Origin of the sequence: Burkholderia sp. NFPP32 (genome assembly GCF_900119325.1) — a bacterium.
Classification (GTDB): domain Bacteria; phylum Pseudomonadota; class Gammaproteobacteria; order Burkholderiales; family Burkholderiaceae; genus Burkholderia; species Burkholderia pyrrocinia_C.
The window spans coordinates 1-111,489 of record NZ_FPJP01000020.1 but is presented as its reverse complement, the minus strand read 5'-3'; the positions used below and the strand labels follow the sequence as shown (position 1 = coordinate 111,489).

105 protein-coding genes, 1 tRNA gene, 1 pseudogene and 1 riboswitch are annotated in these 111,489 nt (G+C 66.9%); of the genes and pseudogenes, 59 read left to right on the top strand and 48 right to left on the bottom strand.

Going from position 1 to position 111,489, the window contains the following annotated elements; translation table 11 throughout:
- Together BT264_RS28940 and BT264_RS38615 are read right to left on the bottom strand one after the other, a co-directional pair.
- A pseudogene (locus BT264_RS28940) lies at positions 1 to 794 on the bottom strand (GGDEF domain-containing protein); the annotation flags it as partial.
- 1,383 nt (positions 795 to 2,177) lie between these two features.
- On the bottom strand, positions 2,178 to 2,600 hold the full coding sequence (locus BT264_RS38615; RefSeq protein ID WP_143155775.1) for a hypothetical protein: 423 nt from the start codon (positions 2,598 to 2,600) through the stop codon (positions 2,178 to 2,180).
- 102 nt (positions 2,601 to 2,702) lie between these two features.
- Here BT264_RS38615 and BT264_RS38610 point away from each other — a divergent pair, with 102 nt between their 5' ends.
- The 4 genes from BT264_RS38610 (at position 2,703) to BT264_RS28915 (ending at position 7,714) form a co-directional block, all read left to right on the top strand.
- Positions 2,703 to 2,915, top strand: coding sequence for a hypothetical protein (locus BT264_RS38610; protein WP_143155776.1), 213 nt, complete (start codon positions 2,703 to 2,705; stop codon positions 2,913 to 2,915).
- A 194-nt stretch (positions 2,916 to 3,109) separates the two neighbouring features.
- Positions 3,110 to 4,681 carry a TIGR04222 domain-containing membrane protein gene (locus BT264_RS28925; RefSeq protein WP_072443068.1) on the top strand — a complete coding sequence of 524 codons (1,572 nt, stop codon included), beginning with the start codon at positions 3,110 to 3,112 and terminating at the stop codon, positions 4,679 to 4,681.
- Between the two features lie 234 nt (positions 4,682 to 4,915).
- Positions 4,916 to 6,835 carry a tetratricopeptide repeat protein gene (locus BT264_RS28920; protein WP_072443069.1) on the top strand — a complete coding sequence of 640 codons (1,920 nt, stop codon included), beginning with the start codon at positions 4,916 to 4,918 and terminating at the stop codon, positions 6,833 to 6,835.
- A 33-nt stretch (positions 6,836 to 6,868) separates the two neighbouring features.
- Positions 6,869 to 7,714, top strand: coding sequence for a WbqC family protein (locus BT264_RS28915; RefSeq protein WP_256260726.1), 846 nt, complete (start codon positions 6,869 to 6,871; stop codon positions 7,712 to 7,714).
- A 43-nt stretch (positions 7,715 to 7,757) separates the two neighbouring features.
- Here BT264_RS28915 and BT264_RS28910 read toward each other — a convergent pair whose 3' ends face one another.
- The 8 genes from BT264_RS28910 to BT264_RS28875 form a co-directional block, all read right to left on the bottom strand.
- Positions 7,758 to 8,492: a class I SAM-dependent methyltransferase gene (locus BT264_RS28910; protein WP_072443222.1), complete on the bottom strand. Its 735-nt coding sequence runs from the start codon at positions 8,490 to 8,492 to the stop codon at positions 7,758 to 7,760.
- Positions 8,493 to 8,513: 21 nt separating this feature from the next.
- Positions 8,514 to 9,299 carry a phytanoyl-CoA dioxygenase family protein gene (locus BT264_RS28905; RefSeq protein ID WP_072443072.1) on the bottom strand — a complete coding sequence of 262 codons (786 nt, stop codon included), beginning with the start codon at positions 9,297 to 9,299 and terminating at the stop codon, positions 8,514 to 8,516.
- Positions 9,296 to 9,769 (bottom strand): GNAT family N-acetyltransferase, encoded by a 474-nt coding sequence (locus BT264_RS28900; protein ID WP_072443074.1) that lies wholly within the window; start codon positions 9,767 to 9,769, stop codon positions 9,296 to 9,298. The genes BT264_RS28905 and BT264_RS28900 overlap by 4 nt, the downstream gene beginning before the upstream one ends.
- The gene (locus BT264_RS28895; protein ID WP_072443076.1) at positions 9,766 to 10,914 is read right to left on the bottom strand and encodes a DegT/DnrJ/EryC1/StrS family aminotransferase; all 1,149 of its coding nucleotides are present in this window, start codon (positions 10,912 to 10,914) and stop codon (positions 9,766 to 9,768) included. Before BT264_RS28895 ends, BT264_RS28900 begins: the two co-directional genes overlap by 4 nt.
- 43 nt (positions 10,915 to 10,957) lie before the next feature.
- Positions 10,958 to 13,294, bottom strand: coding sequence for a tetratricopeptide repeat protein (locus BT264_RS28890; RefSeq protein ID WP_072443078.1), 2,337 nt, complete (start codon positions 13,292 to 13,294; stop codon positions 10,958 to 10,960).
- Between the two features lie 253 nt (positions 13,295 to 13,547).
- Complete coding sequence (locus tag BT264_RS28885; protein WP_072443080.1) at positions 13,548 to 13,847, bottom strand: flagellar protein FliT; 300 nt, start codon at positions 13,845 to 13,847, stop codon at positions 13,548 to 13,550.
- Positions 13,848 to 13,872: 25 nt separating this feature from the next.
- On the bottom strand, positions 13,873 to 15,369 hold the full coding sequence (fliD, locus tag BT264_RS28880) for a flagellar filament capping protein FliD (RefSeq protein ID WP_072443081.1): 1,497 nt from the start codon (positions 15,367 to 15,369) through the stop codon (positions 13,873 to 13,875).
- 132 nt (positions 15,370 to 15,501) lie between these two features.
- On the bottom strand, positions 15,502 to 16,656 hold the full coding sequence (locus tag BT264_RS28875; RefSeq protein ID WP_072443083.1) for a flagellin: 1,155 nt from the start codon (positions 16,654 to 16,656) through the stop codon (positions 15,502 to 15,504).
- A 518-nt stretch (positions 16,657 to 17,174) separates the two neighbouring features.
- Between BT264_RS28875 and rpsU the strand changes: the two genes are divergently transcribed.
- Positions 17,175 to 17,387, top strand: a complete 213-nt coding sequence (gene rpsU, locus BT264_RS28870; RefSeq protein WP_006401410.1) for a 30S ribosomal protein S21 — start codon at positions 17,175 to 17,177, stop codon at positions 17,385 to 17,387.
- A gap of 205 nt (positions 17,388 to 17,592) precedes the next feature.
- Here rpsU and BT264_RS28865 read toward each other — a convergent pair whose 3' ends face one another.
- The gene (locus BT264_RS28865; protein WP_072443085.1) at positions 17,593 to 18,195 is read right to left on the bottom strand and encodes a DNA-3-methyladenine glycosylase I; all 603 of its coding nucleotides are present in this window, start codon (positions 18,193 to 18,195) and stop codon (positions 17,593 to 17,595) included.
- 142 nt (positions 18,196 to 18,337) lie between these two features.
- On the opposite strand from BT264_RS28865, the gene BT264_RS28860 reads away from it, so the two are divergent.
- Both BT264_RS28860 and BT264_RS28855 read left to right on the top strand, forming a co-directional pair.
- The gene (locus tag BT264_RS28860) at positions 18,338 to 19,219 is read left to right on the top strand and encodes a glucosamine kinase nucleotide-binding domain-containing protein (protein WP_072443087.1); all 882 of its coding nucleotides are present in this window, start codon (positions 18,338 to 18,340) and stop codon (positions 19,217 to 19,219) included.
- A 126-nt stretch (positions 19,220 to 19,345) separates the two neighbouring features.
- Entirely contained in the window at positions 19,346 to 20,170 is an 825-nt protein-coding gene (locus BT264_RS28855; protein ID WP_072443089.1) for a Cof-type HAD-IIB family hydrolase, read from the top strand.
- Between the two features lie 131 nt (positions 20,171 to 20,301).
- On the opposite strand, the gene aqpZ is transcribed toward BT264_RS28855, so the two are convergent.
- Positions 20,302 to 21,045 carry an aquaporin Z gene (gene aqpZ / locus BT264_RS28850; protein ID WP_072443091.1) on the bottom strand — a complete coding sequence of 248 codons (744 nt, stop codon included), beginning with the start codon at positions 21,043 to 21,045 and terminating at the stop codon, positions 20,302 to 20,304.
- Between the two features lie 300 nt (positions 21,046 to 21,345).
- Between aqpZ and BT264_RS28845 the strand changes: the two genes are divergently transcribed.
- Positions 21,346 to 21,642, top strand: a complete 297-nt coding sequence (locus BT264_RS28845; protein WP_006489320.1) for an H-NS histone family protein — start codon at positions 21,346 to 21,348, stop codon at positions 21,640 to 21,642.
- Positions 21,643 to 21,753: 111 nt separating this feature from the next.
- Here BT264_RS28845 and BT264_RS28840 read toward each other — a convergent pair whose 3' ends face one another.
- Together BT264_RS28840 and BT264_RS40175 are read right to left on the bottom strand one after the other, a co-directional pair.
- On the bottom strand, positions 21,754 to 22,818 hold the full coding sequence (locus BT264_RS28840; protein ID WP_072443093.1) for a glycosyltransferase family 4 protein: 1,065 nt from the start codon (positions 22,816 to 22,818) through the stop codon (positions 21,754 to 21,756).
- A 303-nt stretch (positions 22,819 to 23,121) separates the two neighbouring features.
- Positions 23,122 to 23,487 (bottom strand): hypothetical protein, encoded by a 366-nt coding sequence (locus BT264_RS40175; protein WP_256260725.1) that lies wholly within the window; start codon positions 23,485 to 23,487, stop codon positions 23,122 to 23,124.
- Between BT264_RS40175 and flhD the strand changes: the two genes are divergently transcribed.
- The 25 genes from flhD (at position 23,486) to metF (ending at position 49,593) form a co-directional block, all read left to right on the top strand.
- Positions 23,486 to 23,806 carry a flagellar transcriptional regulator FlhD gene (gene flhD / locus BT264_RS28830; RefSeq protein ID WP_011350590.1) on the top strand — a complete coding sequence of 107 codons (321 nt, stop codon included), beginning with the start codon at positions 23,486 to 23,488 and terminating at the stop codon, positions 23,804 to 23,806. The genes BT264_RS40175 and flhD overlap by 2 nt on opposite strands.
- A 92-nt stretch (positions 23,807 to 23,898) precedes the next feature.
- Positions 23,899 to 24,453 (top strand): flagellar transcriptional regulator FlhC, encoded by a 555-nt coding sequence (gene flhC, locus BT264_RS28825; protein WP_011350591.1) that lies wholly within the window; start codon positions 23,899 to 23,901, stop codon positions 24,451 to 24,453.
- A gap of 168 nt (positions 24,454 to 24,621) precedes the next feature.
- Positions 24,622 to 25,482, top strand: coding sequence for a flagellar motor stator protein MotA (gene motA, locus BT264_RS28820; protein ID WP_072443097.1), 861 nt, complete (start codon positions 24,622 to 24,624; stop codon positions 25,480 to 25,482).
- A gap of 13 nt (positions 25,483 to 25,495) precedes the next feature.
- A complete protein-coding gene (gene motB / locus BT264_RS28815; protein WP_072443099.1) occupies positions 25,496 to 26,515 on the top strand; it encodes a flagellar motor protein MotB in 1,020 nt (339 codons plus the stop codon).
- 24 nt (positions 26,516 to 26,539) lie between these two features.
- Entirely contained in the window at positions 26,540 to 26,917 is a 378-nt protein-coding gene (locus tag BT264_RS28810) for a response regulator (protein WP_047899513.1), read from the top strand.
- 33 nt (positions 26,918 to 26,950) lie between these two features.
- The gene (gene cheA, locus BT264_RS28805; protein ID WP_072443101.1) at positions 26,951 to 29,206 is read left to right on the top strand and encodes a chemotaxis protein CheA; all 2,256 of its coding nucleotides are present in this window, start codon (positions 26,951 to 26,953) and stop codon (positions 29,204 to 29,206) included.
- 48 nt (positions 29,207 to 29,254) lie between these two features.
- Positions 29,255 to 29,770, top strand: coding sequence for a chemotaxis protein CheW (cheW, locus tag BT264_RS28800; RefSeq protein ID WP_072443103.1), 516 nt, complete (start codon positions 29,255 to 29,257; stop codon positions 29,768 to 29,770).
- A 37-nt stretch (positions 29,771 to 29,807) separates the two neighbouring features.
- Positions 29,808 to 31,781, top strand: coding sequence for a methyl-accepting chemotaxis protein (locus tag BT264_RS28795; RefSeq protein ID WP_072443105.1), 1,974 nt, complete (start codon positions 29,808 to 29,810; stop codon positions 31,779 to 31,781).
- 3 nt (positions 31,782 to 31,784) lie between these two features.
- Positions 31,785 to 32,777 (top strand): CheR family methyltransferase, encoded by a 993-nt coding sequence (locus tag BT264_RS28790; RefSeq protein ID WP_072443106.1) that lies wholly within the window; start codon positions 31,785 to 31,787, stop codon positions 32,775 to 32,777.
- On the top strand, positions 32,774 to 33,559 hold the full coding sequence (cheD, locus tag BT264_RS28785) for a chemoreceptor glutamine deamidase CheD (protein ID WP_072443108.1): 786 nt from the start codon (positions 32,774 to 32,776) through the stop codon (positions 33,557 to 33,559). The genes BT264_RS28790 and cheD overlap by 4 nt, the downstream gene beginning before the upstream one ends.
- Positions 33,556 to 34,647, top strand: a complete 1,092-nt coding sequence (locus BT264_RS28780) for a protein-glutamate methylesterase/protein-glutamine glutaminase (RefSeq protein WP_072443110.1) — start codon at positions 33,556 to 33,558, stop codon at positions 34,645 to 34,647. The genes cheD and BT264_RS28780 overlap by 4 nt, the downstream gene beginning before the upstream one ends.
- A gap of 67 nt (positions 34,648 to 34,714) precedes the next feature.
- A complete protein-coding gene (gene cheY, locus BT264_RS28775; RefSeq protein WP_034183905.1) occupies positions 34,715 to 35,110 on the top strand; it encodes a chemotaxis response regulator CheY in 396 nt (131 codons plus the stop codon).
- Position 35,111: 1 nt separating this feature from the next.
- Positions 35,112 to 35,843, top strand: a complete 732-nt coding sequence (gene cheZ, locus BT264_RS28770; protein WP_072443112.1) for a protein phosphatase CheZ — start codon at positions 35,112 to 35,114, stop codon at positions 35,841 to 35,843.
- Positions 35,844 to 36,103: 260 nt separating this feature from the next.
- Complete coding sequence (locus tag BT264_RS28765; RefSeq protein ID WP_072443114.1) at positions 36,104 to 36,607, top strand: DUF2844 domain-containing protein; 504 nt, start codon at positions 36,104 to 36,106, stop codon at positions 36,605 to 36,607.
- A gap of 16 nt (positions 36,608 to 36,623) precedes the next feature.
- Positions 36,624 to 37,880, top strand: a complete 1,257-nt coding sequence (locus BT264_RS28760) for a DUF3443 domain-containing protein (RefSeq protein WP_072443116.1) — start codon at positions 36,624 to 36,626, stop codon at positions 37,878 to 37,880.
- Positions 37,881 to 38,042: 162 nt separating this feature from the next.
- Complete coding sequence (locus BT264_RS28755; RefSeq protein WP_034183909.1) at positions 38,043 to 38,540, top strand: VOC family protein; 498 nt, start codon at positions 38,043 to 38,045, stop codon at positions 38,538 to 38,540.
- Positions 38,541 to 38,965: 425 nt separating this feature from the next.
- Positions 38,966 to 39,511: a DUF805 domain-containing protein gene (locus BT264_RS28745; protein WP_239483361.1), complete on the top strand. Its 546-nt coding sequence runs from the start codon at positions 38,966 to 38,968 to the stop codon at positions 39,509 to 39,511.
- A gap of 350 nt (positions 39,512 to 39,861) precedes the next feature.
- Entirely contained in the window at positions 39,862 to 41,058 is a 1,197-nt protein-coding gene (gene flhB / locus BT264_RS28740; protein ID WP_072443122.1) for a flagellar biosynthesis protein FlhB, read from the top strand.
- A gap of 82 nt (positions 41,059 to 41,140) precedes the next feature.
- Positions 41,141 to 43,240 carry a flagellar biosynthesis protein FlhA gene (flhA, locus tag BT264_RS28735; RefSeq protein ID WP_072443124.1) on the top strand — a complete coding sequence of 700 codons (2,100 nt, stop codon included), beginning with the start codon at positions 41,141 to 41,143 and terminating at the stop codon, positions 43,238 to 43,240.
- Entirely contained in the window at positions 43,237 to 45,018 is a 1,782-nt protein-coding gene (gene flhF / locus BT264_RS28730; protein ID WP_072443126.1) for a flagellar biosynthesis GTPase FlhF, read from the top strand. Before flhA ends, flhF begins: the two co-directional genes overlap by 4 nt.
- Positions 45,011 to 45,829, top strand: a complete 819-nt coding sequence (locus BT264_RS28725; protein ID WP_072443128.1) for a P-loop NTPase family protein — start codon at positions 45,011 to 45,013, stop codon at positions 45,827 to 45,829. The genes flhF and BT264_RS28725 overlap by 8 nt, the downstream gene beginning before the upstream one ends.
- Before the next feature lie 22 nt (positions 45,830 to 45,851).
- The gene (locus tag BT264_RS28720) at positions 45,852 to 46,586 is read left to right on the top strand and encodes an RNA polymerase sigma factor FliA (RefSeq protein WP_006484033.1); all 735 of its coding nucleotides are present in this window, start codon (positions 45,852 to 45,854) and stop codon (positions 46,584 to 46,586) included.
- Positions 46,587 to 46,662: 76 nt separating this feature from the next.
- Positions 46,663 to 46,790: riboswitch (S-adenosyl-L-homocysteine riboswitch) on the top strand.
- Positions 46,791 to 46,822: 32 nt separating this feature from the next.
- The gene (ahcY, locus tag BT264_RS28715; protein ID WP_034183916.1) at positions 46,823 to 48,241 is read left to right on the top strand and encodes an adenosylhomocysteinase; all 1,419 of its coding nucleotides are present in this window, start codon (positions 46,823 to 46,825) and stop codon (positions 48,239 to 48,241) included.
- 154 nt (positions 48,242 to 48,395) lie between these two features.
- Positions 48,396 to 48,749 carry a phage holin family protein gene (locus BT264_RS28710; RefSeq protein ID WP_011882923.1) on the top strand — a complete coding sequence of 118 codons (354 nt, stop codon included), beginning with the start codon at positions 48,396 to 48,398 and terminating at the stop codon, positions 48,747 to 48,749.
- Between the two features lie 13 nt (positions 48,750 to 48,762).
- Positions 48,763 to 49,593, top strand: a complete 831-nt coding sequence (metF, locus tag BT264_RS28705) for a methylenetetrahydrofolate reductase [NAD(P)H] (protein ID WP_072443130.1) — start codon at positions 48,763 to 48,765, stop codon at positions 49,591 to 49,593.
- Positions 49,594 to 49,665: 72 nt separating this feature from the next.
- Here metF and BT264_RS28700 read toward each other — a convergent pair whose 3' ends face one another.
- Positions 49,666 to 51,144, bottom strand: coding sequence for an amidase (locus tag BT264_RS28700; RefSeq protein ID WP_072443132.1), 1,479 nt, complete (start codon positions 51,142 to 51,144; stop codon positions 49,666 to 49,668).
- 81 nt (positions 51,145 to 51,225) lie between these two features.
- Positions 51,226 to 51,918: a dienelactone hydrolase family protein gene (locus BT264_RS28695; RefSeq protein ID WP_034183920.1), complete on the bottom strand. Its 693-nt coding sequence runs from the start codon at positions 51,916 to 51,918 to the stop codon at positions 51,226 to 51,228.
- 246 nt (positions 51,919 to 52,164) lie between these two features.
- On the opposite strand from BT264_RS28695, the gene BT264_RS28690 reads away from it, so the two are divergent.
- Positions 52,165 to 53,244, top strand: coding sequence for an NAD(P)H-dependent flavin oxidoreductase (locus BT264_RS28690; protein ID WP_072443134.1), 1,080 nt, complete (start codon positions 52,165 to 52,167; stop codon positions 53,242 to 53,244).
- A 443-nt stretch (positions 53,245 to 53,687) separates the two neighbouring features.
- A complete protein-coding gene (locus BT264_RS28685; RefSeq protein WP_034183922.1) occupies positions 53,688 to 54,830 on the top strand; it encodes a branched-chain amino acid ABC transporter substrate-binding protein in 1,143 nt (380 codons plus the stop codon).
- Between the two features lie 85 nt (positions 54,831 to 54,915).
- On the opposite strand, the gene BT264_RS28680 is transcribed toward BT264_RS28685, so the two are convergent.
- On the bottom strand, positions 54,916 to 56,133 hold the full coding sequence (locus BT264_RS28680; RefSeq protein ID WP_072443136.1) for an MFS transporter: 1,218 nt from the start codon (positions 56,131 to 56,133) through the stop codon (positions 54,916 to 54,918).
- A gap of 293 nt (positions 56,134 to 56,426) precedes the next feature.
- On the opposite strand from BT264_RS28680, the gene BT264_RS28675 reads away from it, so the two are divergent.
- From BT264_RS28675 to BT264_RS28665, 3 genes are all read left to right on the top strand, one after another.
- Positions 56,427 to 57,086 (top strand): HugZ family pyridoxamine 5'-phosphate oxidase, encoded by a 660-nt coding sequence (locus tag BT264_RS28675; RefSeq protein ID WP_072443223.1) that lies wholly within the window; start codon positions 56,427 to 56,429, stop codon positions 57,084 to 57,086.
- A 355-nt stretch (positions 57,087 to 57,441) separates the two neighbouring features.
- A complete protein-coding gene (locus BT264_RS28670) occupies positions 57,442 to 57,735 on the top strand; it encodes an H-NS histone family protein (RefSeq protein WP_034183924.1) in 294 nt (97 codons plus the stop codon).
- Between the two features lie 241 nt (positions 57,736 to 57,976).
- Positions 57,977 to 59,134 (top strand): cation diffusion facilitator family transporter, encoded by a 1,158-nt coding sequence (locus BT264_RS28665; RefSeq protein ID WP_072443138.1) that lies wholly within the window; start codon positions 57,977 to 57,979, stop codon positions 59,132 to 59,134.
- 42 nt (positions 59,135 to 59,176) lie between these two features.
- Here BT264_RS28665 and BT264_RS28660 read toward each other — a convergent pair whose 3' ends face one another.
- The 3 genes from BT264_RS28660 to BT264_RS28650 all read right to left on the bottom strand — a co-directional run bounded on the left by BT264_RS28660 (position 59,177) and on the right by BT264_RS28650 (position 61,027).
- Positions 59,177 to 59,647: an Lrp/AsnC family transcriptional regulator gene (locus tag BT264_RS28660; protein WP_006477376.1), complete on the bottom strand. Its 471-nt coding sequence runs from the start codon at positions 59,645 to 59,647 to the stop codon at positions 59,177 to 59,179.
- Between the two features lie 79 nt (positions 59,648 to 59,726).
- On the bottom strand, positions 59,727 to 60,386 hold the full coding sequence (locus BT264_RS28655) for a 3'-5' exonuclease family protein (RefSeq protein ID WP_034183926.1): 660 nt from the start codon (positions 60,384 to 60,386) through the stop codon (positions 59,727 to 59,729).
- The gene (locus BT264_RS28650) at positions 60,383 to 61,027 is read right to left on the bottom strand and encodes an MBL fold metallo-hydrolase (protein WP_072443140.1); all 645 of its coding nucleotides are present in this window, start codon (positions 61,025 to 61,027) and stop codon (positions 60,383 to 60,385) included. The genes BT264_RS28655 and BT264_RS28650 overlap by 4 nt, the downstream gene beginning before the upstream one ends.
- A gap of 655 nt (positions 61,028 to 61,682) precedes the next feature.
- Here BT264_RS28650 and BT264_RS28645 point away from each other — a divergent pair.
- The gene (locus tag BT264_RS28645) at positions 61,683 to 62,294 is read left to right on the top strand and encodes a septal ring lytic transglycosylase RlpA family protein (protein ID WP_072443142.1); all 612 of its coding nucleotides are present in this window, start codon (positions 61,683 to 61,685) and stop codon (positions 62,292 to 62,294) included.
- 78 nt (positions 62,295 to 62,372) lie between these two features.
- Here BT264_RS28645 and rsmI read toward each other — a convergent pair whose 3' ends face one another.
- Positions 62,373 to 63,251 carry a 16S rRNA (cytidine(1402)-2'-O)-methyltransferase gene (gene rsmI, locus BT264_RS28640; protein ID WP_072443144.1) on the bottom strand — a complete coding sequence of 293 codons (879 nt, stop codon included), beginning with the start codon at positions 63,249 to 63,251 and terminating at the stop codon, positions 62,373 to 62,375.
- A gap of 46 nt (positions 63,252 to 63,297) precedes the next feature.
- On the opposite strand from rsmI, the gene BT264_RS28635 reads away from it, so the two are divergent.
- From BT264_RS28635 to BT264_RS28595, 9 genes are all read left to right on the top strand, one after another.
- Positions 63,298 to 63,726 carry a YraN family protein gene (locus tag BT264_RS28635; RefSeq protein ID WP_177318417.1) on the top strand — a complete coding sequence of 143 codons (429 nt, stop codon included), beginning with the start codon at positions 63,298 to 63,300 and terminating at the stop codon, positions 63,724 to 63,726.
- Between the two features lie 126 nt (positions 63,727 to 63,852).
- Positions 63,853 to 64,434 (top strand): SIS domain-containing protein, encoded by a 582-nt coding sequence (locus BT264_RS28630; RefSeq protein WP_072443148.1) that lies wholly within the window; start codon positions 63,853 to 63,855, stop codon positions 64,432 to 64,434.
- 17 nt (positions 64,435 to 64,451) lie between these two features.
- On the top strand, positions 64,452 to 65,252 hold the full coding sequence (locus BT264_RS28625) for a BON domain-containing protein (protein ID WP_072443225.1): 801 nt from the start codon (positions 64,452 to 64,454) through the stop codon (positions 65,250 to 65,252).
- Positions 65,249 to 65,602 (top strand): c-type cytochrome, encoded by a 354-nt coding sequence (locus BT264_RS28620; RefSeq protein WP_072443150.1) that lies wholly within the window; start codon positions 65,249 to 65,251, stop codon positions 65,600 to 65,602. The genes BT264_RS28625 and BT264_RS28620 overlap by 4 nt, the downstream gene beginning before the upstream one ends.
- Positions 65,603 to 65,668: 66 nt before the next feature.
- Positions 65,669 to 65,744: transfer RNA gene (locus BT264_RS28615), tRNA-Ala, on the top strand.
- A gap of 147 nt (positions 65,745 to 65,891) precedes the next feature.
- Complete coding sequence (locus tag BT264_RS28610) at positions 65,892 to 66,386, top strand: hypothetical protein (protein ID WP_072443152.1); 495 nt, start codon at positions 65,892 to 65,894, stop codon at positions 66,384 to 66,386.
- Positions 66,387 to 66,497: 111 nt separating this feature from the next.
- Positions 66,498 to 67,148 carry a PspA/IM30 family protein gene (locus BT264_RS28605; protein ID WP_256260724.1) on the top strand — a complete coding sequence of 217 codons (651 nt, stop codon included), beginning with the start codon at positions 66,498 to 66,500 and terminating at the stop codon, positions 67,146 to 67,148.
- 33 nt (positions 67,149 to 67,181) lie between these two features.
- A complete protein-coding gene (locus tag BT264_RS28600) occupies positions 67,182 to 67,841 on the top strand; it encodes a YqiJ family protein (RefSeq protein WP_072443156.1) in 660 nt (219 codons plus the stop codon).
- Between the two features lie 90 nt (positions 67,842 to 67,931).
- A complete protein-coding gene (locus BT264_RS28595) occupies positions 67,932 to 69,689 on the top strand; it encodes a flotillin family protein (protein ID WP_110281406.1) in 1,758 nt (585 codons plus the stop codon).
- A gap of 66 nt (positions 69,690 to 69,755) precedes the next feature.
- Here the strand turns inward: BT264_RS28595 and BT264_RS28590 are convergent, their stop codons facing one another.
- The 3 genes from BT264_RS28590 to BT264_RS28580 all read right to left on the bottom strand — a co-directional run bounded on the left by BT264_RS28590 (position 69,756) and on the right by BT264_RS28580 (position 73,746).
- Positions 69,756 to 71,153, bottom strand: a complete 1,398-nt coding sequence (locus BT264_RS28590) for an enolase C-terminal domain-like protein (RefSeq protein ID WP_072443227.1) — start codon at positions 71,151 to 71,153, stop codon at positions 69,756 to 69,758.
- A 62-nt stretch (positions 71,154 to 71,215) separates the two neighbouring features.
- Positions 71,216 to 72,556 (bottom strand): MFS transporter, encoded by a 1,341-nt coding sequence (locus tag BT264_RS28585; protein WP_072443159.1) that lies wholly within the window; start codon positions 72,554 to 72,556, stop codon positions 71,216 to 71,218.
- Between the two features lie 203 nt (positions 72,557 to 72,759).
- Entirely contained in the window at positions 72,760 to 73,746 is a 987-nt protein-coding gene (locus BT264_RS28580) for a LysR family transcriptional regulator (RefSeq protein WP_072443161.1), read from the bottom strand.
- A gap of 40 nt (positions 73,747 to 73,786) precedes the next feature.
- Between BT264_RS28580 and BT264_RS28575 the strand changes: the two genes are divergently transcribed.
- The 3 genes from BT264_RS28575 to BT264_RS28565 all read left to right on the top strand — a co-directional run bounded on the left by BT264_RS28575 (position 73,787) and on the right by BT264_RS28565 (position 76,613).
- Entirely contained in the window at positions 73,787 to 74,518 is a 732-nt protein-coding gene (locus tag BT264_RS28575; RefSeq protein WP_072443163.1) for a glutathione S-transferase family protein, read from the top strand.
- Between the two features lie 123 nt (positions 74,519 to 74,641).
- Entirely contained in the window at positions 74,642 to 75,265 is a 624-nt protein-coding gene (locus BT264_RS28570; RefSeq protein WP_072443165.1) for a DUF2239 family protein, read from the top strand.
- Positions 75,266 to 75,281: 16 nt separating this feature from the next.
- Entirely contained in the window at positions 75,282 to 76,613 is a 1,332-nt protein-coding gene (locus BT264_RS28565; RefSeq protein ID WP_072443167.1) for a carotenoid oxygenase family protein, read from the top strand.
- Between the two features lie 13 nt (positions 76,614 to 76,626).
- On the opposite strand, the gene BT264_RS28560 is transcribed toward BT264_RS28565, so the two are convergent.
- From BT264_RS28560 to BT264_RS28545, 4 genes are read right to left on the bottom strand one after another with little or no spacing between them, the layout of a single operon-like run.
- Positions 76,627 to 77,793 (bottom strand): ABC transporter permease, encoded by a 1,167-nt coding sequence (locus tag BT264_RS28560; protein ID WP_072443169.1) that lies wholly within the window; start codon positions 77,791 to 77,793, stop codon positions 76,627 to 76,629.
- A 4-nt stretch (positions 77,794 to 77,797) separates the two neighbouring features.
- Positions 77,798 to 78,952, bottom strand: coding sequence for an ABC transporter permease (locus BT264_RS28555; protein WP_072443172.1), 1,155 nt, complete (start codon positions 78,950 to 78,952; stop codon positions 77,798 to 77,800).
- A gap of 21 nt (positions 78,953 to 78,973) precedes the next feature.
- Positions 78,974 to 79,672, bottom strand: coding sequence for an ABC transporter ATP-binding protein (locus BT264_RS28550; RefSeq protein WP_072443174.1), 699 nt, complete (start codon positions 79,670 to 79,672; stop codon positions 78,974 to 78,976).
- Between the two features lie 7 nt (positions 79,673 to 79,679).
- Positions 79,680 to 80,885, bottom strand: a complete 1,206-nt coding sequence (locus BT264_RS28545; RefSeq protein ID WP_072443176.1) for an efflux RND transporter periplasmic adaptor subunit — start codon at positions 80,883 to 80,885, stop codon at positions 79,680 to 79,682.
- Positions 80,886 to 81,287: 402 nt separating this feature from the next.
- On the opposite strand from BT264_RS28545, the gene BT264_RS28540 reads away from it, so the two are divergent.
- Entirely contained in the window at positions 81,288 to 81,521 is a 234-nt protein-coding gene (locus BT264_RS28540; protein WP_072443178.1) for a hypothetical protein, read from the top strand.
- A 76-nt stretch (positions 81,522 to 81,597) separates the two neighbouring features.
- On the opposite strand, the gene BT264_RS28535 is transcribed toward BT264_RS28540, so the two are convergent.
- Positions 81,598 to 82,356, bottom strand: a complete 759-nt coding sequence (locus BT264_RS28535) for a Mut7-C RNAse domain-containing protein (RefSeq protein ID WP_072443180.1) — start codon at positions 82,354 to 82,356, stop codon at positions 81,598 to 81,600.
- Between BT264_RS28535 and BT264_RS28530 the strand changes: the two genes are divergently transcribed.
- Together BT264_RS28530 and BT264_RS28525 are read left to right on the top strand one after the other, a co-directional pair.
- On the top strand, positions 82,246 to 83,322 hold the full coding sequence (locus BT264_RS28530) for an NAD(P)-dependent oxidoreductase (RefSeq protein ID WP_256260723.1): 1,077 nt from the start codon (positions 82,246 to 82,248) through the stop codon (positions 83,320 to 83,322). The genes BT264_RS28535 and BT264_RS28530 overlap by 111 nt on opposite strands.
- Before the next feature lie 83 nt (positions 83,323 to 83,405).
- Positions 83,406 to 84,047 carry a LysE family translocator gene (locus BT264_RS28525; RefSeq protein WP_072443182.1) on the top strand — a complete coding sequence of 214 codons (642 nt, stop codon included), beginning with the start codon at positions 83,406 to 83,408 and terminating at the stop codon, positions 84,045 to 84,047.
- An 85-nt stretch (positions 84,048 to 84,132) separates the two neighbouring features.
- Here the strand turns inward: BT264_RS28525 and BT264_RS28520 are convergent, their stop codons facing one another.
- Positions 84,133 to 85,416: an MFS transporter gene (locus tag BT264_RS28520; protein ID WP_072443184.1), complete on the bottom strand. Its 1,284-nt coding sequence runs from the start codon at positions 85,414 to 85,416 to the stop codon at positions 84,133 to 84,135.
- Positions 85,417 to 85,513: 97 nt separating this feature from the next.
- Here BT264_RS28520 and BT264_RS28515 point away from each other — a divergent pair, with 97 nt between their 5' ends.
- Positions 85,514 to 86,443, top strand: coding sequence for a LysR family transcriptional regulator (locus BT264_RS28515; RefSeq protein ID WP_072443186.1), 930 nt, complete (start codon positions 85,514 to 85,516; stop codon positions 86,441 to 86,443).
- Between the two features lie 184 nt (positions 86,444 to 86,627).
- On the opposite strand, the gene BT264_RS28510 is transcribed toward BT264_RS28515, so the two are convergent.
- From BT264_RS28510 to BT264_RS28480, 7 genes are all read right to left on the bottom strand, one after another.
- Positions 86,628 to 87,461 (bottom strand): OmpW/AlkL family protein, encoded by an 834-nt coding sequence (locus tag BT264_RS28510; RefSeq protein ID WP_072443188.1) that lies wholly within the window; start codon positions 87,459 to 87,461, stop codon positions 86,628 to 86,630.
- A gap of 18 nt (positions 87,462 to 87,479) precedes the next feature.
- Positions 87,480 to 88,721 (bottom strand): DUF2957 domain-containing protein, encoded by a 1,242-nt coding sequence (locus tag BT264_RS28505; RefSeq protein ID WP_072443190.1) that lies wholly within the window; start codon positions 88,719 to 88,721, stop codon positions 87,480 to 87,482.
- A gap of 140 nt (positions 88,722 to 88,861) precedes the next feature.
- Positions 88,862 to 90,283, bottom strand: a complete 1,422-nt coding sequence (locus BT264_RS28500) for a DUF2957 domain-containing protein (protein WP_072443192.1) — start codon at positions 90,281 to 90,283, stop codon at positions 88,862 to 88,864.
- A gap of 430 nt (positions 90,284 to 90,713) precedes the next feature.
- A complete protein-coding gene (gene argC / locus BT264_RS28495) occupies positions 90,714 to 91,664 on the bottom strand; it encodes an N-acetyl-gamma-glutamyl-phosphate reductase (RefSeq protein ID WP_072443194.1) in 951 nt (316 codons plus the stop codon).
- Positions 91,665 to 91,819: 155 nt separating this feature from the next.
- Positions 91,820 to 92,392: a flavodoxin family protein gene (locus BT264_RS28490; RefSeq protein ID WP_072443196.1), complete on the bottom strand. Its 573-nt coding sequence runs from the start codon at positions 92,390 to 92,392 to the stop codon at positions 91,820 to 91,822.
- A 200-nt stretch (positions 92,393 to 92,592) separates the two neighbouring features.
- Positions 92,593 to 93,186, bottom strand: coding sequence for a YbhB/YbcL family Raf kinase inhibitor-like protein (locus tag BT264_RS28485; protein ID WP_072443198.1), 594 nt, complete (start codon positions 93,184 to 93,186; stop codon positions 92,593 to 92,595).
- A 240-nt stretch (positions 93,187 to 93,426) separates the two neighbouring features.
- A complete protein-coding gene (locus BT264_RS28480) occupies positions 93,427 to 94,113 on the bottom strand; it encodes an orotate phosphoribosyltransferase (RefSeq protein ID WP_034183954.1) in 687 nt (228 codons plus the stop codon).
- 458 nt (positions 94,114 to 94,571) lie between these two features.
- Here BT264_RS28480 and BT264_RS28475 point away from each other — a divergent pair, with 458 nt between their 5' ends.
- Positions 94,572 to 96,842 carry an NADP-dependent malic enzyme gene (locus tag BT264_RS28475; protein ID WP_072443200.1) on the top strand — a complete coding sequence of 757 codons (2,271 nt, stop codon included), beginning with the start codon at positions 94,572 to 94,574 and terminating at the stop codon, positions 96,840 to 96,842.
- Between the two features lie 139 nt (positions 96,843 to 96,981).
- Here the strand turns inward: BT264_RS28475 and BT264_RS28470 are convergent, their stop codons facing one another.
- Positions 96,982 to 100,572 carry an indolepyruvate ferredoxin oxidoreductase family protein gene (locus tag BT264_RS28470; RefSeq protein WP_072443202.1) on the bottom strand — a complete coding sequence of 1,197 codons (3,591 nt, stop codon included), beginning with the start codon at positions 100,570 to 100,572 and terminating at the stop codon, positions 96,982 to 96,984.
- 317 nt (positions 100,573 to 100,889) lie between these two features.
- On the opposite strand from BT264_RS28470, the gene BT264_RS28465 reads away from it, so the two are divergent.
- Positions 100,890 to 101,084, top strand: coding sequence for a hypothetical protein (locus BT264_RS28465; protein ID WP_072443204.1), 195 nt, complete (start codon positions 100,890 to 100,892; stop codon positions 101,082 to 101,084).
- Positions 101,085 to 101,217: 133 nt separating this feature from the next.
- Here BT264_RS28465 and hppD read toward each other — a convergent pair whose 3' ends face one another.
- On the bottom strand, positions 101,218 to 102,315 hold the full coding sequence (hppD, locus tag BT264_RS28460) for a 4-hydroxyphenylpyruvate dioxygenase (protein ID WP_072443206.1): 1,098 nt from the start codon (positions 102,313 to 102,315) through the stop codon (positions 101,218 to 101,220).
- Between the two features lie 213 nt (positions 102,316 to 102,528).
- Here hppD and BT264_RS28455 point away from each other — a divergent pair, with 213 nt between their 5' ends.
- A complete protein-coding gene (locus tag BT264_RS28455) occupies positions 102,529 to 103,053 on the top strand; it encodes an Lrp/AsnC family transcriptional regulator (RefSeq protein ID WP_072443208.1) in 525 nt (174 codons plus the stop codon).
- A 73-nt stretch (positions 103,054 to 103,126) separates the two neighbouring features.
- On the opposite strand, the gene BT264_RS28450 is transcribed toward BT264_RS28455, so the two are convergent.
- The 8 genes from BT264_RS28450 to paaA all read right to left on the bottom strand — a co-directional run bounded on the left by BT264_RS28450 (position 103,127) and on the right by paaA (position 109,501).
- Positions 103,127 to 103,774 carry a GNAT family N-acetyltransferase gene (locus tag BT264_RS28450; protein WP_072443210.1) on the bottom strand — a complete coding sequence of 216 codons (648 nt, stop codon included), beginning with the start codon at positions 103,772 to 103,774 and terminating at the stop codon, positions 103,127 to 103,129.
- Positions 103,775 to 104,018: 244 nt separating this feature from the next.
- Positions 104,019 to 104,624, bottom strand: a complete 606-nt coding sequence (locus BT264_RS28445; protein WP_027783292.1) for a TetR/AcrR family transcriptional regulator — start codon at positions 104,622 to 104,624, stop codon at positions 104,019 to 104,021.
- 16 nt (positions 104,625 to 104,640) lie between these two features.
- Positions 104,641 to 105,465, bottom strand: a complete 825-nt coding sequence (locus BT264_RS28440) for a DUF1835 domain-containing protein (protein ID WP_072443212.1) — start codon at positions 105,463 to 105,465, stop codon at positions 104,641 to 104,643.
- Between the two features lie 128 nt (positions 105,466 to 105,593).
- On the bottom strand, positions 105,594 to 106,658 hold the full coding sequence (gene paaE / locus BT264_RS28435; RefSeq protein WP_072443229.1) for a 1,2-phenylacetyl-CoA epoxidase subunit PaaE: 1,065 nt from the start codon (positions 106,656 to 106,658) through the stop codon (positions 105,594 to 105,596).
- Positions 106,659 to 106,779: 121 nt separating this feature from the next.
- Positions 106,780 to 107,343: a 1,2-phenylacetyl-CoA epoxidase subunit PaaD gene (paaD, locus tag BT264_RS28430; RefSeq protein ID WP_072443214.1), complete on the bottom strand. Its 564-nt coding sequence runs from the start codon at positions 107,341 to 107,343 to the stop codon at positions 106,780 to 106,782.
- A 25-nt stretch (positions 107,344 to 107,368) separates the two neighbouring features.
- Positions 107,369 to 108,172, bottom strand: a complete 804-nt coding sequence (gene paaC / locus BT264_RS28425) for a 1,2-phenylacetyl-CoA epoxidase subunit PaaC (RefSeq protein ID WP_072443216.1) — start codon at positions 108,170 to 108,172, stop codon at positions 107,369 to 107,371.
- Between the two features lie 10 nt (positions 108,173 to 108,182).
- Complete coding sequence (paaB, locus tag BT264_RS28420) at positions 108,183 to 108,467, bottom strand: 1,2-phenylacetyl-CoA epoxidase subunit PaaB (RefSeq protein ID WP_010092957.1); 285 nt, start codon at positions 108,465 to 108,467, stop codon at positions 108,183 to 108,185.
- Between the two features lie 35 nt (positions 108,468 to 108,502).
- Positions 108,503 to 109,501 (bottom strand): 1,2-phenylacetyl-CoA epoxidase subunit PaaA, encoded by a 999-nt coding sequence (gene paaA, locus BT264_RS28415; protein ID WP_072443218.1) that lies wholly within the window; start codon positions 109,499 to 109,501, stop codon positions 108,503 to 108,505.
- Between the two features lie 199 nt (positions 109,502 to 109,700).
- Here paaA and BT264_RS28410 point away from each other — a divergent pair, with 199 nt between their 5' ends.
- The gene (locus BT264_RS28410; protein WP_072443220.1) at positions 109,701 to 110,966 is read left to right on the top strand and encodes an SGNH/GDSL hydrolase family protein; all 1,266 of its coding nucleotides are present in this window, start codon (positions 109,701 to 109,703) and stop codon (positions 110,964 to 110,966) included.
- Positions 110,967 to 111,280: 314 nt separating this feature from the next.
- On the opposite strand, the gene BT264_RS39650 is transcribed toward BT264_RS28410, so the two are convergent.
- A partial coding sequence (locus BT264_RS39650) for a hypothetical protein (RefSeq protein WP_218173358.1) occupies positions 111,281 to 111,489 on the bottom strand: 209 nt, incomplete at its 5' end.

The following is a 111,489-nucleotide window of genomic DNA, read 5'->3' as shown; positions in this document are numbered from 1 at the left end:
CGCGTCGTGTGAAAGGCCTGCACCACACCGAAACTGAGCAGGAAGAAGCCGGCAGCAAAAATCGCATGCGCGAGCCACCACATGTGATTCCACGGCCGCCCGAGGATGAAGGCGAGCGAGGCCAGTGCGAACGACGCCACCGAAATGCCGTAGATCGTCATCAGGGGCGAGCGGATGCGACGCACGACCAGGGCGACGACATTCGCGGTGGAGAACACCAGTGCCCCCCCCTCCAACGAAAGGCGCACCCACAGGTTGCCGGCCACCGGCGAATAGGCGAGCGCGGCGACCGCCACGTCGATCAGCCCGAACAGCGCGATCCACGTGATCCAGGTGCGGCGATCGACGCGGGTTGCGTCGCTGTCGGCCTTGCGGCTATAGGCGAGCTGCCCGACAAAGATCAGGATCGACATGGTCAGACGCGAGGCCGGCCCATACAGCAGGAACAGCCAGATATTGTGATGCGCCATGCCGGTGAAGGCGCCATGCAACGCGTAGACGAGGGAGAAGCCAAGAAAGCCTAGCGTAAGCCAACGCAGCAACGGCTCGCCGGACAGGCGATAGCAACGCCAGCAGACATAGGTGACGAACACGCCTTCGAGCGTGGCAGCTGCGATCGCCAGCTCGTGAAAAGCGTGATTCTCGAATTTCAGCGACGGATCCTGGAAGAAGTACAGGTAGGCAATCAGATACGCCGGCACCAACGCGAAGCCAGTCAGCAGGAGCTTGGCGTATATCCGGGTGACCAACTGGGCTGCGCCAGTCGGCTCTTTGGCGGCAACATTGGCGTGCATGTTCAGTCTTCGATTTCTTCGGACGAATTCAGTATAGGCACGGGAACGCATTCGGCGAGACCTTTATGCGTCCCGCTCCGGGAATCTGATTCCGCAGTGGATTTCCTGGCGCGCGGCTACTGCAGTGAAATTGCAGTGTGGATGAGCTTGGTATCCCCGATTGACCTTGATTAGCCATGGTTTTGCGGTTTGCGGGTCGTGCAAGGCATTGATACTTAAAGGTTTGTAGCGCGTCGGTAAAGCTGCCGAAGGCAGGGGCTGCTGTTTCGATCCCAGCCGGACGCGCCAGCCTATCAAGGGTTCCAGCGGATTCGCCGGTTTGTGGAGTTAATCAATTGATGTCGTTTACGACATGAATTGGTTGTTTTTCCGCTGATATTGGTCACGTAGCAGGACTACTACGGGAAATTCTGAGAAGCGCTAGGCCACCGCCAGCACGAATACGCCTGCCGCGGTCAGAAGCTCAACAGCCTTCTCGACCGGGATGCGCAGCCTCGTCGCGACGCTTCGAGCGTAGGTCGCCTCGTTTGACATCCTGAGCTTTGGATTTTGCGGGGCGCTCAGGAGCATCGTTGCGTCGCTGTGAGTCGACGGGACGGCAAAATATCGCATTGCTATTTCGCAAACTGAGCGCTGTCCGCGATAGAAGCGTTCATATGTTCAATGCGCCAATTACAGAGGAGGTCGCGGTCTATACCGTGCTCGCTGCCGAAGGGTTTTGCCAAATGTGGGACGAGCTTCCCGACGGCGCCCCCGAATGGATGGACAGGGGGCTAATAGGCGCCAAATTATGAAAACCGCCGGTCATTGAGCGCTGTGGCAAGAACTGCTGGGTGCATCGGCACTGGCAATGTCCGACGTTCCTGCGCCAGACCTTCGTGGAATGGGCCGCCCAGACGATCAACAAGTCATTCTGGGTGAGGCACCTATTATCGGCAGCACGAGCCAAGGGCGCTCCATATCAGGCTGCCGTCAGGGCGTTGGCATTCAAGTGGATACGGATCCTGTCCCGCTGCTGGCAGACACGGGCACTGTACGACGAAAGCGTCTATCTGAATGCATTGAGGAGGTGGAGCTCGCCCACCTTGGAAGCCTCGCGCTTCCCTCCTCGAAATACTTGACGGACTGACTTAGGGCGTGAGGCGTTCCGTCGAACCGCGGTCACCCATAGGAAGTTTTTGGAGGTACGACAGCCGTTCGTACCTTTGCATTGCATATAACTGTCCAAGCATTGCGTGCTAGTCCCGCAGCATCCAAGGGCGATTATCAGTTTTTGCGATCGTACCGCCAGCGCGGTTGGTGCGAAACCCCGTGTGAAGCCACGCTTGGTTGCTGCAGTTAGTCAGCCGTAAAAAGAAAGAGAAATCGGAAAAATAGGTTCTGTCAGGCGGGTGGAGGGCATGTCGCGCCTTGATATACCATGATGTAGGTGTAATGTCTGTCCCATGACAGCGGCGCGGCTCCTATAACACTCCATTCCGCGTAGTCCCCGGATACGGTAGTGGCGGTTGTCAATTGCCCGATTCCGACCGTCGCTAACTGCTGTGTTGCGCTCATCGCAACATTTCCATACCACTGCACCTGGGTTCCATTCTGGTGCCAGTCGCCATTCCATGCATGCTGCGTGGTTGAGTACCAAGTGTTATTCGGTTGGAGACAGACCCCCTGGGAGGCATAGGTCGCACCAGTAGTCTCTTGATAAAAGGTGGCTTGCCAGTAACCGGTTGTCACTGGGGCTGCATGAATAACTCCTGCAAAGCTAAAACCGAAGACTATGCTAGCGGCGAGTTTCGTGAGTTTTTTCATTTTGGGCGTTCGTAGTAAATTGATACGATTTGACAGCTGCACCGAGATAGTTGCATCTTTGTATCGCGTCAGTCTAGCCGCCTCACAAGGTAGCGCGAAGCAATGATCGACGATTCATTAAACTGGATAGAAAAAATCCATGTATTCGCGAAAACGGCATCGCAGCGTTTTTGCTACACGCATCAGGCGGCGCTGTTTATAGCTCAGGGCGCGCCAAAACATGCCTGTTCAGGGTCTCGGCGGTATCGCCGTACTATCGTTTCCCTTTCCGCAGTGAAATCGCAGCCAGTGGCGACCATCGACGCCTTACAGTGACGCGAGCTTCAATCGGCTGCGGCCGGCCTGCCAGGCGTGCATCTTCCGTCGCCTGTTGCGTCGCCCGGCGCCGGGCCGGCCCCGGCAGATCGGCGCGGCACCGTCGCACCGCTGCACCGTTATGCGAGAATCGCCCGCAACGACAACTCCAAGCGTCGATCGCGGCGGCCGTCCGCGCATCGCGCCGACTCCCGATGGCTGCCATTCCGTCTTCCTCGACCGCAGTCGATGCCCGCACGCTGACCGATGCGCAGCATGCCTTGCTCGCACGCCTGAACGCGTACTCCCCCGACGATCCGGACGCGCCGCTGCCGTACAGCCGGCGCCTCGCCGACGCCGAAGGCTGGTCGCACGCGCACGCGCTGGCCGTGATCGACGAATACAAGCGCTTCGCGTTTCTCGCGCAGGCGGCCGGGCACCCGGTCACGCCGTCGGTCGCGGTCGATGCCGCGTGGCATTTCCACCTGCAATACACGCTCGAATACTGGGACGTCTTCTGCGCCGGCGTGCTGCGCGCGCGGCTGCATCACATGCCCGGCACGGGCGTGCCGGACGAAGCCGCCGTGTACGCGCAGCGTTATCGCGACACGCTCGACAGCTATCGCCGGCTGTTCGGCTGCGAGCCGCCGGAATCGATCTGGCCACCTGCGTGCCTGCACGCCGCGCACGGATCGCCGCAGCCGGACCTGCCGGCCTCGGACGAGCCGGCCGAATCGGATTCGCCTGCCGCCCCGCCGGGCGGCAGGACCTGGCGCAACCGGCTGCCGAAGCTCGTGTGGCCGGCCGCCGCCGCGAGCGTCGCCGCGACCTGCGCATCGGCGCAGGACTTCAACGTGCTGAACTACGCGGGGCCGCAGTTTCTCGCGTTCTACGTGCCGGCTTGCATCGTCGCGTTGCTGTTGATCGTGGGCCTGCAACAGATCGAATATCGCTGCCGGCGCTGGGGCGCGCGCGCTCGCGAAGCGCCGCCGAACCTGACGGTCGAGGAAGTCGCGTATCTCGTCGGAGACGAATCGAGGGTCGTGCAAGTCGCGACGCTGTCGCTCATCCAGGCGGGCGCGATCGACCTGAGGATGGCGGGGCGACTGGGCGCGCGCGTGCAGAGCATCGACGTGAGGCGCGCCGGCGCATATGCGGACGAATGCTACTGGCTGGATGGGCAACCGGGCGGAGAGGCCAGCTTCGGCGCGTTCCGGCAGCTGCTGGCGCGTCGGTTCTCCGAATTCGCGGATTCGTTGCGCAACTGCGGCTGGTTTTGGGTGCCCGGCGAGATGCGGACGGCGCGCATGGCCGCGCGCACGATTGCGCTGCTGGTGCTCGGCACGGGCGCGGCGAAACTGGCGGTCGGGCTGAGTCGAGGGCGGCCGGTCCTGTTGCTCGTCATCTGCATGGCGGCGTTCGCGATCGCATACCACTTCGTCGCGCAGCGCCTGACCGGATTCGGGCGCGGCGGCCTGACGGTGGGTGGGCAGGCGTCGCTTGACGCGTACCGGAGCGCACGCCAGGGCGAGTCCGATTCGCCGAATGAGTCGCTCTGGGCTGCTGCGCTGTTTGGTGCGGGAGCGCTGGCCGGCACCGCGTGGGCCGCGCATTCGAGTGCTTTGATGGAGCCGCCGCCGTTGATGCGGGCCCCGATGGCGGCGCGCACGGGTGGTTCGGATTCGTCCGGCAGCAGCGGCTCGTCGTCGAACTGCGGTTCGTCGAGTTCATGCAGCTCCAGTTCATGCAGTTCGAGCAGTTGCGGCGGGTGTTCGTCGAGCAACTGAGTTCGTGGCTTGCACTGCGCATCGCGAGCCGCCACGGGCGGCGCGACCCATCGTCTGAACAGCCGCGCGGAATGGGCTCAGATCGCCGCATCGCCCGCGTGCACGCTTCGGTAAGCTGTCAATCGACGCTATCCGTGCCGAAACGGCCGTCCGGGCGCAGCGCGCCCCGCGCATGCCGGGCCGCAGCCGTGCCGGCCGGACGCGCCGAACGCCCGCCGCTTTGCCCAGCCTTCCATGACGACGCCTGCTTCCGACGTTCCCGCGCCCGTTCAACAAGCCGCGACCCTGTGCCAGACCGGACGGTTCGCCGACGCGCTGTCGCTCGTCGCGCCGCTGCTCGACGGGCCGGCGCCGGCCGTTGCGGCGCTGCACGTAGCGGCCGTCTGCGCGCTCGGCCTGAACCGGCTGGCCGACGCGGAAGCCTGGTGGCGGCGCGCGATCGACGCGATGCCGGGGTTCGATCCGCCATACGACGGCCTTGGCGCGCTGCTCGTGTCGCAGGGCCGCCTGCCTGAAGCGGAGGCGATCCTCCGCCGGCAGCTCGCTTCCGTCACGCCGTTGCGTGCATCTCACCATCACCGGCTCGGCAAGGTGCTTGAAGCGCTCGGCCGGCTCGACGAAGCCGAACAGGCGTTCGGGCAGGCGCTGCTGATCGAGCCGCAGTCCGCCGACGTGCTGACCGATCTCGGCAACGTGCTCCGCGTTCTCGGCCGGCCGGCCGAGGCGGAACTCGCCTATCGGCTCGCGATTGCCGTGCGCGCCGACCATGCGCTCGCACACGCGAATCTAGGCGCGATCCTCGTCGACATGCAGCGGCTGCCCGAAGCGGAAGCAGCCAGCCGGCAGACAATCGCGCTCTGCCCGGACCATCCGGAAGCGCATTACAACCTCGGCATCGCGCTGCAGAATCTCGATCGCCTGCCCGAAGCGGAAGCGGCGTATCGCGATGCGATCCGCTGCCGCCCCGGCCTGCCGCAGCCGCACAACAATCTCGGCTGCGTCCTGCGCGCGCAGGGCCGTCACGACGAAGCGACGGCCGCGTTCAGCGACGCGCTCGCGCTCGCGCCGCAGATGGCCGAAGCGCAATACAACCTGGGCACGACGTTCGCGCATGCCGGGCGCCACGACGATGCCGAACGCGCGTACCGCCGCGCGCTCGAGCTGCGTGCCGATTACGGCGATGCGCGTTTCGGGCTGGCGACGCTGCTGCTCGGCCTTGGCCGATTCGAGGAAGGCTGGGCCCGCTACGAATCTCGCTACGAGCAGTCGGCGTTCGTGTGTCGCCGGACGCGCGAGGTGCTGCGGTGCGCGCAGTGGCAAGGCGAGCCGCTTGCCGGCAAGACGCTGCTCGTCTGGCAGGAGGATGGCCTCGGCGACATGCTGCAGTTCAGCCGTTATTTCGCGGAATTTCAAGCGCGGCATGCGGTGCGCGTGGTCTTCGCGTGCCAGCCCGCGCTGCATCGGCTGATGGAGACGGTCGACGGCGTCGACGAAGTGCTCGATCACGATGCGGCCGCCGCGCGTGCGCCGGAATTCGACTACTGGACGAGCCTGCTGAGCGCGCCGCTGCACGTCGGCACGACGCTCGACACGATTCCGCCGCCGGTGCGGCTCGTACCCGATCCCACTCGCGTCGCGCGCTGGCGCGCGCGCCTCGATGCGCTGCCGGCCGGCCCGCGCGTCGGGCTCGTGTGGAAGGGCAACCCGAAGCATCACAACGATGCGCACCGCTCGCTGCCGTCGCTGGCTTTGCTGACGCCGCTGTGGAGCGTTTCAGGCGTGAATTTCGTGAGCCTGCAGAAGGGGCAGGGCGAGGACGAGGCGCGCGATCCGCCGGGCGGCCTGCCGTTGCTGCATCTGGGTTCGGAGATCGACGATTTCGCGGATACCGCTGCGATCGTCGCGCAGCTCGATCTCGTGGTGTGCGTCGATACGTCCACCGTGCATCTGGCCGCGTCGCTCGGCAAGCCTTGCTGGGTGCTGCTACCGAATCAGGACGTCGACTGGCGCTGGATGCACGACCGCGACGATTCGCCGTGGTATCCCGGCACGGTGCGGCTGTTCCGGCGTGGGCGCGACGAGAACTGGATTCAGGTGGCCGAGCGTGTGCGCGGGGCGTTTGCGGCGTATATCAGCGAATTCGCGGGCGTGTAGCGGCCCGGGTACGCGTCGCACCGCCGTCCGTTTTTGTGTCGAACAGAGGGCGATAAATCGCGTTGTTTCCGTCATGGAGTCCCGCCGCGATGCCATATTCTGGGTGTTCGCGAGGCGGTGCTCCCGAAGCCTGGCCCGGGGGGGCAGGCACCGAACGCTTCGCTTGCAGCCGAAGGAGAGGCGATGAAAGTCGCGATCATGCAACCGTATTTCCTGCCGTACGTCGGCTACTTCCAGCTGATCGACGCGGTTGACAGGTTCGTCGTCTACGACAACATCAAGTACACGAAGAAAGGGTGGTTCAACCGGAACCGCTTCCTGCTCAACGGCAGCGACGCGATGTTCAGTATTCCGTTGAAGCGGGATTCCGATTCGCTGGACGTACGTGAGCGAGAGGTGTCCCCTGACTACGATCCCGAGAAGCTTGCTGGCCAGTTGAAGGGTGCCTACGCGCGTGCACCGTACTTCGAGCACGGTTTCGAGTTGGTGCGCTCGGTGCTTCCGGCCGATGAGGCGAACCTGTTCCGGTTCATCAGGCGTTCGATCGATGCCGTGGTCGATCGACTCGGCATCGACACGCGTATCGTCGTATCTTCGTCGGTCGACGCCGATCACTCGCTGAAGGGGCAGGACCGCGTGCTTTCGATCTGCGAATCACTTGGCGCGACGACGTATGTGAATGCGATCGGCGGCGTCGGTCTGTACTCGCGTGACGACTTTGCCGAGCGCGGGATCGATCTGCGCTTTATCCGGTCGCGGCCGCTCGAATACCGACAATTCGGCGCGCCGTTCGTCCCGTGGCTGTCGATCGTGGATCTGCTGATGTTTAATTCCGCCGCCGATGTGAAGCGCATGCTGGCCGAATACGACTTGATCTAGGCGTCGCCCGCCAGCGTTGGGCTGGCGGACGCGGCAAACCGGGTCAGCCGGCGGTGCAGATCATATAGATGCTGGCCGTCATGGCGGGATAAATCATCCCGAGTTGATAGATGCCTTCGAGGTACTGCTCGTCGATGATGCCCGCGTCGAGGGCCTTGTCGAACTGGAAATTTGCCAGCGCTTTGAACATCAGGCCACCGCGCTGTTCGATCGAGAATCCCGCTTCGCGGAGATCTGCCTCCAGCGTGTCGAACGAGTAGGTCCTGCGATGTCCGTGTGTCCATTCGCCGGGTGTTACGGCATTGTTCGTGCGAATCAACCCCATTTGCACTGCAATTTGTCGCGACGGCGCGTCCGCATTCGGCACCAGCACGAAAAACTTGCCGCTGGGCCTGAGCCATTGCCGGATACGAGTCAGGATCGCGTTCGGCTCGTCGACATGTTCGAGCGTATTGATCAGGAAGATGGAATCGAAGCGTGCATCGAGTTCGGCGTTTTCGAACGTCGAGTTAATGAAGCGCACCGAAGGGCCGACGCTTTGCTGCGCGATGGCGATGGCTTCGGAAGACGCCTCGACGACGGTCAGGTCATTGAAGTGTTCTGCAAGCAACAGTGTCGACTGCCCTTCGTGGCAGCCGAGTTCCAACGCTGGACCGTTACCGAAGAACGGAGCGAAGCGGCGCATCATGTATCGTCGAACGATCTCGTCGAAGTTGTACGAGTATTTTTTTTCAGGGCGGGACAACGCTTCCGCGTTGTAGTCTCGAGAGGCGTACATGGTCATCGTTGGCGTAAGCGGTTAGCCCTGATCGGGCAGGTAAAGTCGTTCTGAACGCGGGCGATACCATTCGTCATGGCAAGTCGGCACGCGTGCGTTGTAACCCAGTACCTGCCGCGTGAGTGCCGACATTCGCGTGCCGCGTGCATCGCCCAGCAGGCGCGCATAGTCCATTTGCGGTTTGACGAATGCGGGGCCGAAACTGAGCGTGAGTGCAACGCGGTGACGCTGCGTCGTGTTCAGCGTGCCACGGTGCCACAGGTACGAATTGAACAGCAGGACCGATCCGGCCGGTCCCGTCACGTATTCACATGCGCGTTCGAATGCATCGTCGGCCGGACGCTCCGCGCAACGGTGCGAGCCGGTCATCACCTGTGTTGCACCGTTTTCGACGGTGAAGTCGTCCAGCATCACGAGCATGTTCATCCGGAAATTGAAATCCGGAATATACGTGCCGACATCGCGATGAATCCTATGAACGTAATTGACGATATTCGGTCCACCGCCGACAGGATTGCACGCGTGCAGAATGTACGGACGATCGGCGAAGTAATGTGACAGGTGCGGATGAAACAGATGCATGTCGACAAACGCATCGATACTGTCGTCGCGGCCGATCGAGTGATGTGCGGTACCGTCACCGGCCGAGTTGATGCCGTTCGCGACCTGATGCGCGGTACAGATATCGACCCAGGCGAGGCAATCGCGTCGCAACGACGCGACCATGTCGGCATCAATTGCACGTTCGACGAGAATCCAGCCGCGTTCGGCGATTTCGCGATCGAAGGTTGCGAGATCGGGTTTCATAACAGGCGTTCCAGCAGAATAGAGTCCGCCCGCGCATCGACCGGACCGAAGCCCAGCCGCGAGTAGAAGTTTCGTGCACCGCGATTGTCCGGATGCACTTCGAGGCGGCACCGAGTGAAGCCGCGTGCGCGGGCGCGCTCGAATGCAGCGTTAAGGAGGTGTTCACCCAGACCAGTGCGGCGATGCTCGGGCGATACCAGGATCAGCGTCACATAAAGCGTTAGAGTCGTCGGATCGTTGCAATAGAATGCAACAAAACCGCGGCAACCGTCGTGGCCGATGTCGGCGACGAATTCGGCGTGCGTGGCGAGCTTGTCCAGATAGGGAGACAACGCACTGCGGACGAAGCGGGCATCCCGTGCCTGTTCTTCTTCGATCAAGGCGCGTATGTTGCCGAACGTTGCAGTGTCGAACCCGCCATCAAACGCAAGGGACGACGCAAGCTCCCGATCGCTCGCGGCCGCAGTCATGTGTCCTCCGTCATGAGCTGAACGATCCGGTCGATATCTTCATCACGCAGCGCAGGGTAAATCGGCAGGCAAATTACGCGTTCGGAAGCGTTCGCCGCGACGGGTAGAAGTGACTTGTGTGCGGACGGCAGCCCGCGATACATCGGAAACTCGGAAATGAGCGGATAGAAGTAGCGGCGCGCGTACACGTCGTGCGCGCGCAGCTTGTGATAGAGCGCGTCGCGACCGGTCGGATGATTGTCATCGACCAGAACGGGAAAATACGAGTAGTTATGCCGCACTTCGCTACCGTGCGCGAGGCAATGAAGGCCCGGTACGGCACCAAGTCGTTCGCGATAGATGGCATCGATGCGTGCCCGGCGCGCGATCGCGTCATCGACGTGCTGCAGTTGCAACAAGCCGAATGCTGCGTTGATCTCGCTCATCTTGCCGTTGATGCCGGGCGCGACGACGGTGACCTCGTCGACGAAGCCGAAATTCTTCAGGTGATCGATGCGCTGTTTCGTTTTTGCGTCGGGACAGACGATCGCACCGCCCTCGAAGGTGTTGAACACCTTGGTGGCGTGAAAGCTAAGCACCGATAGATCTCCATGCCGCAGCAGGCTGCCAGCCGGCGTACGTACGCCGAACGCGTGAGCGGCATCGTAAATCACGCGCAGATTGTAGTTGTCCGCGATCTTCTGGATCGCGTCGACGTCGCACGGACGGCCATAGCAGTGCACTGGCATGATCGCGCTCGTCTGCGGCGTGATTGCCGCTTCGATCTTCGCCGGATCCAGATTCAGCGAATCGGGTTCGACGTCCACGAATACGGGCTTGATTCCATTCCATAGCAACGAATGCGCGGTCGCGACGAACGAGTAGGGTGTCGTGATGACTTCGCCGGTGATCCGCAGTGCCTGCAGGGCGGTGACGAGCGCGAGTGTACCGTTGGCGAACAGCGACAGGTGCGGCACGTCGAGGTAGTCACATATTGCGCGCTCGAACTGCTGATGAAACGGGCCGCCATTGGTAAGGACGCGGCTGTTCCAGATCTGCTGAAGATACGGCAGGAATTGCTCGAGCGGGGGCAGGTGCGGTTGCGTGACGTAAATGCGGTCCTGCCGCAGCGCGGCAACCGATTCGGGCGGAAGGCTGGCTGTCATGATGTCCGATTCACCTCGTGCGTGAACGTTTGACGCGAACCCGTCAGGCGGGATCGGTGACGACACCTGGCGTTGTCGCCGTGGCGTCGAAAGATACGGGTGGTTCGCCCGAACACCAGCGTGTCCACATCGTGCGCAACGCGGACGATAGGCCCGCCGCGACCGTTTGGGGCTGGAACGCGGCTGACGCGAGGCAGCGATTGCGCATCGACGTGCGCAATACGTTCAATTCGTCGAGACGCTTCGACAGCTCGAGTGTGCGTTCGACGAAGTCGTTGGCATCGTGCGCGATGAATTGCTCGAGCCCAAGGTGACTTAGCCAGCAAGCGCTACCCCGACTCGGAAGACTGCGGCCTGCAATCGTGACGGTCGGAACACCCATCCACAGTGCATTGAGCGTCGTAGTCGAGCCTGCGTATGGGAACGTGTCGAGGCAGATGTCGACCTGGTGATGCTGCTGCAGATAGACGGCGGTCTGCGCACGTGGGCGAAACGTGAGTCGCTCCGCGGGGATGCCCTCGGCGCCGAACCAGTCGACGAGCGTGTGTTGGTCGTGTTCCTGCCCAATTGCGCCGATCGTCATTCGCGCGTGCGGGTCGGCTCGCAGGATCTTTGCCCAAAGCGCGACGACGTCCGGGCGCAACTTGTTCAGGCGGTTAAAGCTGCCGTACGTGACATGCCCGGCATGCAGGGCGGGCAACGCATTGATCGGCGGACAATGCGGCGGCGGAGAGAACGGCGCGACTGCCGGCAAACGCGCGATCTTTTCGACGAATTGAGAATCGAGCAAGCCAGGCGGGGCGACGAAGCGATCCGTCAGGTAATAGTCGAGCGCAGTCAGGCCTGTCGTCCCGGCGTAGCCGATCCACGAAGCCTGAACGGGCGCCGGCTTGTGCGCGAACGCGGTCAGGCGGTTGCGGCCGGTATGGCCGGACAGGTCGATCAGGATATCGATTCGATCGCGCCGGATCGTGTCGACGAGCGCCGCATCGTCGAGTACCGTGACGTCGGTCCACGTCTCGGCCTTTTCGCGAAGCTTTTCTGTGATGTGATCCTCGAATAAATGATTCGAGTAAAAATGCAAGGAAAGTCCCGGATCGTCGCTCAGATGGTGCACGACGGGTGCAAGATACGATGCGACCGCGTGGTTCATCAGGTCGCCGGACACGAGGCCCACGCGCAGCTTGCGATGGGGCTCCCGAGGGTTGGCATGGCGCAAAGGCTTGACGCGCGCCTCATGCAGTTTCCCGAATGCGCGATGCTCGCGCAGCAACGTTTCCTCATCGACCGCATCGTCGTGAATCAGGCAGAACAGCAGGCTGCTGTGCGTGATGCTGTCCATCGGATTGATTTCGATGGCGCGCCGGAACCACGGGATCGCTTCGAGCGATGCGCCCTGGTCGAGCAGCAGGAAGCCGAGCGCGGAGTGCATTGAAGCGACCTGCGGCGCCAGTTCGACTGCGCGGCGGCATGCCGCGATCGCTTCGTCGTGGCGACGCAGGTTATGCAGGACGAGGCCGAGAATCCGGTGACCTTCGGCGTTGTCGGGCTGCATCGCGATGATGTGACGACATTGCGTTTCCGCCTCGGTCGCCCGGTCGGCCGTGCGCAGCGCCTCGGCCAGCAGCGTGCGCGTCATCAGGTCGTGAGGTTCGCGCTCGATCAGTTGATAGGCGGCGTCGATGGTTTCGCGATAGCGGCGATCGCGATACAGCGAGACGGTGAGCGCCCGCCAGCTCGCGGCGTCGGCCGGATACGCGGCAACCAGTTCCCGGGCGAGCGCGATCGCTTCGATATTGCGCCCCTTGTTGAACAGCGCCGTGTGCGCTTGCAGCTTGCGCGATGGTACCCGATGAAGGATCGGGCGATGGGCCGTCGGCGTCGCCTGCGTGGCGTCGTTGGCGGGCAGCGCCGCCAGCGATATGTCGAGCGTCGCCGGTGCGGGCGCGGCCGGTGCAGTCGGGAATACGGCCGTCGGCGCGGCCATCTGCGCAATCAAGCCATCGAGTGCGGGGCCGTGCACACCGCGTTGCTGCGCCATCTCGACTGCGATCCACGCGGCCGGAGTCTGGCCGCTGCGGTACAGCGCGTTGATGTAGCCGACCCAGTAGTTGCCGTTGTGCGGAACTGTTCCGAGCGCGATCTCGAAGTGCGGAACGGCCGAACCGGGATCGCCCGTATCGACTTTCAGAACTGCCAGGTTGTAATTCGCATCGCCATGCTCGGGCAGCGCGCCGAGTATCGCTTCATACAGCGCTTTTGCATCGTCGAGCGCGCCGGCGTGGTGGCGCTCGATGGCGCTTTGCAGGACGAGCGCAATATCGTGCTCGAATTGCTGATCGGATGTCGGCGCGGCGATGGACGAATCGGACGAAGGCATGGCGATGGTTACGGGGAATCGGTCGATACCATTATCTGCAGCGTCGCGGCGAGCCGATGCAGCGAGGTGACGCCAAAAGCCGCGTCAATTTGATTGATAGGCGCGTCCGCGGCATGGACCGCCGCGGGCCGGCGGGCCCCCAAAAAAAACGCCCGCACGAGGCGGGCGGAGGCGAACGAGCACGCCCTCACATCAGCGCGTAGTTCTTGTTGTCGGGTTGGCGAGCGCGGGTTGGCGCGGCGTTTGCGGTGCGTCAGCGGCTCGCGACGTTCTGGTACTGGCCGACGGCCTGCACGCGGCCCATCGCCGCCTGGTATTCGTCGGTCAGCTCCTGCTGCGCGCGTTGCGCGTCGGCGAAGATGCGCTCATTGCTGGCCTGCATGCGGCGGATCGCGGCGATGCCGGCCGGCGGCTGGTCGGCCGCGAGCAGCGCGACGAGCGGCTCGCGCGCGTCGACGAGGCGTGTCGCCTCGATCCAGTCGGCCATCGCGGCCGCATGTTCGATCGCATCGGTGAGCGCGTCGAGCTGCGCGATCAGTTCGGTCTGTTCCATCGTGGCTCTCCTGTCCGGCCGGCGGTCAGCCCTTGTTGTTCGACATCGCGCCGGCGCTGTTCGCGCCGCCGAACAGCTGCGTCAGGTACTGCGAGTTGCTGTTCATCGTCGACATCAGCTTGTTGAGCGCGGTGAACTGCGCCTGGTACTGGCTGGTCAGCTGTGCCGCGTAGTTCGACAGGTTCGTCTGCTGCGTCGTGACGCTCTTCAGGTCGTTGCTGAGCGCCGTCGTGCGCGCGGCGATCAGCCCGTTCGTCTTCGTGTAGTTCGTGATGTTCGTCGTCAACTGCTGGCCGATTCCGTTCGTCGAGTTGAACAGCGAAGCAACGCCCGACGGGTTGGTCTGCAGCGCGGTGTTGAGCGTATTGCTGTCGGTCTTCAGCGTGCCGTCAGCCTGCAGCGTGACGCCGATCGACGCGAGGTTGATCGTCGAGCCGTTGTTGTTCACGCCGCTCGCGACGATCGACGCGAGCGAGTTCTTGATCGTGTTCAGCGTCGAATCGCCGAGCAGCGGGCCTTGCGACGACGCGCCGGACGTGAAGCTCGACAGCGAGCCCATCGTCGTGACGAGCGTGTTGTAGAGCGTCACGAAGTTGTTGACCGCGGCGGCCTGGGTTTTCGTGTCGGTGGCGACCGTCAGCGTCTGGGTCTGGCTCGCGTTGACGGCGGCCGCGGTCAGGTTCAGCGTGACGCCGGTGATCGCGCTCGTCACGGTGTTGCTCGCGCTCGTGCCGGCGATGCCGTTGATCGTGAACGCGGCGTCCTGCGCGGCCGTGCTCTGCTTCCACGCGGCGCTGCCGTTCGCGGACGTGAACGTCGACTGGCCGCCCGTCGTACTGGCCGTCGACGTGACGCCGAGGCTGGACAGGCCGTTGTCGCCGGACACGTTGCTGAGCGCGACGCTGATCGTGTTCGCCGCGCCGGTCGGCGTCGAGCTGAGCACGAGGTGCGCGCCGTCGCTGCCGTTGACGACCGATGCGACGATGCCCGGGTTGCCGGTTGCAGTGTTGATCGCGGCGGCGATGCCGGACAGCGTGTTGTTCGTGCTGCTTACGTTGACCGTGAACGACTGGCTGCCGAGCGACAGCGTCATCGTGCCGGTGCCGAGCGCCGTCGACGAACCGAACGCGGCCGACGACAGCGACTGCGACGTCGCGATCTGCGTGACGCCGACCGAATAGCTGCCGGCGACGGAGCCGGCGCCGGCGGTCGCGGTGAGGCCAGTGCCGCTCGCGGTCGCGGTGAAGGTGTTCTGCAGCGAGCCGTTCGACAGCGTCGTGAGGCTGGTCTGCAGCGCGCTCAGCGCGGCCGAAAGGGCGCCGTACGCGGAGATCTGGGTGTTGTCGCTGGCCTGCTTCGCGGTGAGCGCGGCGCTTTGACCGGCGGTCTTCGCATTGACGAGTGCCGTCACGAGCGAGTTGACGTCCATCGACGAGTTGCCGGTCGAACCGCTGATAATCGATTGCGCGGCCTGCTGCAGCTGGCTGTTGGCCGAGTTGGTGGCGGAATTGATCGTCGACATCGTGTTGCTCCGTGCGGCGGATGATCCGTGAAATGCTGGGTGAAGACCTGGCCGCGGGGCGAAGCCCCGCGCGCCAAGCGTTTGCGGCCGGGCCGCGCGTTACGCGGGGCCCGGCCGTCGGTTGCTACGCGATTACTGCAGGAGCTTCAGGACCTGCTGCGGCAGCGAGTTCGCCTGTGCGAGCACCGAGATGCCTGCTTGCTGCAGCACCTGGTTCTTCGACATGTTCGCGGTTTCCTGCGCGAAGTTCGCGTCGGTGATCTGCGACTGTGCCGACGACAGGTCGGTCGACTCTGCCTGCTGCGCCGTTGCGATCGCCGTGAAACGGTTTTGTGCCGCGCCGAGTGCCGCCTGCACGTTGTTCACCGTCTGCAGCGCGTTGTCGATCGACACCATCGCGACGTTCGCACCGCTGACCGTGCTGATGTCGAGACCCGACACGGTCTTCGGCGTGTTGACGGCGTTGATTTGAGCGATCGAGTTGTTGATTGCCGTGAGCTGCGCGGCCGTCGTGCCTGCGCCGGTTGCGCCCGCTTGCAGCGACAGTGCGCCGACCTGCGTGCCCGTACCGGCCGTTGCGTTGGCGCCGAACACTGCCTGTGCGACCGTTGCCGTGATGCCTTGGCCGTTCTGGTCGGTGAACGAATAGCCGCCCTTGCCGTCGGAAATCACGTTGATCGCGGAGATCGTCGCGGAGGCCGACGTATACGCGCCGGCTGCGTCGAGGTTCAGGCCCGTCACCGTGCCGACCGTCTGGCCCTTCTGCACCAGGCCGCCGCCGATCTTCGCAGCCGACATGCTTTGGCTCAGGTCCAGCGAAATCGTCTGGCCGACGTTCGCGCCGACCTGGAACGACACGATGCCTGCCGAGCCGTCGAGAATGTTCGTGCCGTTGTACGTCGTTTGCGACGAGATACGGTTCACTTCCTGGATCTGCTGCGCAACTTCCTGTTGCAGTGCTGCCTGGTCGGTCGTGGACATCGTGCCCGTCGACGCCTGGACGGCCAGCTGGCGGATACGTTGCAGGCTGTTCGTCAGCGACGACAGTGCGCTCGATGCCGTTTGGATCATCGACACGCCGTCGTTCGCGTTCGACACGCCCTGGTTCAGGCCGTTGATCTGCGTTTGCATCCGCGTCGAAATCGCGAGGCCGGCTGCATCGTCGGCTGCGCTGTTGATGCGCTTGCCCGACGACAGACGCGTGATGGCTTGCGACAGTGCGCCTTGCGAGCCGTTGAGGTTCTGCTGAGCAACCAGCGAGTTGATGTTGCTATTGATTCCGAGCATGGAAAAATCTCCTGTTTAAGCCGAAAGCCCTGGAAAGCCGTTTTGGCGTCGGCGGAAGCACTCGTTCATTGCTGGCCGCCTCAGAGCAGGATTTCGGCGTACCAAAACAAAACTTGAGGGGTGTGTTGAGATTCGTCCCGATTTTTTATCGTTCTTTGTCATTTCGGACGGGGCGGGCCAGATGCCCGGTTAACGGGGGCAGAGGCCGGACTGTCGACGGAGTTGCAAGGCTGTGCGCACGAAATCGACAAAAGGATGGTTTTGTCTGTGATTCCCTGATATGATGGCGGGCTGAATTGAGATTTCTGTCACGCCTTTGCCGGTTTCGGCATGTCTGCTGGCAGTCAAACGCGGCGCTGCACGCGGTTGTGAAGCGTACTCGCGGTGCTTTCCGCCTCTCTTTTCCGGCCTCCGAGGCCGTATTTCCGCTCGTTTCGCCTGTTGTGGGGACGCTCGGATGGCCGGTGCGTGGCGCTTGGCCGCTACGTTTTTGACCGTTTAAGCAATTTAGGAACGACATGACGACGATTCTTCTGAAAGAAAACGAGCCGTTCGAAGTGGCGATTCGCCGCTTTCGTCGCGCTATCGAAAAAAATGGCCTGATCGCTGAACTGCGCGAACGCCAGTCTTACGAAAAGCCGACCGCAGTCCGCAAGCGCAAGAAGGCAGCAGCCGTCAAGCGCCTGCACAAGCGCCTGCGCAGCCAGATGCTGCCGAAGAAGCTCCACTAAGAGCGTCTTACGGTTCGCCGCGAAACGGCGGAGTGTGCCTCGAAAGAGGCCGCTCCGCCGTTTTGCTTTTGGAAGCCGGGAAAGTTCGTACCGTGGTGGCAGGGATGGCAGGGACGGCGGTCGGTCATGCCGGCGCGGTCACGCGTTGGCGGGGTGACTGGACGGGGTGGAGCCGATGCAGGCTCAGGTGGATGGTTGGCGCTGGTCAGCCCGCCTTGCGCCGGCGTGCCGGCTGCTTGCCGCCGAGCGCCGCGCATTGAGCGTGGCACGGGCAGCCGGCCTCGTGATCGTTGACCATGCCGGTCGCCTGCATCAACGCATAGCAGATCGTCGAGCCGACGAACTTGCAGCCGTATGCTTTCAGCGCCTTGCTGAGCGCGTCGGACTGTTCGGTCGACGCAGGCGCGTCGCGATACGACTCCCATGCGTTCTGGACCGGCGTGTCGCCGACGAACGACCACAGGAACGCGGCGAGCGACCCGTGCTCGTCACGGATGCGCTGCACGGCGCGCGCGTTGGTTACCGCCGATTCCACCTTCGCGCGGTTGCGCACGATGCCGGGGTTCTCCAGCAGTTTCTCGATGTGCTTCGGTGTGAAGCGCGCGACGGCGTCGACGTCGAAATCGGCGAACGCTTCGCGATAGCCCGCGCGCTTGTTCAGGATCGTCGACCACGACAGCCCGGCCTGCGCGCCTTCCAGGATCAGCATTTCGAACAGGTGGCGATCGTCGTGCGACGGCACGCCCCACTCGGTATCGTGATAGTGAGCATCCGCTTCCGTCTTCACCCAGTTGCACCGCTGCGACATCGTCTGCCTCGTTTTCAGTGTCGGTTCGATCGCGCCAGCATAGCGGAAGCCCTTTTCGCGGGATAGCCGGCCGAACGGCAGATGGGCGTGCGGCGCCGATCCGGTTAAGCTTGGCGCCTGTTCGAATCAGCGGGATGGAAGCATGGCGGCATTACTTTTTGCGATCGGCATCGACGGCGGCGGCACGGGCACGCGCGCGGTGCTGGCCGACCGGCACGGGCGCGAGCTCGCGCAGGGGCGCGGCGGCCCGTCGGGGCTCGGTCTCGGCATCGAGCGCGCGTGGGCGTCGATCGGCGCGGCCTGCGCGGATGCGTTCACGCGCGCCGGTTTCGCGTTCGAGTGGTCGCAGTGCGCGCTCGGCTGCGGGCTCGCGGGCGTCAACAATGCGGCGTGGCTCGCCGCGTTCCGCGCGCAGGCGCCGCTCGGCGCGCTCGCAATCGAGAGCGACGCGTATACGACCGTCGTCGGCGCGCACGGCGGCGCGCCGGGGCTCATCGTCGCGCTGGGCACCGGCAGTATCGCGGCGGCGCTCGATGCGGGCGGCGCGTGCCGGATCGCGGGCGGCTTCGGCTTTCCGTCCGGCGACGAGGCGAGCGGCGCGTGGCTCGGCGTGCGTGCGCTCGCATATGCGCAACAGGCGCTCGACGGCCGCGTGCCGCGCGACGCGTTCGCCGACGCGCTGCTCGCGGAAACGGGCGCGCAGGATCGCGACGCGCTCGTCCAGTGGTCGTGCGATGCGAACCAGACGATCTATGCGCGGCTCGCGCCGATCGTGTTCGCGCACCGCTCGCACCCGGTCGCGGGCGCGCTGATCGCGCAGGCCGGCGAAGAGATCGGCAAGATGATCGATGCGCTCGATCCGCAGCAGGCGCTGCCGGTCGCGCTGTGCGGCGGGCTCGCGGACGCGCTCGCGCCGGCCGTGCCGGCGCGCCACGCCGCGCGGCTGCGCGCGCCGCTCGACGATTCGGCGCATGGCGCGCTGCAGCTTGCGCTGCAGGCGCTGCGGGCTGCGGAAGGCGGTTGAAGGCGGGTTGACGGCGCGCCGCAGCGGCGCCGAAGGCGGCGCCTGACCTGGAACCGTCCGGCGTGCAGCCGGGCGCGACGTTAGAATGGCCGTTCCGCAGAGCCCTGAGCGCCATTCTTCCGTCCCATGTACAAAGTCATCGCCACCGATCTCGACGGTACCCTGCTGAACAGCGACCACCAGCTCGATCCGTACACGATCGATACCGTCCGCCGGCTCGAGCGCGACGGCCTGCAGTTCGTGATCGCCACGGGGCGCCATTACGCGGACGTCGCGGGCATTCGCGACGTGCTCGGCATCCGGCCGTACCTGATCACGTCGAACGGCGCGCGCGTGCATGCGCCGGACGACACGACGATCCACGCGCAGGACATCGATCCCGCGATCGTCCGCGGTCTCGTGCAGCCGGACGTCGTCGGCACGCACGGCCGCGTGATCGTCAACCTGTTCACCGACCAGGGCTGGCTGATCGACCGCGATGCGCCGCACCTGCTCGAATTCCACCAGGATTCGGGCTTCCGGTACGACGTGATCGACATGCCCGCGCACGACGGCACGGACATCGCGAAGGTGCTGTACATCGGCGAACCGGCCGATCTGGCGATCGTCGCCGAGCAGATGCGCGTACGGTTCGGCGATGCGCTGTACGTCACGTACTCGCTGCCCGACTGTCTGGAAGTGATGACGGCGAACGTGTCGAAGGGCCGCGCGCTGCGCACGGTGCTCGCGCGGCTCGGCGTCGATACCGGCCACTGCATCGCGTTCGGCGACAACATGAACGACATCGACCTGCTCGAAACCGCCGGTCACGCGTTCATGATGAACAATGCGAATCCCGACCTGGTCGCGCGGCTGCCGCACATCCCGCGAATCGGCAACAACTTCGATGCGGGCGTCGCCCGCCACCTGCGCACGCTGTTCTCGCTCGAGGACAACGTCGCCGCTTCCTGAGCGAACGCCCCGAGCGTGCTTCCCGAGCGGCAATGAAAAACGGGCGCCAAGGGCGCCCGTCGAAATTGCCTGCCTCGATGTTCTTCGACAGCGTGAGGCTCGCTGCTCTGCTCGCGTAACCCCGTAGTGTTTTATTCGCTTGTGCGAGCCGATGCCGGCAGCAGGTCGACGGCGTCGTCGCGCCCTGCGACCAGCGGGTAGATGATCCCTGCGAGTACCGCGCCGATCAGCGGCGCCACCCAGAACAGCCAGAGCTGGCCGATCGCGTCGCCGCCGACGAACAGCGCCGGGCCGGTCGAGCGCGCCGGGTTCACCGACGTGTTGGTGACCGGAATCGAGATCAGGTGAATCAGCGTCAGGCACAGGCCGATCGCGATCGGCGCGAAGCCGGCCGGCACGCCGCGCTTGTCGGTGGCGCCGAGGATCACGAACAGGAAGAAACCCGTCATCACGACTTCGCAGATGAACGATGCCGCCAGCGAGTAATGGCCGGGCGAGCGCTCGCCGAAGCCGTTCGTCGCAAAGCCGCTGCCGACGACGTCGAAGCCCGGCTTGCCGGTCGCGATCAGGTACAGCACGAACGCGCCGAGCGTTGCGCCGACAACCTGCGCGACGATGTACGGCGCGAGATCGCGTGCCGGGAAACGCCCGGCGACCGTCAGGCCGACGCTCACCGCCGGATTCAGGTGGCAACCCGAAATGTGGCCGATTGCGAATGCCATCGTCAGCACGGTCAGGCCAAAGGCAAGTGCGACACCGGCAAAGCCGATGCCGAGGCCCGGAAAGGCGGCGGCCAGCACGGCGCTTCCGCACCCGCCGAGCACCAGCCAGAACGTGCCGAATACCTCTGCAGCGAGACGCTGAGAAAGCTTCATGTAAGGACCTCGTTCAAGTGGGTTGAAAACAACCGGACGACACGACGGATTTATTCCGTCGCCCGGAATTGGTCTGGATTATAGGAAATGAATCGGGTCCGGGAGGGTCAACGATTGTTAAATTTGAATGGCTGACGAATGCCTTTTATTAGAATAAGCCCGCATTCTCGATATAGCCGAATTGGTTAAAGATGACAGTATTTATTTCGAAGGGCAGGGCGGCAGTGCGGATGGCGTAACGGATGTTTGTGTCCCGGTCGGATTCGCCGGGGCCGCATCATCGAAAAGGGAGTCGAAAAAATGTCTCAATACGCGAAACTCAAGGCGCAGATCGCCGATCTGCAGGCCCAGGCGGACGACGTACGCCGCCAGGAAGTGGCGGCGGTGATTGCCGACGTCCAGCGAATGATTGCCGAATACGGCCTGACGGCCCAGGACCTGGGCTTCGCGGAGCGGGCGCGGCGCGGCCGCCCGCCGAAGAAGGCGCCGCTGCCCCCGAAATACCGTGATCCGAAGTCGGGTGCGACCTGGAGCGGGCGCGGCAAGCCGCCGAATTGGATCGTCGGGAAAAACCGCGATCGATTCCTGATCGAATGACTGAGAGCCAAAAAGAAAGAGCCGCATCGTCGATGCGGCTCTTTTGCTTTGCGGTTTTGCGCGCCGATTTCGGCGCGGATTTTACGGAATATTTCGGCGCGGATTTCCGCGTCAGGCGCCTGCGACCCGGCGCAATGCCGGTTGCCTGGTAGCCGTGCAAAGCGATTCGTACGTCTCGACATAACGCTGCGCCATGGCCTTCGAGCTGAAACGTGTGTCGAAACGTTCGCGGATCGCGGTGCGCGACAGGCTGTCGATCCGGTGCAATGCGCCGGCCGCGCCCTGCACGTCCTCGACGATGAAGCCGGTCACGCCGTCCTCGATCACTTCCGGCACCGAGCCGCGATTGAATGCGACGACCGGCGTGCCGCACGCCATCGCCTCGATCATCACGAGGCCGAACGGTTCCGGCCAGTCGATCGGGAACAGCAGCGCCTTCGCGCCGGACAGGAACGCGGGCTTCTGCGCTTCGTTGATCTCGCCGATGAATTCGACGTGTGCCTGGCCGAGCAGCGGCTCGATCACTTCCTTGAAGTAGTCGGCGTCGGCCTTGTCGACCTTCGCGGCGATCTTCAGCGGCAGCCCGCTTTGCGCGGCGATCCGGATCGCCGTGTCGACACGCTTTTCGGGACAGATCCGGCCGAGGAACGCGAGATATTCGGGCTTCACGCCCGGCTGCGGCGTGAGCAGCGTGTCGGGCAGCCCGTGGTACACGGTGCCGGCCCACGCGGCCTGCGGCAGCGGCTTGCGCTGGTTGTTCGAGATCGACACGACCGGCGCGTCCGGGAACGAGTCGAACACGGGCTGCAGCTCCGGCAGGTCGAGGCGGCCGTGCAGCGTCGTCACGTACGGCGTGTCGAGGCGCGACATCAGCGGGAACGGCAGGTAGTCGAGGTGAAAGTGCAGCACGTCGAATTCATGTGCGACGCGGGCGACCTGCTCGAGGAGCCGCATGTGGGGCGCCATCGAATCGCGGATCGACGGGTCGAGCCGCAGTGCGCGCGGCCAGGCCGCCTCGAGGCGGGCCGACGTGACGGAGTCGCCGCTGGCGAACAGCGTTACGTCGTGCCCGAGTTCGACGAGCGCCTCGGTGAGGTAGGACACGACACGCTCGGTGCCGCCGTAGAGTTTCGGCGGGACGGCTTCGTAAAGGGGCGCGATCTGGGCAATTCGCATGGATGTTCTCCGATGTCGATCCGTGTGGGCGCTGCGGCGCCGATGCGGATCCCCTACAAGGTTGCGGAACTCGCCGACGCACGCTGTTGGCGGTACGTGGCCGGGCCCTGGGCGGGGTGCGCGGGGCGCCGGACGGCAAGCTGCGGGGCGGGCCGGCACGGCTCGCGCCGCCGCCCATTGGAGTCCATTATCGATATCGGCCTGAGGGGTTCGAGTGTTTTTTCAAACACTTAAGGCTTGTTACACGATGAAATACGCGAAAACCCCGAGAAAAAGGGCGGGAAAACAGAAATCGAGACAGAATCAACTATTGTTGCGCCATCGTGAAAAACCACTATAATTTTTACCGATCCGATTGTCGGCGGCCTTGCCGGCAAGCCTGCCGCCATTGCGCGGCGGCCATCGGACCCATCTCGGCCGAATTCGCGCCGTCACCCGCTTTCCCGATTGCCCCCTTTCAATTCGCCTTGTCGGAAAAATTCCTACACGGTTTACAGACAAATCCTGCGCGGCATACGCCACTTCGCTGATACCGACATAAATGCCGTTTGGCCAAAATTCGCCCTGTAAGAATATAAACGAGCCGACTGAGCGCCTGGTGCGCCCTGATCGAGCAAACGTTGTCATAACACGAATGGCCAAAGCAAAGCTTTTTAACGGGGGAATCATGAGCGCTACCAGCGAAATGCTCAGTGAGATCAAAGAGGTCAACCTGTCGTACCTCCTCCTCGCGCAACGCCTGTTGCGGGAAGACAAGGCGATGGGCATGTTCCGCATGGGAATTTCCCAGGAACTGGCCGACGTGCTCGCGAACCTCACGCTCGCACAGACCGTGAAGCTCGCCGCGTCGAACCAGATGCTGTGCCGCTTCCGCTTCGACGATCACGCGTTGCTGTCGTCGCTCGCCGACAAGGGCCGTAGCGATGTCGTCGCGCATGCCCACTCGGCCATCCTGATGGCCGGGCAGCAGGTCGAAGGCGTCCGCTGATCCATCCCGCCTTGCGTTTGTCCCGGCGTGCCGCGCCGGCCGGCAGCGTATTGGCCATCCATCCGAACCACGTCAAGCGGACGGTTATCACCATGGCAAGCAAAAGCGTCGTGATCGAGGTGAAGGAAATCACCCTCGCCATCGAACTGATCGAACTGGGCGCCAGGCTGCAGTTGCTGGAGGCGGAGACGAGCCTGTCGCGGGACCGTCTGATCAAGCTGTACAAGGAACTGAAGGGCGTGTCGCCGCCGAAGGGGATGCTGCCGTTCTCGACCGACTGGTTCATGACGTGGCAGCCGAACATCCACTCGTCGCTGTTCTACAACATCTACCGGTTCATGCAGGACCACGGCCGCTGCGAGCCGATCCAGTCGATCGTGAAAGCGTACCGGCTCTATCAGGAGCACGTGAACCTGTCCGGCGACGAGGCCGCGCTGAGCCTCACACGCGCGTGGACGCTCGTGCGCTTCTTCGATTCGGGGATGCTGCAGATGACCCCGTGCACGCGCTGCGGCGGCCACTTCGTCGCGCATGCGCATGATCCGCATCAAGGTTTCGTCTGCGGCCTGTGCCAGCCGCCGTCGCGCGCGGGCAAGACCCGCAAGGCCGCCGCCGCGCGCGCCGAACTGGCCGCCGCCGCGGCCTGAGCGCCGCCGGGCGGGGCGCGAGCGGCTGCCGCGGGCCGCGCGAACCGTCTGCCGACTGCTGGTAAACACCGTCGGGCCGCCGCCGGGCGGCCGCGAAAGTTTTCCTGCCGACTGCCGTAAACCTGTTTAACGGCGATCTTCCCGCCGGTCTTTCATGAGGGACAGGCAGTGCTGATTATCGTGGGAACACTCGTGACGCTGTTGTCGGTCTTCGGCGGTTATGCGCTGGCAGGCGGGCATCTGGGCGCCTTGATCCAGCCCATCGAGATCCTGATGATCGTGGGCGCCGGCGTCGGCGCATTCATCCTCGGCAACGGTGGCAAGACCATCAAGGCCACGCTGCGCGTGCTGCCGACGCTCTTCAAGGGCTCGAAATACACGAAGGACGTCTATATGGAGCTGATGGCGCTCCTGTACGTGCTGCTCGCGAAGGCGCGCAAGGAAGGCACGCTGACGCTCGAGGCCGACATCGACGATCCGGAAAAGAGCCCGATCTTCACGCAATACCCGAAGATCCTCGCCGATCACCACATCGTCGAATTCCTGACCGACTACCTGCGCCTGATGGTGGGCGGCAACATGAACGCGTTCGAGATCGAGAGCCTGATGGACGAGGAGATCGAGACGCATCACTCGGAAGGCGAAGGCCCCGCGCACGCGCTGATGCGCGTCGGCGACGCGATGCCGGCGTTCGGCATCGTCGCGGCCGTGATGGGCGTCGTGCACACGATGGCGTCCGCGGACAAGCCGCCCGCGGTGCTCGGCGCGATGATCGCGCAGGCGCTGGTCGGCACGTTCCTCGGGATCCTGCTGTCGTACGGGCTGATCGGGCCGCTCGCGAGCCTCGCGGAGCAGCGCGTCGCCGAGTCGACCAAGATGTTCCAGTGCATCAAGGTGACGATCCTCGCGACGCTGAACGGCTATGCGCCGGCGATCGCGGTCGAGTTCGGCCGCAAGGTGCTGTTCTCGACCGAGCGGCCGTCGTTTTCCGAGCTCGAAGAGCACGTGCGCCGCGTGAAGGCGAAGTGACGCGGAGCGACCAATGAGCAAGAGCAAGGATCGCGCGATCGTCGTCAAGCGGGTGGCCCCGGCGAAGAAGGGCCATCACGGCGGCGCATGGAAGCTTGCATACGCGGACTTCATGACCGCGATGATGGCGTTTTTCCTGCTGATGTGGCTGCTGAGCTCGGTCACGCCGGTGCAGCTGAAGGGGATCGCCGAATACTTCAACACGCCGCTGAAGGCCGCGCTGTTCGGCAGCGGCGACCGCAACTCGCAGGACTCCAGCATCATCAACGGCGGCGGCCGCGACCTGTCGAGCACCGACGCCGGCACGCTGCGCCGCACCGACGGCACGACGTCGCTCGCCGAGCGCGTCGCGAAGCCGGTCGACGAGCATGCGCAAGCGCAGGCGCAGGGCGCGATCGAGCGGCTCGAGCAGGCGCGCCTGCACGACCTGCAGATCAAGCTGATGGCCGCGATCGAGGCCAACCCGACGCTGCGCCAGTTCAAGCAGCAGATCCGCATCGATTCGACGCTGATGGGGCTGCGCATCGAGATCGTCGATACGCAGAAGCGGCCGATGTTCGCGATGTCGAGCGATCACGTCGAGCCGTACATGCGCGACATCCTGCGCGAAATCGGCAAGACGCTGAACGACGTGCCGAACCGGATCATCGTCCAGGGCCACACCGACGCCGTGCCGTACGCGGGCGGCGAGGGTGGCTACAGCAACTGGGAGCTGTCGGCCGACCGTGCGAACGCGTCGCGCCGCGAGTTGATTTCCGGCGGCATGGACGAGGCGAAAGTGCTGCGCGTGCTCGGCCTCGCGTCGACGCAGAACCTGAACAAGGCCGACCCGCTCGATCCGGAGAACCGCCGGATCAGCGTGATCGTGCTGAACCGCAAATCCGAAGAAGCGCTGATGCGCGACGACGCGACGACCACGACGCTGTCGGCCGACGCGGCGGGCTCGAAGCTGCTCGCGCAGCAGCTCGCCGGCCCGGCGCCGGCCGTGCGTCCGGCGGTCGCGAGTGCCGCCGCCGCGGCGCCGAAACCCTGACGTTCCCGAGATTCCGAGACAGACATGATCCGAACCATTCTCGCCATCGACGACTCCGCGACCATGCGTGCGCTGCTGCAGGCAACGCTTGCGCAGGCCGGCTACGACGTGACGGTGGCGCCGGACGGCGAAGCCGGCTTCGACATGGCCGCGACCGCGCCGTACGACCTGGTGCTGACCGACCAGAACATGCCGCGCAAGAGCGGGCTCGAGGTGATCGCCGCGCTGCGCAAGCTGACCGCGTATGCGGACACGCCGATCCTCGTGCTGACGACCGAAGGCAGCGATGCCTTCAAGGACGCCGCGCGCGACGCGGGCGCGACCGGCTGGATCGAGAAGCCGATCGATCCGGTCGTGCTGGTCGACCTGGTCGCGACGCTGTCCGAGCCGGCTGCCTCCTGAAATGAACGCGACGAATCCAACCGGTGACCGGGCATGACTCTCGATATCACGCAGTTCTACCAGACCTTTTTCGACGAAGCGGACGAGCTGCTCGCGCAGATGGAGCAGCTTCTGCTGAACCTCGACGTCGACTCGCCCGACCCCGAAGACCTGGCCGCGATCTTCCGCGCCGCGCATTCGATCAAGGGCGGCGCGGCGACGTTCGGCTTTTCCGCGCTGACCGATACGACGCACATCCTCGAATCGCTGCTCGACCGCGCGCGCAACCATGAGTTGACGCTGACCAAGGAGATGATCGACGCGTTCCTCGAGACCAAGGACGTGTTGTCCGACCAGCTCGTCGACTACCGCGCAAGCGCCGAACCGGACGCGGCAGCCGCCGCGACGATCTGCGCAAAGCTCGAACGGTTGAAGGCCGAGAGCGGCGCGGGTGCGCCGGCGGCCGCTGCGGCCGCGCCGGTCGCCGCCGCTGCCGAACCGGCCGCACCGGCCGCGGAGCCCGCCGCCGGTGGCGATCGCGCGCCCGATCATGTGGTCGAGCAGGCCGTCGCGGCCGCGCATCCGGCGGCCGACGCGGGCGAAGACGGCCCGCACCTGAAGATCACGCTGGCGGGCGTCGACGCGAAGGACCGGGAACTGCTCAGCGAAGAACTCGGCAACCTCGGCCGGATCGTCGGCCGCGAGGAAGCGGGCGACGACCTGACGCTGTGGCTCGAATCGGACGTGCCGTCCGACGACATCGTCGCCGTGTGCTGCTTCGTGATCGACGAAAGCCAGATCCGCATCGCGCACGGCACGGCGCCGGCCGCGCCGGCTGCCGCGCAGGACGCTGCGGCACCGGCCGCCGAACCGGCCGCCGCCGCGCAACCCGCCGCGCGGGTCGAGGTATTCGCGCCGCAGGCCGCCGCGCCGCAACCGGCCGCACCGGCACCGGCACCGGCTCCCGCAACCGTCGAGCCGGCCGCGGCCGCAGCAACGCAACCGCCGCAGCAACCCCAACGGCCGCAGGCCGAACACGCGGCGCAGGCCGCCGCGCATCACGACGACAAGCGCGCGCGCCCGGCCGCCGCGGCCGCATCGGGCGCCGAAGGCAGCTCGATCCGCGTCGGCGTCGAGAAGGTCGACCAGCTGATCAACCTGGTCGGCGAGCTCGTGATCACGCAGGCGATGCTCGCGGAGACCGCGAGCGCGTTCGATCCGGCGCTGCACGACCGCCTGTTCAACGGGATGGCGCAGCTCGAGCGCAACGCGCGCGACCTGCAGGAAGCCGTGATGTCGATCCGCATGATGCCGATGGACTACGTGTTCAGCCGCTTCCCGCGGCTCGTGCGCGACCTCGCCGGCAAGCTCGGCAAGCAGGTCGAGCTCGTCACGTTCGGCCAGGCGACCGAACTCGACAAGAGCCTGATCGAACGGATCATCGATCCGCTCACGCACCTCGTGCGCAACAGCCTCGACCACGGGATCGAGACGGTCGACAAGCGCGTCGCCGCCGGCAAGGACGCGGTCGGCCAGCTCGTGCTGTCGGCCGCGCATCACGGCGGCAACATCGTGATCGAGGTCAGCGACGACGGCGCGGGCCTGAACCGCGAGCGGATCCTCGCGAAGGCCGCGAAGCAGGGCATGCAGGTGTCCGACAACATCAGCGACGAAGAGGTGTGGAACCTGATCTTCGCGCCGGGCTTCTCGACCGCCGAGACGGTGACCGACGTGTCGGGCCGCGGCGTCGGGATGGACGTCGTGAAGCGCAACATCCAGTCGATGGGCGGCCACGTCGAGATCTCGTCGCAGGCCGGCCGCGGCACGACCACGCGGATCGTGCTGCCGCTGACGCTCGCGATCCTCGACGGGATGTCGGTGAAGGTCGGCAGCGAGATCTTCATCCTGCCGCTGAACTTCGTGATGGAGTCGCTGCAGCCGTCGATCGACGACATCTACACGGTCGGCAACGGCGAGCGCGTGGTGCGCGTGCGCGGCGAATACCTGCCGCTGGTCGCGCTGCACGAGGTGTTTTCGGTCGAGGACGCCCGCACCGACCCGACGCAGGGGATCGTCACGATCATGCAAACCGAGGGGCGCCGCTTCGCGATGCTGATCGACGAGCTGGTCGGCCAGCAGCAGGTGGTCGTGAAGAACCTTGAAACCAATTATCGCAAGGTGCACGGCATCTCGGCGGCGACCATCCTCGGCGACGGCAGCGTCGCGCTGATCGTCGACGTCGCGGCGCTGAACCGAGAAACCCGTGCGACGCACGGCGCCCGAGCCGGCGCCGAGCTCGCGATGTTCTGACTCTCGCCATTCAACCGATTGGGGGCAAACGTGTCTGCTGAAGTCCAAATGATCAATCCGGCCGCGGCGAACGCGGCGACGAGCCGCCGCGACGCGGCGCAAGGCGACGCGACGGGCCAGGAATTCCTCGTGTTCACGCTCGGCGACGAGGAATACGGGATCGACATCCTGAAGGTGCAGGAAATCCGAGGCTACGACAGCGTCACGCGCATCGCGAACGCGCCGGACTTCATCAAGGGCGTGATCAACCTGCGCGGGATCATCGTGCCGATCGTCGACATGCGGATCAAGTTCCATCTCGGCCGCGTCGAGTACGACCATCAGACCGTCGTGATCATCCTGAACGTCGCGCATCGCGTGGTCGGGATGGTGGTCGACGGCGTGTCGGACGTGCTGACGCTGCAGACCGACCAGATCATGCCGGCGCCGGAATTCGGCGCGACGCTGACGACCGAGTACCTGACGGGCCTCGGCACGGTCGACGGCCGGATGCTGATCCTGATGGATATCGAGAAGCTGATGTCGAGCCGTGAAATGGCGCTGATCGAGACACTCGGCGGGTAAGCGCGCCGCGCGCGCAGGAATTTCGGGAGAATCTGCAATGTTGCATAACTGGTCGATCCGCACGACGCTCACGGCGGTCGGACTCATCCTCGTGTGCCTGGCCGCCGCGGTCGGCGGGCTCGGCCTCTACGCGCTCGATCACGCGAGCCGCTCGCTCGACGAGATCGCGCACGTCGACCTGCCGGCGATCCACACGCTCGACGACACGGCCGCGCACCTGCTGCGTGCGCGTGTCGCGCTCGATCGTTTCCGTACGCTGACCGAAGCCGGCAATGCGGCCGACGCGACGAAGGTGCTCGACCGCGCGCAGGAGCTGTTTGCGAAGTCGAACCAGAACTGGCAGGCGTTCCAATCGTTGCCGAAGCTCGGCGTCGAGCAGACGCTCGTCGACGAGCTCACCGCACGCTACACGACGATCGTGAAGGAAGGCGTCGAGCCCGAATTTACCGCGGCGCGCGCGGGCGACATGGCGGCGTACCACGCGATTGCCGACACGAAGATCAGCCCGATGTTCGTCGCGTTCGACCAGACGGCGGCAGCCGTGATCGTATCGCTGCAGAAGCACGCGGAAGAGCGCCAGGCCACGACGCAGTCGCAGATCTCGCTGATGGTCGCGCTGATCGCGGCCGGCATCGCGGTCGCGTTCGTCGTCGTGATCGCGATCCGCTTCGCGATGCGCGGGCTGATCGTGAAGCCGCTCGAGGACGCGATCGCGCACTTCGAGCGGATCGCCGGCGGCGACCTCACGCAGCCGGTGAACGTGTCCAGCACGAACGAGATGGGCCGCCTGTTCGGCGGCATCAAGCGGATGCAGGACGCCGTCACGACGATGGTGCAGTCCGTGCATCGCGGCACCGAATCGATCGACGTCGGCGCGCGCGAGATCGCGACCGGCAACATCGACCTGTCGCAGCGCACCGAGGAGCAGGCCGCGTCGCTGCAGGAAACCGCGTCGAGCATGGAGCAGCTGACGGGCACCGTGCGGCAGAACGCGGAGAACGCGCGGCAGGCGAGCCAGCTCGCGGTGAACGCATCGGACATCGCGACGCAGGGCGGCGAGGTGGTCGGCCAGGTCGTATCGACGATGCAGGACATCGCGGCGAGCTCGGGCAAGGTCGTCGACATCATCGGCACGATCGAAGGCATCGCGTTCCAGACCAACATCCTCGCGCTGAACGCGGCGGTCGAAGCCGCGCGTGCGGGCGAGCAGGGCCGCGGCTTCGCGGTGGTCGCGGGCGAGGTGCGCTCGCTCGCGCAGCGCAGCGCGAGCGCCGCGAAGGAAATCAAGCAGCTGATCGGCGATTCGGCCGAGAAGGTCGACAGCGGGTCGGCGCTCGTCGCGCGCGCGGGCTCGACGATGGACGAGATCGTGCAGGCCGTGCGCCGCGTGACCGACATCATGGGCGAGATCAGCGCCGCGTCGGAAGAGCAGTCGACCGGCATCGAGCAGGTCAACCGTGCGGTCAGCCAGATGGATTCGGTCACGCAGCAGAACGCGGCGCTCGTCGAGCAGGCAGCGGCCGCTGCCGCGTCGCTCGAGGAGCAGACGCGCCAGATGAAGGCGATCGTGTCGGGCTGGCGCGTGACGGGCGGCATCGTGCTCGCGCCGGCGCGCGGCGTCGCGCGGCCGGTCGCGCATGGATCGGCGGCCGTGCCGGCACTGCCGTCGGAGCCGCGTCGCGACGCCGCGCCGGTCGCCGCGCTGCCGGCGCCGCAGGCTGCGGCACAACCGGCACGGCGCGCCGCGTCGGCGTCGCATGCGGCCACGTCGGCGGCGGCGGGCGCAAGCCAACCGAAGCGCGCGGCGGACCCCGATGCGCGTACGCAGAAGGAAGCACCTACGTCCCGCGGCGCCGCTGCAGGCGGCTACGGGCCGCGTCTCGCGAAGTCGGCCGCCGCCCCGGCGGACAAGCCGGCCGCGAAGCCCGCGCTCGTGCGCCCCGCGCTGAACGGCGAGAAGCCGGCGCTGGCCGCGGCCGGCACGTCCGACGACGACTGGGAGACCTTCTAAGCCATGCCGAACGCGCGCGCGCCGTTTCGACCCGATGCACCGGATGCCTCGCCTCGCGCGGGCGAGCCGGGGCGCGACTTCGCGTTCACCGGCGCGGATTTCGCCCGCATCCGCGCGCTGATCCACCAACGCGCGGGGATCTCGCTGTCCGAGCACAAGCGCGACATGGCGTACAGCCGTCTCGCGCGGCGGCTGCGCGCGCGCGGCCTCGACACGTTCCGCGACTACCTCGACCTGCTCGAGCAGGAAGACGATCCGCTCGAGTGGGAAGCGTTCACCAACGCGCTGACGACCAACCTGACCGCGTTCTTCCGCGAGTCGCATCACTTCCCGATCCTGTCGGCGTTCGTGAAGGGGCGGCCGGCGCCCGTGTCGGTATGGTGCTCGGCGGCGTCGACCGGCGAGGAGCCGTACTCGATCGCGATCACGCTGATCGAGGCGCTCGGCGAATCGGCGGCGCGCGGCGCGTCGATCCTCGCGACCGATCTCGACACGCAGGTGCTCGCGAAGGCGGAAGCCGGCATCTATACGTACGACCAGGTCAAGCACCTGTCGCCCGAGCGGCTGAAGCGCTTTTTCCTGAAGGGCACGGGCGCGCAGGCCGGCCGCGTGAAGGTGCGCCCCGAGCTGCGCGCGATGATCCGCTTCGAGCAGCTGAACCTGACCGATGCGGACTACGGGATCGCGAAGCCGTTCGACGCGATCTTCTGCCGCAACGTGATGATCTATTTCGACAAGCCGACGCAAGGGCAGGTGCTGTCGCGTTTCGAGCCGCTCGTGAAGCCGGGCGGGCTGCTGTTCGCCGGCCATTCGGAAAACTTCACGTACGTCACGCAGGCGTTCCGCCTGCGCGGGCAGACGGTGTACGAACTGACTCGCGACGCCGCGCAGGGTGCGCGGCCGCGTGGCGCGCAGGCGCCTGCGGCGCCCGCCATGCCGTCGCGCGTGCCCGCGCGGGCCGCGGACGCCGCGCCCGCCTATGGAGATCGCGGATGAGCGCGCTGCCGATCGCGACCAATCGCTATTTCGACAACCACTTCGGCCGTCCCGGCGTGAAGCTGTTGCCGAACGAGTTCTACACGACGTCCGAGGACATGGTGCTGATGACCGTGCTCGGCTCGTGCGTCGCCGCGTGCCTGCACGACCCGTACGCGGGCATCGGCGGGATGAACCACTTCATGTTGCCCGACGACGGCACCGATCCGGGCGCGGCCGCGTCGGAATCGATGCGCTACGGCGCGTACGCGATGGAAGTGCTGATCAACGAGCTGATCAAGGCCGGCGGGCGCCGCGAGCGCATCGAGGCGAAGGTATTCGGCGGCGCGGCCGTGCTGGCCGGGATGACGACCATCAACATCGGCGATCGCAACGCGGATTTCGTGCGCCGCTACCTCGCGCTCGAACGCATCCGCATCACGGCGGAAGACCTGCAGGGCGTGCACCCGCGCAAGGTCGCGTTCATGCCGCACACGGGGCGCGCGATGGTGAAGAAGCTGCGGCTGCAGGTGCCGGGCGTCACCGAGCGCGAAGCCGCGCTCGCGCGCGAGGCCGAGCGCGCCGCACGGTCGCGCGCGCACGTCGAGCTGTTCGCGGCGAAGCGGCCGGCCGCACCGCAGCCGGCGCGCCCGCGCATCGAGCTGTTCGGCGCGCGCGGCGCGAGCCCGGGCGGTACCGGCGCGGGCAGTGCCGCCGGCGTGCGGGCGGCGAACCCGTATGCCGGGAGCCCGGGCGCCGGAAGCGCGTACGCGGGGAACCTATCGAAAAAGCAGGAGGCATGACCGCAGTGCAGAAGATCAAAGTATTGTGCGTCGACGATTCGGCGCTGATCCGCAGCCTGATGACGGAGATCATCAACAGCCAGCCCGACATGGAGGTGTGCGCGACCGCGCCCGATCCGCTCGTCGCGCGCGATCTCATCAAGCAGCACAACCCCGACGTGCTCACGCTCGACGTCGAAATGCCGCGCATGGACGGGCTCGACTTCCTCGAGAAGCTGATGCGCCTGCGGCCGATGCCGGTCGTGATGGTGTCGTCGCTGACCGAGCGCGGCTCGGAGATCACGCTGCGCGCGCTCGAACTCGGCGCGGTGGATTTCGTCACGAAGCCGCGCGTCGGGATTCGCGACGGGATGCTCGACTACGCGGAAAAGCTCGCCGACAAGATCCGCGCGGCGTCGCGCGCACGCGTGCGCCAGGCGCCGCAGCCGCAGGCCGCCGCGCGCACGGCGGACAGCCAGCCGGCCGCGCCGATGATCAACAACCCGCTCGTCAGTACCGAGAAGCTGATCATCATCGGCGCGTCGACGGGCGGCACCGAGGCGATCCGCGAGGTGCTGACGCCGCTGCCGCCGGATGCGCCGGCCGTGCTGATCGCGCAGCACATGCCGCCCGGCTTCACGAAATCGTTCGCGCAGCGGCTGAACGGCCTGTGCCGGATCGCGGTGAAGGAAGCCGAGCACGGCGAGCGCGTGCTGCCGGGCCACGCGTACATCGCGCCGGGCCATGCGCACCTGCTGCTCGCGAGAAGCGGCGCGAACTACATCGCGCAACTGTCGGACGAGCCGCCGGTGAACCGTCACCGCCCGTCGGTCGACGTGCTGTTCCGCTCGGCGGCGACGCACGCGGGCAAGAACGCGATCGGCGTGATCCTCACCGGGATGGGCCGCGACGGCGCGGCCGGCCTGCTGGAAATGAAACGCGCGGGCGCTTACACGTTCGCGCAGGATGAAGCGAGTTGTATCGTGTTCGGGATGCCGCGCGAGGCGATCGCGCTCGGCGGTGCGGACGAGGTTGTGCCGCTCGCCGACATGAGCCGCCGCGTGATGGCGCGACTGGCGACGATGGGCGACCGCGTGCAGCGCGTGTGAATGGAATGTCACCGGGCGCGTGCCACGATACGCGTCCCGACGGAAACGAATCTGGAAAGGAACGACGATGGACAAGAGCATGAAAATCCTGGTGGTGGACGATTTCCCGACGATGCGCCGGATCGTCCGCAACCTGCTCAAGGAACTGGGCTACACGAACGTCGACGAAGCGGAGGACGGTGCGGCCGGTCTCGCGCGGCTGCGCGGCGGCGGCTTCGAATTCGTGATCTCGGACTGGAACATGCCGAACCTCGACGGCCTCGCGATGCTGAAGGAAATCCGCGCGGACGCGACGCTCACGCACCTGCCGGTGCTGATGGTCACGGCCGAGTCGAAGAAGGAGAACATCATCGCGGCCGCGCAGGCGGGCGCGAGCGGCTACGTCGTGAAACCGTTCACGGCCGCGACGCTCGACGAGAAGCTGAACAAGATCATCGACAAGATGGCGAAGACCGGGAGCTGACGTGAACGAGCCGATCCATGCGGCGCTCGCCGGCGCGGGGTTCAGCGCCGACAGCCACCCCGAAGGCGCCGATCTCGCGAGCGACCGGATCCTGGCGCGCATCGGCCAGGTCACGCGTGCGCTGCGCGATTCGATGCGCGAGCTCGGGCTCGACAAGCATGTCGAGCGCGCGGCGGAAGCCGTGCCCGATGCGCGCGACCGGCTGCGCTACGTCGCGACGATGACCGAGCAGGCCGCCGTGCGCGTGCTGAATGCGATCGAGATCGCGAAGCCCATGCAGGAGCGCATCCAGAACGAGGCCGAGGCGCTCGACATGCGCTGGGCGCAGTGGTATGCGGCGCCGATCGAGCACGCGGAAGTGCGCGAGCTGATGGACGACACGCGCACGTTCCTGCGCACGTTGCCCGAGTCGGCGTCGGCGACCAGCGCGCAGCTGCTCGAGATCATGCTCGCGCAGGATTTCCAGGATCTGACCGGGCAGGTGATCAAGAAGATCATGGACATGGTCTACCTGATCGAGCAGCAGCTCCTTACCGTGCTCGTCGAGAACATCGCGCCCGAGCGGCGCGAGCAGTTCGCGGCCACCGCGGCCGCGCTGGCGGCCGAGCAAATGAGCGCGACCGGCAGCCCGGAGTCGCTGCTGAACGGCCCGCAGATCGCGCCGGAAGGCAAATCCGACGTGGTCCAGGACCAGGGGCAGGTCGACGACCTGCTCGCGAGCCTGGGCTTCTGATCTTGCTGCAGTGCATCGGCGCGCCCCGTTTCGCGGGGCCGCCCGATGCGCGCGTCACGCCGTTCCCGCCACGTTTTCCCACGCTCGCCGCGCACGCGCGCGCTGTTCGGGCTGCGTCGAATTGACACTTAGACACACTCAGCAGGCATACTACGCGTCAGCAGTAATGGAGCGTCATTCGTACGAATTCATATGTTGACCGGTGGCGCGGGCACGATGGCCGCGCCGCCGGCAACGAAGCCAGTCCCTTGGGGGGGAACGTGAAGCTGAAACGCTTGGGCTGGGCCGTCGCACACGCGACGGCTGCAATGGGTGTGCTGTGGACCGTCCACGCACACGCGGAACTGGGCGGCGCGCCGATGTCGCCGCCGGCGGACGATCGGGCTGCAACCGTGCGCGCGATGCAGCGCGCGATGCGTTCGGCCGACGGCGTGCAGACGAGCACGGCCGCCTATACCGTCCGCGAGATCACGCTCGGATCGGGCACCGTCATCCACGAATACACGTCGGCCGCCGGCAGCGTGTTCGGCCTCGCATGGCGCGGGCCGACTATGCCGAATCTCGCGTCGCTGCTCGGCAGCTATTTCCCGCAGTACACCGCCGGCGTCCAGGCGGCGCATGCGGCGCGCGGCTGGCGCGCGCCCGTGTCCGTCGACACCAGCGGCCTCGTGATCCGGACGGGCGGCCACATGGGCGCCTTCTCGGGCCAGGCGTGGCTGCCGGCGGCACTGCCTGCCGGCCTCGCCGGCAACGACATCCAGTGACAGCGGGAGAGCGATCTTGAGAATTCCTCGTACATTCAAGCGCTGGCTCGGCGTGCTGGGCCTCGCGGCCGCGACGGCCGTGCTCGTGACGGCATGCGGCGGCGGCGATGACGGCGGCAGCTCCGGCAACAACGGCGGCAGTAACGGCAACGGCAGCGGTTCGAGCGTGTCGGACGGCAATACCGCGAACACGGCCGTCATCACCGTCGGCACCGGCGTCGCGAACGTGATCAACATCCCGACCGTCAACGTGAAGGTCTGCGCGCCGGGCACGTCGAACTGCCAGGTGGTCAGCAACGTGCTCGTCGATACCGCGTCCTACGGGCTGCGGCTCGTAGGCAGCGCGGTGTCGAACGTGCTCGGCAGCCTGCCGCAGGTGACGAGCGGCGGCGCGCCGGTCGCCGAGTGCGGCAAGTTCGTGTCGAGCTACACGTGGGGTTCGGTGCGCACGGTCGACCTGTCGATCGGCACCGAACAGGCGAACTCGCTGCCCGTGCAGATCATCGGCGACCTCGGCACGACGAGCGTGCCGAGCTCGTGCACGAACGGCGGCGCGTCGGCCAACTCGGCGAGCGCGCTCGGCGCGAACGGGATCCTCGGCATCGGGCCGGCGCCGGTCGACTGCGGTACGACCTGCGCGACGTCGACGTCGTCGAACAACAACTACTACGCGTGCCCGAACGGCAATGCGAGTTGCGCGGTCGCGCTCGTGCCGGTCGCGCAGCAGGTGGCCAACCCGGTTCATCATTTCGCGACCGACAACAACGGTGTGATCGTGCAGATGCCGACCATCTCGAGCAGCGGACAGGCCAGCGCGAAGGGCCTGCTGATCTTCGGGATCGGCACGCAGGGCAACAACGGGCTCGGTGCGTCGACCGTCATGACGTCGACCACGACAGGCGACGTCAGCGCGTCGTTCCTCGGCAGCACGGTGACGGCTTTCTTCGATACCGGTTCGAACGCGTATTTCTTCAACGATTCGTCGCAGACGGTCTGTTCGAGGAACACGCAGTTCTACTGCCCGTCCTCGACGACCACCTATACGGCGACGCTGACCGGCCAGAACAGCGCGAGCGGCACCGTGTCGATGCCCGTCGCGAACGCGGATACGCTGTTCTCGAACGCGTCGACGTTCGCGTTCAACGACATCGCGGGCCCGTTCGGTTCGCCCGGATGGCTCGACATCGGCATGCCGCATTTCTACGGCAAGACGATCTACTTCGGGATGGACAAGCGCTCGAGCGGCGGCGCTGCGCCTTTCGTCGCGTTCTGACGCGGTACGGCCGCAGGCAGCAAAGAGGGGGCGAGCGATCGCCCCCCTTTTTTTTGTCGCGAGGCCGCGCGAACTACGGATCGGATCGCCGCCGTGCGTGCGCGCAGCGCCTACGATGTAAAACCGGCACCGGTGCCGGCATGACATCGAGGAGACAGCGCCATGAGCCCGCGCATACAACGCATCACGCCGTTCCTGTGGTTCGACCGCGACGCCGAGGCGGCCGCCGGTTTCTACGTGTCGGTGTTCGACAACGCGCGCATCGTGCACGTCGCGCGCTACGGCAAGGCCGGCGCGCACGCGTCCGGACAGGCGGAGGGCACGGTGATGACGGTCGCGTTCGAGCTCGACGGGCAGGCGTTCGTCGCGCTGAACGGCGGCCCCGTGTTCCAGATCACGCCGGCCGTGTCGTTCGTCGTCAACTGCCGCGACCAGGACGAGATCGACCGCTACTGGGCGCGGCTGTCCGAAGGCGGCGACGAGCGCGCGCAGCAGTGCGGCTGGCTGCGCGACCGCTTCGGCGTGTCGTGGCAGGTCGTGCCCGTGCAGATGTCCGAACTGATGACGGGCGATCCGGCGCGCGCCGAGCGCGTGATGGCGCAAGTGATGACGATGAAGAAGCTCGATCTCGGCGCGCTGCAGCGGGCAGCGGCCGGTTAGGGCCTAGACCGTAGGCCGGCCGGTGCTTACCGCCGTCGTATGGTCGAGAAAGCGGCGGCCGGGCCCATACGCGGTGTTTTCGATGCGCGCCGCGTCGGCCGGCGCGACGGCGCGCCCGGCGCCTGCGCACCGGGCGGCAGGTCGGGCGTACCCGGCGTGCCCGCGCAGCCGGCGGCGAGCGCGCAGGCGAGCGACAGAAGCGGAACGAGCGGATGACGGAACACGGTGCGATGCGAGCGGGATCGGGAATGGCGAAGGGTAGCGCGACCGGCGCGCTCGCGTCATGCCGGTCGGCCGGTAAATCGAATGCCGCACGACCGGATCGATTATCGATCGCGTCGGGATTCATTCGGCTGTAATCAAACGCCGGATTATCTGAGGGTGTGGTTTCTGTCAGGTCTTCAAGATTATTAAAATGACGCGGCATGCAAGCCGGCGGCGCCGCATTACGCCATGACAGCCGTTCCAGAGCCGGTGCGACGGGGTTTCGCTTGTCAGGCATGCGAAAAGAGATGGAGCCCGCCGAAATTCAAACATATAATTCCGGCGTTGTTTCCGGGGTCGCCAATATAAAACAGGAGGGTAATAAAATGAATTTTTCCGAGGCTGTTCGTTCCGTACTCAATCAATACGCGAAATTCGAAGGCCGTGCGCGTCGTGCCGAATACTGGTATTTCGCGCTGCTGAGCTGCGTTCTTTCGGTCGCCGCCCAGGTGATCGGCGCGATCGGCCGCGACGCGGGCCTGATCGCGCTGCTGCTGCTGGGCGCGATCTTCCTGATTTCGCTGGCGCTGATCATTCCGGGCATCGCGGTCAGCGTGCGCCGCCTGCACGATACGGGCCGCTCGGGCTGGTTCCTGCTGCTCGGGCTCATTCCGGTCGTTGGCCCCATCCTGCTGCTCGTGTGGATGTGCTCGCGCGGCACCGCAGGCCCGAATCGCTTCGGCTCGGATCCGATCCCGGCGGTCTGAGCGCCGCCTGCCCCGACGCGACGCCGTCGCGTCGGGGCCTGACTTCCCCGTTTTCTTCGTTTCTCCGTTTTCCCCACTTCACCGTTCCCCGCTTCACTCCGCCGCCGTCCCGTCCGGGAACCTTGCCGGAAACCTCGCTCCACCGTTGCGCCGATCGCCGTGTTTTTCCGCCGCATCGCACCACGTCGCGCACCGCTCCGTCCCCCATCCAGCCTCGTTCGCACCGGCTCGCCCGATTCCCCGAAATACCCCCCTTTCCCGGCTTTGCTCGACCGATCGGCGTTTGACGCCTCCATGAATAATCGGTGTCACTGGAAAGCGGCATTCCGCCGTACCCGACTGGAGGCCCCGTGGCAGACGAGAGCGATCTCGACAAGACCGAAGCCGCCACTCCCAGGCGCCGCGAGAAGGCGCGCGAGGAGGGGCAGGTCGCGCGTTCGCGCGAACTGGCTTCGTTCGCGCTGCTCGCGGCCGGGTTCTACGGCGCGTGGCTGCTCGCGGGCCCGTCGGGCGCGCATCTGCAGGCGATGCTGCGCGGCGCGTTCACGTTCGATCGCGCAACCGCGTTCGACACGAACCGGATGCTGTCGGCGGCCGGCAGCGCGAGCCTCGAAGGCTTCGCCGCGCTGCTGCCGATCCTCGCGCTCACCGGCCTCGCGGCGCTGCTCGCGCCGATGGCGCTCGGCGGCTGGCTGATCTCGCAGAAAACCTTCGAGCTGAAGTTCGACCGCCTGAACCCGATCTCGGGCCTCGGCCGGATCTTCTCGATCCAGGGGCCGATCCAGCTCGGGATGTCGCTCGCGAAGACGCTGGTCGTCGGCGGGATCGGCGGCATTGCGATCTGGCGCAGCAAGGACGAGCTGCTCGGCCTCGCGACGCAGCCGCTCGGCGCGGCGCTGCCCGACGCGCTGCATCTCGTCGCCGTGTGCTGCGGCACGACGGTCGCCGGAATGCTGGTGGTCGCCGCGCTCGATGTGCCTTACCAAATCTGGCAGTACAACAAGAAGTTGCGCATGACGAAGGAAGAAGTGAAGCGCGAGCATCGCGAGAACGAAGGCGATCCGCACGTGAAGGGGCGGGTCCGCCAGCAGCAGCGCGCGATCGCGCGCCGCCGGATGATGGCGGCCGTGCCGAAGGCCGACGTGGTCGTCACGAACCCGACGCACTTCGCCGTCGCGCTGCAATACACGGACGGCGAGATGCGCGCGCCGAAGGTCGTCGCGAAGGGCGTGAACCTCGTCGCCGCGCGCATCCGCGAACTCGCGGCCGAGCACAACGTGCCGCTGCTCGAGGCGCCGCCGCTCGCGCGAGCGCTGTATCACAACGTCGAAATCGAACGCGAGATTCCCGGCTCGCTGTACTCGGCCGTCGCCGAAGTGCTCGCGTGGGTCTACCAGCTCAAGCGCTTCCGTTCGGAAGGCGGCGCGTTCCCCGCGGTGCCGGTCGATCTCGACGTGCCGGCCGAACTCGACAAGGGCACGTCGGTGCCCGCCGACGATGAACGTGAAGAGGCCGAAGACACCCTGGGCAACCAAGGAGCCTCGTGATGATTAGCCCCCACGCTCACATTCGTTCGCTGCCCCCCAAGGGGGCGACTGCCTCCCTTGGGGCGGCCCGGCGGGAGGCAGCATGAGCACCCCGACCGGCCTGTTCGCGAAGCGCACGAACCCGTTCGCGGGCACCAACCTGCGCGCGCTCGCGGGCCCGATCCTCATCTGCATGATCCTGGGGATGATGATCCTGCCGCTGCCGCCGATGCTGCTGGATCTGCTGTTCACGTTCAACATCGCGCTGTCGGTGATGGTGCTGCTCGTCAGCATGTACACGATGAAGCCGCTCGACTTCGCGGCGTTCCCGAGCGTGCTGCTGTTCTCGACGCTGTTGCGCCTGTCGCTGAACGTCGCGTCGACGCGCGTCGTGCTGCTCGAGGGCCACACGGGCCCCGACGCGGCCGGGCAGGTGATCGAGGCGTTCGGCCACTTCCTCGTCGGCGGCAACTTCGCGGTCGGCATCGTCGTGTTCGTGATCCTGATGATCATCAACTTCATGGTGATCACGAAAGGCGCGGGGCGGATCGCCGAAGTGTCCGCGCGCTTCACGCTCGACGCGATGCCCGGCAAGCAGATGGCGATCGACGCCGACCTGAACGCCGGCCTCATCAACGAGGAACAGGCGCGCAAGCGCCGCCTGGCCGTGTCGCAGGAAGCCGAGTTCTACGGGTCGATGGACGGCGCGTCGAAGTTCGTGCGCGGCGACGCGATCGCCGGCCTGATCATCATGGCGATCAACGTGATCGGCGGGCTGATCGTCGGGATGGTCCAGCACGACATGAGCTTCGCGGCGGCCGGCACCAACTACACGCTGCTGACGATCGGCGACGGCCTCGTCGCGCAGATCCCGTCGCTCGTGATCTCGACCGCGGCCGGCGTGATCGTGTCGCGCGTCGCGACCGACGAGGACATCGGCACGCAGATCACCGGGCAGCTGTTCACCAACCCGCGCGTGCTGACGATCACCGGCGTGATCATCGTGATCATGGGGCTGATCCCGGGGATGCCGCATTTCGCGTTCCTCGCGCTCGGCGGCGGCGCGATCTGGCTGGCCCGCACGCAGACGAAGCGCGCGGCGGCCCGCAAGGCGGCCGGCGACGTGACCGACATCGCGCCGCCCGCCGTGCTGCCGTCCGACAGCCACGAGGCGACCTGGGACGACGTGCAGCTGATCGACCCGCTCGGCCTCGAGGTCGGCTACCGGCTGATCCCGCTGGTCGACAAGAACAGCGACGGCGAGCTGCTCAAGCGCATCAAGAGCATCCGCAAGAAATTCGCGCAGGAAATCGGCTTCCTGCCGCCGGTGATCCATATCCGCGACAACCTCGAACTGCGGCCGAACGCATACCGGATCGCGCTGAAGGGCGTCGAGATCGGCGTCGGCGAAGTGTTCCCGGGCCAGTGGCTCGCGATCAACCCCGGCCAGGTGACGGCCGCGCTGCCGGGCGCCCTGACGCAGGATCCCGCGTTCGGGCTGCCGGCCGTGTGGATCGACGTCGCGCTGCGCGAACAGGCGCAGGTGTACGGCTACACGGTGGTCGACGCGAGCACGGTCGTCGCGACGCACCTGAATCATCTCGTCGTCCAGCACGCGGCCGAGCTGCTCGGCCGCCAGGAAGTGCAGGCGCTCGTCGAGCGCACCGGCAAGGACGCGCCGTCGCTCGTCGAGGATCTCGTGCCGAAGACGATCTCGCTGACGACGCTGCAGAAGGTGCTGCAGAACCTGCTCGAGGAAGGCGTGCCGATCCGCGACATGCGCACGATCCTCGAGGCCGTGTCCGAACATGCGGGCCGCGGCGACGCGTTCGAGATCACCGCCGCGGTGCGGCTCGCGCTCGGCCGCGCGATCACGCAGCAGTGGTATCCGGGCGCGGGCGAGATGCAGGTGATGGGCCTCGACTCGAATCTCGAGCGCGTGCTGTCGCAGGCGCTCGCCACCGGCGCGAATCCGGGCCTCGAACCCGGCCTCGCGCACAACCTTCTGACCGGCACGCAGCAAGCGATGCTGCGTCAACAGAATCTCGGGCTGCCGCCCGTGCTGCTGGTGCAGCACGCGCTGCGCGCGATGCTCGCGCGTTTCCTGCGCCGCAGCCTGCCGCAATTGAAAGTGCTGTCGTATGCCGAAGTGCCGGACACACGCACGATCAAAGTCGTTAACGTCATCGGGGGTTCCGCTTGAACATTCGCAAATTCACCGGCGCAACGAGCCGCGACGCGCTTCGTCTCGTGCGCGAGGCGCTCGGCGCCGACGCGGTCGTGCTGTCGAACCGCACGCTCGATGACGGCAGCGTCGAAATCGTCGCACTGGCCGATTCGGACCTGGCCGCGGTGACGCCGCCGGCCGCCGCACGGCCGCGGATCGCCGCGCCGCGCGTGCCGGAATCCGTGCCGGCCGCCGCGGTGCCGGGCATCGTGTCGCGCCCGGGTGCCGCGTTCGCGCGCCCGAGCGTCAATCCGTATGCGGCGGGCGATGGCGGGCTGCCGGACGTGTTTTCGTCGGTGTTCGGCGCAAGTGCCGAAGCGAACGAAACGGACGACGCGGACGAGACGGCGGCGCAACCTTCGACGATCGATGCGGACGCGGCGGCTGCGGCAGCGCCGTCGACCGCCGCACCGGCCCCCGGTACGCCGGCCCCCGGATGGCCGGCCCCGGCTTCCGAACCCGCGCCGTGGCTCGTCGAGCACGCGAAGCGCCTGACGCAGCAGCGCGACGCGCTGATCGCGCGCACGCAGGCGACGCCTGCCGCGCCGCAAGCGAGCGCGCCCGCGTCGCAGGGTGCCGCGAGCGCATCGTCGCCCGACTGGGCACGCGACATCGTGCGCGATGCCGAACGCCGGATGTCGGCCGCTGCTCCGCGCAAGCCCGACACGAACGCCGCGAACGCAGCGAAAGCGGCCGAGCGCACGCGCTTGTCCGCCGATACCGCCGCCGCGGTGGCCGATGCGGTGAAATCGCGCGTCGAACGAATCGTCAACGACACGGTGATGCACGAACTCGGCGAACTGCGCGGGATGATGGAAGAGCAGTTCGACAGCCTGATGTGGCACGACCGCCAGCGTCGCAGCGCCGTGCACGGCGCGCTGACGAAGCACCTGTTCGCGGCCGGCCTGTCCGCGCAGCTCGTGCGGATGCTCGTCGACAACCTGCCGTCCGGCGACGGCGCGCAGACCTTCGAGCAGGCCGCCGAATGGGCGCAGTCGGTGCTCGCGGCGAACCTGCCGGTGCTCGACAGCGAGGACGCGCTGATGGAGCGCGGCGGCGTGTTCGCGCTGATGGGGCCGACGGGCGTTGGCAAGACCACCACCACCGCGAAGCTGGCCGCGCGCTGCGTGATGCGCTTCGGCGCGAGCAAGGTCGCGCTGCTGACCACCGACAGCTACCGGATCGGCGGCCACGAGCAACTGCGCATCTTCGGCAAGATCCTCGGCGTGCCGGTGCACGCGGTGAAGGATGCGGGCGATCTCGCGCTCGCGCTGTCCGAACTGCGCAACAAGCACATCGTGCTGATCGACACGATCGGCATGAGCCAGCGCGACCGCGCGGTGTCCGACCAGATCGCGATGCTGCACGGCGCGAACGCACCGGTGCAGCGCCTGCTGCTGCTCAATGCGACGAGCCACGGCGACACGCTCAACGAGGTCGTGCAGGCGTACCGCAGCGCGGGCGAGCATCCGGACCTGGCCGGCTGCATCCTCACGAAGCTCGACGAGGCGACCCACCTCGGCGGCGTGCTCGACACGGTGATCCGCTACAAGCTGCCGGTCCACTACGTGTCGACCGGCCAGAAGGTGCCGGAGAACCTGTATGTCGCATCGACCAAGTTCCTGCTGAAGAGCGCGTTCTGTGTGCCGCGCGACGGCTCGCCCTTCGTGCCGCAGGACGAAGACATGCCGACGCTGCTCTCCGCACTGACCGCACGTTCCACCGCCGAGCTGCACGAGGTGCGATTTGGATAAACGAATCATCGACCAGGCCGAAGGGCTGCGGCGCCTGCTGGCCGGGCGCGCGTCGCGCATCGTCGCGGTGACGGGCGGGCCGGCGGGCGTCGGCTGCACGTCCGCCATCGTGAACCTGGCGGCGGCGCTCGCGTCGCTCGGCAAGGATGTGCTCGTCGTCGACGAGCGCGCCGACGTGCATTCGGCCAGCGCGACGCTCGCGGGCGCGTGGCTGCGCGACGGCGAGCGCACGCGGGTGGCCGCCGGCTTCGGCCTGTGCGCGGCCGCGCGGCTCGCGCGCGCCGGCTACAGCGACACGCAGCTGAGCGACTTCATCGACGGCCCGGCCGACATCGTCCTCGTCGACGCGCAGCTCGGCGCCGACGGCTCGTTCTCGGCGCTCGCGCGCGAAGCGCACGACGTGCTGATCGTCACGCGGGTCGCCGCGCAGGCGATCACCGAGGCGTACGCATGCATGAAGCGGCTGCATTTCGCGCACGCGTTCGCGCAGTTCCGCGTGCTGACCAATCACGTCGGCAGCCATGCGGATGCGAAGACGGCCTTCGACAACCTCGCGGGCGTCGCAAGCCGCTACCTGACGGTGTCGATTGCCGACGCGGGCTGCGTGAGCGCCGATCCGCTCGTCGAACACGCGCGCGAGCTGACGCATGCGGTGGTCGACGCGTTCCCGTCGGCGGCGGCCGCGCGCGATTACCGGCAGATTGCCGCCGACCTGCTGTACTGGCCGATGCGCCCGCGTTCGGGGGCGGACCGCGCCGTTCACGCGGGCGGCAAGCCGTCGTATCAGGCGGGCGCGGCACACGCCGCGTGAGCGCTACCGGAAGGAGAGAGCCATGATGTACAACGCTCAAGGAAAGATGTCCCAGGCCGACGTGCTCGCGCAATATGCGCCGCTCGTGCGTCGCCTCGGGCTGCAGCTCGTCGCGAAGATGCCGGCGAGCGTCGACCTCGACGACCTGATCCAGGCCGGCATGATCGGCCTGATGGACGCGGCCGGCCGCTACAAGGAAGACCAGGGCGCGCAGTTCGAGACCTACGCGACGCAGCGCATCCGCGGCGCGATGCTCGACGAGCTGCGCAGCAACGACTGGCTGCCGCGCAGCCTGCGCAAGACGTCGCGCGAGGTCGAGCATGCGGTGCACCAGGTCGAGCAGCATCTTGGCCGCTCGGCGAGCGAGACCGAGATCGCGCAGCACCTGAACATGCCGCTCGACGAATACCAGGGGATGCTGCAGGACCTGCACGGCAGCCAGCTCATCTACTACGAGGATTTCGACCGCGCGGCCGACGACGAGCCGTTTCTCGACCGCTATCGCGTCGATCATGCCGATCCGCTGTCGGCGCTGCTCGACGAGCACCTGCGCGAGGCGCTCGTCGAGGCGATCGAGCGGCTGCCGGAACGCGAGAAGCTGCTGATGTCGCTGTACTACGAACGGGGTCTGAATCTGCGCGAGATCGGCGCGGTGCTCGAAGTGAGCGAATCGCGCGTGTGCCAGCTGCATAGCCAGGCCGTCGCGCGCCTGCGCGCGCGGCTGCGCGAACAGGCGTGGGTCGGCGCGGAGTCCTGACCCTTTCCGGACGGCACCGCGCGCCGACGCTGCGCGCTTGCGCATTTTGCGCGCCGATTTGCTACAATCCCTCCCGTTTTCCGAGGAGCGTTGCGACGGACCACTCTGCGTCCGCCAGGCTCGGAAGGCTTCACCAAGCAGCCGTGCGGCGCGCGTTTCGCGACCGTCGCGCCGGCTCCGCTTCCTGAACGGCGCTCACGTCACCAATCTAGAACTTTTTTAGAAAGGAGGGCGTGATGAACGCCATTATCGATTCGCAAGCTTCCAAGGATTACGTCGTCGCCGACATGGCGCTGGCCGGCTGGGGCCGCAAGGAACTGAACATCGCCGAGACCGAAATGCCGGGCCTCGTGCAGATCCGCGACGAATACAAGGCGCAGCAGCCGCTGAAGGGCGCGCGCATTGCCGGCTCGCTGCACATGACGATCCAGACGGGTGTGCTGATCGAGACGCTGAAGGCGCTCGGCGCGGACGTCCGCTGGGCCTCGTGCAACATCTTCTCGACGCAGGACCACGCAGCGGCCGCGATCGTCGAAGCCGGCACGCCGGTGTTCGCGTTCAAGGGCGAATCGCTCGACGAATACTGGGAGTTCTCGCACCGCATCTTCGAATGGCCGAACGGCGAATTCGCGAACATGATCCTGGACGACGGCGGCGACGCAACGCTGCTGCTGATCCTCGGCTCGAAGGCCGAGAAGGACCGTTCGGTGATCGCGAAGCCGACCAACGAGGAAGAAGTCGCGCTGTACAAGTCGATCGCGAAGCACCTCGACATCGACGCGACGTGGTACTCGAAGCGCCTCGCGCACATCAAGGGCGTGACCGAAGAAACCACGACCGGCGTGCACCGCCTGTACCAGATGGAAAAGGACGGCCGACTGCCGTTCCCGGCGTTCAACGTGAACGATTCGGTCACGAAGTCGAAGTTCGACAACCTGTACGGCTGCCGTGAATCGCTCGTCGACGGCATCAAGCGCGCGACCGACGTGATGATCGCGGGCAAGGTCGCGGTCGTTGCCGGCTACGGCGACGTGGGCAAGGGCTGCGCGCAGTCGCTGCGCGGCCTCGGTGCGACCGTGTGGGTCACCGAAATCGATCCGATCTGCGCGCTGCAGGCGGCGATGGAAGGCTACCGCGTCGTGACGATGGAATACGCGGCCGACAAGGCCGACATCTTCGTGACGGCGACCGGCAACTACCACGTGATCAACCACGATCACATGAAGGCGATGCGCCACAACGCGATCGTCTGCAACATCGGCCACTTCGACTCGGAAATCGACGTCGCGTCGACCCGCCAGTACCAGTGGGAAAACATCAAGCCGCAGGTCGACCACATCATCTTCCCGGACGGCAAGCGCGTGATCCTGCTGGCGGAAGGCCGCCTCGTGAACCTCGGCTGCGCGACCGGCCACCCGTCGTTCGTGATGTCGAACTCGTTCGCGAACCAGACGCTCGCGCAGATCGAGCTGTTCGTGCGCGGCGGCGAGTACGAGAACAAGGTGTACGTGCTGCCGAAGCATCTCGATGAAAAGGTCGCGCGCCTGCACCTCGCGCGCATCGGCGCGAACCTGTCCGTGCTGTCGGACGAGCAGGCTTCGTACATCGGCGTGCAGAAGGACGGCCCGTTCAAGCCGAACCACTACCGCTACTGATGCGCCGCCGCCGTGCCGTGCGCGCCCCGCTGCGGGGCCCGCGGTGCGGCGGCACGGCGGCGGATCGCCGGCCGTTGCGTTGCGTCTTCGGGCGCACGCGACGGCCGGCGGCGGCCACTGATCGCACAGATCGACAACCGAACCGGAGCACTCCATGAGCGTCATCCTCACCTGGGTCATCAACGCGCTCGCGCTGCTGATCATCACGTACCTCGTGCCGTCGATCCACATCAAGAGCTTCGGCACCGCGCTGATCGTCGCGGTCGTGCTCGGCCTGATCAACACGGTGATCCGCCCGGTACTGATCCTGCTGACGCTGCCCGTCACGATCGTCACGCTCGGGGTGTTCATCCTCGTCGTGAACGCGCTGTGCTTCTGGTTCGCGTCGTCGCTGCTGAAGGGCTTCGAGGTGTCGGGGTTCTGGTCCGCGTTCTTCGGTTCGATCCTGTATAGCATCGTGTCCTGGCTGCTGTCCGCGCTGATCTTCGGCCAGCGCGACATCGGCTGACTCCTTTCGAATCATGAAACCGATCGAACTCTCGTTTGAATTCTTCCCGCCGAAGACGGCGGACGGCGTCGAAAAGCTGCGCGCAACCCGTGCGCAGCTGCTGCCGCTGAAGCCGAAATTCGTCTCCGTGACGTTCGGCGCCGGCGGCTCGACGCAGCAGGGCACGCTCGATACCGTGCTCGACATGCAGAAGGACGGCCTCGAGGCCGCGCCGCACCTGTCGTGCATCGGCTCGTCGCGCGACAGCCTGCGCGCGATCCTCGACCAGTACCGCTCGCACGGCATCCGGCATATCGTCGCGCTGCGCGGCGACCTGCCGTCGGGGATGGGCGCGGTGGGCGAGCTGCGCTATGCGTCCGAGCTCGTCAGCTTCATCCGCGCCGAGCATGGCGACTGGTTCCACATCGAGGTCGCAGGCTACCCCGAGTACCACCCGCAATCGCGCTCGCCGAAGGCCGATCTCGAGAATTTCGCGCGCAAGGTGAAAGCCGGCGCGAATTCCGCGATCACGCAGTACTTCTTCAACGCCGACGCGTATTTCCGCTTCGTCGACGATGTGCGCAAGCTGGGCGTGGACGTGCCGATCGTGCCGGGCATCATGCCGATCACGAACTTCTCGCAGCTGATGCGCTTCTCCGAGATGTGCGGCGCCGAAGTGCCGCGCTGGATCGCGCGCCGGCTCGAGAGCTTCGGCGACGATCGCGACGCGATCCGCGCGTTCGGCGCGGATGTCGTCACCGATCTGTGCCGGCGCCTGATCGACGCGGGCGTGCCGGGGCTGCATTTCTACACGCTGAACGCAGCGACCGCGACGCGGACGATCTGCGAACGGCTCGCCGTGTAAGCGCCGCCGCGCGTTTTGCATGCGCAAAAGCCCCGCCGGTCTTGCCGGCGGGGCTTTTTTTCGATGCTTGCGTCAGCGCTGTGCCTGCATCAGCGGCGGGCGGCGGTCGAACCACGGCCGTGCCTGTTCGAGCTGCCGCGCGAGCCTGAGCAGCAGCGCGTCGTCGGTGTGGCGCGCGGCGAACTGCACGCCGATCGGCAGCCCGCGCGCGTTCCAGTAGAGCGGCACCGACATCGCCGGCTGACCGGTCAGGTTGAACAGCTCGGTGCAGCCGGCCCACGCGAACGCCTTCTCCGACGACTTCGCGAGCATTTCCTTCAGCAGCGGCTTCACCGGCAGCGCGGCGAGCAGCTTCATCTGCGCCGATTCGAACGGCGTCGGCTGCAGTTCGCCGATCTTCACCGGCGGCCCCGCGAGCGATGCGCACAGGATCGCGTCGTAGCGCGACACGAGGCCGGCCACCTGCACGGTCAGCTGGCGCTGCCATTCGAGCACGTCCGGCAGGCGCGTGCGCGCGAGGCGCCGGCCGACCACGGCCATCGCCCACGTCGCCGCTTCGAATTCGCCGCGCCGCGGCGCGCGGCCGGTCAGCGCGCGCGCACCGAGCGCCATCTCCTCGGCGATCGTCGCCCACAGCGTGAGAAAGGTTTCGGCCGCGCGCGCGTAGTCGACGTGCAGCGTCGCCGGCTCGACATGGTGGCCGAGCGATTCGAGCAGTGCGGCTGCGTCGTCGAGCGCCGCGCGCGTGTCGTCGGCGAGCGCCGGCGCGAGCATCGGATCGACGACGAGGCCGATCCGCAGCGCGCCGGGCGGCGTGTCTAGTTCGCCGAGGAACGTGCCGGGCGCGCCGTGCGGCAGCGTCTGGCCGGTCGTCACGTCGAGCAGCAGCGCGCTGTCGCGCACGCTGCGCGAGACCGCATGCTGGACGACGAGCTCGCCGTTCGACGGCTGGTCGACGAGCATCGGGTTGCGGCTCGGCTTCAGGCCGAACAGCCCGCAGCACGATGCCGGAATGCGGATCGAGCCGCCGCCGTCGGACGCATGCGCGAGCGGCACGATGCCGGCCGCGACGGCCGCCGCCGCACCGCCGCTCGAGCCGCCGGGCGTATGGTCGAGATTCCACGGGTTGCGGCATGCGCCGAACAGTTCGGGTTCCGTGTACGGCATCTGGCCGATCTCCGACGTGTTGGTCTTGCCGAACACGTTGAGGCCCGCCGTGCGGCTGCGCGCGATCACCGGCGAATCGTCGCCGGGCACGTAGTACCGGTAGTGCCGGCTGCCCATCGACAGCGGCAGCCCGGCGACCGCCGCACCGAGATCCTTGACGAGATACGGAACGCCCGCGAACGGCGCGCCGGCGCCGGGTTCGGGCGCGGAGGCCGCGCGCTGGCGCGCGGCTTCGTAGTCCTGCAGCACGATCGCGTTGATCGCGCCATTGACCGCTTCGGCCTGGCCGATCGCGGCATCGAGCAGTTCGCGCGGGCTGGCCTTGCGGTCGCGCACGAGCGCGGCGAGGCCGATCGCGTCATGCGCGAGATAGTCCGAGTGCATCGCTGTCACCCCCGTTGTGACTCGTGGCGATGAAGGGAGAATAACGCGGGCCCGGCGCGATGGGCCCGCGGCGGGGCGTTTTTACAGGTGCTCGGCGAGGAACGTCAGCGTACGGCCGTGCGCGAGCGCCGCCGCGCGCTGGTTGTACGACGCGCGATCGGTGCAATTGAAGCCGTGCTCGGCGCCCGGATACACGTGGAACGATGCGTGGCCGCGGCCGGCGAACGCGGCCTTGACTTGATCGACGGCCGCGAGCGGGATCCCGTGGTCGTTTTCCGCGTAGTGGAACAGGATCGGCTGCGTGACCTTGCCGGCCAGGTCGAGCGCGTTCTGGATGCCGCCGCCGTAATAGGCGACCGCCGCGTCGAGCTTGCCGGCCGCGGCCGCACGGTACGCGAGCTGGCCGCCGAAGCAGTAGCCGATCGCGGCGAGCTTGCCGGCCACTTCGGGGCGCGCGCGCAACGCGTCGGCCGCCGCGCCGATGTCCGCGACCGCGAGACCGACGTCGGTCTTTTTCAACAATTCGATGCCCTTGTCGCGATCCGCGCCTTCGTAGGTCAGTTCGACGCGCGGCTGCGTGCGCCAGAACACGTCCGGCGCGAGCGCGACGTAGCCGTCGGCCGCGTACTGGTCGGCGACCGCGCGGATGTGCGAGTTCACGCCGAAGATCTCCTGGATGATGATGACGGCAGGGCCCTTGCCGCGCTTGGGCAGCGCGAGATAGCCGCCGAAGCTGTCGTTACCGGTCGGGATGTCGATCCATTGGGCAGTCACGTTTTGAACTCCTGGCGAACGGGGTGCGCCGCGCGCGCCCCGGGTGGAATAGGGCGGCCTAGTGTGCCACCAATCGTCTGGTGTTGCAGCGCACGCGCAACGCGCGCGCCTGCTGCGCCCGCCCGCTTCTCGCGCAGCGATCGTTTCGATCTCGATTATTCATTTTTCGGCGGTGAGCCGCTTCGATAGAGTCGATATGCCGGCTTTTACAAAGCGCTTTCGCGCATCGTTATCGAAGGATTCGTCATGCCTGCCCGTCCGTATTCCACACCCTTTTCCGAACGCTTCGGCCTGCGCCTGCCGCTCGTGCAGGCGCCGATGGTCGGTGCGACCACGGCCGCGATGGTCGCCGCCGCATCGAACGCCGGTGCGCTCGGCAGCCTCGGCGCCGGCGCGTTCGAGCCGGATCGTCTCGCGACCGAAGTCGCGGCGATCCGCGCGGCGACCGATCGCCCGTTCGCGGTCAACCTGTTCGTGCTGCCGGACGCCGCGCCCGACGCGGCGACCGTCGCGCGCGCACTCGCGGCGATCGACCCGCTGAACGCGACGCTCGGGCTGCCGCCGGGCGCCGCGCCCGCGCGCTACGCGCCCGACTTCCGCGCACAGCTCGATGCGCTCGTGTCGCTGCGCGTGCCGGTCGCGAGCTTCACGTTCGGCGTGCTCGACGCGGCCGACGTCGCACGCCTGAAGGCCGCCGGCACCTATGTGATCGGCACCGCGACGCACGTGGCCGAAGGGCTCGCGTGGCAGGCGGCCGGCGCCGACGCGCTGTCCGCGCAGGGCGCCGAGGCGGGTGGTCATCGCGGCACGTTCATCGGCGCCGCCGAAGACGCGCTGATCGGCACGTTCGCGCTCGTGCCGCAGCTCGTCGACGCGACGGGCCTGCCCGTACTCGCCGCGGGCGGCATCATGGACGGCCGCGGGATCGCGGCCGCGCTCGCGCTCGGCGCACAGGGCGCGCAACTCGGCACCGCGTTCCTCACCTGCACGGAAAGCGCGATCGCGGCGGACTGGAAGGCACGCTTGCTGGCGAGCGCGGATACGTCGACGCAGGTCACGCGCGCGATCACCGGCCGCCATGCGCGCGGGTTGCGCAATACGCTGATGGCGCGGCTCGGCGAACGCGTGGCCGACGCCGCGCCGTACCCGGTGCAGAACGCGCTGACGCAGCCGCTGCGCCAGGCCGCCGCGCGCGCGAACGACGGCGACTACCTGTCGCTGTGGGCCGGGCAGGGCGCGCCGCTTGCACGGCGGCGCGACGATGCGCTGACGACGTCGCAGCTCGTCGCTGCGCTCGACGCCGAATGGCGCGCGTCGACGGCCTGAACGGGGCGTTTCATCGACCGTCTGAACCATTCGTATCGAACGACGAAACGCGCGTGTTGTCACGCGCGTTTCATTCAATGATCACGGGCACAAAATACCGAATCGAAATGCCCCGGGAATCCTTTGAAGCGACCTTTCGGCAAGCCGCCGAAAATTAGCGGAAACCCTTATCCGGCGTGGCTTGCGGCGACTTTCGAGTCATCATTCCGAAGTGCGCATATCGGTAGTGTTACCACTACCCCAAAAAAGTCCCACAAATTAATTTGATCACCTACACTTGCGCGCAAGTACGGACGGGCGGTTGCTAAAAGCGGCTGTTTACACGTGCTTGAGGCCAAGTGCATAAACGATGCAACCGGCGAATCGTCCAGTGATTGCAAACACAGGGATGGCAGCGGGGCACCGGGCGATGGCGTTTATTGGGACCGAAACTGGAGACTTACATGAATATCAAAATGCAGAAGCTGTTGCCGATCACCGCAGCGGCGATGCTGTGCGTTGCAGCTGCAAGCAACGCTGCCGCCGATCAAGTCGTCAAGATCGGCCACGTCGCGCCCTTGACGGGCGGCATTGCACACCTGGGCAAGGACAACGAAAACGGTGCGCGTCTCGCAGTCGAGGAGATCAACGCGAAGGGTCTCACGGTCGGCGGCCAGAAAATCACGCTGCAACTCGACCCGCAGGATGACGCGGCCGACCCGCGGCAGGCCACGCAGGTTGCGCAGAAGCTCGTCGACGACAAGGTCGTCGCCGTCATCGGCCACCTGAACTCGGGCACGTCGATCCCGGCCTCGAAGATCTACAGCGATGCGGGCATCGTGCAGATCTCGCCGTCGGCGACCAACCCGGCCTACACGCAGCAAGGCTTCAAGACCACGTACCGCGTGGTGGCAACCGACGCGCAGCAGGGCCCGGCACTCGCGAACTACGCGCACTCGAAGGGCATCAAGAGCGTGGCGGTGGTCGACGATTCGACCGCATACGGCCAGGGTCTCGCGAACGAGTTCGAGAAGAAGGCGAAGGCGCTCGGCCTGAAGGTGATGTCGCACGACGCGACGAACGACAAGGCGGTCGACTTCCGTGCGATTCTGACCAAGATCAAGGGTGAGAATCCGGACGCGATCATGTACGGCGGCATGGACGCCACCGGCGGCCCGTTCGCGAAACAGGCGAAGCAGCTCGGCCTGCGCGCGAAGATCCTCGCGGGCGACGGCGTTTGCACGGAAAAGCTGGCCGACCTGGCCGGCGACGCGACCGACAACGTCGTGTGCTCGGAAGCCGGTGCTTCGCTCGAGAAGATGCCGGGCGGCGGCGCGTTCAAGGCGAAGTACGAGAAGCGCTTCGGCCAGCCGATCCAGATCTACGCACCGTTCACGTATGACGCCGTGTACATCGTCGCCGACGCGATGAAGCGCGCGAACTCGGCGGACCCGGCGAAGATTCTCGCGGCGATGCCGGCGACGAACTACACGGGCGTGATCGGCACGACGACCTTCGACTCGAAGGGCGACCTGCAGCACGGCGTGATCTCGCTGTACAACTACAAGGGCGGCAAGAAGTCGCTGCTCGACGAAGTGAAGATGTAACGCAACAGGCGGTCAACAGTAGGGGCGAAAGCGCGCATGCGGCAACGCATGCGCGCTTTCTTTTTGGCCGACGGGCGCGATGCCGTCAGATCTTCAGGTGCGCGAGCACCTTCGGCGCGACGGCCGCGACGAGCGCCGCGCACAGCGCGACGACCGACAGGCCGATCGTCAGGTTCGCGGCCTGCGCGACCGCGCCGATCACGACCGGACCGAACAGCAGTCCGAAATACGCAAGCCCGGCCACATGCGCGAGCCCTTCGGCCGCGTGGATGCCTTTTACGCGCGCGGCGGCCGCGAACAGCACGGGCATCATGTTCGCGAGGCCGAGGCCCATCAGCGTGAAGCCGGTCAGCACGGTGACCGGATAGGGCAGCAGCAGCGCGCCGATCATCCCCGCGCACGCGAGCGACGCGCTCGCGAACACGAGTTGCGGCGCGCCGAAGCGGGCGCGCACGGCGTCGCCCGCGAAGCGCGCGATGGCCATCCCGCCCGAGAACGCCGCGTACGCGGCGCTTGCGAGAGCGGGGCTCGCCGCGACGACGTCGCGCATGTAGACCGTCGCCCAGTCGTACATCGCGCCTTCGGCGATCAGCGCGACGAGCGCGATGCCGCCGAGCATCCACAGCGCGGGCGAGCGCCAGCGGTTGCCGCCGCCGTGCGCGTGTTCGTGGTGCGGCACATGCGGCAGCACGGCCGGGCTCGCGGCCACGAGCACCGCGGCGCTCGCCGCCGCCGCGAGCGCGAGATGCGCGGCCGGCGCCATGCCGGCCGACAGCAGCGCGCCGCCGGCCGCCGCGCCCGACATCCCGCCGATGCTGAACATGCCGTGCAGCGACGACATGATCGGCTTGCCGAGCGCGATCTCGACCGCGCTGGCCTCGGCGTTCATCGCGACGTCGAGCGTCGCCATCGAGAAGCCGAACAGCGCGAGCACGCCGAGCAGCATCCAGTAGTCGGGCACGACGAGGATCAGCGCCGCGCACGCGGACATCACGAGCCCGCCGGCGAGGCACGCGGTGCGCGAGCCGACGCGCGCGATCCAGCGCGCGATGGTCAGCATCGCGGCGATCGAGCCGCCGGCGACCGCGAACAGCGCGATCGACAGCAGCCCGGGGCTCAGCGCGAACTTGTCGCGCACGGTCGGCACGTGTACGCCCCACGACGCGTACATCATGCCGGCGACGAAGAACAGCGCCATCGACGCCGTGCGCGCACGCTGGCGGGCCGGGAGCGGCAGCACGCGATGCGCGTCGGGCGGCGCGGCGAACGGGGACGACGATTCGGGGGAGGCGGATTCGGACACGGAAGGCTCGTCAAAGGATGCGCGGACGCACGCGGCGTCCGTTGGAATCGTCCGATTCTATCGAACCGCTTACGATCCTGCCGGGCGCTGCCCGTTCGGTGGATGATCCGGCGAACCGGCGAACCGGCGAACCGGCGAACCGGCGAACCGGTCACGTCGCGGAAGCGCGCCGTCCGTCCGGTGCCTGGCGCCGTATCGGCCGTTCGGCCGATACGCGGCGCGCGGCGCCCGCGAGTAACATCGAAGCGCACGCGGCGTGCCCGAAGCGCCGCCCTTCGACCGCAGGAGTCCTCTTGAACATCGATCCCGCCTTCGCCCTGCATCTGCTGCACCGCTGCGCGCTCGGCACGCTTGCCACCCATGCGCGCGATCCGCAGGGCTTCCCGTATCCGACGGTCGTCCCGTTTGCACCCGATGCAAGCCATCGGCCCGTGATTCTCGTGAGCGGCCTCGCCGAACACACGCGCAATCTCGCCGCCGATCCCCGCGCGGGCTTCCTCGTCGTCGATGCGCCCGACGGCGACGTGCTGAACGCCGAACGCGCGACGCTGCTCGGCCGCTTCGTGCCGCTCGGCGACGATCCGCACGTCACCGCGCGATACCTGCGCTACGAGCCGGACGCCGCGCGTTATCTCGCGCTCGGCGATTTCACGTTCCGGGCGCTCGATATCGAGCGGCTGCGCTATATCGGCGGCTTCGGGCGCATGGGCTGGGTCGACGGCACGCATCTCGATGCGCTGCCGCCGCTCGGGTTCGACGAGGAGCAGGCACTGTGGGACGCATATGATGCCGGCGATGCGCGCCGCGACGGGCTCGACCTGCTCGGCGTCGATCACCACGGCGCCGACTGGCGGTGCGACGGCCGCCGCGTACGCACGCCGTTCGACGCGCCGCTGGCCGATGCCGGCGAACTGCGCGACCGGCTGATCGCATGCGCGCGGGATGTGGCGTGACGTCGCGGATTGACGGTTTGTCCATTTGGCAAGTCGCACCATCCGATTTTCACAAACCTGTCGTCCTATGAAAGCTTTGATTTTTTGTATGCAGGGTAATTGCGTATATTGATAGATCTAATCGGCAATCGCTAATGTCCTAATCTCTGTGTAGGAACGTAAAAATTTGAGAAAAGGCCGCGGCCGGTCAAAATGACATGTGCGAATTACAATTGATCTCGGGATTTTCATGAATCTCGCTTCTATCAAATCTTTTTTGTGCTAATCTCTGCCTTCGAAAATCCGAGGCACATATATTTCATGAATGGTGAGCTGGCTGCAGACCGGCGCCATTAGTCAGATAGAAAGGGAAACTATGTCTTCTTACAAGGACCTGCTGGCCCAGCGGGAGAAGCTGGAGAAGCAAATCGAAGAAGCGAAGTCGCGTGAATACGCTGAAGTGCTGAATGACGTGAAGCAGAAAATTGCCGACTACGGCTTTTCGCTCGCCGAACTCGGCCTCAACCGCGCGAAGGCAGGTAAGGTTGGCCGTCCGCGCGCTGGCGTGGCCGCGAAATACCGCGATCCGGAAACGGGCGCGACGTGGTCGGGCCGCGGCAAGCCGCCGCGCTGGATCGCCGGCAAGAACCGCGAACAGTTTGCGATTTAAACGTCCGTTTAAGTCGTCTGCCTCAAAAGAGCCGCGTGTCCGTTCAGGAGCGCGGCTTTTTTGTTTCCCGACACTCGTCGGTGCGCTGGGATTTGTCATGAAAATGTAACAATCCAGCGTGAATGAAAATGCGACACGTTCGTATAAGCGATTGATTTGAATGAGAAATTTGTTGATATTGGCGAGTCTCGCGGGGCGCTTTTGATAGAATTGCGTATCGCACACCGATATCTCATATTTCATGTCCACGTTTTCCGGCGACGCGCAAAGCGCAGATAAGCACGCAGTTGCGCGCAAGAGCACGCTCGTCAGTATTGTGCTGAATGTCGTGCTTGCGACATTTCAGATCGTCGTCGGCACGATTGCGCATTCGCAGGCGTTGATTGCCGACGGTGTGCATTCGATTTCCGATTTGATCTCGGATTTCGTCGTGTTGGTTGCGAATCGGCATAGCGGCGCATCGCCGGACGCCGACCACAATTACGGACACAGCCGCTACGAGACGGTCGCGTCGCTGTTTCTCGGCGCTATCCTGATTGCGGTCGGAATCGGCATGCTCTGGCGCGCCGGCGACCGCCTCGTTAATCTCGAAAACATCCCGGCCGTGCATTTTTCCGCACTGGTCGTCGCGCTGACGGTGCTCGTGTCGAAAGAAGCGCTGTTTCGCTACATGCTGCGCGAGGCGCGGCGCGTGCGCTCGGCGATGCTCGTCGCGAACGCATGGCATGCGCGTTCGGACGCCGCGTCGTCGCTCGTCGTCGCGATCGGCATCGTCGGCAGCCTGGCCGGCGTGCGGCTGCTCGACCCGATCGCGGCGGCGATCGTCGGCTTCATGGTTGCGCGGATGGGCTGGACGTTCGGCTATGACGCGCTGCAGGATCTGTCCGACCGCGCGCTCGACACGGCCGACACGGCCGAGATCCGCGCGCTGCTCGAGGCGACGCCCGGCGTGCGCGACGTGCACGACCTGCGTACGCGCAAGATGGGCGATGCCGCGCTCGTCGACGCGCACATCCTCGTCGATCCGAAGATCTCCGTGTCCGAAGGGCATTACATCGCCGAGACCGCACGCGCACGCGTGCTGACCGACCCGCGCGTGCTCGACGCGCTGATCCACGTCGACCCCGAGAACGACGCGGCGCGCCGTCCGGCGCTCGCGCTGCCGCCGCGCGGCGAGATCGCGGCGCGGCTCGAAGCCGCGCTCGCGCAGCGTGGGCTGCGCGCGGCGGCGATCAACCTGCATTACCTGAGTACCGGGCTCGAGATCGATGTGACGCTCGCGAGCGATCCGGGCGACACCGATGCGGCGCTGGCCGGCCGGCTCGACGCCGACGCGCTCAAGCGCGAGTTCGGCGCGCGCCGGATCGACTTCACGCGCGCGATGCCCACGCAGGCGTGACGCGATGCCTGCGAGCGCGGGCCGTCCGCACGGGGCCGCGCGTTACAGCGGCAGTTGCGTGTCGAACTTGATTTCGCGCAGCACGACGCTCGTGCGCACCTGCGACACGGCCGGGATCTTGAAGATGCGTTCGTGCAGGAACACGTCGTAGGCCTTGATGTCGGGCGCGACGATCTTGAGGATGTAATCGGCTTCGCCGGTCGTGCTGTAGCACTCGGTGACTTCGGGGCAGGTCGCGATCTCGCGCTCGAACTGCTCGACGCCGCCTTCGTTGTGGCGGGTCAGGTGCACGTGCGCGAGCGCGCACACGTGCAGGCCGAGCTTCTCGCGATCGAGCAGCGCCGTATAGCGCTGGATCACGCCCGACTGTTCCATGTCCTTGATGCGGCGCCAGCACGGCGTGCTCGACAGCCCGACCTGGTCGGAGATTTCCTGTACGGAACGGCGCGCGTCGAGCTGCAACAGGCGAAGGATTTTTTGCGAAAAGGAATCGAGCGTCACCTGCGCCTCCATGCGGCAGCTACAACACGCTGAATGTTAGAGGGCCGGGAAAGGAAAGGCAATCTGGCGTGGCGCTGTTGAGCGGGATTCGCTAATTTGCTCGCGGATCCGTGGGGTTTTGTCCTGTCCCCGCGTTTTCCGACCGATCGGTATCCGACACGGCGAGGCCCGCGAGCGCGGCTTGCTGCCGGCGCAGGTCGGCGAGCATGTTGCAGAACAGCGCGCCTTGCTCGATCGCGTCGTCGAGCGCGACGTGCGTATGCGGATGGTCGTCGAACCAGTGCTTCGGAAAGCGCGGCTTGATCGCCTTGCGGTACGGCAGGCCCGTCATCGCGAACGCGAGCGTCTTGATGTCGAGCGCCGACCACGAGAACGGGCAGCGCCCCGCGAAGCGCATCATGTACCAGAACATGAACGTGAAGTCGAAACCGGCCGGCATCGCGACGAACACGGGCTTGCCGGGCAGCGCCTCGACCCAGTCGACATATGCGACCAGCGCCGCCTCTGGCGCCTGCAGGTCGCGCCGGCACGCGGCCCACGCTTCGGGCTCCGTCTTCCACCATGCTTCCTGCACCGGATGCGCCTGTGCGCCCGGCAGCGTCTCGAGGTTCGCCGAGAACGTCGCGATCAACTGCTTGTCCTCGGTATAGGCGGCCGATGCGAAGCTCAGCATCGAGTGCGGGCCCGGAATCGGGCCGTCGGCCTCGACGTCGGTGCTGACGTAGATTTCCTGGATGGCGGTCTGGTTCATCCGAATACCTTGTCGGACACGAACGGGTTCGTGCGGCGCTCGTCGCCGAACGTCGACACCGGGCCGTGGCCCGGCACGAACGTTACGTCGTCGCCGAGCGGCCACAGTTTTTCCTTGATCGAACGGACAAGGTCTTCATGATTGCCGCGCGGGAAATCGGTACGGCCGATCGAGCCCGCAAACAGCACGTCGCCGACGATCGCGACGCGATGCGCGCGGCTGAAGAACACGACATGGCCGGGCGTGTGGCCCGGGCAGTGATAGACCTCGAGCGTTTCGTCGCCGAACCGCACGGTGTCGCCGTCGTTCAGCCAGCGATCCGGTTCGAAGGCTTCGGCGGCCGGAAAACCGAAGCGCTCGCTCTGCGTCGGCAGCTTCTCGATCCAGAAACGCTCTTCTTCCTGCGGCCCCTCGATCGGCACGCCGTAGCGCGTCGCGAGCGTCTTCGCGCCCGCGCAATGATCGATGTGCCCGTGCGTGAGCAGCACCTTCTCGACCTGCACGTTCTGCCGCGCGACTTCCTGTTCGATCCGGTCGAGATCGCCGCCCGGATCGACGACGGCGGCGCGGCCCGTCTTCTCGCAGACGAGCAGCGAGCAGTTCTGCTGGAACGGCGTGACCGGAATGAGCGTGACTTTCATGGAGGCACCGGCGGCTAAAAGGAGCGATTGTACCGGTCGCGCGCGCTGCCTGCCGCCCATGCGGCGCACCGCGCGACGCGCGTCTACGGGCAATCCCGGAGCATGTCGATTGTTACCGCCATAGTGAGAATCAATGGTCCGGCCGGGCCGCTTTTCGAGATGGCGTTTTGATTTATGTATAATGCGCCCCATTGCGCGTGAATTTCACGCAATTCGCTGGTGTTTCGACCCCGTTAAAAGAGGCGTCGAATTCACCGTCAAGCATCAGCCGCCGGGGAGTCCGGCGGTGTATCCAGCACCGAGCATTCGGTGCTCACGTCTTGTCCGGCCGGGTGCTGCGCGCCCGCCTGCGGTCCTGCTGCCGCGCCGCCGGATGAGGCCTGTGCCGCCGTTCCTGTGCGTTGGTCGTATCGACGCGCGCGAACGTGAAGCCATGTTCGATGGCGGCATGTGGGGTCTGGTCAGGCTGTTGGGGACAGGTTGCGCCAGACGTGAAAGCTAATCAGGACGGTTGCGGCATAGACGAAAGCCGCGCCCATGCTAGCCGCCTGCTCGCATTCGAGCGGGGCGTGCACGCATTTGCCGTCCGGGCCGCGTATGTGCGCTGTGAAACAGCGTCGTGAAGGAGCGGCCCGAACCAGAAGGCGACACGTCGATGAACGTACGATTTCCGAGTCGATTCGGGACCATTGCATTATTTTTTGCGCTGACGGGCTGTGCGGTGCCACCCAGCCAGACCACCGGAAGCGCGAACCAGAAGAACGCGGTCGACAAGACGGCCGCTGCCGCGAAGGCGGACAACAACAAGCAGCAACTGAATTTCGATTCCGCACTGGCGTCGATGCCGGCCGCGGACAGCAAGGACGCGAAGAAGCCGTCGCTGGCGGACGCCGAGCCGATCGACGGCAAGGATGTGTCCGACTTCCGCCAGACGGGGCGCGCCTCCTGGTACGGGAGGGATTTCCACGGCCGCCGCACTGCGAACGGCGAGCGTTTCAACATGAACGCGCTCACCGCCGCGCATCGCACGCTGCCGCTGTCGTCGTACATCAAGGTGACGAATTCGTCGACCGGCAAGTGGGTCGTCGTGAAGGTCAACGATCGCGGGCCGTTCAAGCGCGGCCGTGTGCTCGACCTGTCGTACGCGGCCGCCAAGGTGATCGGCCTCGTGCACGCCGGCACGGGCCGCGTGAAGATCGAAGGGCTGTCGCCGCAGGAAGCGCGCGACGCGCGCGACGAAATGCTCGCGTCGGTCTCGGCGAAGTAACGCGGCGGATCGTCCGCTCATGCACAAAGGGCTGCCTTCCGGCAGCCCTTTGTCGTTTCCGCGCGGCGCCGTCGCGCGTCAACCTTCCTTCAGCGCGAGCGCACGCGCATACAGCGTGTTGCGCGACGCGCCCGTCAGCGCGGCCGCGAGCTTGGCCGCGCTCTTCACCGGCACTTCTTCCAGCAGCAGCCTGAGCAGCGCGTCGTGCGCGGTGTCGTCGGCTTCGCCGCTCGCCGCCGGCGCGCCTTCGACGACCAGCACGAATTCGCCGCGCTGCCGGTTCGCATCGCCGGCGAGCCAGGTCTGTCCTTCGGCCAGGGTGCCCTGGAACAGTTGCTCGTGTAGCTTGGTGAGTTCGCGCGCGATCAGCAGCCGGCGCGCGGGGCCGAACGCGTCGGCGAGCGCAGCGACGGTTTCGGCGATCCGGTGCGGTGCTTCGTAGAACACCAGCGCGTACGGATGCGACACCAGCGCCTGCAACGCGGTCGCGCGCTGCCTGGCCTTCGGCGGCAGGAAGCCCGCGAACGTGAACGCGCCGGCCCAGCCGCCGGCCACGCTCAGCGCGGTCACGGCCGCGCTCGCGCCCGGCAGCGGGATCACCGCGAAGCCGGCCTCACGCACTGCGTCGACGAGCCGCGCGCCGGGGTCCGAAATACCGGGTGTGCCGGCGTCCGATACGTATGCCACGCGTTCGCCGGCGCGCAGCAGTTCGATCACGCGCTGCGCGGCTTCGCGTTCGTTGTGCTCGTGCGCGGCGACGAGCGGCTTCGAGATCCCGTAGCGGGCGAGCAGCTGGCCCGTGTTGCGGGTGTCTTCGGCCGCGATGCGGTCGACGAGGCCGAGCACGTGCAGCGCGCGCAGCGTGATGTCGGCGGTGTTGCCGATCGGCGTGGCGACCACGTAGAGTGCGGCGCTCGGGTAGTGCTGCGTATGCGCGAGTTCGAGGAGGGCAGTCATGGCAGGCAATGCGCGCAATCGCGGCGCAGGCGGAACAAGGACGGCATTGTGCCACGCGGCGCCGGCGCGGCCGGATGGCGTGCGCGGTTTGCCGCGCGCGGGCGACAACTTTTCCGGTGCGGCGCGATCCAAACCGGTCGGCGCGGCATTCGAGCAGCGTGCACGGCAGTTTCTCGAACGCCGCGGCCTCGTGTGCGTGGCGGCGAACGTGACGATGCGCGGCGGCGAGCTCGATCTCGTGATGCGCGAGCCCGACGGCATGCTCGTGTTCGTCGAAGTGCGCGCGCGGCGCAGTGTCCGGCATGGCGGCGCGGCCGCGAGCGTCGGCTGGCGCAAGCGGCGGCGCCTGGTTGCCGCGGCGCTCCAGTTCTGGGCGCGGCACGGTGACGGTGCCGCGTGCCGTTTCGACGTCGTCGCGTTCGAGGCCGGGCGGCTCGCGTGGCTGCGCGACGCATTTCGTACCGACGATGCGTAGCGGCGAGCTGTGACGAGATGTAAAGAGTTCTTGCCGGACCGCTGGAGAGGGTGCCGGAGTACGGTAAACTCGCCGCACCCACGATGTCGCGCGATGCGTGCCACGCGCCCAGTTCACCAGGAATCGATGTCAGTCGAACGTATTCAGCAACAATTTCGCGACAGCGCCGCGCTTCATGCCGAAGCGGCCGACGCGCTGTCGTTGCCGATCGCAGCCGCGGTCGACGCGATGTTCGCCGCGCTGGCGAACGGCAACAAGATCGTCGCGTGCGGCGACGGCCCGTCGGCCGCCGCCGCACACTATCTCGCGGTGTCGCTCGTCGGCGGCTTCGAGCGCGAGCGTCCGGGCCTGCCCGCGATCGCGCTGGCCACCGATGCGTCGCAGGCCGGCCTCGCGGGCGCGGCGGCGGGGCAACTGTTCGCGCAACAGGTGCGCGTGCTCGGCCAGACCGGCGACATCCTGCTGGTGCTCGACCCGACCGGCGCGTCGCCGCGCGTGCTGGCGGCCATCGGCGAAGCGCACGAGCGCGAGATGACCGTCGTCGCGCTGACGGGCGGCAACGGCCACGCGGTCGCGGCCGCGCTGTCCGACACCGATATTCCGATCAGTGTGCCCGCCGTTCGCGCGGCGCGCATCCACGAAGTCCATCTGCTGACCATCCACTGCCTGTGCGACGGCATCGACGCGATGCTGCTGGGTGAGGATTGAACGAAGGAGAGCCGTCGATGAATCAAAGCCGCGTCAAACAGACGCTCGTCAGAACCACGCTGCTCGCCGCGCTGACGGCGGGCCTCGCCGTGTCGCTGCAGGGCTGTGTGCTCGGGGTCGTGGGCGCAGCGGCCGGCGGCGGCGCGCTGATCGCGACCGATCGCCGTACGCTCGGTGCGCAGACGGAAGATCGCGAGATCCAGGTCAAGGCGCTTTCGCAGATCAACAACGGGCTGCCCGACCAGGCGCACGTGAACGTGACGGTGTTCAACCGCCGCGTGCTGCTGACGGGCGAAGTGCCGAACAATGCGTCGAAGCAGCGCGCCGAGGAAATCGTGCGCGGCATCAACAACGTGAACGGCATCGTCAACGAGCTGTCTGTCGAGCCGGCGGCGTCGCTGTCGTCGCGTGCGAACGACTCGTACCTCGAAGGGCGCGTGAAGTCCGAGCTGATCGCGACGAAGGGCATTTCGGCGAACTACTACAAGGTGGTCAGCGAGCGCGGCAACCTTTACCTGATGGGTCTCGTGACGGTCGACGAAGGCAATCGCGGCGCCGAAGCCGCGAGCCAGGTGCCGGGCGTCGAGAAGGTCGTGAAGGTGTTCCAGTACGTCAAGCCGCAGGATGCGCAGGCGCTGCAGGCCGCGTCGCCCGCGAGCGGCGCATCCGGCACGCAGGCTGCCGCCGCGCCGGCGGACACCGCGACGGTCGGTGCGGTGCCCGACGCGTCGGTGCAGTCCACGCCGCTGCAGCCGCCCGCGCCGATCTCGAATTCGTCGAACGTGCACCCGGGCAACCCGAAGGCACCGTCGCAATGAAGATCGTGCAGATGAAACAGTGGATGGTGCAGGGCGCCGCGGCCGCGGCGCTCGTGGCCGGCACGCTGGGCGCCGCGCATGCGGACGTCGGCGACGGCCTGAAGGTGGCGCGCGGCAACGCATGCATGGGCTGCCACGCGGTCGACCGCAAGCTGGTCGGCCCGTCGTTCAAGGATATCGCCGCCCGCTACAAGTCCGATCCGCAGGCCGTGGCGAAGCTGCAGAAGAAGGTGAAGGAAGGCGGCTCCGGCGTCTGGGGTGCAATTCCGATGCCTGCGCACCCGCGGATGAGCGATGCCGACGTCCGTTCGGTGGTCGAATGGGTGCTGGCTGGCGCGCCGTCAAAGTGACGCTTTATGGGTGCTGAAACCCCTATTGCCAAGCGCGGAAATGCGTGTGTATGATGGTCGACTGTTGGGGCGGTAGCTCAGCTGGGAGAGCGTCGCGTTCGCAATGCGAAGGTCGGGAGTTCGATCCTCCTCCGCTCCACCAACGGAATTCGAAGGGCTCGGTCGTAAGATCGGGCCCTTTTTGTTTTTGGCGACGCCGGCGCCTCGGATCTATCTCAAAATACAAACGTATACATTTGCATACGGACGCACTATGCTTTGAGCAATCGACTCGAAGGGGCTGAACGTCATGCAAACCGTATCGGTACGAATTCCAGAGGACGATCTCGCGTGGCTGGTCGAACTGCAACTGCCGGATGCGACGAGCCCGAGCGACAAGATTCGCGCGCTGATTGCCGACGCGCGCCGCCGGGGCAGGGGGGCACACGATTTCGTCCGTTGCGCGGCGCTGTTCAGGGAGCAGGTGCGGCCGGTGCTCGACGCGATCGACGCTTACGAACACGCCACGCACCAGCGCTCCGAAATCGTGACCCTGCTCGCGGCGCAACTCCCTGAACTTATGGCCAGCCTCGTGACGGCGGCGCCGCCGGGCAAGCCGATCGCCGAGGCTGCTGGCGAACTTGAAGCGCGGCTGACCGCGAAGAGCATGCGCTTGCTGCTCGGCATGCTGCGCCTTGCCGTGACCGGCAATCCCCCCGTCTATCAACCGGCCGTGCTCGATTCATACGTGCACGAGGTCAAGGAACTGGCGAACCTCATTCAGCCGGCGCAGGCAAATCCGTGAGCAGCCCGCGAAGCCGGCATCTGGTGGCCGGGCCGACCTGGCCCGCCTGAATCCCTGAAGGAGTGACAAGTCGTGACGACAGAACATTTCGGTATCCGGGTCAAAAGGCTGTTGACCGCGAACGTGCATGCGTTGATCGGTTCGCTGGAAAGCCGCATGCCGCAGGCCATCCTCGAGCAGTACCTGCGCGAATTCGACGACGTGATCGCACAGGCGCGGGTGGTGCTGGGGCGGCACGAAGCCGCGCGGTACCAGGCGGCCAAGGCGATCGCGCGCATCAACAACGAGATCGAGCGACTGAATGACCTGCTTGGCACCGCGCTCGCCCGGAACGACGATGCGGCCGTGCGTGCCGGTGCGGAACGGCAGATCGAACTGGAGGACCAACTCGGCGTGCTCCAGCTGTCGCTGCACGAGGCAAGCGAGCGCGCGCAGGTCGCCGAGGCCGACCTGCTGGGCGTGCGCGCGAAGCGGGCGGAGATGGAAGCGGGGCTGCGCGAGTTGATCTCGGCGCGGGCCGCCGCGCCCGGCGACGGCGAGCGCCGTACGGAGGGCGCCGACCCGAGGGCGGAGCAGCTCGAACAGGGTTTCAACCGGACGATGGCCGGCGCGACGGGGACGGCGGGGATGGGCACCAGTCCTTCGTCGGCCAATCCGTCGTTGTTGTATCGTCTCGAAACGCTGCACAAGGAACAGCGGATCGAGGAACGCGTCGCCCGCCTGAAGTCGCAACCCGGAACGCTGCCGGACGACATGTCCTGATGATTCGATTCCGAACCTGAGAGCAAAACGACAATGACTTCTTCACTGATGCTGCCGGGCAACGCACCGTTCGTCGTCGCGATTGCGCTAATGATCGTCATCGGGGTGCTGGAGTGCGTGTCGATGCTGCTGGGGCTGAGCCTGACTGAGCATGCGGGCAACTTGCTCGTCCTGCATTTCGGTCTCGACCACGCCGACGGCGGCCCCGACGCCAGCGTCGTCGGCCAGTTTCTCGGCTGGCTGCATGTCGGCCGGGTCCCGCTGCTGATTCTGCTGATCCTGTTCCTGCTCGGCTTTTCGGTTCTCGGGCTCGCCTTGCAGACGTCGCTGCAGGCCGTGGCGGGCTTCATGCTGCCCACCGCGTTGGCCGTGGGGCTGGCGACAGTCGCGGCACTGCCGTTCGTACGTCACACCGGCAAGTTCGTCGCGCGCTTTCTCCCGCAAAGCGAAACCACGGCGGTTTCCGAAGCCGATTTCATCGGCCGCACCGCGCGGATCGTCACCGGCGAAGCGTCGCTTGGCAATCCGGCCGAAGCGCGGCTCGTCGACGAACACGGTCAGCAGCACTACGTCCGGGTGGAGCCTGACGAGGCAGGCCGGGCCTTCGCGAAAGGCACGACGGTCCTGCTCGTGTCGCGTATTTCGGGTTCGCGCTATCACGCAATCGAAAACCCCCGGCCCGAACTGCTCTGAATCCCGTTTCGCCAGGCAGCCGCCGTTCCGGGCGGCGCGGGCTGGCGCACCTCGCTGTCACCATCCGTATATAGGAGTCGAACAAACATCATGATGAATGCACTCTCATTCTGGGGCGCTGTCGCATTGGCAGTGGTGGTGGGTATCTGCGTGATCGGCATGATTTTCGCGCGTCTATACGTGCGCGCGTCCGCGGAGCGAGCCTTCGTCCGCACCGGTCTCGGCGGGCAGAAGGTGATCATGAGCGGCGGCGCCGTGGTGCTGCCGGTGTTTCACGAGGTGATCCCGATCAACATGAACACGTTGAAGCTCGAAGTGAGCCGGGCGACGCGCGACAGCCTCATCACGAAGGACCGGATGCGCGTCGACGTGGTCGTCGCATTCTTTGTGCGGGTCGCACCGACCGAGGAAGGCGTGTCGACCGCGGCGCAGACGCTCGGCCAGCGCACGCTCGCGCCGGAAAATCTGCGCGCCCTCGTCGACGACAAGTTCGTCGATGCACTGCGCTCGACCGCTGCACAGATGACGATGCAGGACCTGCAAGATGCTCGCGAAAAATTCGTGCAGGGCGTGCAGAACACGGTCGCGGAAGATCTGACGAAGAACGGACTGGAGCTGGAAAGCGTGTCGCTGACCAATTTCAACCAGACGTCGAAGGAGTACTTCGATCCGAACAATGCGTTCGATGCCGAAGGCCTGACGAAGCTCACCCAGGAAACCGAGCGGCGCCGCAAGGAGCGCAACGAGGTCGAGCAGGACACTGAGGTGGCCGTGCGCGAAAAGAACCGCGACGCGCTCTCCCGCAAGCTCGAAATTGAGCAGCAAGAAGCGTTCATGAAGCTCGAGCAGGAGCAGCAGGTCAAGACGCGCTCGGCCGAACAGAACGCCCGTATTGCCGCGTTCGAGGCCGAGCGTCACCAGGAGGCGGAACAAAGCCGGATCGGCGCCGAGCGGCAGATCCAGGAATCCGAGATCCAGCGCGAGCAAGCGTTGCGCACCCGCAAGGTGGAAGCGGAACGCGAAGTGCGCGTGAAGGAGATCGAACAGACGCGGGTTACGCAGATGGCGGCGATCGAGCAGGCGAAAGTGACCGAAATTGCGCAGCAGGAGAAGGAGATCGTGATCGCAGAGAAGTCCGAGGCGCAATCGCAGGCGCAGGCTCGTGCGAATGCATCGCTCGCGGACGCGGTGCGTGCCGAGCAGCTGGTCGAGACGACGCGCAAGACCGCCGAGGCGGATCGCGCGAAACAGGTCGCGCTGATCGAAGCGTCCCAAGAGGCGGAAACGCAGGCGGTTCACATCACGACGCAGGCGCGGGCTGAACGGGACGCGGCCCAGATGCAGGCTGCCGCGATGGTTGAGCTGGCCGAGGCGGCGCGCAAGAAGGGGCTCGCGGAGGCCGAGGCACAGCGTGCTCTGAACGACGCGATCAACGCGCTGTCGTCGGATCAGACGAGCCTCAAATTCAAGCTCGCGCTGCTGCAGGCTCTACCGGGCGTGATTCAGCAGACCGTCGAGCCGATGAAGTCGATCGACGGCATCAAGATCATCCAGGTCGACGGGCTCAATCGCAACGGCGCAACGGACGGCGGCGCGCCGGCCGCGGCTGGGGGCAATCTGGCCGAGCAGGCGATGTCCGCGGCGTTGTCCTATCGCGCCCACGCACCGCTGATCGATTCGCTGCTCGGCGAAATCGGCCTGTCCGGCGGATCGCTGCAAGGAATGGTGCCGGCTGTCCATCCGAGCAAGCCGGCGGCGAGTCCCGTACCGGTGACGCACGCCGTACCGGTGGCGCACCCCGCACCAGCCGCCGCTGCTTCGCGCGAGGGCGGCGCCGAGACCGCATAACGCGGGTCAGCGGCGCATCGGCCGTCTGCCGGGCCGGCGGGAGCCTCTTGCTTCCGCCGGCCGCCGTCACCCCCGCCCGAAACTCGGCCGCTTCGGATCGTACGTCCACCCCGGCACGAGATAGCGCATTGCAACCGCGTCATCACGTGCGGTGCCGCCCACCTCGTTGTACAGCGCGTGCGCGGCCTCGACCTGCGCCATGTCGAGCTCGATCCCGAGCCCCGGCCGCTCCGGCACGGCCACCTTGCCGCCGACGATCGCGAGCGGCTCGCGCGTGAGCCGCGCGTCGCCTTCCTGCCAGATCCAATGTGTGTCGATCGCGGTGATCGTGCCGGGCGCGGCGGCCGCCGCATGCGTGAACATCGCGAGCGACACGTCGAAGTGGTTGTTCGAGTGCGAGCCCCACGTGAGCCCCCAGTCGCGGCACAGCTGCGCGAGCCGCACCGAGCCCTGCATCGTCCAGAAATGCGGGTCGGCGAGCGGAATGTCGACCGCCTGCAGCCGCACCGCGTGATCCATCTGCCGCCAGTCGGTCGCGATCATGTTGGTCGCGGTCGGAATGCTGGTCGCGCGGCGGAATTCGGCCATCACCTCGCGGCCCGAATAACCGCCTTCCGGCCCGCACGGATCCTCCGCGTACGCGAGCAGGTGGCCCTGGCCGCGGCACAGCGCGACGGCCTCGTCGAGCGACCATGCGCCGTTCGGGTCGAGCGTCGTGCGTGAGTTCGGGAAACGCGCCTTGATCGCCGCGATCGCTTCCATCTCGTCGGCACCGGCCATCACGCCGCCCTTCAGCTTGAAGTCGGCGAAGCCGTAGCGCTCGACCGCGGCCTCGGCCTGCCGCGCGATCGCGGCCGGCGTGAGCGCCGCTTCGTTGCGCAGCCGGAACCACGCGTCCGATGCGTGCGTTTCGTCGCGATACGGCAGATCGGTGCGGCGCCGGTCGCCGATGTAGAACAGATACGCGAGCATCGGCACCGCGTCGCGCTGCTGGCCTTCGCCGAGCAGCGCCGCGACCGGCACGTCGAGATGCTGGCCGAGCAGGTCGAGCAGCGCGGCCTCGATCGCGGTGATCACGTTGTCGAGCCGCAGGTTGATCTCGTGTGGCTGGCGCAGCACGGCTGCTTCGCCGGCCGACGTCACCTCGTGCCGGATCGTCCGGCCCGCACTCGCGCCCGCGCCGGACAGCGCCGCGCGCACTGCGTTGAGCGTCGCTTGGTAGCGTCCGATCGACTGGCCGATCACGAGATCCGTCATGCGCTCGAGCGCGTGGCGGATCCCTTCGCCGCCCGGCACCTCGCCGACGCCGGTATGCCCGCTGCTGTCGTCGAGGATCACGAGGTTGCGCGTGAAGCAGGGTGCGTGTGCGCCGCACAGGTTGAGCAGCATGCTGTCGCGGCCGGCGACGGGAATCACCTGCATGCGCGTGACGCGCGGGGTGCCGGCACGGCGGGATTCGGACATCGGTTCGCTCCTGGTTCCGGTGGCGCGCGGGCCGCCGGACGCGCCGGCGCGGCCCGCGCCGTTCAATGAAGCTCGACGCGGCGGATCTCGCCGACGACGAACAGGTAGCAGATCACCGCGACGAGCGCGTGCGCGACGACATAGACGAGCGCGCCGTTGAACGAGCCGCTGCGGTCGACGATATAGCCGATCGCGATCGGCGTCGTGATGCTCGACAGATTGCCGCACGTGTTGAGCAGCGCGCCACTCAGCCCCGCGATCTGGCGCGGCGCGGTGTCCGCGTTGACGGCCCAGCCGAGCGCGCCGAGCCCCTTGCCGAAGAACGACAGCGCCATGAACAGCACGACGAGCACGTGCGAATCGGTGTAGTTGCAGACGATCATCGACATCGACAGCAGCATGCCGAACACGATCGGCACCTTGCGCGCGACCGACAGCGACCGGCCCTGCTTGAGCAGCGCGTCGGATACGACGCCGCCGAGAATCCCGCCGAGGAACCCGCACACGGCCGGGATCGACGCGACGAGCCCCGCGTTGAGGATCGACATCCCGCGCGCCTGCACGAGATAGACCGGAAACCACGTGATGAAGAAATAGGTGAGCGCGTTGATGCAGTACTGCGCGACGTACACGCCGATAAGCATCCGGCTCTTCAGCAGCGCTTTCACGTGACGCATCGACGGGCCGCCGCCGTGCGCGCCCGTCGCCTGGTCGATGTTGACGAGCGCGCCGCCTTCGGCGAGGTAGTCGAGTTCCGCGCGATTGATGTTCGGGTGGTCCTTCGGGTCGTACATCGTGCGGTTCCACACCGCGACGAACGCGAAGCCGAGCACGCCCATCACCGCGAACACCGACTGCCAGCCGAACGCATGCACGAGCCAGCCCATCAGCGGCGCGAACACGACGGTCGCCGCGTACTGCGCGGCGTTGAAGATCGCCGACGCGGTGCCGCGCTCGGCGGCCGGGAACCACGCGGACACGATCCGGCTGTTGGCCGGAAACGACGGCGCCTCGGCCGCGCCGACCAGGAAGCGCAGCCCGAACAGCAGCGCGAACGCGGCCGCGCCGCCGAAGAAGCCGATCGCGCCCTGCAGCAGCGTGAACAGCGACCAGAAGAAGATGCTGAACGCATAGACGATGCGTGACCCGTAGCGGTCGAGCAGCCAGCCGCCCGGCAGTTGCGCGACCACGTACGACCAGCCGAACGCGGAGAAGATGAAGCCGATCTGCACGTGGCTCAGGTGCAGCGCGCGGGCGAGGCTTGGGCCGGCGATCGCGATCGCCGCGCGATCCGCGTAGTTGATCGTCGTGACTGCGAACAGGACGGCCAGCACGAGCCAGCGCACGCGTGTGCGCCGGGCCGTTGCCGACGCGGACGCCGGCAGCGCTTGAAGCGGATTCATGACTGTCTCCTCCGAAAGGCGGAAGGTTGCCGTCGTGCGGCAGGCGCATCGGGTGCGCGCGTTATGTGTTCAGGCGCCGCCGGCCAGGGGGCCGGGCGCCGGACGCCGATGCAGGCAGGGCGTCCGGGCCATTCTGTCATGTCGATATTTGCGCTTTCATGCCAATTGCTGACTTGATCGATTCAGCATTTGAATCGATCAAGTCATTCGATCGCTCGGGCATGCGCGTCGTCCGCCCCGACTCGATGATGGCGCGCCACGTGCCGCGCGAGAAACTCGACGGTGGTGCGCACGCCGGGCAACTGGCCGCGCCGGTGCGGCATCAGCAGCGTCGTCGTGACGGTGCCTGCCCGCCAGCCGGGCAGCACGCGTGCGAGCGCGCCGGACGCAAGCGCATCGCCTGCGATCCAGTCGGGCAGGCAAGCGATGCCGAGGCCGGCCGTCGCAGCCTGCAGCAGCAGAGTCGATTCGTCGGCCTGCAGCCGGATGCGCGGCGCCACTTCGACGGTGTCGCCGCCGCGCTGTAGCCGCCACGGCTGCTGACCCGGGTGGAGCCCGTCGTGCCGCGCGAGGTCGGCCGGCTCGTCCGGTACGCCGGCGCGCGCGAGATAGCCCGGCGACGCAACGATGATGATCGGCGACGTCGCGAGCGGCCGTTGCACGAGCGCGGAATCGGGGAGCGGGGCGAAATGGCTGCGCACCGCGATGTCGAAACCTTCCTGCGCGATGTCGACGAGGCGATCGCTCGCATGAATCTGCAGCAGCAGCTTCGGGTGCGCGATGGCCAGCGCCGGCAGGCATGGCGCGAGGATGTGCTGCGCAATCGGCACCGAACTCGTGATCCGCACGATGCCGGCCGGTTCGGCGGCCTGCCGCAGCACCGCGTCGCGCGCGCTTTCGGCCTCGATCACGGCCGCGCGCGCATGCTCGAAGAATTCGGCGCCCACCGGTGTCAGCCGGAAGCTGCGCGACGTCCGATGCACGAGCCGCGCGCCGAGCGTGCGTTCGAGCTCGGCAACGCGCTTGCTCACCGTCGATTTCGGCAAGTCGAGACGGCGCGCGGCCGCCGACATGCTGCCTGCGTCGACCGCCTGCACGAACAGATAAAGATCGTTCAGATTCACTGTCAGCGTCCACAAAAAGAAACGACGGGTTTCGATTCTAGCGGCTACCGCATCATCGTTCGCCATGGGAGCATGATCGCTCGTTCAACTTCCGCGGAATACCACGATGTCCCCGATCCTTCTCTACGGCATTCCCGCCGGCTGCTCGTTCGGCTCGATCGTCGCGCTCGAATGGGCCGGCCACCCGTACCGGCTGTCGCGCATCACGATGCCGGGCCTCGTGACGAGCGACGCGTTCCTCGCGCTGAACCCCGTCGCCGAGACGCCGGCGTTCGTGACCGCGAACGGCGACGTGCTGACCGAAAGCCTCGCGATCCTCGGCCACGTCGGCGCGCAGGCGCTCGACAGCGGCCTCGCGTTCCGCCAGGGCAGCGCGGATTTCGACCGGCTGAACCGGATGCTGGCCTGGTTGAACACGACGTTCTTCAGCGCGTTCGGCGCGCTCTGGCATGTGTACGAACACGGCAGCGAAGGCGCCGAGAAAGCGGCCTTGCAGGCATACGGCCGCGGCAAGGTGCTGAAGGCACACCGGCATCTCGAAGCGCTGCTCGCGCAAGGCGAGGGCCCGTGGCTGCTGGGCGCGCGGCGCACGCTGGCCGACGCGTACTTCGCCGGGATCGCCCGCTGGGCCGACTATCACGCGGTGTTCGAGCGCGATGCGTTCCCGCGCATCGCCGCGCTGCGCGCGCGGCTCGCCGACGACGCGGGCGTGCACTTCGCGCACGCAGTCGAGGAAAACTTGCCGCTGTCGGCGTCGTCGGCGTTCGAAGGCCATGTCTCGCTCGACGACGTGCTCGCCAGCGCGCGCGGCCTGGCGATTCCGGCCCGGACGGTCTGACCGCGCAACGCGGTCGCCCAAAGGGCGGGATACGGGCGATATTTTTACCCGGGTGATATTGACATTCAATTTATACCCGGATAAAAATAACGCCATTCCGATTCCTGCCTGCGGGCGACCACGATGACAACCTCCACGCTGCTTCCTTCGTACACGGCCTTCGACGGCCACCGGCGGCTCGCGTCGGGCCCGCTCGCGACGGTCGCGCTCGCGGCCAGGCAAGCAGGCGATGCAACGTCCGGCACGATCCTGATCTTCGACGACGCGACGGGCCGCTCGATCGACCTCGACCTGCGCGGCACGGCGGACGATATCCGCGCGCGCTATGCGCCGCTGCCGGGCGACGCGTCCGGTGCCGCCGGCGAGCCGGTGGGCGCGGGCGAGCAGCGCGGCCGCGGCCGGCCGAAGCTCGGCGTCGTGTCGCGCGAGGTCACGCTGCTGCCGCGTCACTGGGAATGGCTTGGCGCGCAGCCGGGCGGCGCGTCCGTCGCGCTGCGCAAGCTCGTCGAGGACGCGCGGCGCACGCATGCGGCGGCCGACCGGCGCCGCGACGCGCAGGCGCGCGCGTACCACTTCATGTCGGCGATGGCGGGCGACCTGCCCGGTTTCGAGGAGGCCACGCGGGCGCTGTACGCGAACGACGCGGTAAGGCTGGCCGAGCTGGTCGCCGGATGGCCGGACGACGTACGCGACCATGCGCTCGCGCTGGCGCGCGGCGACTTGCCGCCGTCCACCGAAGACTGCTGACGGAACGCGCGACGCGATGACCGCATTCGATCTGAACCGCGGCGCGATCGCGCCGGTCGCCGACGAGGTCGATCTCGTCGACCTGCGCGTGACCGGCGCCGTCCCGCGCGAACTCGACGGCACGCTGCTGCGCAACGGCCCGAATCCGCCGGGCGGCCGCTTCGAAGGGAACGACGTGCTGTCGTGGTGGCCGGAAGCCGCGATGCTGCACGCGATCGCGTTCGAACGCGGCCGCGCGGCCGGCTACCGGAACCGCTGGGCGCGCACGCGCCGCTGGGCCGCCGTGCATGCGCCCGCGCGGGCGCCGCATCTGCCCGATACCAATCCGAACGTGAACGTGCTGCAGCACGCCGGCGAATTGCTCGCGCTGGCGGAGGGCGGCGCGCCGTTCGCGATCACCGTCGCGCTCGATTCGCTCGGCGTGCCGGAGCGGCATGCGGGTTTCGATGGCGGGATGACCGCGCATCCGAAGGTCGATCCGGAAACGGGCGAACTGATCGCGTTTCGTGCGGACTGGCGCGCGCCGTGGCTGCGCTACGGCGTCGTCGACGCGCAGGGCGTGCAGCGCGTCGACCTCGCGCTCGACGTGCCCGCGCCGTCGATGATGCACGACCTCGCGATCACGGAAACTCGCAGCCTGTTGCTCGACCTGAACGTCGGCTACGACTTCTCGATGCTGCAAGAGGGCCACCGGATGCCGCTGCGCTGGCACGACGACCGGGCCGCGCGCATCGGCGTGATCGCGCGCCACGGCGGCGACGTGCGCTGGTTCGGCATCGAGCCGTGCTTCATCCAGCACGTCGTGAACGCGTACGACTGCGACGAATCGTGCATCGTGCTCGATGCGGTGCGCTATCCGTGGTACCTGCGGCTCGACGCGCGCACGGGCCGCTTTGCCGACAACCCGGTCGGCGAGCTGTGGCGCTATGTGATCGATACGGCGAACGGGCTGATCGACGAAGGGCCGCTCGCCGACGGCGGCATCGAGCTGCCGCGCATCAACGAAAGCCGCACGGGGCGCCGCTACCGCTATGTGTATGCGGCCGAGCAGCCGAACAATACGGAAATGCGCGGCGTGATGCGCTTCGACCACGTGCGCGGCACGACGACGCGCTACGCGGTGCCGGCCGGTGACCAGAACGGCGAGCCCGTGTTCGTGCCGCGCCCGGGCGGCGTCGACGAGGACGACGGCTGGCTGCTGGTGATGGTCTACCGCGCGGCGACGGATACGAGCGACGTCGTGATCCTCGATGCGCGCGCGATCGATGCGGGGCCGGTCGCGACCGTGCACCTGCCGCGCCGCGTGCCGGCCGGCTTCCACGGCGCGTGGGTGCCGCGCGTGCGCTGAGCGGCCGTGCGCGTCACTGCGCGCGCAGCGCGTCGACGATCTTCAGCCGCGCGGCGCGCATCGCCGGCAGGAACCCGCCGACGAGCCCCATCACGAGCGAGAACAGCAGCGTCTTCACCACGATCGCGGGCGTCAGCACGAAACGGAACGACAGGTCCGCGAAGGTCTGGAAATTGGTCGTCGAGAACGACGCGAACTGCATCAGCGACGCGCACGCGAGCCCCGCGACGCCGCCGACGAAGCCGAGCAGCAGCGCTTCCAGCAGGAACGCGGCGAGCACGCTCATGCGCTTGAAGCCGAGCGCGCGCAGCGTGCCGATCTCGGCGACGCGGTTCGCGACCGACGCATACATCGTGATCATCGCGCCGATCATCGCGGCGATCGAGAAGATCGTCGACAACGTGATGCCGAGGATGTTGATGAACTTCGACAGCGCCTTCGACTGGTCGCCGTAGAAGGTCTGCTCGCGCTTCGCCTCGTCGGTCAGCCGCGGGTCGACGTCGATGTCGGCCTTGAAGCGCGCGAAGCCGTCGGCGCTCGGGATGCGCAGCACCATCGACGAATAGCTGGTGCGCCGGAACGACTGCATCAGCTGGTCGACGTCGCCCCAGATCTCCGAATCGAAGCCGCTGCCGCCCGCGTCGAAGATGCCGACGATGGTCCAGTCGCGCTGCGCGAAATGCAGGCGGTCGCCGAGCTGCGTGCTGCTGAAGCCTTTCGCGATCGCACTGCCGACGATGATTTCCGACGAGCCGGGCACGAACATGCGGCCGGCCACCAGCTTCACGTGCGGCCGCAGCGCGAGGCCGGACGGCGACACGCCGCGGATCACGACGTTCGACGGCTTGCCGCTCGACGTCTTCACGAGCGAGATCAGCACCACGGCTTCCTTCGACACGAGCGGCCGGCCGTCGGGGCCGAGCGCGACGGCCGGGTGCATCTCGAGCGCGTTGGCCTGCTGGTGGTCGATCGAACTCTGGATCTCGGTTTCGGCGCCCTTGCGGATCACCACGGCGTTGTCGGGTTCGCCGGTCGACACGAGCGTCTGCGTGAGCCCCGCGTCGAGCATCTGCACCGTCGCGAACACGAAGATCACGAGCGCCATCCCGCCCGCGGTGAGCGCGGTGGTGAGCCGCCTGGTCCACAGGTTGCGCGCGATGTAGGTGAGCGGGATCGTCATGCTTCTACCCGATCGCCCGCAGGCCTTCGACGACGCGCACGCGCGCCGCCTGCCACGCCGGCACGATCGCGGCCGCGACGCCGACCGCGACCGAGCACGCGGCCTGCAGCACGACCGTCTCGGCCGACACCCTGAACACCGGGAAGATGCTGCCGGCCGCCTGCTTGAACAGGCTCGCGGCGGGCGGCGTCGCGAGGATCCCGAGCCCGCCGCCGGCCACCGCGATCACGACCGATTCGCCGAACACGATCAGCGCGAGGAAGCCGGGGCCGAAGCCGAGCGCCTTCAGCGTCGCGTATTCGGCCGTGCGTTCGCGCGCGCTCATCGCCATCGCGTTGGCCATCACGGCCATGATGATCAGGATCACCACGTACGACACCAGGCGGATAGCCGCGATGATCTGGTTCGACATCGCGACGAAGCCGAGCTGGAACGCCTGCTCGGTCTCGGTCAGCGTCTCGGCGAGCGAGTTCTTGAACACCGCGTCGACGTTGCGCGCGATCGTCGCGCCGTCGTCGGGGTTCGCGACGCCGAGCACGAATACGCCGACCTGGTCGGCCTGTTTCGGCGTGCGCTGTCGCACCGTCTCGTTCAGGTAGTCCCAGTGGAACACCAACTGGCGCGTGATCGTCGAATCGTCGCGGCCGTCGAGGATTCCGCGCACGACGAAGTCCCACGTACCGGGATAGATCGTGCCCTTCAGCGGGATCACGTCGCCGACCTTGAAGCCGAACTGCGTCGCGAGTTGTCGTCCGACCAGGCAGCCGCGGCGGTCGCGGTTATAGTCGGCGCGCTGCTGAGCCGGGATGATGAATTCCGGATACAGGTCGAGATAGTTCTCCGACACCGCGAAGCTCGCGAAGAAGTTCTTCGGGTCGCGGTAGATGCCGCCGAACCAGTTCGAGCGGACCACCGCCGTCACGCCTTCGATGCCGCGTATCCGGTTCTCGTAGCTGACCGGCAGCGGAAACACGAGCGAGATCGCATTGCGCGTGACGAGCCGTCCGCTGGACGCGGCGGCCGCGCCCGCGTACCACGCGTCGACGACCGTGTGCAGCAGCCCGAACGCCAGCACCGCGATGGTCAGCCCGAGCACGGTCAGCAGCGTGCGCAGCCGGTGCCGCAGCGCGTTGCGCGCGATCAGCTTCAGCACGTACATCGCGCGCGCTCCCGCAGCCGGTCAGCCGGCGTATCCATCGATCAGCTCCCCTTTTTCCAGATGCACGACCGACCGCGCGGCGCCGGCCGCGTGCGCGTCGTGGGTCACCATGATGATCGTCTTGCCGAGCTCGGCGTTCATCCGCTGCAGCATCGCGAGCACGTCGGTGGCCGACGCGCGGTCGAGGTCGCCGGTCGGCTCGTCGGCGACGATCAGCACGGGATCGGTGATCAGCGCGCGCGCGATCGCGACGCGCTGCTGCTGGCCGCCCGACAGCTCGGACGGGTAATGGGTCATCCGGTCGCCGAGGTTCACCATGTCGAGCACGAGCTCGACGCGCTCGCGCCGCTCGCGGCGCGACAGGTGCGTGAGCATCAGCGGCAGCTCGACGTTCTCGAACGCGGTGAGCACGGGCATCAGGTTGTAGAACTGGAAGATGAAGCCGACGTTCGCCGCGCGCCATTCGGCCAGCTGCGCCTCCGCGAGCTGCGAGATGTCGAGGCCGCCCACGCGCAGCTCGCCGCTGTCTGGCCGGTCGATGCCGGCCACCAGGTTCAGCAGCGTGCTCTTGCCGGAACCCGACGGCCCCATCAGCGCGACGAAGTCGCCTTCGCCGATATCGAGCGTGATGTCGGTCAGCACGGGCACGATCTGGCTGCCGCGCCGGTACGACTTCGCGACGTGGCTGATCTCGACGAGGGGCGGCGGCGCGTCGTTCACGCTGGCGCTACTTCTTCGCGACGGCCACTTTCGCGCCGTCCTTCAGCTTCGCGCCCGGCGCGAGCACGACCGTATCGCCGGGTTTCACGCCGCGGATCGCGACCAGCTCGCCGATTCGCATGCCTGTGGTCACGGCCGCTGCGCGCACGGTGTCGTCCTGCACGACGAACACGACCGGCCGGCCGTCGCGTTCGACGACCGCGCTCGCCTGCACGGCCGTCACGGGCTGCCGGTCCTGCGCCGACACGGGCTTCGACAGGAATGCGATCTTCGCGCTCATGTCGGGCAGCACGCGGTCGTCGCGGTCGACGAAGCGCACCTTCACGAGCACGGTGGCCTTCGAGCGGTCGACGGTCGGCACGATGCGCGATACGCGGCCCGCGAAGCGCAGGTCGGGCAGCGCGTCGAGCTGGATCTCGCACGGCTGCTCGGCGCGGATCTTCGCGATGTTCGATTCGGCGACGTCGGCCTCGACTTCGAGCGTGTCCATGTCGGCGATCGTCACGACCGCACCCTTGCTGTCCGACGCGGACGAGAACGGCGTGATGTTGTCGCCGACGTTCGCATGCTTCGCGAGCACGATGCCGTCGAACGGCGCGCGGATCACCGTCTGGTCGACCGCGACCTGCGCGGCCTGCGCATTGGCGTCGGCGGACGCGATCGCGGCCTCGCCGCTGCTGAGCGACGCGCGCGCCTTGTTCACGCGGGCCGTGTCGATGTCGAGCTGCGCGGCCGGCACGGCGCCCTTCGGCGCGAGCGCCGCGGTGCGGCGCAACGCGATTGCGGCGTCCTTCAGCTCGGCCTGCTGCACGCCGAGGTTCGCGCGGGCGACCTTCGCCTGCGCGAGCGCCTGTGCCAGCGACGCCTCGACGTCGCGGCTTTCGAGGCGCGCGATGATCTCGTCCTTCTTCACGCGCGTGCCCTCGAGCACGCCGAGCCATTCCACGCGCCCCTGACCCTTCGACGCGACCGCGGCCTTGCGCTGCGGCACGACGTAGCCGGTCGCATTGAGCTGTGTGTCGTTCTGGTACGGATAGGCGGACGTGACGGACGTGGTTTCGACCGTCGGCCGGCCGGTGAGCGCGACGCCGGCGACGATCGCGACGATGACGAGCGCGGCGGCGACCGCATAGCGGACCCACCGGCGCCGCCGTGGCACCGGCGCGATCGGACGCCGGTCGATTTTCAGTTTGTCCAGATTGTGATCGGGCAATTTGAGCGCCTCGCGACGGCGGCGGTCTGGCGACCGGCCGCGATCCGGTTTCCGGGGAAAGGGACGGATGGACGCCCAGTATAGCGTTGCGGGGCAGCGCGCGAGAGCCGGTTTGCCGGGCCGCCGCGGCCGCCGGCGGACGGGCCGCGCGATGCCGGATAGGCATGCCGGGGCGGCCGGAAACCGGCGTCGTCGGGGAAAACCCGCGAGGCGCAAGCGGTGTGTCAACTTGCCGCGAAGGCGGCGCGTTATGGAGCCAGTACGTCAGTCTTTGTCGCGGCGAAACGGCGCAAGCCGGCCGCCCGGCGGCGACCGGAAACCCCGGCGCGACTGGCGTTCCGATGCGAATGCCTCGCATCTCTTACCGGTACGTTTGACTTTTTCTCCGCTAAAGGAAGAACAATGAAGAAGACGCTCGCTTCGATCATGACCGCAGCATTCGCACTCGCATCGGTTTCGGCATTCGCACAGGCGTCCGCGCCGGCAGCTGACGCGATGGCTCCCGCTTCGGCACCGATGAAGAAGGATCACAGCAAGCCGAAACACCAGCTGAAGAGCCACGGTTCGGCGAAGGGCAAGGCGAAGGCCGCTGCCGCTTCGGCTGCTGGCACGAACGACAAGGGCACGCAGAACTAAGCGATTCGCCCGGGGCCGGTGTTGCCGGCCACCCGTCGAAAAACCCCGCATGCTTCGGCATCCGGGGTTTTGTTTTTCAGGCGTCGCCGGGGCTGGCCGGCGGCGCCGGCGCGCGCATCTCGTCGACCACCGAACGCATGCGCCGCCAGTGCGAGCCTTCCCAGAACACGCGCCGGCAGACGTCGCACGCGGCAAAGCGCCGGTGCCGCCGCCGGACCCCGTCCGGCACGCGCGGCGCGGCGGCCTCCTCGTCGAGCGGATGCAGCGGCGCATTGCAGCGCAGGCACAGCCGGAACGGCCGCATGTGCGGGGCGAGATCGAGCCGTTCGAACAGTTCGCGCAACTGGTCGGCCGGCTGCACCGCGTGCAGGTAGCAACCTCGCGCGACCGCGCGCCGCTTGAGCAGCTCGCGGTCGCGGGTCAGCACGACCCGGCCCTCGCGGCCGGCGAGCGCCGCGAGCTCGTCGTCGCGGTAGTGGTTGTCGTAGCAGGTATCGAAGCCCGCGAGGCGCAGCAGTTGCGCGAGGCCGCCGAGATGCGCGTCGGCGACGAAGCGCCATTGTTCCGGTTGCGGCGCGGTTGCACCGTTGGCTGCCGGCTGCGCGCGCTCCGGAAAGGCCTCGACACGGTCGCCGTCGTCGAGCGGCCGGTCGAGCGCGGCCGGCGCGTCGTTCACGCGGAGCCGGCCGATTTCGGTATGCGGAACGCCAAGCGCCTCGATCGCATGCTTCACCGTCGCATCGCGCGCACACGCGTGCCCGAACGCGCGGTCGCGCTGCGCGCGCGGGAGAAAGGCGTTCAGTTCGCCGTGGAAGCGGAAGGTCGCGGTCGCCATCCGTGCAGTATCGCACCGCGCCCGGCCGGCGGCAGGCGCTGCAGACGGCCGGCATCTGTGTTTAACTCGCGGCTTCACGGAGCGAAGGAGCGGGCAATGGATCTCGGGTTTATCGGGCTGGGCGAAATGGGGCAGGCGATCGCGACGAACCTGCTGAAGGCGGGGCACACGGTGCGGGTCTGGAACCGGTCGCGCGAGCGGGCCGAGCCGCTCGCGGCATTCGGCGCGCAGATCGTCGACACGCCGGCCGACGCATTTCGCGGCGACGCCGTGTTCTCGATGCTCGGCGACGACGCGGCCGCGCGCGCCGTGTTCGACGACGCGCTGCTCGCGCAGGCGCCGCGCGGCCTGATCCACGTGAACATGGCGACGGTGTCGGTCGCGCTCGCCGAATCGCTCGCGCATGCGCACGCGTCGCGCGGCATCGATTACGTCGCCGCGCCGGTGATGGGGCGGCCCGACGTCGCGGCCGCCGCGCGCCTGACGATCATGGCGGGCGGCCCGGCCGAGGCGATCGACCGCGTGCAGCCGCTGTTCGACGCGATCGGCCAGAAGACCTGGCGGTTCGGTTCGCTGCCGCAGCACGCGAACGTCGCGAAGATCGCGGCGAACTTCACGCTCGCGTCGGCGATCGAGACGCTCGGCGAGGCGTCCGCGCTGCTCGGTGCGCACGGCGTCGCGATGCGCGACTTCCTCGACGTGATCACGAGCAGCGTGTTTCCGGGGCCCGTCTACGAAGGCTACGGCTCGATGATCGCCGAGCGGCGTTACGAGCCCGCGCGCTTCAAGGCGCGCCTCGGGCTGAAGGACGTCCGGCTCGCGCTGGAGGCCGGCGACGCCACGTCGGTGCCGCTGCCGGTGGCGAGCGTCGTGCGCGACAGCCTGCTCGATGCGCTTGCGCACGGCGGCGGCGAGCAGGATTTCGCGGTGCTCGGCGAAGTCGCGCTGCGCCGCGCGGGCCGCTGACCCCGGGCGAGACAGAAGCGCGGCGCGCACGGCATAATCGGCGTTTCGTCTTTCTTTCTTTTTTCTTTCACGCAGAGGCGGGCATGAACTTGCATACGTGGTGGCTTTTCGTGGCGACGGTGTTCGTCGTGTCGGCGATTCCGGGCCCGAACATGCTGCTCGTGATGACGCATGGCGCGCGGCACGGGCTGCGGCGCTCGTCGTCGACGATGGCCGGCTGCCTGAGCGCGCTGGTGCTGATGCTGTCGGTATCGGCGGCGGGTCTCGGCGTGTTTCTCGAAGCGTGGCCGGCGATGTTCAACGCGCTGCGCTTCGCGGGCGCGGCCTACCTGATCTATCTCGGCGTGAAGGCGTGGCGCGCGCGCGTCGACGAAGCGCCGTCGGCCGCCGACGTCGAAACCGTGTCGCGCCAGGCTGCGGCGGCGTCGCGCTGGGTGCTGTTCCGCAACGGCTTCCTGGTCGCGGGCAGCAACCCGAAGGCGATCCTGTTCGCGGCCGCGCTGCTGCCGCAGTTCATCAACGCGGCCGAGCCGACGCTGCCGCAGTTCGGCATCCTCGTCGTCACGTTCGCGGTGATCGAGGTGAGCTGGTATCTCGTTTATGCATCGTTCGGCACGCGCATCGGCGCGACGCTGAAGAGCCAGAGCGTCGCGAAGATCTTCAACCGGCTGACGGGCGGGCTGTTCGTCGGCTTCGGCGCGATGATGGCGCTGGTCCGTCACTGATTCCGGACTGACTCAGGCGCGCCGAACGCCCCGCCCCTCGCAAGAGGGCGGGGCGTTCGTCTTTGTGCGTCCGCTTCACGTTCGCTCATGCACGCGGGCGAGTCGACGCCGCCACGCCGGCAAGGCGTCCGGCCGAGAGGCCGAATGCGGCTGCCGCGCCGGCGAACGCGAACCCGACGCCGCACACCGCACTCCATCCGCCCCATGCCCATGCGCTGCCCGCGAGCGCCGCGCCGAGCGCGCCGCCGGCGAAGAACAGCCCGACGAACAGCCCGTTCAGGCGCCCGCGCGCAGCCGGGTTCAGCAGGTTGATCTCGCGGCGGCCGATCGTCTGGTCGACGATGACCCCCGCGTCGAGCAGCGCCGCGCCGCCGGCAAGCAGCGCCAGCGCGAGGCCGCGATGCGCGTGCGCGTCGAAGCCGAACCAGCCGGCGCCCGCAATCCCGAGCACGACGAGCGCCGCGAGCATCGTGCCGTGCGCGATCCGCTGCGCGGCCGGGCCGTATCCGCGGTCGCCGGCGCGGCCTGCGAGCGGCGTGACGATCGCGCCGCTGGCGCCGGCGAACGCGAACAGCGCGATGCCGTGCAGGTCGAGTCCGAACGGCGGCTGCGCGAGCCGCAGCCCGACGGCGGTCCAGAATGCGCTGAACGCGGCCATCGCGAGCGCGGCCGACAGTGCATGACGGCGCAACATCGGTTCGTCGGCGAGCAGGCGCCCCATCGAGGCGAGCAGCGCGCGGTAGCCGGCCGTGATCGACGGCGTGTGCGACGGCAGGCGCAGCGCAAGCACGACGGCGATCGCCGCGTTCGCGAGCGCGGCCAGCGCGTAGAACGCGCGCCAGCCGGCCGAGCCCGCGATCAGGCTCGCGAGCGGCCGCGACAGCAGGATGCCGAGCATCAGCCCGCTCATCACGTTGCCGACCGCACGGCCGCGCTGCGCTTCGGGCGCCATCGACGCGGCCATCGGCACCAGCATCTGGATCACGCTCGACGCGGCGCCGGCGGCGAGCGTCGCCAGCAGGAACACGGTACCCGACCGCGTGAACGCGGGCAGCGCGAGCGTAGCCGCGCAGGCGACGAGCGTCGCGACGATCAGGCGGCGGTTCTCGAGCAGGTCGACCAGCGGCACGAGCAACACGAGCCCGGCCGCGTAGCCGAGCTGCGGCAGCATCGCGACGAGGCCGGCGAGGCCCGCCGGCAGGTGCAGGTCGGCGCTGATCGGGCCGGTGAGCGGTTGCGCGGCGAACAGGTCCATCACGATCACGCCGACCGTCGCGGCGAAGAACAGCGTCATGCCCGCGCTCAGCGCGGGCGGCGCGTCGGCGGGCGTGCGAACGGCGGCGGGGCAGGAGTCGGCAGGGCAGTTCATCAGAAGCCTGGGGTGCGGGTCGAAGGAACTCCCATCGTAGGCGGCCGATGTTTATGCGACAATTGAAATATGTCTAACATGATTATGCGAGTTTGTTTTGAATACGCGTGATCTCCTGGCGTTCGTTGCGGTGGTCGACAGCGGGTCGATGGTCGCCGCGGCCGCAAAGCTCCACCTGACGCAGCCGGGCCTGACGCGGCGCGTGCAGAATCTCGAAACGCTGCTCGGCATGCCGCTGCTCGAACGGCAGAGCAAGCCGCTGAGGCCGACCGCCGCCGGGCGCGACGTCTATGCGCTCGCGCGCAACGTGCTGGGCGCGGTCGATGAACTGATGGCGGCGGGCGCGCCGGACAGCGAGCCGTCCGGCGAGCTGCGCATCGGCGTCCCGCCGTTCCTGTCCGAGCTGGCGCTCGAGCGGCCGATCGACCGGCTGCGCGACGCGTTCCCGCGCCTGACGCTGCGCGTGACGGCCGGCTGGTCGCCGGCGCTGATGCAGGGCATCGAGCGCGGCACGCTCGACGTCGCGGCCGTGATGGTGCCGGCGAGCGCGGTGCTGCCCGACGCGTTCGCCGCGACGCTGCTCGCCACGCAGCCGACGGTGCTCGTCGCCGCGCGCGACTTTCCGCTGCCGGACGGTCCGCTGTCGCTCGACACGCTGTCGGGTTTTCCGTGGGTGCTGAGCCAGGACGGCTGCGGGATGCGCTCGGCGCTGAGCCGCGCGCTCGGCGCGGCCGGGCTGCCGTTCGACGTCGCGGTCGAGGCGTTCGGCTCGGAGCTGCAGCTGTCGCTCGTCGCGCGCGGCGCCGGCATCGGGATCGCGGCGCCGAACGCGCTGGCGCGCAGCGCGCATCGCGATGCGCTGAGGGTGGTGGAAACGGCGGGGCTGGAGACGCGGATCAACGTATGGATCGTGCACGGCGCGCTGCCGGGCCGCCTGGTGCGGCCCGTCGCGCTGCTGCGCGATGCGCTGGCCGAAGTGCTGGAAGGGGAGACCGGGAAGGGGTCAGAAGCAAACGAAGCGAGTTAGAGCGGGTGTTCGAGGGAAAATCCTTATTTTCTCTACGGAAATGTTGCGTTGCGGAAATTGATTCGCTATAGTGGCACCTGTCTCCTCCATGTCTCCTCTGATATGGATTCAGCCCGCCTCTTAGGCGGGCTTTTTTTTGCCTGCGATTTTGCCGCGGCTCTCCAGTCGTCGTCCGTCGCCGGGTTCAGAACTTGTACGTCATCCCGACGTAGCTGATGATCGGGTCGGCCTTCAGGTCCGATTTCGACTCGGCCAGCACCGAACCGTCGGCCGCCTTGATCGTCACCGTCGACGTCGTCTTCAGCGGGATGTACGTCACCGACGCGATCAGCCCGAAATGCTCGGTCATGTTGTACTGCAGGCCCGCGTTGAACACCGGCTGCCATGACGACGACGCCTTCGCCTCCACCGATGTCGTACCCGGCTTGCCCGCGCCCGCCGCGAGAATCGCGCCGAGGTTGTCCTGCGTCTGCTTGATGAAGTTCGTGTTGAGCTGCAGGTCGCTGAACCAGTTGTACGACACGCCGAGGCCGAGGAACGGCCGGAACTTCGCGGTCGCCTGCCCGAAGTAGTATTGCAGCAGCACGGCCGGGCTCCACTGCCGCACGCTCTTCACGATCGGGTTGACCGACGCCAGCCCGATGTTCTGCGTGCCGAGCGCGCCGGCCGGGCCGGGCGGCTTGATCGTGCCCTGGCCCGACACCTTGAACACCGGCGGCACGCCTGCCACCGACGTGACCGCGATATGGTCGGTCAGGAAGTGGCTGACCGTCAGGCCGACGGTGTCGGCGCCGCTGGTGCGCAGCCCGGTGCCCGGCGACGTGAACGACGGCGGCAGCCGCAGCGGCGTGTTGATCGGTGTCGGTGCGACGTTGGTCGTCATCGGCGTGCTGCTCTGCTGCGGCATCACGTGGAACCAGCCCAGCGTGACGACGTTGCTGCCGGCGCTCTGCGCGTGCGCCGCGAGCGGCGCCAGTGCGGCGGCGCCGGCCGCCGCGCAGAGAAGGGTTTTCTTCATCACGGCGTTCCCCTCCGCTTACTGGACGAACGCGCCGATCGTGAAATACGGCGTCGATCCCGCGTTGTCGAGGAAACCGAACACGCCACCCGAGAAGATGAACTTGCCGGTCGGCGACGTGCTGCCCGAACCCGTGTGGATCGTCGTGACCGTGCCCGGCACCTTCTGCGTGTAGTCGAGGTCGAGCACTCTCGTGAGCGACGCCTGGGACGGCTGGAACGGATCGAGCAGCGTTGCCTGGGTGTTGATCAGCGCGGTGGTCCGGTAGTTGAACTCGCTGTCGACGCCGATGTACTCGCCGTTCTGCGAGCCGGCCGCGATCGCCGTCTGCGGCGCGAGGATCGAGATGCTCGATTCGTCGTCGGCGGTGAGGCCCGGCACGCCGTTGCTGTCGGGTGTCGGGTTCGGGTTCGCGACACCCGTGCGCACGAGGATCGGCACGAGCTGGTTGCGCAGCTTGCCGACGATCATGAAGCCCTTGCCCTGCGGCGTGGCCGACAGCGTCGGCTTCAACTGGCTCCGGTAGTTGTTCGACTGGAACGCGCCGCTGCCGTCCGCGGCCGGCACGAAGTTCGTGCCCTGCTGCGTGCATGCGCCGCCGGCGAACTGGCCGGTCGTGTCGCACTTGGTCCACGAGCCGTCCGCGTTGATCGTCACCTTCGCGTCGATCGACGCGGGCGCGAAGTTTTGCGACGGCACCTCGCCGAAGCCGACATGGCTGTACGTGCCCGCGACTTTCGCGATGTCGGTCTCGATCGACGAGAAGCCGATGAACGGGTAGTACGGGAATTTCGTGTCGGGCACCGCGGCCTGGCCGAGCACGCCCCCGAACTGGATTTCCTTGCCCGGAATCGTGCCGCCGGCGACGCCGAAGCCGACGAAGATCCGTGCCGGGCGCGTCGAGTCGAGGCTCGCGCCGTTCAGGCGGAACGCGCACTGGTTCAGCTTGTTGGTCGGCAGCAGCGTTTCCTGCGTGAGCGTGCCGCTGTCGACGGTGCCTGCGCGGGTCGGCGTGACGGTGCCGGTCGTGCGCGGTACCGCCGATTCGACATACGTGACCTGCCACGTCATCTTGGTCGTGTCGAGCTGGACCTTGGCGAGTTCGCCGCTGCCCGCGCCGCCGGTAAACACGGTGCTGTAGTCGAGCGACGCGGGACAGAGCCGGTCTTCGACGAGCGGGGGCGGGTTGTCGCTGCCGCCGCCGCAGGCGGAAAGAAGGGGGGCGGCAAAGGCCGCCGCCAGAATGAGGTTGCGCTTCATGTTGCTCCTCCAGATTTGTCTTGTGTGGCGGCCAGCTCCCTGTCGGCCGCTTCTGTTGCTTGTGCTCGTCCTGCGTGCGCGGTGCCGCGCGCTTCGTCCGTCGCGCGGCGGCGGGCGGGCCGCCGCCGCGTCCTCGATCGCTACTTGCTGATCTGCGCGCCCACGCCGAAGTACGGTGTCGACGACGTCGTCGAGTTCGCCGACGTCGACGTGACGCCGCCGTTCACCGTGCCCTGCACGAGTGCCGCGTACAGCCCGCCCGTCGCGATCACCACGCCCGATGCGGACGGGTAGGTCGCGCCGCTCGGCGGCGTCGTCTTCGCGTTCAGCAGGCCCGGCGTCGCCTGGCCGTAGTCGAGCGTGAAGCCGTCTTCCTCGGCCTGCGTGGTCGGGTTGATGAACGATGCGTTGCTGCCGCGGATCAGGGCGGCCGTGTACTTGAAGTTCGAGTCCGCGCCCGCGTAGCCGCCGTCGATCGAGCCCGACGTGATCGCCGTCGCCGCGCCGAGCACCGCGATGCCCGATTCGTCGTCGACCTGCGCGTCGAGGTGCAGCGGCGGCGTACCGAGGTTCACGTTGCCCGTGCGCACGATCACCGGCACCGTCGCGCCGTTGAGCTGGCCGATCACCATGTGCGCGGTCGCCGACTTGCCGGTCGCGCCGACGATCGGCAGTTGCGTTTGCGGCAGCGTCTGCGGTGCCTTCGTGCTGTCGAAGTAGCCGCCGTTCGCGCTCGTCTTCCACGGATCGCCGGTCGTCTGGCAGCCGCCCGAACCGGTCGACGTGCACGCGCCGTTCGCATCGAACGTCTCGCTCGAGTTCGATCCCTTCGTCGCGTAGTTGCCCGACGGCACGAGGTGGTAGATCAGCGCGTTGTACGTGCCCGGCAGCTTCGACAGGTCGGTCGTCGTGTTCGCGAAGCCGAGGAACGGATAGAAATCGAAGTGGCGGTTCGGCACCTGGCCGACGTTCTGCACGACGCCCGGGATGATCGTCAGCCCGTCGTACTGGATCGTCGCGCCCGGAATGCCGCCGCCCGCGACGCCCATGCCGACGAGCAGCATCGGCGGGTTCGCCTGGTTGAAGTCGGCGGCCGTCGAATAGGTCGAGCCGTCCGGCGCGGGGCCCGTGCCCGGCGTGAGGACGAACGCGCAGCGCGTCTGCTCGGCGGTCGGCAGCGCGCCGGTCGGCGGGTGGATGACCTTGCCGGTGATCGTCGTGCCGACGCGGCTGGGCGTGACGGTGCCCGTCTTCAGCGGAATCGGCGATTCGAGCCACTTGAGCGTGTACGTCATCGCGACTGCGTCGATGTTGACGCTGACGATCTCGCCGCTACCGGCACCGCCGAGATACGTGTTCTTCACGATGTCGGCGTTGGCCGGACACAGCGAACCGTTGACGGGCTGCGACGGCGGCGGCCCTTGCGTGCCGCAGCTCGATCCGGAACATTGGGGCGCATTGATCGGCGCGAGCGCGCCGCCGGAATCCCCCCCACCACATGCAACCAGGAAAGGGGCAATGGCAAAGGCCGTTGCCACCCCCTTCGATAAGGCGTGCGACATGCCGCTGTCTCCAATCGTTTAATTGTGCGAGCTAATGTCGCCGCCTTGATTTTTGCTGTCAATTGATGAACCCGTCTAAAAAAGGCGATTGAAACGGATGTCGTGTTTTAAATCCTTGTCCGACACGGCATTCAGTAAGAATTAAAACGTGCGAGGGGCTGGCAAAAGCTGCCGAAGTGGGGGATGTGCCACGCGAGGAAGGCTGTCGAAGAACCTTCCCGCGCACAGCGGCAGTGTTTAAAGCGGTGGTATCCGGTTTATCCCTATTCGGGATTGACTGGAGAAATAAGGGGGGAGTTAATTCGCTGGTAATCGCGCAATGGAAAGCTTGTAAATATTTGTAAATTCGCGAACAGGATTTTATTTATTGCGTGATGCGGGTAAATAAAAAGCCGGCCAGCGGCCGGCTTTGCATCGCACGAGAGGATGGTCAGCGCGTGAGGCCCGCATCCTCGGCCGCGCCGATGTTGAGGTTCATGCACTGGATCGCGGCACCCGACGCACCCTTGCCGAGGTTGTCGAGGCGCGCGACCGTGACGAAGCGCTCTTCGTTGCCGAACACGAACAGGTCGACACGGTTCGTGTCGTTGTTCGCCTGCACGTCGAAGAAGCCGCCGTCGAGGTTCGCGTCCGCGTTGAATGGCGCGACGCGCACGAATGCTTCGTCCGCGTAGTATTCGGCGAACACGCGTTGCACGTCTTGCGGCGTCGCACGCTTCGCGAGCTGTTCGGGCGTGAAGTAGGTCGTCACTGCGAGACCCTTCAGGAACGGGCCGACGATCGGCGTGAAGATCGGCGGGTTCGCGAGGCCCGTGTGCGCGGCCATTTCCGGCAGGTGCTTGTGCGTGAGGCCGAGCGCATACGGGCGCGGGCTCGCGAGCTTGCCGCCCGGCGCCGCGTTCTCGTAGTCGGCGATCATCGACTTGCCGCCGCCGCTGTAGCCGGTGATCGAGTAGCTGTGCGCGGCGAACGTCGGCGCGACGATGCCCGCATCGACGAGCGGACGCATCGCGAGCACGAAGGCCGATGCGTGGCAGCCCGGCACCGCGATGCGCTTCGACGTGCGAATCTTCTCGCGCTGCGCGCGGGTCAGTTCGGGCAGGCCGTAGGCCCAGTCGGCGCTCGTGCGGAACGCGGTGCTCGCGTCGATCAGCGTCGTGTTCGGGTTCTCGACGAGCGAGGCCGATTCGCGCGACGCGACGTCCGGCAGGCACAGGAACGTGATGTCCGACGCGTTGATCAGGCGGCGGCGCTCGTCGACGTCCTTGCGCTTCGCTTCATCGATGCGCAGGATCTCGATATCGTTGCGCGCCGACAGGTATTCGAAGATCTTGAGGCCGGTCGTGCCTTCCTGGCCGTCGACAAAAACTTTGGTGCTCATTTCGCTCTCACTGGATGAAACGGGGGCCCGCGCCCGGAGATCGCCATTTTAAGACGTCATCCGGCGCGCCTGCACCGCGCGGGGCGAAAAAAAGACGGCCGGCGGGCCGTCTTGTGTCCCTTTGACGCCCGCCGGCGCGGGCGCCCGGGGCCGGCTCAGCGGCTGCCGGCAACCCAGCGTGCCGTCGCTTCGGCGATGCGCCGGCCAAATACCTTCCCGGTCTCGAGGTCGCCCGGCAGCGGGCCCTCGTCGGGCGTCGCATCCGCCGGCGACTGCGCGAGCAGGCCCGTGGAGCCGCCGAGGTAGTTGATGTCGTTGCGCGTGGCCGCCTTCGAGTTGGCCGGCATCAGGCTCGTGCCGACCCACACCATCCCATGCTGCATCGACAGCGTGACGAAATATTGAATCGTCGAGAACTTGTCGCCGTTCATCGTCGCGGAGTTCGTGAAGCCCGCGGCGATCTTGTCTTTCCACTTCTGCGTGAACCACGCTTTCGACGTCGCGTCGGCAAACTGCTTGAACTGCGCCGACGGGCCGCCCATGTAGGTCGGCGCGCCGAAGACGATCGCGTCGGCCGCGTCGAGGGCGGCCCAGCCCGCGTCGTCGAGGTCGCCGACGGCGATCAGGCGTACGGTCGCGCCGGCGTCCTGCGCGCCCGCGTGAACGGCCTCGGCCAGTTTCTGCGTGTGACCGTAGCCGCTGTGATAGACGATGACGATGTTCGACATGAAGCGTTCTCCGGAAAGGGACGGGAACGGCGGCCGCAGCGGCCTGCCGCGTCACGCGTCGCCGGCGGGCGGCGCGACCGATGCGCGGCGTGTGGGGCCGCGACCGGTGACGACGAGTCTAGCAAGCCGAAATGACGGGAAAACGCGCGCATGCGGCGCACTGAAATTCGCGTCGGCCGGCAATCGCGGCCCGGCGTCCGTCACTGCCCGTAGCTAACCGTGAATTGCGCGCTGCCGATCGCGAGCGTGCCGATCTCATGCTCGAACATCGGCGCGGGTCGGCCCTGCGCGATGCGCAGGTCGTTGCCCTTCAGCGCGTAGACGGTGATCACGTAGCGGTGCGGCTTGCCGGGCGGCGGGCACGGGCCGCCGTAGCCGTCGATCCCGAAGTCGTTGCGCGCCTCGATCGCGCCGATGCGCCGCAGGAAGCCGGACGCGCTCGCGTCGGTGGGCAGGCTCGTGACCGTGGCCGGGATGCCTGCCACGGCCCAGTGCCACCAGCCGCGCCCGGGTGCGTCGGGATCGAAGATCGTGACCGCGTAGCTGCGCGTGCCGGGCGGCGGGTTGTGCCAGGCGAGCTGCGGCGAGCGGTTCGCGCCCTTGCAGTCGCCGCGGTCGAACACGTTCGCGGCGCGGACGCGCCCGCCGGGCGTCAGGTCGTCGCTCGACATGGTGAACGGGCCTTCCGCATGAACGGGCAGCGCCGCGAAGACGGCGGTGCAAACGAGGAGAGCGATGAACGGAGACGGGCGACCCGATGGCGCAGGCGGAGTGATCCGGCGATCCACACGCATATGGCGCTTCTCCCGTCACGTGGGCCGGGCCGATGCTCCCGGCGTTGTTGGCGTTGTGCGTTGCCCGCGTCGCTGATGGCGGCGATGGATCAAGTCTAGCATTAGGGTTCGATGAGCGATGCACACCGCGACCCGCGGTCGCGACCGGTTCTTGCGCGGAACGACGGACGAAAAAAAGCCGCCTGCGATGAAGCAGGCGGCTTTTTCAGCCAGGGCGCCGGCATGCATGCCGGCGCGGCGTCACTCCTGGGCGCCCGTCGCGCCGCCGTGCGCGGCCGACCACTCGGCCGGCGCGTGCAGGAATTTCTCGACTTCGTCGAGCGTCTTCGTTTCGAAGTAGCCCGATGCCTTCGCGACGCGCAGCACGTCCCACCACGTCGCCAGCGCGTGCAGGTCGACGTCGATGTCCTTCAGGACCGACACGCTTTCCTTGAAGATGTCGTAGTGGAACAGCACGAAGCAGTGGTTCACCGTCGCGCCCGCGGTACGCAGCGCATTGACGAAGTTGATCTTGCTGCGGCTGTCGGTCGTCAGGTCTTCCACCAGCAGCACGCGCGAGCCTTCTTCCAGATGGCCTTCGATCTGCGCGTTGCGGCCGAAACCCTTCGGCTTCTTGCGCACGTACTGCATCGGCACCATCATCCGGTCCGCGATCCATGCCGCGAACGGGATGCCGGCCGTCTCGCCGCCCGCCACCGCGTCGATCTGCTCGAAGCCGATGTCGCGCGTGATCGTCGTTTCCGCCATTTCCATCAGCGCACGGCGCACGCGCGGATACGAGATCAGCTTGCGGCAGTCGATATAGACGGGGCTTGCCCAGCCGGACGTGAAGATGAACGGTTTTTCGGCGTTGAAGTGCACCGCCTGCACTTCGAGCAGGATTTTGGCGGTCGTATCCGAGATCGACTGACGATCGTAGCCTGTCATGGGCATTCCTTGGGTGTTGAGCGAGGAGCGGGCGCAGGCCCGGTGGCGCAGCACGGGAACCCGGCCGGGGGCCGGGGGCGCGATCGGAAGGCCGATCGCATCGCTGCGCGCGTAGCCGGTTATTTTACCCGATTCAGGGCGGTTTTCGGCGGAATTCGCGCAGGTTCGCGATGCCGCCCACCACCGGCGAAACAAGCGGGGGCGGATCGCTCCGATGCGATGCCGGGGATGCGGCGCTGCACCAACATGTGTCATGCGCGGGGTGTACACTAGGCGACCCTTAGAAATCGTTCAGTACTTTGTACTTTCCTCTTGCCACCCGCCAAGGTTCGATGGCGTGCCGACCCGGCGCGTCGCGTGCCGTCTCGCAGTCGACCATCCCCTCGATTCAAGCAGACGCGGCCGAAGGTGCTGTGTACTGAACCGTCAAAATTTCGCATGTCTCTCGCAGGTCAATCATGGACGAACAACTGAAGCAGGCCGCTCTCGCTTATCACCTGAACCCGAAACCCGGCAAGATTTCGGTCACCCCGACCAAGCCGCTGTCGAACCAGCTCGATCTGTCGCTCGCGTATTCGCCGGGCGTCGCCGCCGCGTGCGAGGCGATCCACGCCGATCCGCTCGACGCGCAGAAGTACACGTCGCGCGGCAACCTCGTCGGCGTCATCACGAACGGCACGGCCGTGCTCGGTCTCGGCAACATCGGCCCGCTCGCCGCGAAGCCGGTGATGGAAGGCAAGGGCTGCCTCTTCAAGAAATTCGCGGGCATCGACGTGTTCGACATCGAGCTGTCGGAGTCCGACCCCGACAAGCTCGTCGAGGCGATCGCGATGCTCGAGCCGACGCTCGGCGGCATCAACCTCGAGGACATCAAGGCGCCGGAATGCTTCTACATCGAGCAGAAGCTGCGCGAGCGCATGAAGATCCCCGTCTTCCACGACGACCAGCACGGCACCGCGATCATTGCGTCGGCCGCGATCCTGAACGGCCTGAAGGTCGTCGGCAAGAAGCTGTCCGAAGTGAAGCTCGTGTGCTCGGGCGCCGGCGCCGCGGCCATCGCGTGTCTGGACCTGCTGGTGAACCTCGGCCTGACGAAGTCGAACATCCTCGTCGCCGATTCGAAGGGCGTGATCTACGAAGGGCGCGGCAATCTCGATCCGTCGAAGCAGCGCTATGCGGCCACGACCGACGCGCGCACGCTCGCCGATGCGATCGTCGGCGCGGACGTGTTCCTCGGCTGCTCGAGCGCGGGCGTGCTGAAGCAGGACATGGTCAAGACGATGGGCGACCGGCCGCTGATCCTGGCGCTCGCGAACCCGGAACCGGAAATCCGCCCGGAAGACGCGAAGGCCGTGCGCCCGGACGCGATCGTCGCGACCGGCCGTTCGGACTACCCGAACCAGGTCAACAACGTGCTGTGCTTCCCGTTCATCTTCCGCGGCGCGCTCGACGTCGGCGCGACGACGATCACGGAAGAAATGAAGCTCGCGTGCGTGCGCGCGATCGCCGAGCTGGCCCAGGAAACCGACCAGAGCGAGGAAGTCGCGAAGGCGTATGAAGGCCACTCGCTCGAATTCGGGCCGGAATACCTGATTCCGAAGCCGTTCGACCCGCGCCTGATCATCAAGATCGCGCCGGCTGTCGCGCAGGCCGCGATGGATTCGGGCGTCGCGACGCGTCCGATCCAGGACATGGACGCGTACCGCGAGCAGCTCGGCGCGACCGTCTACCGCACCGGCATGGTGATGCGCCCGGTGTTCGCGACCGCGAAGAAGAAGCAGGCCCGCATCGTATACGCCGAAGGCGAGGACGAGCGCGTGCTGCGTGCCGCGCAGTTCGTGCTGCAGGAAAAGATCGCGCAGCCGATCATCGTCGGCCGTCCGTCGGTCATCGAGATGCGCCTGCAGAAGATCGGCTCGAAGCTGAAGGCCGGTGTCGATTTCGAGATCGTCAATCCGGAAGACGACACGCGCTACCACCGCTACTGGCAGGCATACCACGACATCGCTGCGCGCGACGGCGTGACGCCGGAAGTCGCGAAGGCCGCGATGCGCAAGTTCAACACGCTGATCGGCGCGATGCTCGTGCACCTGGGTGACGCGGACGGGATGGTCTGCGGGATGATCGACACGTTCCACAGCCACCTGAAGTTCATCGAGCAGGTGCTGGGCCGCGCGAAGGGCGCCGAGCACTTCGCGGCGATGAACCTGCTGATGCTGCCGGGCCGCAACCTGTTCCTGTGCGACACGTACGTGAACGAGCAGCCGAGCGCCGAACAGCTCGCCGACATGACGATCCAGGCCGCGGCCGAGATCGAGCGCTTCGGCATCACGCCGAAGGCCGCGCTGCTGTCGAACTCGAACTTCGGCAGCGCGCCGTCGTCGTCGTCGCGCCGGATGGCCGAGGCTCGCAAGCTGATCGTCGAACGTGCGCCGAACCTGGAAGTCGACGGCGAAATGCACGGCGACGCGGCGCTGTCGGAAGTGATCCGCAAGCAGGCCTTCCCGGGCACGACGCTGTCGGGTGAAGCGAACCTGCTGATCATGCCGAACGTCGAAGCCGCGAACATCGCGTACAACCTGCTGAAGATGGTCGGCGGCGAAGGTGTGACGGTCGGCCCGTTCCTGCTCGGCGCCGCGCAGCCGGTCCACATCCTGACGCCGGCCGCGACCGTGCGCCGGATCATCAACATGACGGCCGTTGCCGCCGCGAACGTGAACACGAAGTAAGTTCGCGCCCGCGTGTGCCGCGCTTCAGGCGCGGCGCAATGAAAAACGCCACGGAACGCAGGTTCCGTGGCGTTTTTTTTATCGTGATCCGCTGCCGGCGCGGGCAGGTGTCCGAACCGCGAACGCCCGCCGCGCGCCGTTACGCGACCTGCTGGTGCGACTGGCCGCCCGTCGGCGAGCGCCACTTCGCGAGCAGCGTGTTCCACTTCTGGCGTACCGCGCGCAGGTTGTTCTCCTTCACGTGGCCGTAGCCGCGAATGCCGTCCGGCAGCGCCGCGAGCTCGAGTGCGAGCGGGCGGTTGGCCGCGTTCAGCTTGGCCGTCACTTCGTCGATCAGCGCTTCGTATTCGCCGATTAGCGCACGCTCGGCGCGGCGCTCCCCGGTGCGGCCGAACGGGTCGAGCCCCGTGCCGCGCAGGAACTTCGCCTTCGCGAGCAGCCGGAACGCCGACATCATCCACGGGCCGTACGCCTTCTTCACGAGATGGCCGTGCGCGTCCGTCTTCGCGAACAGTGGCGGCGCGAGGTGGAATTTCAGCTTCCAGTCGCCTTCGAACTGCGCGGACAGGCGCGCGAGGAACGCGGGATCGGACTGCAGCCGCGCGACCTCGTATTCGTCCTTGTACGCCATCAGCTTGAACAGGTTACGCGCGACCGCTTCGGTCAGTTGCTCCTGCACCGTATCGCCGTCCGCCAGCGCGCGCTCGGCCGCGCGCACCTTGTCGACGAATGCCGCGTAGCGCGATGCGTACGCGGCGTTCTGGTACGCGGTGAGGAATTCCACGCGCTTTGCGATCAGCGCGTCGACCGCCTTCTTCGTGTGCAGCGCGATCACCGTGGCGCCTTGCGCGGGGCGCGCATCGCCGGCCGCTGCCTGCTTTACGCTTGCCAGGTCGTACGCGGCGCGCCGGCCCCAGTCGAAGGCCGCGCGGTTCTTCTCGACCGACACGGCGTTCAGTTCGATCGCGCGTTCGAGCGATGCGAGCGTGAGCGGCAGCCAACCCTTCTGCCACGCGTAGCCGAGCACGAACGGGTTCGTGTAGATCGCGTCGCCGAGCAGCGCGACCGCGAAGCGGTTCGCATCGATGAAATCGACGGCTTCACCTGCCGCCGCGCGGATGTCGTTCTCTGCGGACAGGCCGGGGAACGCCCAGTTCGGGTTCTTGATGAACTCGGCGGTCGGCGTCTGCGCGCTGTTGACGACCACGCGCGTCGCGTCGTGCCGCATCCGCGACGTGCACTCGTCGCCGGCCGTGACGATCGCGTCGCAGCCGATCACGAGGTCGGCTTCGCCCATCGCGATCCGCGTCGCGTGGATGTCGGTCGGCGCGTGCGAGATCTGCACGTGGCTCATCACGGCGCCGCCCTTCTGCGCGAGGCCCGTGACGTCGAGCACGGTCACGCCCTTGTTCTCCAGGTGCGCGGCCATTCCGAGCAGTGCGCCGATCGTGACGACGCCCGTGCCGCCGACGCCCGTGACGAGCACGCCGTACGCGCGGTCGATGTCCGGCAGCGTCGGTTCCGGGATCGGCGGCAGCGCGCTGCCGTCGACCGAAACCGCCTTCGGTTTCTTCAACTGGCCGCCCTCGACCGTGACGAAGCTCGGGCAGAAGCCCTTCAAGCACGAGAAGTCCTTGTTGCAGCTCGACTGATTGATCTGGCGCTTCGTGCCGAACTCGGTTTCCAGCGGCTCGACCGACAGGCAGTTCGACTGCACCGAGCAGTCGCCGCAGCCTTCGCACACCGCTTCGTTGATCACGACGCGCTTGGCCGGGTCCGGATAGGTGCCGCGCTTGCGGCGGCGGCGCTTCTCGGTCGCGCAGGTCTGGTCGTAGATCAGGATCGTCGTGCCGGCGATCTCGCGCAGCTCGCGCTGCACGTCGTCGAGCTGGTCGCGGTGATGGATCGTCACGCCCGGCGCGAGGAGCGCCTTCTGGCTGTCGTACTTCTCCGGCTCGTCGGTGACGATCACGATCTTCTTCGCGCCTTCGGACGCGAGCTGGTGCGTGATCTGCGGCACCGTCAGCACGCCGTCGACCGGCTGGCCGCCCGTCATCGCGACCGCATCGTTGTAGAGGATCTTGTACGTGATGTTCGCCTTCGACGAGATCGCCGCGCGCACCGCCAGCAGGCCCGAGTGGAAATAGGTGCCGTCGCCGAGGTTCGCGAACACGTGCTTCTCGTCCGTGAACGGCGCCTGGCCGATCCACGGCACGCCTTCGCCGCCCATCTGGCTGAAGGTGCTCGTGCTGCGGTCCATCCACACGGTCATGTAGTGGCAGCCGATGCCGGCGATCGCGCGTGAGCCTTCCGGCACGTTGGTCGACGTGTTGTGCGGGCAGCCCGAGCAGAACCACGGCTTGCGCTCGGTCTGCACGTGCGGCTTCGCGAGCGCCATTTCCTTTGCGTTGATCACCGCGAGCCGCGCGGCGATGCGCGCGCGCACGTCGGACGGCAGCTCGAACTTATCGAGGCGCGTCGCGATCGCCTTCGCGATGATCGCGGGTGACAGTTCGTAGTGCGCGGGCAGCAGCCAGTTGCCCATCGGCACCGACCATTCGCCGCCGGCGCCGTCCTTCTCGTCGAACTTGCCGAACACGCGCGGCCGTTGCGCGTCGGGCCAGTTGTACAGCTCTTCCTTGATCGCGTATTCGAGGATCTGGCGCTTTTCCTCGACCACCAGGATTTCGTCGAGGCCGCGCGCGAATGCCTGCGCGCCCTGCGCTTCGAGCGGCCACACGCAGCCGACCTTGTAGAGCCGGATGCCGATCCGCGCGCAGGTTTCGTCGTCGAGGCCGAGGTCGGTCAGCGCCTGGCGCACGTCGAGGTACGCCTTGCCGCCGGTCATGATCCCGAAGCGCGCGCCCGGCGAATCGATCTCGATCCGGTCGAGCTTGTTCGCGCGCACATAGGCGAGCGCCGCGTACCACTTGTAGTCGAGCAGCCGCGCTTCCTGCACGAGCGGCGGGTCGGGCCAGCGGATGTTCAGGCCGCCGTCCGGCATGATGAAGTCGGTCGGCAGCACGATCTCGGTGCGATGCGGGTCGATGTCGACCGACGCCGACGATTCGACGACGTCCGTCACGCACTTGAGCGCGACCCACAGGCCCGAGTAGCGGCTCATCGCCCAGCCGTGCAGGCCGAAATCGAGATATTCCTGCACGTTGGACGGGAACAGCACCGGCAGCCCGCAGGCCTTGAAGATGTGTTCGGACTGGTGCGCGAGCGTCGACGATTTCGCCGCGTGGTCGTCGCCGGCGAGCACCAGCACGCCGCCGTGCTGCGACGAGCCGGCCGAGTTCGCGTGCTTGAACACGTCGCCGGTGCGGTCGACGCCCGGGCCCTTGCCGTACCACATGCCGAACACGCCGTCGTGCTTCGCGCCGGGGTACAGGTTCACCTGCTGCGAACCCCACACGGCGGTGGCGGCGAGATCTTCGTTGATGCCGGGCTGGAAGACGATCTGGTGGGCCGCCAGATACTGCTTGGCCTTCCAGAGCGACAGATCGAGGCCGCCGAGCGGAGAGCCGCGATAGCCGGAGATGAAGCCGGCCGTATTGAGACCGGCGGCGCGGTCGCGTTCCTGCTGGAGCATCGGCAGGCGCACGAGGGCCTGGATGCCGCTCATGTACGCGCGGCCGCGCTCCAGTGTGTATTTGTCATCAAGCGTGACGGACTTCAGCGCGGCTTCCAGCGACGCGCGTTGGCCTGCGTCTAGCGGGGCATTCATTAACAGTCTCCTCCACCCAGTTTGGGATCACCAAAACTCGACTGCTCCGGCGTCTTGTGAACGCGTCGACAGTGGCCGGCATATTGGCCGGTTTTAAGCGATGGTAGCACTGGGGCAAACCCGCCGCCCACCGGCCGGAATGCGGCGGCGCACCAGGGAAAAGGGCTGGATCATGCGTTACATCATGTAAATGCATGTAAAGCGGGCCCCATCTGCGGGCAAATGCCGTTAATCTTGTCGGCCTGCCGGAGGTGCCCGGCCGCGTTGGTTCGTTTCGACGCAATCGGGGAGGCGCCGGCAGTTTTACAGGAGGTGCAATGAACACACGTCATATCCAGAGTTTCCTGATCGTGTCCGCCGCGTTTTTCGCGATGACCGGCCCGGTGCGCGCGCAAGGCGCGAGCGCACTGGCCGCAGCCGGCGTGCAGATGCGTCAGATCGTGCCGGCCCAGGATGCCGTCGCGCAGCCGGCGGCCGAGCGCGTCGTCGAATCGAAGGCGAACGCGCGTTGATCCGGTCGCGCGGCCTGCGGGCCGCGCCGGAAATGCCAAAAGGGCGGGAATCGTCGGATTCCCGCCCTTTTTCTTTGTGCCGCCGGATCGTGCGGCCGGCCCGGTTGCCCCGGGCCGCCGCGCGCCGGACGCGTCAGGCCTTGTCCTGCACGACGCCGCGGCGGATCTGGTCGAGCTCGATCGATTCGAACAGCGCCTTGAAGTTGCCTTCGCCGAAGCCCTGGTTGCCCTTGCGCTGGATGATCTCGAAGAAGATCGGCCCGATCTGGTTCTCGGTGAAGATCTGCAGCAGCAAGTCGTCGCGCGCGCCGTCGATCAGGATCTTGCGCTTCTTCAGTTCGTCCAGCGATTCGCCGTGGTTCGGCACGCGGCGGTCGACCAGTTCGTAATACGTGTCGATCGTGTCGAGCAGCTTCACTTCCTTGCCGCGCAGCCCGTCGACCGCGCCGTAGATGTCGTTCGTGCCGAGCGCGATGTGCTGGATGCCTTCGCCGTGGTACGCGTCGAGGTATTCCTGGATCTGGCCGGCCGTGTCCGAGCCTTCCTCGTTGATCGGGATGCGGATCTTGCCGCACGGCGACGTCATCGCCTTCGACTTCACGCCCGTCACCTTGCCTTCGATGTCGAAGTAGCGCACTTCGCGGAAGTTGAACAGGCGTTCGTAGAACTCGGCCCATTCCTGCATGCGGCCGCGATGCACGTTGTGCGTCAGGTGGTCGATGTAGGTGAGGCCGTGGCCGACCGGGTTCGGGTTCGCGCCGGCGATCGGCTCGAAATCGACGTCATAGATGCTGATGTCGCCGATCGAGCCCGGCTGCGCGCCATTCTTGCCGCGCCAGCGATCGACGAAGTAGATCAGCGAATCGCCGATGCCCTTGATCGCCGGGATGTTCAGCTCCATCGGGCCAGTCTTGTTGTCGAAGCCCCATGCGCCGAGTTCGAGCGCGTGCTTGTATGCCTTCGCGGCGTCCTGCACGCGGAATGCGATCGCGCAGATCGACGGGCCGTGCAGGCGCGCGAAGCGTTGCGCGAACGAATCGGGTTCGGCGTTGATGATGAAGTTGATGTCGCCCTGGCGGTAGACCGTCACGTCCTTGTGGCGGTGGCGCGCGATCGCGGTGAAACCCATCCGTTCGAACAGTTGTCCGAGCGCTTTCGGGTCCGGTGCCGTGTATTCGATGAATTCGAAGCCGTCGGTGCCGACGGGGTTGTCCCAGTTGGGGATCTGCATGTCGTGTCTCCTGTGCGGGGCGATCGGCCGGGGCGACGTGTGCGTGCCCGGCCCGGTTCGATGTCGAAGGCGGCGCACGCGTCGGCGTGCGCAGCGAATCGGTACGTGCGACAAAGTGTAGCGGGCGGCCGCGAGCGGAAACTTGCGAACTTAATCGTCCATGCCTACGATGACGCAATTTCCAGTCTCTAAATAATCATCGGAGGGCAGAAGATGGCGCAAGCCGAATTGGATGCCATCGACCGGCGGATCCTCGCGATTCTTCAGGAGAACGGGCGCCTGTCGAACCAGGAGATCGCCGAGCGCGTGAACCTGTCGCCGAGCCCGTGCTTGCGGCGGATCCGGCGGCTCGAGGAGATCGGCGTGATCACCGGCTATGTCGCGCTGCTGGATCCGCAGAAGCTGGGGCTCGACCTGCTCGCGTACGTGAGCGTGCGGCTCGAGAAGCGCGGCGGCCTGGCGCCGGTCCGGGCCGACGAGACGTCGGCGCGCGCGGGCGCGGCCCACGCGGAGCTGTTTCGCGCGGCCGTGCAGACCTGGCCGGAAGTGGTCGCGTGCCACGCGATGACGGGAGACATGGATTACCTGCTGCGCGTGCAGGTCGAGGACATGGCGCATTTCTCCCGTTTCGTGCAGGAGCATTTGCTGCATCACCCGTCGGTGATCGACGTGAAGACGAGCTTTTCGCTCGAATGCTTCAAGGAGACGACGGCGTTGCCGATTCGTTCGGTGCGCTAGCGCGCCCGGCGGCGGGAGGAGGAGGGAAAAAAGGGGCCGGGCGCGCCGCTGCGGCGCGCCTGGCCGGCCGATATTACGCCGTCAGCGCGGCGGGCATCAGCGATTCGATGAACTTCGACGTGCGGTGCGCCTGGCGCTTGAGCGCGTAGTCGAACACTGCGGCCTGTTCCTGCAGCATCTCGGCGATGATCGTCGAGTGGTCGGCCGGCGGCAGCGACAGGTACGCGTCGGCTTCGCCGTACGCGTACTCGATGCGCATCCCGGATTTCTTCGCGATGTGCATCATCGTCGCGTTACGCGACAGGCAGTGCATGTACAGCATCGTCACGTGCGTGTTGCGGCTGCGGATCGCCGCGCGCTCGAACAGCTTCGAGCCGACGCCGTGGCCGCGTGCGCTTTCGAGCACCGACACGCCGAACTCGGCCGTGCGCTTGTCGCCCTCGGCCGGCAGGTAGGCCAGGTGGCCGACGCCGATCAGTTCGAGTTCGTGGTCGAACACGCCGAACACGGTGTCGCGACCGAAGTCGATCGTGCGGACATAGTTCTCGATCACGTGGTCGGGCACCATCTGGCCGAAGCGCAGCAGGCGGTCCTCTTCGTCGAGCGAGAGAAAGTGGGTGAGCATCTTCTCACGGTCTTTGGAAGCCAGTTCCCTGACGAGAACCGGCGCACTACCGGCGGTGCCGACGACATCGGCATTGCCGTTCAATTGCGTGTTCATCGTGGGTTCCTCAATATGTGACCGTACAGCGGGTTGTGCAACGCAACAGCATTTTACCCGACCGTCGGCCCCCGGATTGGGGAAAACCCGTATTTAACCTTATTTATGCTGGAGGATGAATTCTAAATCCGCTTAGTTAATCCTGTATCTATATGATTTTTAACGGATTTAAAATTCATCATATGAAATGCGCGGCGGGCCGTCGCAGTGTGCCCGTCCTGCAACGCTTGCTGCTATGCGGCAATCAGGCCGCCGTCGACAGCCCGCGTTCGATCAGGTCGATCACCTGCTCGGCGAAGTCTCGGTAGCCGAGACGGCCGCCCGGCTTCAGCCACGTGAACGTCCAGTTGATCATCCCGAACACCATCATCGTCACGGATGTCTGGTTTTCCTTCGAGATGCGGTCAGGGTACGCGCGCGCGAGCTGCCGCGTGAACGCGGCGACGATATCGCGCTGGCGGTCGAGCACGATCTCGCGCTGCGCGTCCTCGAGATACTTCACGTCGTTGAGCAGCGCGACGTGACGGCTGTGCGACGTCTCGTATTCGGAGAGGAACGCGCGCACGAGTTCCGCGAACGCGTCGCGCTCGCTGAGGCCGCGCCGCTGGCTCGCCCCTTCGACCTCGGCGATGATCAGCATCAGCCGCTTCGTGTAGCGGTCGAGCAGGTCGAACAGGATCGCTTCCTTGCTCTCGTAATAGTGATAAAGGCGTGCCTTCGACGTGCCGCTCGCGGTCGCGAGATCGGACATCGACGTGCTCGGGTAGCTCGTCTGCGCGAATTTCTCGGCGGCGAGATCGAGGATCTGCTCGCGCTGGGATTCGTGGTCGGGCGCTCGGGTACGGGCCATGGTCGAATGCGGAAGATTAGCGGTGCGCGATGGCCGCGCGGGCCGCGCGCACCTGCGTGGAAGAGAGGGCGGCGGGTGCGTCGTCCTGCAGCTCGAGCCGGCCGGCCGCCGCGAGTTCGCGACAGCGCCACCAGGCGATCGAGTCGCTGACGAACAGGCCGCCGCGGTCGGCGTCGGCCATGATGCCGCCGACGAGGCGCCGCGCGGGCAGCCAGTCGGTTTCCGCGCGCGCGACGATCAGCGCGTCGAGATCGGCATAGTAGCCGCTCTTGATCGTGTTGCTGACCCAATAGCGAAGTTCGGCGTTCAGGTGCTTCGCTTCCTGCCATTCGAGTGCGAGGCGACCGATGCGCAGCACCGAGATCGGCGCGGCCACCGGCCGTTTCCGCGCCAGTTCCGCGGGCGAGAACATCCCGGTCGTGCATGCCTGGTCGGTGCGCGACAGCGATGCGCGTTGCGCCGAGTCGAGATCGGCGGCCGACAGCCGCACTTCGTTCAGGCGCTGCGGGACATTGCGCAGGTGATAGGCGACGCGGCGCAGCAGCAGCTTGTCGCCGACGCTCGGCGCGTGCCAGACGACCACCTGGCCCGCATCCATTGCGAGCTGGTCGAGGCGCGCGAATTCGCCTTCGATTTCCGCGTTCCAGTCGGGGATCTGGTCGCCGAGCACGCGCTCCCAGAAGGCGGCACGCGTGTCGGGCGTCTCGTCGGCGCCCTTGAGCGGCCCGACGCCGAGATCGTCGAGCAATCCGACGACGCGCTCGTCGCGTCCGGCTTGCGCGAGTGCCTCGCTCAGCGACGCGGCGGCGGTGCCGCCCTGAATCACATGAATGGTACTCATCGGCCTGTCGTCAACAAAAGAAAGCCGCCGGCCGGGCGGACGTTGCGATGTCCAGCCGGCCGGCGGCCCCTAGTGTAAGCGAGATGTGTGACGGCGAGAAACCGTCCGGCGCCGCGACGCGATGCCGCTCAACGCTCGTCGAAGCTCACGACGACCTTGTCGCTGATTGGGTGGCACTGGCACGTGAGCACGAAACCGTCCTTCACTTCGTGCGCCTCGAGCGTGTAGTTCTTCTCCATCCGCACTTCGCCCTCGATCACCTTCGCGCGGCACGTGCAGCACACGCCGCCCTTGCACGCGTACGGCAGCGCGAGGCCCGCGCGCAGGCCGACATCGAGCAGGCTCACCCCTTCGTACGGCAGGCGCAGCTTGCGCTTCTTGCCGTCGAGCACGATTTCCAGGTCGGCGGCCGGCGTCTGGTCGGTGATCTCCACGACCGGCGCTCCGGCCTGCGGCAGCGGCGTGCCGAAGCGCTCGACATGCACCTTCGCCTGCGGCACGCCGGCCGCCTTCAGCGCCGCTTCGGCTGCGTCCATCATCGGCGCGGGGCCGCAGATGAACGCCTCGTCGATCGCGTCGGCCGGCATCAGCGTAGTAAGGAATTCCGCGCATTTCGCCTGGTCGAGCACGCCGTTGAACAGTTCGACGTCCTGCTGGTCGTCCGACAGCACGTGATAGAGGACGAAGCGGTTCATGTAGCGGTTCTTCAGGTCCTCGAGCTCCTCCGCGAACATGATCGCGTCGACGCTGCGGTTGCCGTAGATCAGCGTGAACGTGCTGCGCGGCTCGAGTTCGAGCGTCGTCTTCACGATCGCGAGCACGGGCGTGATCCCCGAGCCGCCGGAAAACGCGACGTACTGCTTGCCATGGTCGGCATTCAGGTGCGTGAAGAAGCGGCCGTCCGGCGTCATCACGTCGATCGTGTGGCCCGGCTTCAGCGTATCGAATGCGAAATTCGAGAAGCGGCCACCGCGCACGCGCTTGATGCCGATGCGCAGTTCGCCGTCGCGGTCGTAGTCCGTCGTGCCGACGCAGATCGAATACGAGCGGCGCGTCTCCTCGCCGTCGATGTGGGTCTTCAGCGTGACGAACTGGCCCTGCGTGAAGCGGTAAGCGTCGCGCAGCTCGGGCGGCACGTCGAACGAGACGGTGACGGCGTCGGCGGTCTCGGGCCGCACGTCGCGGATACGCAGCGGATGAAATTGCGGGGTCGTCGACCCCCGCCGGGCCGCCTCGCGCGACGGATCTGCTTCCGGGGGATGGGGGAGCTGCGCCCCCCCAAGCGAATGAAGAGAGCGTGGGGGCTGTTTCATTTCAGTAGGGTTTGAAGTAGTCGAAGGGTTCGCGGCAGTCGACGCAGCGATACAGCGCCTTGCAGGCCGTGGACGCGAATTGCGCGAGACGTTCGGTATGGGCAGAGCCGCAGCGCGGGCACGCCGGCGCCGCGACCGGTCGCGGCACGAAGCGCACGACGTTTTCCCGCGGCGCGGCGCTGCCGCACTGGCCGACCGGCGGCGCGATGCCGTACGCGCGCAGCTTGTCGCGCGCTTCCTGCGTGATCCAGTCGGTCGTCCACGCGGGCGCGAGCACCGTTTCGATTCGGTGCGGCGGGAGGCCGGCCGCCTGCAGTGCGGCGGCGACGTCCTCGGCGATCTGCGACATGGCCGGGCAGCCCGAATAGGTCGGCGTGATCACGACTTCGAGCAGGCCGTCGTCCGTGCGGCGAACGTCGCGCAGGATGCCGAGCTCGCGGATCGACACGACCGGGATCTCGGGGTCGGGCACGGCTTCCAGCACGTCCCATGCGCGGGCGAGCAGCGGATCGTCGTGACGCGCGGCGGGCGCGGCGTCGGCGGGGGCGGCGGTCTGGACGGACATCGTCGGGCTCCGTGGCGTTGGCCGGTTACCAGGTCGCGCCGGGGTGCTGGCGCGCGAGGCTCTGCATTTCCGCGAGCAGGTAGCCCATGTGCTCCGAGTGCTCGCCCTGCTTGCCGGTCGTCACATGCTTCGCGGGCGCCGGCAGCGTGAGCGTCGCCTCGGCGAGCGCATCGTCCACGTCCGCGCGCCATGCGGCTTCGATCGCGGCCGGTGCCGGGCCGATGCCCGGTGCGGCGATCGCGTCGTCGATCGCATCGGCTGCGAAGAATTCGCGCGTGTACGGGGTCAGGTAGTCGAGCGCATCCTGCGCGCGACGGTGCGATTCGTCGGTGCCGTCGCCGAGGCGAATGAGCCATTCGCGCGCGTGTTGCACGTGATAGCGGGTTTCCTTCACCGATTTCGCGGCGATCGCGGCGAGTTGCGTGTCGGTCGACGTTTCCAGCGCGGTCCATACGTGCAGCATCAGCGCCGCGTAGAGGAAGTTGCGCACGATCGTCACCGCGTAGTCCTTGTCGGCGTGCGCGGTGCCGGAGACCGGGCCGTAGTGCGGCAGTTCGGCGAGCGTGAAGTTCGCGAACTCGCGCTCGGTACGGAAGTACGCGTAGTCGTCCTCGGTCTTCGTCGCGCCGGTGAGCTGGCGCTCGAGTTCGGCGGCGTGCGTATACAGCATGCGCGCCTGGCCGATGAGGTCGAGGCTCATGTTGGTGAGCGCGATGTCTTCCTCGAGGATCGGGCCGTGGCCGCACCATTCGGCGTTGCGCTGACCCAGGATCAGCGCGTTGTCCGCGAGGCGCAGCACGTAGGAGAGGTGTTCGGGCGTGATCGTCATGGCGCGGGCGTTACATGTGGTTGACTTCGTCGGGCAGCGTGTAGAACGTCGGATGACGGTAGATCTTGTCGCCCGCCGGTTCGAACAGTTCGGCCTTCTCGTTCGGATCCGATGCGGTGATCGCCGACGACGGCACCACCCAGATGCTCACGCCTTCCTGGCGGCGCGTGTAGACGTCGCGCGCCATGCGCAGCGCCATCGACGCGTCGGCGGCATGCAGGCTGCCGCAATGCTTGTGATCGAGGCCCTGCTTGCTGCGCACGAACACTTCCCAGATCGGCCATTCCTTGTTCATCACTTTCTCCTGATTCCTGAATTCGATGGTGCCGCTCAGGCGGCGTGCTGTTCGGGGCGGGCGCGGCGCTTCGCTTCGTGCGCGAGCGCGGCTTCGCGCACCCATGCACCGTCCTCGTGCGCTTTCACGCGGGTCGCGAGGCGTTCCTTGTTGCACGGGCCGTCGCCGTTGACCACGCGCCAGAATTCGTCCCAGTCGATCGTGCCGTAGTCGTGGTGGCCGCGCGCGTCGTTCCACTTCAGGTCGGGATCGGGCAGCGTGACGCCGAGCACCTTCGCCTGGTCGACTGTCGCGTCGACGAACTTCTGCCGCAGGTCGTCGTTCGAGATCCGCTTGATGCCCCATTTTGCGGACTGGCTGCTGTGGACCGAATCGGCGTCGCTCGGGCCGAACATCATCAGCACCGGCCACCACCAGCGGTTCACGGCCTGCTGGACCATCGCGCGCTGCGCGTCGCTACCCTTCATCATCGACAGCAGCGCGTCGAAACCCTGGCGCTGGTGGAACGACTCTTCCTTGCACACACGGATCATCGCGCGCGCGTACGGGCCGTACGTGCAGCGGCACAGCGGGATCTGGTTCATGATCGCGGCGCCGTCGACGAGCCAGCCGATCACGCCGACGTCCGCCCAGGTCGGCGTCGGATAGTTGAAGATGCTCGAGTATTTCGCCTTGCCTGCGTGCAGCGCGTCGATCAGCGAATCGCGCGACACGCCGAGCGTTTCGGCGGCGCTATAAAGATAGAGGCCGTGGCCGGCTTCGTCCTGGACCTTCGCGAGCAGGATCGCCTTGCGCTTCAGGCTCGGCGCGCGCGAGATCCAGTTGCCTTCCGGCAGCATGCCGACGACTTCCGAATGCGCGTGCTGCGAGATCTGGCGAACCAGCGTCTTGCGATAGGCGTCGGGCATCCAGTCTTGCGGTTCGATCTTGCCGTCCGCGGCCATCACCGCATCGAACCGCGCTTGCTCGGGCGACTCGGCTGCGGCGTCGAGCGGCGCGACGTTGCCGGGGATGTCGAGGGATTGCGTGTACATGGCGAGATTCTCGTCCGGTTGAATGTGTGCGCAGTATAAACCAACCGACCGGTCGGTTAATAAATTTCTTGCGGATTTGCGGCGAAGGTCGGGTAAACGAGGGACGTCGGGGCGCGACCAGGCGGCGCAAGCGTGGACCGCCGCATGAGACTTGCGTCTTCTGCGGCACAATGCCCGCTTTCCGATGAGGATTTTGCCGATGTCATTCCGAAGCAGTTTCGCCGCGGCCGTGCTGGGCGCGGCCGTTTTCGTGTCGCCGTTCGCGGCTTCGGCCGCGCCGGCAGGATGGGTGGCCGCGTGGGCGACCGCGTTGCAGCCGATTCCCGACCTTGCCGCGCCGCCGCCGCTCTATCGCGCACCCGACGTGGCCGGGCGGACCGTGCGCCAGATCGTCTACCCGACGGTGTCGGGACGGGCAGCGCGGATTCGCGTCAGCAATGCATACGGTCACGCGCCGCTGGTCGTCGAGGCGGCGAGCCTCGCACGTGCCGGCGACGGCGCCGCGCTCGCCGGCGGCGCGGCCGTGCCGGTCAGGTTCGGCGGCAAGGCGTCGGTGGCGCTCGCGCCGGGGCAGGAAGTCGAAAGCGATCCGGTGGCGATCGACGTGACGGCCGGACAGCCGTATGCCATCAGTCTGCAGATGGGATCGAACCAGCGGATGACGGTTTGGCACCGCGTGTCAAACCAGTTCAACTATGTCTCTGCGCCGGGCGATCACGTGAACGATCCGGCCGCCGCCGCGTTCCGTACCCGTTTTACCCAATATGCATGGGTGACCGAGCTGGCCGTCGAGGTTGGTTCCGCGCGAGCCAGCGTGGCCGCGATCGGCGATTCGATCACCGACGGACTGCGTTCGAGCGTGAACCGGAACCGCCGCTGGCCGGACGCGCTGGCGCGTCGGCTGACTGCGTCGGGTGCCGATTCGATCGGCGTCGTGAATCTGGGCATCAGCGGGAACCGGCTGCTTAGCGATTCCGCGTGCTACGGCACGTCGCTGGCGTCGCGGTTCGAGCGCGATGCGCTGTCGCGCTCGGGCGTGAAGGCCGCGGTCGTGCTGATCGGGATCAACGACATCAACTTCGCGGCGATGCCGCCGCACGCGGGGCTCGATTGCGACCATCCGCACACGCAGGTCACGGCCGCGTCGCTGATCGACGGCTATCGTCGGCTGATCGACGCGGCACACCGCCAGGGCGTGAAGGTCTTCGTCGCGACGCTCACGCCGGCCGGGTTGCCGGCCGGGCGCGAGGCGATCCGGCTCGAGGTGAACCGGTGGATCCGGAGTGGTGGAGGGTTCGACGGCGTGGTCGACTTCGACGCGGTGTTGCGCGATCCGGCGCGCCCGAGCGTGCTGCAGCGTCGATACGACAGCGGCGACGGCATCCATCCAAGCGATACGGGCTACACGGCAATGGCCGACGCGGTGCCGGTCGAGCAGTTGCAGGCTGCCGTGGGCGGCAAGTGACGCGCTTCTATATATAGAGGAAGCGTTGCCGGTGGCCCGGACGCCAATAGCAACACCCGGCCCATTCTGTTCAAAGCCACCGTGCGCGCGAGCGCACGGTGGCTTTTTCAAAATAATTTCACAAAGGGGCTTGCGCGAAGGGTGCGGGGTGCATAGAATCACGCCTCTTTCGCGCTAACGGCAACGCGGCGCGGGAGAGGGGAAGCGAAGTCGGTGGTGTGCAGCAGGTTGGGCGCACGGCTGGCGCAGGAAGATGAACCCCGCAGTCGCAACGAAGTGGTTGAAAAAGTTGTTGACGATCTGCGAAACACGGTTCATAATCTCGCTTCTCTGCTGCTGAAAACGCAGCGCTGCTGAGAAACACGAAGTTTCTCGCAGAAATGCTCTTTAAAAATTAACAGCCGATAAGTGTGGGCGCTTGATGAAAGCGAGCTGATCTTCGGATCAGAAAGCGAAAGTATCAAGAGTCTCACACTAAAGTAAGTCAGGTTTATGAAGTGATTCATATTCCTGTCAGCTTTGA

Coding starts and splice junctions, on each gene's coding strand:
- BT264_RS38615 (WP_143155775.1), bottom strand. CDS start 2,600: ATGAAAAAACTCACGAAACTCGCCGCTAGCATAGTCTTCGGTTTTAGC.
- BT264_RS38610 (WP_143155776.1), top strand. CDS start 2,703: ATGATCGACGATTCATTAAACTGGATAGAAAAAATCCATGTATTCGCG.
- BT264_RS28925 (WP_072443068.1), top strand. CDS start 3,110: ATGGCTGCCATTCCGTCTTCCTCGACCGCAGTCGATGCCCGCACGCTG.
- BT264_RS28920 (WP_072443069.1), top strand. CDS start 4,916: ATGACGACGCCTGCTTCCGACGTTCCCGCGCCCGTTCAACAAGCCGCG.
- BT264_RS28910 (WP_072443222.1), bottom strand. CDS start 8,492: ATGTACGCCTCTCGAGACTACAACGCGGAAGCGTTGTCCCGCCCTGAA.
- BT264_RS28905 (WP_072443072.1), bottom strand. CDS start 9,299: ATGAAACCCGATCTCGCAACCTTCGATCGCGAAATCGCCGAACGCGGC.
- BT264_RS28900 (WP_072443074.1), bottom strand. CDS start 9,769: ATGACTGCGGCCGCGAGCGATCGGGAGCTTGCGTCGTCCCTTGCGTTT.
- BT264_RS28895 (WP_072443076.1), bottom strand. CDS start 10,914: ATGACAGCCAGCCTTCCGCCCGAATCGGTTGCCGCGCTGCGGCAGGAC.
- BT264_RS28890 (WP_072443078.1), bottom strand. CDS start 13,294: ATGCCTTCGTCCGATTCGTCCATCGCCGCGCCGACATCCGATCAGCAA.
- BT264_RS28885 (WP_072443080.1), bottom strand. CDS start 13,847: ATGGAACAGACCGAACTGATCGCGCAGCTCGACGCGCTCACCGATGCG.
- fliD (WP_072443081.1), bottom strand. CDS start 15,369: ATGTCGACGATCAATTCCGCCACCAACTCGGCCAACAGCCAGCTGCAG.
- BT264_RS28875 (WP_072443083.1), bottom strand. CDS start 16,656: ATGCTCGGAATCAATAGCAACATCAACTCGCTGGTTGCTCAGCAGAAC.
- rpsU (WP_006401410.1), top strand. CDS start 17,175: ATGACGACGATTCTTCTGAAAGAAAACGAGCCGTTCGAAGTGGCGATT.
- BT264_RS28865 (WP_072443085.1), bottom strand. CDS start 18,195: ATGTCGCAGCGGTGCAACTGGGTGAAGACGGAAGCGGATGCTCACTAT.
- BT264_RS28860 (WP_072443087.1), top strand. CDS start 18,338: ATGGCGGCATTACTTTTTGCGATCGGCATCGACGGCGGCGGCACGGGC.
- BT264_RS28855 (WP_072443089.1), top strand. CDS start 19,346: ATGTACAAAGTCATCGCCACCGATCTCGACGGTACCCTGCTGAACAGC.
- aqpZ (WP_072443091.1), bottom strand. CDS start 21,045: ATGAAGCTTTCTCAGCGTCTCGCTGCAGAGGTATTCGGCACGTTCTGG.
- BT264_RS28845 (WP_006489320.1), top strand. CDS start 21,346: ATGTCTCAATACGCGAAACTCAAGGCGCAGATCGCCGATCTGCAGGCC.
- BT264_RS28840 (WP_072443093.1), bottom strand. CDS start 22,818: ATGCGAATTGCCCAGATCGCGCCCCTTTACGAAGCCGTCCCGCCGAAA.
- flhD (WP_011350590.1), top strand. CDS start 23,486: ATGAGCGCTACCAGCGAAATGCTCAGTGAGATCAAAGAGGTCAACCTG.
- BT264_RS40175 (WP_256260725.1), bottom strand. CDS start 23,487: ATGATTCCCCCGTTAAAAAGCTTTGCTTTGGCCATTCGTGTTATGACA.
- flhC (WP_011350591.1), top strand. CDS start 23,899: ATGGCAAGCAAAAGCGTCGTGATCGAGGTGAAGGAAATCACCCTCGCC.
- motB (WP_072443099.1), top strand. CDS start 25,496: ATGAGCAAGAGCAAGGATCGCGCGATCGTCGTCAAGCGGGTGGCCCCG.
- BT264_RS28810 (WP_047899513.1), top strand. CDS start 26,540: ATGATCCGAACCATTCTCGCCATCGACGACTCCGCGACCATGCGTGCG.
- cheA (WP_072443101.1), top strand. CDS start 26,951: ATGACTCTCGATATCACGCAGTTCTACCAGACCTTTTTCGACGAAGCG.
- cheW (WP_072443103.1), top strand. CDS start 29,255: ATGATCAATCCGGCCGCGGCGAACGCGGCGACGAGCCGCCGCGACGCG.
- BT264_RS28795 (WP_072443105.1), top strand. CDS start 29,808: ATGTTGCATAACTGGTCGATCCGCACGACGCTCACGGCGGTCGGACTC.
- BT264_RS28790 (WP_072443106.1), top strand. CDS start 31,785: ATGCCGAACGCGCGCGCGCCGTTTCGACCCGATGCACCGGATGCCTCG.
- cheD (WP_072443108.1), top strand. CDS start 32,774: ATGAGCGCGCTGCCGATCGCGACCAATCGCTATTTCGACAACCACTTC.
- BT264_RS28780 (WP_072443110.1), top strand. CDS start 33,556: ATGACCGCAGTGCAGAAGATCAAAGTATTGTGCGTCGACGATTCGGCG.
- cheY (WP_034183905.1), top strand. CDS start 34,715: ATGGACAAGAGCATGAAAATCCTGGTGGTGGACGATTTCCCGACGATG.
- BT264_RS28755 (WP_034183909.1), top strand. CDS start 38,043: ATGAGCCCGCGCATACAACGCATCACGCCGTTCCTGTGGTTCGACCGC.
- BT264_RS28745 (WP_239483361.1), top strand. CDS start 38,966: ATGCAAGCCGGCGGCGCCGCATTACGCCATGACAGCCGTTCCAGAGCC.
- flhA (WP_072443124.1), top strand. CDS start 41,141: ATGAGCACCCCGACCGGCCTGTTCGCGAAGCGCACGAACCCGTTCGCG.
- BT264_RS28720 (WP_006484033.1), top strand. CDS start 45,852: ATGATGTACAACGCTCAAGGAAAGATGTCCCAGGCCGACGTGCTCGCG.
- ahcY (WP_034183916.1), top strand. CDS start 46,823: ATGAACGCCATTATCGATTCGCAAGCTTCCAAGGATTACGTCGTCGCC.
- BT264_RS28710 (WP_011882923.1), top strand. CDS start 48,396: ATGAGCGTCATCCTCACCTGGGTCATCAACGCGCTCGCGCTGCTGATC.
- metF (WP_072443130.1), top strand. CDS start 48,763: ATGAAACCGATCGAACTCTCGTTTGAATTCTTCCCGCCGAAGACGGCG.
- BT264_RS28700 (WP_072443132.1), bottom strand. CDS start 51,144: ATGCACTCGGACTATCTCGCGCATGACGCGATCGGCCTCGCCGCGCTC.
- BT264_RS28690 (WP_072443134.1), top strand. CDS start 52,165: ATGCCTGCCCGTCCGTATTCCACACCCTTTTCCGAACGCTTCGGCCTG.
- BT264_RS28685 (WP_034183922.1), top strand. CDS start 53,688: ATGAATATCAAAATGCAGAAGCTGTTGCCGATCACCGCAGCGGCGATG.
- BT264_RS28670 (WP_034183924.1), top strand. CDS start 57,442: ATGTCTTCTTACAAGGACCTGCTGGCCCAGCGGGAGAAGCTGGAGAAG.
- BT264_RS28665 (WP_072443138.1), top strand. CDS start 57,977: ATGTCCACGTTTTCCGGCGACGCGCAAAGCGCAGATAAGCACGCAGTT.
- BT264_RS28660 (WP_006477376.1), bottom strand. CDS start 59,647: ATGGAGGCGCAGGTGACGCTCGATTCCTTTTCGCAAAAAATCCTTCGC.
- BT264_RS28655 (WP_034183926.1), bottom strand. CDS start 60,386: ATGAACCAGACCGCCATCCAGGAAATCTACGTCAGCACCGACGTCGAG.
- BT264_RS28650 (WP_072443140.1), bottom strand. CDS start 61,027: ATGAAAGTCACGCTCATTCCGGTCACGCCGTTCCAGCAGAACTGCTCG.
- BT264_RS28645 (WP_072443142.1), top strand. CDS start 61,683: ATGAACGTACGATTTCCGAGTCGATTCGGGACCATTGCATTATTTTTT.
- rsmI (WP_072443144.1), bottom strand. CDS start 63,251: ATGACTGCCCTCCTCGAACTCGCGCATACGCAGCACTACCCGAGCGCC.
- BT264_RS28630 (WP_072443148.1), top strand. CDS start 63,853: ATGTCAGTCGAACGTATTCAGCAACAATTTCGCGACAGCGCCGCGCTT.
- BT264_RS28625 (WP_072443225.1), top strand. CDS start 64,452: ATGAATCAAAGCCGCGTCAAACAGACGCTCGTCAGAACCACGCTGCTC.
- BT264_RS28620 (WP_072443150.1), top strand. CDS start 65,249: ATGAAGATCGTGCAGATGAAACAGTGGATGGTGCAGGGCGCCGCGGCC.
- BT264_RS28610 (WP_072443152.1), top strand. CDS start 65,892: ATGCAAACCGTATCGGTACGAATTCCAGAGGACGATCTCGCGTGGCTG.
- BT264_RS28600 (WP_072443156.1), top strand. CDS start 67,182: ATGACTTCTTCACTGATGCTGCCGGGCAACGCACCGTTCGTCGTCGCG.
- BT264_RS28595 (WP_110281406.1), top strand. CDS start 67,932: ATGATGAATGCACTCTCATTCTGGGGCGCTGTCGCATTGGCAGTGGTG.
- BT264_RS28590 (WP_072443227.1), bottom strand. CDS start 71,153: ATGTCCGAATCCCGCCGTGCCGGCACCCCGCGCGTCACGCGCATGCAG.
- BT264_RS28585 (WP_072443159.1), bottom strand. CDS start 72,556: ATGAATCCGCTTCAAGCGCTGCCGGCGTCCGCGTCGGCAACGGCCCGG.
- BT264_RS28580 (WP_072443161.1), bottom strand. CDS start 73,746: ATGGCGAACGATGATGCGGTAGCCGCTAGAATCGAAACCCGTCGTTTC.
- BT264_RS28575 (WP_072443163.1), top strand. CDS start 73,787: ATGTCCCCGATCCTTCTCTACGGCATTCCCGCCGGCTGCTCGTTCGGC.
- BT264_RS28570 (WP_072443165.1), top strand. CDS start 74,642: ATGACAACCTCCACGCTGCTTCCTTCGTACACGGCCTTCGACGGCCAC.
- BT264_RS28565 (WP_072443167.1), top strand. CDS start 75,282: ATGACCGCATTCGATCTGAACCGCGGCGCGATCGCGCCGGTCGCCGAC.
- BT264_RS28560 (WP_072443169.1), bottom strand. CDS start 77,793: ATGACGATCCCGCTCACCTACATCGCGCGCAACCTGTGGACCAGGCGG.
- BT264_RS28555 (WP_072443172.1), bottom strand. CDS start 78,952: ATGTACGTGCTGAAGCTGATCGCGCGCAACGCGCTGCGGCACCGGCTG.
- BT264_RS28540 (WP_072443178.1), top strand. CDS start 81,288: ATGAAGAAGACGCTCGCTTCGATCATGACCGCAGCATTCGCACTCGCA.
- BT264_RS28530 (WP_256260723.1), top strand. CDS start 82,246: ATGCTTCACCGTCGCATCGCGCGCACACGCGTGCCCGAACGCGCGGTC.
- BT264_RS28535 (WP_072443180.1), bottom strand. CDS start 82,356: ATGGCGACCGCGACCTTCCGCTTCCACGGCGAACTGAACGCCTTTCTC.
- BT264_RS28525 (WP_072443182.1), top strand. CDS start 83,406: ATGAACTTGCATACGTGGTGGCTTTTCGTGGCGACGGTGTTCGTCGTG.
- BT264_RS28520 (WP_072443184.1), bottom strand. CDS start 85,416: ATGAACTGCCCTGCCGACTCCTGCCCCGCCGCCGTTCGCACGCCCGCC.
- BT264_RS28510 (WP_072443188.1), bottom strand. CDS start 87,461: ATGAAGAAAACCCTTCTCTGCGCGGCGGCCGGCGCCGCCGCACTGGCG.
- BT264_RS28505 (WP_072443190.1), bottom strand. CDS start 88,721: ATGAAGCGCAACCTCATTCTGGCGGCGGCCTTTGCCGCCCCCCTTCTT.
- BT264_RS28500 (WP_072443192.1), bottom strand. CDS start 90,283: ATGTCGCACGCCTTATCGAAGGGGGTGGCAACGGCCTTTGCCATTGCC.
- argC (WP_072443194.1), bottom strand. CDS start 91,664: ATGAGCACCAAAGTTTTTGTCGACGGCCAGGAAGGCACGACCGGCCTC.
- BT264_RS28490 (WP_072443196.1), bottom strand. CDS start 92,392: ATGTCGAACATCGTCATCGTCTATCACAGCGGCTACGGTCACACGCAG.
- BT264_RS28485 (WP_072443198.1), bottom strand. CDS start 93,186: ATGCGTGTGGATCGCCGGATCACTCCGCCTGCGCCATCGGGTCGCCCG.
- BT264_RS28480 (WP_034183954.1), bottom strand. CDS start 94,113: ATGACAGGCTACGATCGTCAGTCGATCTCGGATACGACCGCCAAAATC.
- BT264_RS28475 (WP_072443200.1), top strand. CDS start 94,572: ATGGACGAACAACTGAAGCAGGCCGCTCTCGCTTATCACCTGAACCCG.
- BT264_RS28470 (WP_072443202.1), bottom strand. CDS start 100,572: ATGAATGCCCCGCTAGACGCAGGCCAACGCGCGTCGCTGGAAGCCGCG.
- BT264_RS28465 (WP_072443204.1), top strand. CDS start 100,890: ATGAACACACGTCATATCCAGAGTTTCCTGATCGTGTCCGCCGCGTTT.
- hppD (WP_072443206.1), bottom strand. CDS start 102,315: ATGCAGATCCCCAACTGGGACAACCCCGTCGGCACCGACGGCTTCGAA.
- BT264_RS28455 (WP_072443208.1), top strand. CDS start 102,529: ATGGCGCAAGCCGAATTGGATGCCATCGACCGGCGGATCCTCGCGATT.
- BT264_RS28450 (WP_072443210.1), bottom strand. CDS start 103,774: ATGAACACGCAATTGAACGGCAATGCCGATGTCGTCGGCACCGCCGGT.
- BT264_RS28445 (WP_027783292.1), bottom strand. CDS start 104,624: ATGGCCCGTACCCGAGCGCCCGACCACGAATCCCAGCGCGAGCAGATC.
- BT264_RS28440 (WP_072443212.1), bottom strand. CDS start 105,465: ATGAGTACCATTCATGTGATTCAGGGCGGCACCGCCGCCGCGTCGCTG.
- paaD (WP_072443214.1), bottom strand. CDS start 107,343: ATGTCCGTCCAGACCGCCGCCCCCGCCGACGCCGCGCCCGCCGCGCGT.
- paaC (WP_072443216.1), bottom strand. CDS start 108,172: ATGACGATCACGCCCGAACACCTCTCCTACGTGCTGCGCCTCGCGGAC.
- paaB (WP_010092957.1), bottom strand. CDS start 108,467: ATGAACAAGGAATGGCCGATCTGGGAAGTGTTCGTGCGCAGCAAGCAG.
- paaA (WP_072443218.1), bottom strand. CDS start 109,501: ATGTACACGCAATCCCTCGACATCCCCGGCAACGTCGCGCCGCTCGAC.
- BT264_RS28410 (WP_072443220.1), top strand. CDS start 109,701: ATGTCATTCCGAAGCAGTTTCGCCGCGGCCGTGCTGGGCGCGGCCGTT.